This window comes from Zooshikella harenae (assembly GCF_018837975.1).
Classification (GTDB): Bacteria; Pseudomonadota; Gammaproteobacteria; order Pseudomonadales; family Zooshikellaceae; genus Zooshikella; species Zooshikella harenae.
Window position 1 is genome coordinate 115343 of sequence record NZ_JAGSOY010000003.1, and the last position, 92361, is coordinate 207703.

Below are 92361 nucleotides of genomic sequence, written 5' to 3' on the forward strand. Positions count from 1 at the left end.
TGTTTGGGTAAACTGGCATGAACGTTGGTTTTTAGTCGATAGTTTACCCATTGAACTACTTCGTAGCTTTGTTTGGTTGTGGTTTCTCAGTAGGTTATTTGCGTTTACGGAATTACAGAGCCGAAAACTGTTTCGTTATGGCAAGTCAGTTGTTCTTTGTGCTGGCTTGATATTGTTCTGCTATGAACTCAGTCCTGAGATACAGCTTTGGAGCCAGATGCATAGCCAGGCTAATTGGCGAATTATTGGTCATCTTGGCATATCAATTGTTGGGCTGTTCTTACTTGAGCAGCTTTATCGGAATACTCAAGTATCCAAGCGTTGGGCTGTTAAGCATATTTACCTTGGCCTGGCGGCTACCTTTGCGTTTGATTTTATTCTGTATGCTGAAGCCCTTTTATATAGCCATATTAACCTAGCATTATGGAATGCTAGAGGGTGGCTTTTGGCCTTTGTTGTACCTTTGATTGGTTTATCTTCAGCGCGTAATCCGAACTGGGCGTTGGAAGTATTTGTTTCTCGCCGGATTATTTACAGTACTTCCGTCTTGGTTATTACCGGGCTTTATTTACTGCTCATGGCCATAGCCGGGTTCTATATTCGTGACTTTGGTGGGCAGTGGAGTGAAGTTATACTTGCTGTATTCATAGCACTTGCTACGGTAAGTTTGTTAGTCCTGCTTTTATCCGCTCAAGTACGTTCTAAATTTAAGGTCTTAGTTAATAAGCATTTTTTTCACTTTAAATATGACTACCGTGATGAGTGGTTGCGGTTGAATAATGCACTTGTCTCCAATGAGCCTGCAGAGCCCTTACAACAACGTTGTATTCGGGTTATGGCGGATACGGTTGATAGCCCGGCAGGTGTATTGTGGCAAAAAAATCGTAAAGGTATTTATCGCGCTGTGTTTGCTTGGAATTTACCTCTTCCTGAGGATTGTTGTGAAACGCTCCAAGGGGAATTAATTCCTTTCTTATTACACAAGCGCTGGGTAATAAATAAACAAGAATATGATGACAATAAGTCACTTTATGATGGCATTGTATTACCTGATTGGTTTACCCAGCAAAGTGCACATTGGTTAATTGTGCCTCTTATTAATCATGATGACCTTTATGGCTTTATTGTACTTTGTCAGCCGCGGGCCCCTCGAACCGTTAACTGGGAAGATCATGATCTATTGAAGATGATTGGTTATCAACTAACCAATTATTTGGCTTTGGTGGATGCCAGTGAAGAGTTAGCCAGTGCACGACAGTTTGAGGCTTATAACCGGCTTTCAGCCTTTATCGTGCATGACTTGAAGAATCTTGTAGCACAACTGTCGTTAATTGTGACGAATGCAGATAAACACAAACGTAACCCTGAATTTATTGATGATGCCATTGATACATTATCGAATGCTGTAGCCAAAATGAATCGTTTGTTGGAGCAATTAAGGAAAGGCAAAGTGTCGGGTTCTGCAAAAGCATTGGCTGATCTTAATGACCTGGCGGCAGCTGCTGTCAAGCAGCAGTCTAACAATCAACCCGTTATTACGCTTGAGCCTGCTAACCAACCACTTACAGTTGTTATTGATGGAGAAAAAATGGTCTCAGTATTGGGACATTTATTGCAGAATGCGCAAGATGCTACAGAAAATACAGGGTGGATTAAGTTGCGACTGACGCAAGATCAACATGAAGCAGTCATTTCGATTGCAGATAATGGCTGTGGTATGGACCAGACATTTATTCGAGATCGTCTTTTTAAACCATTTGATACCACAAAGGGCAATGCAGGAATGGGTATTGGGGTATTTGATAGTAAAGCTTTTATCGAAGGTCTAAATGGTTCTATGAGTGTCACCAGTGTGCCAGGAGAGGGTACAGAGTTTACGTTGCGGCTACCCCTTCACCTTGATCAACGGGAAGTAGGTACAAAAAATATGGAGGATGAACAAGCATGTCAGGTTTGAAAAAAACCTTACTTATTGTGGAAGATGACACCGGCCTTCAGAAACAGCTTAAATGGTGTTTTGAGCAATATGAAACCATTATCTGTGGTGATCGAAATGAAGCAATAAAGCACTTGCGTAGAGCAGAGCCGCAAGTCATAACAGTGGATTTGGGATTGCCTCCTGATCCTGCCAATGCCAGCGAAGGTTTAAAAACGGTTGAGGATATTTTAGCCTTATCACCGACAACAAAGGTGATCGTTGTTACAGGTAATGATGACCGGGAAAATGCTATTAAATCGATTGCTCTAGGGGCTTATGACTTTTATCAAAAACCAATAGATACTGATGTATTGGGGATGATCATTGAGCGTGCTTTTCATCTACATGAGTTAGAAACTGAAAATCGTATTTTGGCAGCACGTGAAGGACATGAAGCACTACAAGGTATTATTGCTTGTAGTCAAAGTATGCAAAAAATTATTCGCAGTATTGAAAAAATTGCGCCAACAGATGTCACAGTGTTATTACTGGGGGAAAGTGGTACAGGTAAAGAGGTTTTAGCCAGAGCGCTGCATAATATGAGTGAGCGTAAGGATAAGCCTTTTGTGGCTGTTAACTGTGCGGCTATCCCAGAAAATTTACTTGAAAGTGAACTGTTTGGTTATGAAAAAGGTGCATTTACCGGCGCGGTTAAACAAACTAAAGGTAAAATAGAGTATGCCGTAGGTGGTACATTCTTTTTAGATGAGGTGGGTGATTTACCTATGGCCTTGCAGGCTAAGTTGCTTCGTTTTTTACAGGAACGGGTGATTGAGCGTGTTGGTGGCAGAGAGGAAATACCTGTTGATGTTCGTGTAATTTGTGCGACTCACCAGGATTTACCCATACTGATTGAAGAAGGACGTTTTAGAGAAGACTTATACTATCGTATTAGTGAAATAACACTGAAAATTCCACCGTTACGCGAGCGTGAAGGGGATGCAATTATCCTTGCGCGAATGTTATTGCAAAAGTATTGTGAACAGCACAAGCGTAATTTGAAAGGGTTCACGAATGACGCACTTGATGCGCTTGCCAGTTATCGGTGGCCTGGCAATATACGAGAATTAGAAAACAGATTGAAACGTGCAGTGGTTATGGCTGATGGCAAACTGCTTACGCGTGAAGATTTGGAACTAGAAGATATTGAAGTTGAGAATTTTCCATTTAACTTGAAAGAAGTCAGAGAAAAAGCAGAGAAAGAAGTGATCAATCGAGCCATTGGGTACACCAATAATAACATTTCTAAAGCTGCCGATTTATTAGGTGTCACTCGGCCAACACTTTACTCGCTGATGCACAAGTATGGAATTATGGAATAACTGTTGTACCTATAAAGAAGGATAGCTGTGTAATGCAAACATTCAATAGGATCAGATTATCACTTTGTTCACTTTGTTTAGGTGTTACGTTGCCCTTAAGTGGACTTGCTGCCGATTACTTGAAAGATGCACAACAGTATTATAACGAGGGTGAGTATAAATCAGCAGAAATACAGCTGAAAAATTTACTCAAAGAGAACCCTGAAGATGCAAAAGCACGAGCATTACTTGGTCGCGCTTATTTAAAACAAGGCAATTTGCCTTCTGCGGTAAAAGAGTTTGAACGTGCTAAAAAATTAGGCGGACTTGAGCTGGAAGACAAGTTAAGCTTAGCGGAACTCTATCTATTGCAACGGCGTTTTACTGAAGCAATCACGTTAGTCGACCTTGAAGCTATTGATGCAGAACATCAACCTGATGGTTTGCTGATTCATGGCTATGCCTACATGGGGCAAGGGATGTATGCGGATGCGCGTGAAGCATTTGAAAAAGCACTTAAAAGTAAAGACTTACCTTCAGCACATTTAGGCTTGGCAAAAGTTGATTTCAGAGAAGGTAATATTGACGATGCGAGCAAACGTCTTGAGAAATTACTTAAAAAAGAGGCTGAAAACCCTGATGCCCTTATATTAAGAGCACAAATAGCTACACGGCAAGAGCGTTATGCTGATGCCATCACTGATTTGGATACTGTGCTCAAATTAGCGCCTGAAAATTATAATGCACTCATAAAAAGAGCTGATGCTTATGCGCTTTCTAACACGTTAGATAAAGCCAAAGCAGATCTGGATGTTGTTCTTGAAAAAGTGCCTGAGCACCCTGAGGCAAACTTTACGCTCACTAAAGTGTATCTTAAGCAAGGGGAGTATGAAAAAGCACGGGAAGCAGGTGAAAAAGTACTTCGGCTTCGCCAGCAATTTGTGCCTGTGATGTATTTATTAGGTATTGCACATTATGGATTAGGTAACTATCAACAAGCGTTGGAACAACTTGAGCAATATACTAATTATATTAAGGGTAATGATGGTGCAAATATTTTATTAGCACAGGTTTTGGTCAAACAGAAAAATTATCAAGGTGCAATTACATTACTTGAAAAGTTAGCCGCTAAAGATGGTAAGCATCAAGCACGTGTTTATGCGTTGCTGGGTAATGCTTACATGAAAACTAAAGATTATGCGAAAGCTACGCATTATTTAGATAAAGCACTGGAACTCGAACCTAATATTGCACGATTGCAAGCTCAGGTTGCAGTTGGTCACTTATTTTCAGGTGATACGAAAAGTGCAATTAAAGAGTTAAAAGAGTTGTCTGCAAAGGCTGAAGAACCGAATGATGCTGACTTGTTATTGGTTCGTACCTATATTCAGGAGAAAAAATATAAAGAAGCAGAAAGCCTTGTAACCAAGCGTATAAAACAGTGGCCAGATAACCCGATGTACCATAACCTGCAGGGATTATTACATCAGGTGCAGGGAAGCTTTGATGAAGCTAAAGCGGGTTTTGAACAGGCGCTGGAAAAAGATAAGAAGTATATTCCTGCATTGATGGGCTTAGCAGGCCTAAGTTATACACAGGGCAATCAAGATGCAGCTAAAGACTATTATCAACAGGCAATAGCGATTAACGAAAAATATCTGCCTGCCTATTTTGCTTTAAGTGCAGTTGCGTCATCAGCCAAAGATAAAAAGGCAGCCATTGAGTGGTTGGAGAAGGCACACAAGGCAAATGATAAAGATTTACGTACTCAAATCATGCTGGCTGATGCTTATTTAAATTACAAGCAACTGGATGATGCTAAACGAGTCACTCGTCGTTTGGCTGATGATCATGGTGATCAGCTTGCGGTGATTGAGCTGCAAACACGTGTTGCTCGTGCCGCTAATGATGACACTAACACCCAGTATTTACTGGAAAAACTGGTAACCTTATCGCCAGATAATAAAGGTTATATCAATCAGTTGATGCAATATCACTTACAAAAAGGGGATAAAAAAGCGGCATTAAATGTATTAGATGCTGCATTACGTCGCCAGCCTACAGATAAACAACTGATACTGACGAAAATGCGTTTATTGAACCAGCAAAAACGGTTTGATGAGGCATTAGTCATCGCTAAAGAAATTGTTGCACGTGAAAAAGATAGTCCAACAGCAAATATTTTGTTGGCCAGTGCCTATTTAAATGCTAAGCAAGATGATAAAGCGAAAGAAATCTATCAGCCGATGCTGAATGATTTAGCTGAAGTTGGTATGGTTTCTCGGCTTTATGCTTTCTTTAATAGTCATGGCATGAAAAAAGAGGTAGAGAAACTGTTTGCTGATAGCCTCAAAAAATGGCCAAATAATGGTGCCATCCGCCGTTTATATGCACAGCACTTGCACAGTAATGGCAATGTAAATGATGCTATAAAACAGTATGAAGAAGTGTTGAAAAAGGAACCTAATGATGTCACTTCTCTCAATAATTTAGCGTGGTTCTATCTGGATAAAGAACAAGATAAAGCGCTGAAATATGCTGAGAAAGCACATAAAGCGATGCCCAATAGTCCAGAAGTCACGGATACTTATGGTTGGGTTTTATTAAATAATAACCAGCATAAAAAGGCACTTGAGCTTTTAGCGGGTGCAGCGAAAGCGGCGCCTAATAATTTTGACATTCGCTATCATTATGCTGTCGCTTTAGCGAAAACAGGTAAAAAAGAGCAAGCTAAAAAAGAACTGAAGCTTGTACTGAGTTCAAAACGCTCCTTTTCTGAAAAGAAAGCGGCTGAGGAACTGTTTTCAGAGCTTTAACGTTATCTAAAAACGAAGCTAATAGTAAAAGTCACGTCGTTCTGGCGTGGCTTTTTTTATTGTTTTTTGTAAATTATTTTTTGAATGTTGCTGGTTGTGGATTGAAAAAAATTACTATGGAGGAGGTATACCCATAACGAAGGGTTTTTAAGGGAGGCCGTCAAGCGATGAAGCCCCCGGAGCTTATATTAATAAGTGACTGGAGTGAAGAGCGTAGACAACAAACCCTAAAAATGATTCGTTATGGGTATATTTAAGATAAAATCTACTGTGTTAATAATCGTTTAGCAAGTGAAAACATTAATTTTTGCAAAGGGTTTTTATAGCCGCCAGGGCGATAGGTTTTACGTAACTTATTTAAATAGGCATCAAAGTGTAGACCCCAAGGTGCACAGTGTAGCGGTCCACGGTTAAGTAGTACTTTTAGAGCCTGTGTTGCTGCAAACCCTGCACAAAGTTCGCAGGCAATCACCGTTGAGGGGCCTTTTTGGCCTTGTAAGTCGACTCGAGTAGGGTCCGCTAAATAGTGACGTTGTAACATGGCGGGGGATAATCCAATAAGAAAGCGAAGCGCTTGTTCTTCCTCAGGACATTCATGTAGTCCGAAATAATCAGCAAATGACATTTTCCCGGGTAGAAAAATGAGTAACGCAGTCCCCATACCAAGTGGAGCGGCGGTTATGGTTGGAATGTTATGTTGATAACAGTAAGCAAAAACATGCTGGCGAATATCAAATGCAAAATAATCCAGTGCATCAACATATAAATCAACATCAGCTAAGAAATTAATTAAATTATTTTCATTGATGCCCTGATTAAATACTTGAATATCAAGCTCTGGGTTAATACCAAGTGCCATACTTGCCAGGGTTTCTGCTTTACCCTGTCCAATGGTACTCATACGAGCACCAGCTTGACGATTAAAGTTTTCCAAACCAAATGAATCAAAATCAGCAATGTTAAATTTGCCTATACCTAAACGCGTTAAGGTGAGTAAGTGGGAGCCTCCAACACCTCCCATCCCCGCAATAGCAATTTTGGTTTGGTGGAGCTGTGATTGCTCGGTAAGGGTTACCCAACCAATATTGCGGGAAAAAGCTGTGTGATAGTCAAAGGTATTATTTTGATCCATATAAATGGTTATGTGTAATTTCTTCTTGGTGAGATAAGTTATGTACTGAAAGTTCAGGACTGAATTGTTCCCGTAGCTCTTCGTAGATGACGGTATATAAGGCATGTAAAACTGGAGGAAGGCTATCGAATAATGCTTGATCGTTAATATAATAAGGGGCTCGTATACCGTGATAATCGACTGCAGGACCTATTTGTTGAAACATAATACCTTGGTAGTTCATGTGTTTTGCCAAACGAGGCTCCATCATCGCAAAAACATGGCGGATGTTATTTAACATAGCCATCGCCGCACCAGTTAGATATAAGGCGACAGCTAATTGCGGGAAATTGCGTCGCTCATTTTCTTGGAAACTACTTTTAGTTGGAGGAGCGCCTGAGGGTGTTTTCGAATCTGTGTTACGTCGTCTGAACTGAGAACGTACGGCGAGACGGGAAATCTCGCCAAATGTGCCACGTTCCATTTTACTGATATCAATAACATCTTTATCAATCGCGTTACTACAGTGCTTTTCTATAGGCAGTTTGGCAAACCGATTGGATAGGGGAGGAACGACCAAGCGAACACACCCACAAAAGCTCTGAGAGCCTTTATGGGAGATCAGGCCGTGTTGTGCATAATAATCAAACTCATCAATTTCCATGAAGTTACCAGGATCATCCTCAAACTTCATTTCTTTACAGTAAACGTCGTAGCGAATGCGGTGGGCTTCAACCACTAAGCTATGTGTTGCCGCTAATACAGGACGGAAATACTGCCGAAAGTGCTGACCTAACTCATCTGCTGACATCATAAACAGCTATCCTGTGACTACTTTTGCTTCTTTATTAAGGTTTATTAAAAGTTTATGTTTCAGCAAACTATTGATGGATATTCTTTGAATTATTTTGAAATAAAAAAATATTATTTATTAAGAACTGATTTTTCTTTGTGGAATGAGTGTTTGATGGGATTGTTTTTCTTGGGGCTAATTGGTTGTGAATAAGATATAAGCAGTATGTTTGTTAATTTTAATGAGTGATTATACTTTTCTTGAATGATTTTTATAAACTCACCTTTTGATATAAAGTATATAGTGTCTATTTAGCTACACATTATGGGTAAAGAATCTATACTTTTTTCGTAGGCATATTTACCTGGATTTTTTTATGAAGTTCATAAGTTGTTTAGCATTATTAGTTTGTACAGTTACCACAAGTGTTGTTTATGGAGCATCAAGTAACGATGCTTTGCAATTGGCAAAACAGCTGTACGATAGACCTGATGGTAAGGATCGTGCAAGCTTTGGTTATATGGTATTAACTGAGGCAGGTCATAAACCTAGGGTAAGAGCACTCTATTCATATGGTAAAGATAAAAGCTACTATGATATTTGGTCTTTAATTCGTTTTACTTCACCAAAAGATATTGAAGGCACAGGGCTATTAACCCGAGATGAAAAAAATACAGACAGTCAACAATGGGTGTTTTTGCCTGCATTAAAGCGTGTTCGGAAGATTGCTTCAAGTCGAAAAGGTGGACGTTTTGTAGGTTCTGATTTGTTCTATGAGGATCTACAAAATCGTATTTATACCAAAGATAATCATAAAATCTTGGGTAAAGAAGTAATTAATAAGCTGCCAACAATTATTTTGGAAAGTATACCTAAAAATGCGCGTGATTCTGTGTATAGCAAACGACTTAGTTGGATTCACCGGCCCTCTCTTACAGCCCTTCGAATTGATTACTATCAAGGTGGAAGTCAGCCTATAAAGCGGCTTATCGTCAATAAACTGGCCAAAAAACAAGGGTATTGGACTATTATGGAGTCTGTGGTAAAAGACTTAAAGTCCGGTCACAGTACGATGATGCGTATAAAAAATATTGCGTATGACCAAAATTTACCTGATTCCTTATTTACAACTCAAACGCTGGAAGACCCTGCCAAGGAAGTTGCCTTTAGACCATCATCGATAACGAAAAAATAATGTTTTTATGTTGTTGATTAAAACATGCCAAATTCTTTTAGGTTGTACTGTTTTTTTGGCTGGGGGATTGCTCTGGGCTGAAGTTACATTACCACCTTATCGCGTCTTTTTAAATGAGGAAGAGGCGCTGGCTGAAGTTGAAAAGGTACGTGCAGGAGGTGTGCGTGGGCATATCACAACGCAGCGGATGAAACGTGTGCAAACACAATTATTTATTGGACCTTATTATAATAAACGTAGTGCTCGACGTCATGCTGAAAAACTACAGCAACAAGGCATGCCAGCCATAGTAACATTTGATTTTTCATCAAGTCAGTTTTTAATTCGAGTCGGTGTTTATACTGATCAGCAGCGTTTGGAAGCTTATACTTCGCAGTTGCATCGGCTAGGATACTCAAATCAAGTTCAACAACAGAAGACGTATTTTCAAACATTATATGTTGTAAAGCTGCATTCCCCCAAACCACAAACGTCCACAACTAAAATAGCTGGTATTAATGAGCAATCGCCTATTGATGAGGTCATAACAAACCCTGCGGAAATATCAGATGATATTTCAGAAATCGCTACGCCACCCATTTCAGAAGAAATAACTCAGGTGTCTTTGGAAGAGGAAAAAGCAGGATTAAGTGTTTCTCCTGAAGCGGCTGATGTTGCGGTGGCAGGTGAAGAGCAGATTATTATTGAGGAACAGACGACTGAATCAGCGTTAATCGTTGATACTACAGGTGAAGATGAAATTGTTATCGAAGGCGATGAGGAAATTATCGTTAACATTGATGATGATTCGAGTGATTCTATAATGGCCAATGAAGACAGTCAGGAAATCATAATCACTGATGAACTTGGTGCAGCTGAGGATGAAGTGATTGATGTGACTGATAGTGATATGGAGATTGTACTTGATCAGGAAACGCTAGCTGATTTAGACATTGAAGCACCTAGTGCTTTTGATCCAAGTTTAAAGCTGGAAGTTTCTGGTGGGCGGTTGCCTCGTTCGAAGTCATTATCAGATTATTATTTTTATAGTTTGGCACTCGCTAGCCTTCAATATCAATGGTCAAATCAATGGGAGTTTAAAACTGGCTTACGAGCAGATGTAAGTAAACAGGAAGATATTACACGTTCTGATGTCACATTGGATTATGGCGAAAACTACATTCGCTACAGAACAGACCGCTATCGGTTTACTTTGGGGTCACAAATTGTGCTGTGGGGGATTGCGGATGAAGTTGCCCCTACTGATCAAGTGAGTGTACAAGATTTAACCCAGGGTATCGTGCCTCGCTGGCAGGATCGTCATCGTGCTTACCCAATGGTTCGTTGGGAGTACTTTAAGGGAGATAGTAAGTGGGACATGTTGTGGATGCCTTGGTTTAGGCCTGCAGAGCTTCCTGATGATGAGCACATTTGGGCTGTTATGAATAAGGCCAGAGGTACCGTCTTTGGGTTTGCCCCTGATCCTGTGCAGCAGGTACTTGTTCAAGAAGGTCATATTCACCGAGAAAAATCCGGCTCTGGTGGCGCGGGTGTACGCTTTAGCCAAAAAGCTGAAGGTTTTGACTACTCACTCACTGCTCAGCGTATTCGTCGTTCTTTTCCTTATTACCAATTGGCAGAGCCGGTTCGACAGTCATTGTTAATAAATCCCTTTGATCCTTATTCTGCCATCGCAGAAAGTGAGGATACCTGGCTGGAAATACATCCTTATACCTGGGTTGTAGGTGGGGATATTGCATTTATTTATAAAGATATCACTTGGCGTTTTGAGGGGGGCTATTCTTCTGATCGACCTGCCACTGAACTTGATTTAAGCGTAAATAATTATCCCAGCTACGATTGGGTGTTTAGTGGCGAATTCTATCCAGGAGATGGTGATGACCGGCTGAACTTACAGTTGGTCGGTAGCTATTTGGATACTGATGATAAGCTTATTGATCGTAAGCGGTTATATTATCTTAATGGACAGTATGAAGGTCTTTATGCCAACAACCGGTGGCGTTGGCGAATGCGCTTTAATCATGGACTAAATTTGCATGATGATTTTATTTCATCAGAGTTGGCCTTTTTAGGCTGGGAACCCCATGAGTTTTATTGGGCAGCCTATCTTTTTGAGGGTAGCCCTCGAAGTTATGGAGGGTACTATAAGGATAATACCCTTGTTAACTTTGGTTGGCGGGGTGAATTCTGATGAGTGTGCGTCGTTGGGCGCAGTTTAGTCTTCTATTGTTAGTGTTATTTAATTTTGTCCCCCCGTTATTTCTGCTTAAACTTTCTGTTAACAATGCCCCTGAGCAGTACTTACCAGCGAGTCAACCTAGTGTTCAATTTAGCCATGAGCTACGGGAAAACTTTCCTGAAGATCAGGTGATGGTGGTGCTATTTGAGGGAAAACAGCTTACCTCGGATGCTTTTATTAAAGCGTTAGAAGAGGTGGTAAAGACGGTTAAAGCACACCCTTTGATTGATAGAGTTATTTCTGTAACATCTGTTGATCATATCGCTGGTACTGCTGATGGCTTTGAAGTACTGCCACTAATGGACTCACAACGGTTGTTGTCTGTTCCTGTTGAACAACGAATGACGTATATGTTGGCAGACTCTTTTGCTCGAGGTGCTTTGGTGGCAGAGTCGAAGGATGCTTTAGCGATGATTGTGAGGCCAATCAAGCTGAAAGATACTCGGCAGCGTATTGAGATGATGGATGTCGTTCAACAAACAGTATCACATTATCCTGTCCTTATGTCAGCTAAGCAATCAGTCGCAGGACCTATTCCCCTTGAGGTTTATCAGTTACGTTCTATGGTACGGGACACTATGTTATTTGTGCCCACTACCATGGGGATAGGCTTATTACTCATTTACTTATTGTTTCGGCGTTGGCTTGCGGTTGTTATTTCTGCATTGGTTATGGGGGCTGTTGTAAACTTCACGCTGCTTCTATTTTTAATCTTTCAGTATCCTTATACGCTGATTGCAAGTATGGTTCCTTCGCTGCTTTCTGCATTAATCATTGCAGTGTTGATGCACTTTTTTAATGGATTACGTATTGCTGCAGGCTATGGCAATTCTGGACAACAAAGAGTACGACAAGCGTTACATGAAATTCGAAAACCTGCGTTATTTACTGTGATTACCACAGCCGCAGGCTTGTCTTCCCTTGGCTTAAGTCCTATACCCCCCATTACCTTTTTTGGCATTTTTGCGGCGATTGGTCTGGTCTGGGGGTTTATTATTGTTATTTTTATGTTACCTCCCATTTTTATAGAATATGACACGCACGCTTGGCCTTCTCAACATGGTTTAATGCGCTTTTTACGTCAACTGGTTATGGCTTTTGCGCGTCTTTCCATTCGAAGAGCAGGATGGGTGATAGCAACATTTATTATCATTATGGCGCTAGGTTTTCCATTTTTATGGGATGTAAAGGTTGAAACCAATTTATTAAAATTTTTTGCCGAAGATCATCCGATCACTGTTGCAACAGAGCGAGTTGAAAACAAGCTGTCGGGAGTGACACCTTTAGAAGTGGTATTTGATGGAGCTAAAAGAGATGCAATAAAAAAAGTTGAGTTTTTACAACAGTTAGCCAGCGTTCAAAAGATCATTGAAGCGTTACCTGAAGTGGATAAAGTGCAGTCAGTGGTTGACTTTATTCAACAGATGCACTGGGGGTTTAATGAGGAAAAGCCAGAGTTTTTGGTGATTCCTGATTCACAGGCACTGATAAATCAGTACTTACTTCTATATGATGGCAATGATTTATATGAAATTGTGAACCGGGAGTTTGACCGCACCCGTGTGCTGCTTAATTTGAATGTTCATAGTTCGGGTAATATTCGTCGTGTAGTTAATAAGGTTGAAGAGATTATGCGACAGCATATGTCTGATGACTATCAATGGACAATCAGTGGTTATGGAAAACTATTTGAAGACCAGGAAGTATTACTTATAGATGGACAATTTTATAGCTTAATTGGTGCGCTGCTACTGATTATGCTGATGATGGCTATATTGTGGAAAACCTGGTATGCCACAGGTTTAACCTTATTATTAAACGCTTCTCCTGCGCTTATCATGTTTATTGTGATGGGAATGACACAGTTGTGGCTAGATATGGCCACTGCGATGATTGCAAGCGTGGTGGTAGGGATTGCGGTGGATGATACTATACACCTTTATTATGGTTATCAGCGTCGTCGTCAAGCAGGGATAGGTAAGGTTTTAGCAATTTATCGTAGCTATCAATATTCTGGTAGTGCTGTTTTTGTCACAACCATTATTTTGAGCTTTCAATTTTTAGTACTAACGTTTTCTTATTTCCAGCCAACCATTCATTTTGGTTTTTTGACGGCTGTAGGTCTAATTACTGCGTTATTTTTTGACCTACTGCTCATGCCTGCACTTCTTATTATGACAGAATACACTAAACACTGGCATTGAAGTTGTTAACGACTATAGTTATTTAGTGTTCCTTCTTAGCTAATGTGTTATGCCGCATGAAATTTTAGTGAATATGCATTAATTCACGGATTTTGGCGTGCATAATAATGAGTTTTGAATACAATGTGTTCACCTTGTCCCACTGGTATGGAGCTTAACTAAATGGTCAAGGATGTAAAAGCAGCGGTTTTTTTATCTATGCTGGCGATGGCTGGCTGCGCATCCCATGATTATCCACCGTTACCGACATCAGCCGTACAAATTCCTGTAACGACTGATCCGGCCACTTACAACTATCGTATTGGCCCTGGCGACCAACTGGATATTTTTGTTTGGCGTAATCCTGACTTGTCTACTGAGGTTCAAGTCAGACCTGATGGAAAAATAACAACACCCCTGGTAGAAGATATATCTGTAAGTGGTAAAACACCTGCTTCAGTTGCTCGTGAGCTGGAACAGGAATTATCAAAGTATATACGTGATCCTATAGTCACTATTCTGGTTAAGGGATTTGTTGGTCCTTATAGTGAGCAAGTGCGTATTGTTGGCGAAGCTTCTTCACCTCAAGCAATTGCTTATCGCGAAAACATGACACTTCTGGATGTTATGATTGCAGTTGGTGGTCTTACCGAGTTTGCTGATGGTAATAAAGCAACATTAATTCGTGTTGTAGAAGGTAAGCACAAGCAATATAACATTAAGCTAGAAAAGTTGATTAAAGATGGAGAGATTACGGCCAATGCAGATGTTTTACCTGGTGACGTTATCATCATCCCTGAAGCAATCTTTTGATAAAGCGTAAGACAGGAAGTCAGCTATGCAAGACATTATTGGTTTGGTTATCTTTTATCTCAGGGAAGTATGGTTACGACGATGGATTGTTTTGCTTATAGCTGCCGTAATTTGCGTTATAGGCTGGGCAGCTGTGTTTATGTTGCCAGATCAGTATCGGGCAACAGCAAGGTTTTATGTTGATACACAAACCTTGTTAAAACCTTTACTACGAGGTTTGACTGTTCAAACGAATATGGATAACCAGGTCAACTTGATGGTAAGGACTTTGTTAAGTCGTCCAAACACCAAAAAAATTGCTGAGATGGCTGACCTGGACTTTGATCTGGATGAGACAAACCCAGAAGCACTGGACTTATTAGTTGATCGTTTGCGTAAAGAGATAGAAATTAAAGGATCGCAACGAGAGAATGTTTACTCCATAGAGTATCAGAGTTCAGACCAATTATCTGCTAAGCGAGTTGTTCAGGCTGTACTAGATGTGCTTAAAGAGGGCTCGTTAGGTGAAACGCGTGAAGAGTCTATCAAAGCACAAAAATTCATAGATCAGCAGATTCGTGAATATGAGCAGCGCTTAGTGGAAGGTGAAAACCGTCTTAAAGATTTTAAACGTAAGTATGCCGGTATGATGCCTTCATCTGAAGGTGACTACTTTCAACGTTTGGAAACTGCGAAATCACAATATGAGTCCGCTAAGCTTGAACTGGAAGAATTGAAAAATAAGCTGGATTCCTTACAAAAGCAGTTAAAAGGTGAAGAGCCTGGATTTGGCATGGGCAGTAACAGTCGTGCGCTTGGGTTTGTGTCAAGTTATGATGCTCGCATTGATAACTTAGAAGCACAGCTTGATAACCTGTTGTTAAAATATACTGCTCAGCATCCTGATGTTGCTGCTGCCCGAGAGCAATTAGCCATGCTGAAAAGTAAACGTGCTAGTGAAATTGCAGCACTTAAGCAGAAGAGAGCAGGTTCTGATAATACACCCTTAGAAGGTAATCGTGTTTACCAGCAGTTAAAAATTCAGGTGTCTGAAATAGAAGCAGATGTGTCTGCTAAGCAAGTTCGAGTTGACTCTTATAAAGAAAAGGTTGATGAGTTGAACAAGCTGGTAAATACCATACCTGAAATTGAAGCTGAGTTGATTGCTCTTAACAGAGACTATCAAGTAACAAAACGTAAGTATGAAGATTTGTTATCGCGTCGTGAATCTGCTCAGATATCACGAAAAGCATCTCAGTCTACAGATGATGTCCAGTTTAAAGAAATAGATCCTCCTCATGTTCCTGCTGAACCATCAGGGCCTAACAGACCACTGTTGTCTTCAGCTATTTTTGTTCTCGCATTGGGACTGAGTGCAGGGTTTACTATTTTTATTGCCATGCTTGGGCCAACATTCACCAATAAAAAAATATTGGCTGATGTAACTGGGTTACCAGTGCTGGGTAGTGTGACCTACTTAGTAAGTGAAGGTGAGCAACGTGTTTATCGCAATCACACCATTATGTATATGGGGTTGTGGGTGGCACTTGTTGTAAGCTTTGTGCTTGTACTGGTTCTACAAATGAACATCTTGTCTAGTTAAGGGCGGATGGTATGGACACCATACAGAAAGCGTTAGAAAAACATCAGCAAAAGTTTCAAGAAGAGTATAGTGAAACGTTAAAAAAGCAAGAGGGTGACGCAAGCGATCAGCAGCGTGATCCTTTTGATAATACGCCAGAAGATGATCCTTCTGTTAAAAAAACGACGTATAAAGAAATTGAAATTTCTTTCGATCACTTGGCATTGCAAGGTTATATCTTACCTAATGAAGATCGTTCATTAATTAAAGAGCAATTTCGGCAAATTAAGCGCCCATTGCTTAATAAAGCATTTGGTCGAGAAGATGAACAAATAAAAAATGGTAATCTAATCATGGTTACCAGTAGTACTCCGGCTGAAGGCAAAACGTTTAATGCGATTAATCTGGCATTAAGTATTGCATTGGAGCGGGACCGAAATGTCGTGCTGGTTGATGCCGATGTGATAAATCCATCACTAAATCAAGCATTGAGTGTAACGACAGATGTTGGATTGTTGGATTATCTGAATAATGAAGTTAATGATGTTGCAGATATTCTTTATAAGACAAATATTGAAAACTTGAATATCATTCCTGCAGGGACTGCTCACCATCTAACAAATGAATTACTGGCTAGTGACAGTATGTCAAATTTGATGACTGAAATGGCCAGCCGCTATTCTGATCGAGTGATTATTCTCGATGCGCCTCCTTTGCTTCATACAACAGAAGCTCCTATCTTAGCTACTTTGGCGGGTCAAATTGTGATGGTAGTTAAAGAAGGAGTAACTAAACAACAGACTGTGAAGGATGCACTTTCACTTTTAGATCCATCAATGAATATAGGGCTAGTTCTTAATAAAAGTAGGCAGAAACAAGATGGGAATTATTATGGGTACTATGGAACATAAGTCCCATAACCTAGTCCGTTATAGATGTGTTTTTACAGTTTCTCTGGTTGTTACGCTCTCTACTTCAATGTCTGTATTTGGGGCACAGTGGACTATTCAGCCTACTGTTACAGTTCAGGATACTTATTCAGACAATATTGATTTATCCAATGATAACGAGGAGAGTGATCAAGTCCTGGAAATAAGGCCATCTGTGCGGGTTGTTGGTGATGGCAGTCGATTAAAGCTTAATTTTGATTATGCATTGCAAAGTTTGCATTATTTAGAAAATACAAACTCAGATGAAACACGACATCAAATGTCTGGTTTTTTACAGTCTGAGCTGTTAGAAAATCATTTATTTTTTGATGCGCGTAGTTCAATTTCTCAACAGCTTAAAAATGAAAGTCGTGGTGGTTCAAGTGACAATATCAGCGGCTCTAGCAATATTGACGATGTTTATACATACGAGTTGAGTCCTTATTGGGTTCAACGAATTGGTGATGTGGCTCAAGCCCAGCTTCGCTATACGTTTAACTCTGTTGAATATGATGACTCGGGGGACACAAGTAGCTCAAGTGATAGTACACAGAGTGGTGTTTCTGCTGTTATTGCTAGTCAGCCTTCGCAAAAAAGAGTCTTTTGGTCTTTAAATTATGATTACTCGAGTACTGACTACAAAACCGAGAATGATACAGAGTTAATGAGTTATTCAGGCACACTAGGGTATCGGTGGACACGAAAGATTAGTAGTTATTTAACTTTGGGCTATGAAAGCCAAGATAATGATATTGAAAGTGTTCGTCATGACACGGATGGAACATTTTGGATTTTAGGTGGTGACTGGCAACCAAGTGCATTAACGTCCATATCTGCTTCATTTGGTGAGCGTTATTATGGAAATACCTATGGATTTAGAGCTAGTCACAGGCGGAAGCGCTCCCTTTTTGTGCTCAGCTACAATGAGTCTCAACAAAGTACGCGAGACCAGCTGTTGCTAGATGAAGGGGTTTTCATCTGTAAACAGGGAACGCGTGATGCCAGTGAATGTCGTGAGCGTAATCCAGGTGAGCAGCCAGGACCTGATGAAGAAGTGAGAGATCTTGCACAAAACCCAGTATCTTCACTGACAGATGATTACTTTATTAATAAGGTTGGACGACTTGACTGGATTTATACGCGAGGCAAAAGTCAGTTTACACTTGGCGGTTATCAACAGCGGCGTCAGTATCAGAGCCGCGATATTGATGAAGATACTAAAGGTGTGAACTTTGATTGGCAGTGGACATTAAATAGGCGAACAACAGCCAATTTTGGTGTTGACTGGTCTGAGTCTCATTTTGACACAGATGACTCAGATAATGATACCATTGGCGCATCCATAGGATTACATAGGCGATTAAGTCGTGATCTTGATGGTTCAATTCGATTTTCTTCGACTCATCGGTCAAGTAATGTTGATGAAAATGAGTATACAGAAAATCGTATAAGCGTGAGTGTTAGGAAAACATTCTAAATTGGCAGCACGATGTACGAATCATTTTATAACCTATCAGGGAAGCCTTTCCAGTTAAGCCCAGATCCTCGGTTCTTCTTCAGTAGCCGAGGACACAGTCGGGCGATGTCTTATTTACGTTATGGATTAGGTCAAGGAGAAGGCTTCATTATTATTACTGGGGATATTGGTACGGGTAAAACCACGCTTATTCGCAATTTATTTTCGGAATTAGATCAAAGCCGAATAATTGCTGCCAATATTGTCACAACAACGCTTGAGGCAGATGACTTATTAAAGATGATCTCATCAGCCTTTAATTTACCCTATGAGGGTATGAGTAAGGCTGCATTATTACGACAGTTTGAAGACTTTTTACGGGAGTGTGGACGTTTAGGAAAACGAGTTTTACTCGTTGTTGATGAAGCGCAGAATTTACCCAAATCTTCTGTTGAAGAACTTCGAATGCTCTCCAACTTTCAAGTTAACAACCAGCCTCTATTGCAAAGCTTTTTGTTAGGGCAGCAGGAGTTTAGGAAAACTATTCAGTCGCCAGGTATGGAGCAGTTACGGCAGCGTGTTATTGCCTCCTGTCATTTAAGTGGCTTAGATGAAAAAGAAACAGAGGCTTATATTCTTCATCGATTGAAGTATGTGGGTTGGGATAATGATCCTGTTCTCCCTGAAGAAAGTTTCCATGAAATTTTTCAAGCAACAAATGGCGTGCCTCGAAGAATCAATGTGTTTTGTGATCGGCTTTTGTTGTTTGGATATCTTGAAGAGTTACATGAGTTATCACCTGATATTGTTAAATCGGTTGCAGCGGAAATGCAGCAGGACATTACTCCTGATGAGCCAGATCAGGAGACGGTGAAGCAAATACAACAGGAAGCGCATGGTTTATTGCAAGCAACAGGGCAAATACTGCAGTCTGCACCTTCTGAGTTACAGGCAGGGCGTCCTATGCGGATGCCCACAATTTCCGACAATAATATTCAAAATATTCGTTATACCATTGAGTCATTGGAAATTGCGATAGCCAGCCGGTTAAATACGTTAAAACAATTAGTTAATAACCTCGAAAAATAAATTTATGGTAACTCAACAGCCAGTCAAAACCCTTATCTGTGTGGTTGGGGCAAGACCCAACTTTATGAAAATTGCACCTGTTATTCGTGCATTGCGGGAACATAGCAACTCACTAAATGTTGTGCTTATTCATACAGGACAGCATTATGATGAGACTATGAAAACTCAGTTCTTTGAACAGCTAGGCATTCCAGAACCTGATAAAGATTTGGAAGTGGGGGCTGGCAGCCAAACAGAGCAAACAGCAGAAATCATGAAACGCTTTGAGCGTGAAGTTGATGAATACCATCCTGTTGCAGTGCTTGTAGTTGGTGACGTTACTTCAACACTGGCTACAGCGTTAGTAGCGGCAAAAAAGCACATTCCTGTCATTCATGTTGAAGCGGGATTACGCAGCCGTGACCGACAAATGCCAGAAGAAATTAATCGAGTGTTAACAGACCAGTTATCTGACCGGCTGTATATTACAGAACGTAGTGCAGAACAAAATTTGCAGGCAGAAGGTATTTCATCTGATCGGGTGGTTTTTGTGGGCAATGTGATGATCGATACTTTACATCATAACCTTCCCCATGCTGTGAAGCCTCAGCAGACAGTTCCTGATAATAAGTGGTCTGTCATTGAACAAGTTGGTCAGTTTTGTTTATTGACCTTACATAGACCTTCAAATGTAGATCATCCAGAAATACTAGGTAAGTTGTTGGATGCAGTGGGTGTAATTGCACAACAAATTCCAGTGGTATTTCCAGTGCACCCAAGGACCAAAGGTAAAATTGAGGCATTTGGTTTTACAGAAAAGCTACAACGTCCTGGTATTATTTGTTTAGAGCCTTTGGGCTACTTACAAATGTTAGGCATGATGGCTCATGCAAAACTGGTGATGACTGACTCAGGAGGGGTACAGGAAGAAACCACCGCGTTAGGTGTGCCTTGTATCACGCTAAGAGAAAATACTGAACGTCCAATTACAATCACAGAAGGCACTAATACAATTGTTGGTAGAGATACTGAAAAATTGAAGCTGTTGGTGAGTGAAATACTTGGTTCAGGTGGTAAACAAGGAAGAATTCCTGAATATTGGGACGGTAAGGCTGCTGAGCGTATTGCAGCTGATTTAATTGATTGGTTGATGTGATCTCTGATCATTAAACTCTCTGACAGGTAGTAACGAATTATGAGCCAACCAACAGCTGTTGATGAAGCTAAGTCGAGTATGCTTATTACAAACGCGATGTCGGTTGATGTTGAGGATTATTTTCAGGTCGCAGCCTTTGAGAATAATATTAAGCCGGAAGACTGGGATTCGTTACCTGTCAGGGTTGAGCATAATACACAGCGTATTTTAGCGTTGTTTGCCGAATATAATATTAAAGCAACATTTTTTACGTTGGGGTGGGTGGCTGAACGTTATCCTGGTCTTGTAAAGGATATCGTTGCTCAGGGACATGAATTGGCAAGTCATGGGTACGGACATCAGCGGGCTACGACTCAGACGCCAGAGGTTTTTAAGGCAGACATTTGTAAAGCTAAACATCTGTTAGAAGATATTTCAGGGGTTGAAGTTAAAGGCTATCGGGCACCAAGCTATTCAATTGACCATAGTAATCCTTGGGCTCATGATGAGTTGCTGGCTGCGGGACATAGTTATAGCTCAAGTGTTTATCCGGTTAAACATGATTTGTATGGTGTCCCTGATGCTCCGCGTTTTCCCTATCACTGTGAAAATGGTTTATTGGAAATTCCCATAACGACAGTAAGAATTAGAAATAAAAATATTCCATTTGGTGGTGGTGGTTATTTTCGTTTTTTCCCCTACTGGATATCTAAGTGGGGTATTAACCGTGTAAACCAACAAGATCAAGCACCTGCCATTTTTTATTTTCATCCTTGGGAAATAGATCCTGGTCAGCCAAGGCAGGAAGGTATTAGTTTTAAAAGCCGGTTTCGTCATTATTTAAACCTTGAAACAATGGAAAAAAGATTACGTACACTGATTCAGGACTTTAAATGGCATACGATGGAATCCGTATTTCTACATCACTCAGCAAACTTAAACCAATAGGGAAAGACTGTGAGTCAGGTTGTTGTTAAACCGCTTACCGAGGCATCCGTTAATGCGTGGAATCATTATGTTGATAATGCAGAAAATTCAACATTTTTTCATCGTGCAGAATGGCGAGATGTAATAAAGCAAGCTTTTGGACATGATTCGCATTATTTGTATGCAGAGCGAGACGATAAGATAACAGGTGTTTTACCTTTGGGGCAGGTAAAGAGTTGGTTGTTTGGAAATGCACTTATTTCCGTGCCTTTTAGTGTCTATGGTGGTGTTGTTGCGAATGATGATGACAGTAGACAGGCATTACTCAATGCAGCCTGCTCATTGGCTCAAAAGTTACAAGTTGATTATCTAGAGCTGAGAAATCTAAATCAAGAAACGCTTCCAGAAAAATGGCAGCGTAAAGAGTTGTATGTCACTTTTCGTAAGCCATTATGCGCCACAGATGACGAAAATATGAAGGCCATTCCTCGAAAACAACGAGCTATGGTTAGAAAAGGTATTAAAGCTGGTTTATCAACGGTTGTTGAAAATGATACAAATAATTTTTTCTATGCTTATTCCAGCAGTGTGAGGAATTTAGGAACTCCCGTATTTAATCAGCATTATTTTGATATTTTATTACAAGCTTTTCCTGAGCATGCGGATATTTTAACCATTAAGAATAATGACGAAGTGGTTGCCAGTGTTTTAAGTTTTTATTTTAAAGATCAGGTTCTACCTTATTATGGCGGTGGGACAGAAAACGCTAGGCAGTGTGCTGGTAATGATTTTATGTACTGGGAATTAATGCGTCATGCGTTAAAGAAAGGCGCAGCATTTTTTGACTTTGGGCGAAGTAAACAAAATACGGGTGCGTTTAGTTTTAAAAAGAATTGGGGGTTTTCACCAGAACCACTTTACTATGATTATTTCTTAGTCAAAGCTGACCATTTACCAAATATAAGTCCCAATAATCCAAAATATAAACTGTTTATTCAGATTTGGTCTAAGTTACCTTTGAAGTTAAGTCAACTGATTGGGCCTATGGTTTCTAAATATCTAGGATGATGTATGAAAAACCTGTTGTATTTGGTTCATCGTATACCTTTCCCTCCGAACAAAGGTGATAAGATTCGTTCTTATCACTTACTACGTTTTTTAGCTGAACACTATAATGTTTACTTGGGAACATTTATTGATGACCCAAATGACAAACAGTATATCGATACAGTTAAGCAGTGGTGTACCGAGTTAAATGTCGAAATACTGAATCCATCGTTGGCTAAGTTAAAATCGTTAATGGGTATCGCTAAGGGTCAACCTTTGACATTACCTTATTATACAAATGCAAGCATGCATCAGTGGGTGAGTCGTGTGACACAAGCCCATGAGTTTGCAGGCTGTGTTATTTTTTCTTCATCAATGGCGCAATATTTTGAGGGGCATTTTCAGGCGTTGCCAACTGTTGTTGATTTTGTTGATGTCGACTCTGATAAATGGCGGCAATATAGTCAGTCTAAGTCTGGTGTTATGGGCTGGGTGTATCGCCGGGAAGCAAATTACTTGGAAAAATATGAGTGTTCTGTGGCAAACCAAGTAAATGCATCAGTGTTTGTTTCTGATAAGGAAGCCAGTTTATTTAAGACATTGGCACCTAATGCTGCGAATGTGGTTGGTATTCCAAACGGTGTTGATTTTGATTTCTTTGATCCTTCGCTAACAATGCCATCACCGTATGGACGCAATGGTCCTGTAATCGCATTTACAGGGGCAATGGATTATTGGGCAAATGTTGATGCTGTTCGCTGGTTTTCAGATGAAGTATTCCCGCATTGCCGCGCCGCTCAGCCTGATGTGCAATTTTATATTGTTGGTGGAAATCCTACTCAAGAAGTTCAAGAGCTTGCAAAACAAGAGGGGATTACCGTCACTGGGCGAGTAGAAGATATACGACCTTATATTTTACATGCGAATGTAATCGTTGCCCCGTTACGTATAGCCAGGGGAATACAAAATAAAGTACTGGAAGCAATGGCGTTAGGTAAATGGGTGATTGCCACAGAGCAAGCAATGGAAGGTATAGATGCACCTGCTGAGCTTGCAACGACAACACCTTTGGATCCCAACTTGTTTTATGAGGCTATACAAGCTCGCTTAGCGATGTCAGCAATGGCACCTGCTGATGGTATCAGGCAATGGATTCAGCAAAATTTTAGCTGGCAAACCAGTTTGATGCGCTTTCAAACATTATTATCGGGTAGTCCCTAAAGGAGTAATGTATGACGTCAAGGATTGCTAATAACACAATGACTCTACCCTACCTGTTAATTCCTTTATTGGTTATCTGGCTACTGGCGTTTTTTCCAACGCATCAAGCGATGGTCCATGTATGGATTAACTCTGTGACATTTGCTCATGGATTTTTAATTGTTCCCATGGCGCTTTATTTATTTTGGCAGCGACGACAGCTTATTAGTTTGAGCAATGCTCAGCCTAGCTGGTTGGCGTCACTGGTCTTATTAGGATTAGCTGTAATCTGGTTTGTGGCTAATGCAGCAGGAGTGAATGTCGTTCAGCAACTTGCTGTAGTACTTATGATTCCAGTGATTATATGGGGGCTACTAGGCTTTCAGGTTCTGAAGCAGGTGGCATTCCCTGTCGGTTATTTACTGTTTGCTGTACCTATGGGGGAAAACTTAGTACCTCTATTACAGGAAATCACAGCTTGGTTTTCAGTGAAAGGATTACAGTTAGTGGGTATCCCTGTTTACTGGGAAGGGTATTACATTTCAATTCCTTCTGGTGATTTTCTGGTTGCAGAGGCGTGTAGCGGTATTCGCTATTTAATTGCTTCAGCCGCACTTGGTGCATTTTACGCTTACATTACATTTAATAGTCTGAAAAAACGTATTTTATTTATTGGTATTAGTTTGGTTTTACCAATTGTCGCCAATGGTATTAGAGCATGGGGCATTATCATGATTGCTTACTACTCTGATATGAAGTATGCCGTTGGCGTTGATCATATTCTTTATGGCTGGGTATTTTTTGGCATAGTCATGCTTCTTTTGTTTTGGATCGGCGGTAAGTTTGCGGATAATCCTATTACCCTGCAAAGTACAACAAACACAACAGGTGCTGATCAAACCTTATCGAAAGGTGATAGCCGCTTTTCAGTAAATCAAGGTGTAGTGCAGCCTATTGAGAAGCAGCACTGGCGGATGCTAGTCTGGCTGACCGTGATTATTATTTGTATTCCTATACTTACGTTGCTAAATCAACCTTCAGCCGTCAGTCAGGTTGCTTTTACGTTACCAGAAAAAGTAGCTAACTGGCAGTTAACAAAAAAACAGCCCGTTAATTGGAAGCCAACTTTTTCGACACCTCATACAACACATGTATCATATCAAAATGATGTGGTGGATCAGTCTTTGTTTCTTTTTGCAGCACATTATACAGGGGGAGAGCGTGATATTGAGTTAGTCAGTTACGCAAACCAACTGTTTGATGATGATAATTGGAAGATATTATCGCAACAAGTGCGCAACATTGAAATTGCCGAAAAGACTTACTCTTTTTATGAGTATGTCGTTGAGCATGATGGTCAACGAAGGCTATTGTGGTCGTGGTATGTGCTAAATAATAAAGTAATGACAAATACATATTTAATTAAATTATACCAGGCTTACGGCAAATTAACTGGGCAATTCTATGGTGGGAGCTTTTTGGCGATTGCCACTGATTTTGATATTAAACCGAGTGAAGCGCGAGAAAAGTTGCAGCGCTTTTTGACTGAGGCTATGCCTTTGTTAACAGAGTCTTTGGTGAGTTATAAGCCTTAAACCTGTTGTGAAAAATACCTATTACAGCAAATCACTTTAAATAAGCAGCCATTAGTGCTGTCTCTTACAGGAGATGATGTTGTCTGGGTGTAAAAGGCTGTTTTATTAAGTATTTATATGATGACGTTAACCAGTGCTGAACATATACCATTAATTGCCCACTTGGTCTTTCGCTTAGATGTTGGTGGCTTGGAGAATGGTTTAGTCAATTTGATTAACCGCATTCCTGAATCTCGCTACCGTCATGCTATTATTTGTATGACGGATTATTCTGATTTTGCTCAACGTATAAAAAGACCTGATGTACAAATTATTGCGCTGCATAAGAAAGAGGGACAGGACTGGAAACTTTATTACCGGTTGTGGAAGGTTTTACAACAGTTAAAACCTGATTATGTTCATACCCGCAATATCGCGACACTTGAGGGACAGTTTATTGCCTGGTTAGCAGGTGTTCACAACCGTATTCATGGTGAACATGGCTGGGATGTTTATGATGTAGCAGGCAGTAATAAAAAATACCAATGGTTGCGCCGACTAATGAATCCTTTTGTGAAGCATTACGTCGCATTATCTTCTGAAAGCCGCGATTATCTAATTAACAGTGTAGGTGTTGCAGCGAATAAAGTAGCGCATATTTATAATGGTGTTGATACTGACAAGTTTTCACCCCAAGCCCCATTTGCATCAGATGTTCCTGAGTCCTTTATTCAACCAGGACAGCTTATTATTGGCACAGTGGGTCGTTTGGCCAAAATAAAGCACCAACAAAGTTTATTATCAGCATTTATTGAATTGAAAAAAGATAAGGTTATTGCCGACACGATAAAGCTAGTATTGGTGGGTGATGGTCCCGAAAAAGCGCATTTGCAGTCGATGGCGGAGAAGGCTGGTGTTGCCTCATCTGTTTGGTTTGCAGGCGTAAGGCAGGATATTCCTCAAATTATGCGTCGGTTTGCTATTTTTGTATTACCCTCGTTAGCTGAAGGTATTTCTAACACAATACTGGAAGCGATGGCCTCTGGTTTACCCGTGGTAGCGACAGATGTCGGAGGGAACAGTGAACTTATTCAACATCAACAAAACGGCATGATTGTACCTGTAGATAATGTGACAGCTTTAGCAGAGGCAATTCATCAGTATCTTAAGGATGCTGAGCGTCGAAAGCAGCATGGTATTGCAGCACGACAACATGTTGTAGAAACATTCAGTATGGACGCTATGGTTAATCGTTACACGTCAATTTACGATCAGTTGCAACTGAATTAATCCCCCCTTTAGTAAAGGTATCTATTTATATGTGTGGCATTGCAGGGATTTTTCATATTAAAGAGTCAGCAGGGGTGGTTGATCGCGCATTATTGACAGCGATGAATAATACCCAGTTTCACCGTGGGCCTGATGAAGGTGGCGTGCATATTGAGCCAGGTGTAGGCTTAGCACACCGCAGATTGTCTATCATCGATATTTCTACGGGGCAGCAGCCTTTATTTAACGATGATGGCTCAGTTGCAATTGTGTTTAATGGTGAAATTTATAATTTTCAGGATTTACGCCAAGAGCTTATTGCCAAAGGCTATCAGTTTAAAACCCATTCAGATACAGAAACCATAGTGTATGCCTGGATTGAATGGGGAGAGGAATGTGTTAAGCATTTGCGTGGTATGTTTGCCTTTGCTATATGGGATCGAAACCGCCAACAATTATTTATTGCCCGTGACCGATTAGGCATCAAACCCCTATTTTTTGCCACCCTGGCAACTGGGGAGTTTATGTTTGCCTCTGAGCTAAAAGTGTTGTTGGCCCACCCGCGCTTAAAACGAGATATTTATTTACCCGCTATCGAAGACTACTTTACCTTTGGTTATATTCCTGAGCCCAATACGATTTTTAAGGATGTTTTTAAGTTATCACCTGGACATACTTTAACGCTGACACGTGGTATGGTTGAACCTGTAATCAAAGCCTATTGGGATGTACCTTTTACTCAGCACCCTGACTTTATTAAAGAAAATACTGAAGCACAGCTAGTTGAACAGCTCCGTCAAGCAATTGATGTTCGGATGGTATCAGAAGTGCCTTTGGGTGCTTTTTTATCGGGTGGAGTAGACTCCAGTGCTGTAGTTGCGATGATGGCAGGGTTACAGAAAGACCCAGTCAATACGTGTTCTATAGCCTTTAATGAAGCTGATTTTAATGAGTCTGAATTTGCGAAAGAGGTGGCTCAGCAGTATCACACTAATCATTGGGAAAAAACGGTTGCCGTTGATGACTTTGAGTTACTTGACAAATTAGCACTACTTTATGATGAACCCTATGCAGATAGTTCAGCTATGCCGACTTATCGTGTATGTGAGCTGGCTAAGCAACGGGTTACGGTGGTGCTCTCTGGCGATGGTGGTGATGAGGTTTTTGCAGGTTACCGACGCTATCGCTGGCACATGAATGAAGAGCGTGTCCGCAGTAGAATTCCACTGGGCTTTCGAAAGCCCGTATTTGGCTTACTTGGAGAGCTTTATCCAAAAGCCGACTGGGCCCCCAGAATTTTCCGGGCAAAGACAACATTCCAGTCACTAGCACGGACATCTGTTGAAGCCTACCTGCATTCAGTTTCCATTTTAAATGATCAGCAGCGTAATGACTTATTCAGTGATCAGTTTAAGCGTGATCTACAAGGTTATCACTCAATAGAAGTTTTTAAACGGCATGCTGCTAACTGTCAGACGGATGATCCACTGTCACTGATTCAGTATTTGGATATGAAAACCTATTTGGTGGGTGACATTTTGACCAAGGTTGATCGAGCCAGTATGGCCCACTCTTTAGAGGTCCGAGTACCCTTTCTTGACCATAAATTAATTGAATGGTCTATGAATGTTCCTTCTGCTCAGAAGTTACATGGTCAAGAAGGTAAATATGTGCTGAAGAAGGCACTGGAACCACATCTTTCCAATAATATTTTGTATCGTGACAAAATGGGCTTTGCAGTCCCAGTGGCTAAATGGTTCCGAGGGCCACTCAAAGAGCGTCTTAAACAGTCAGTATTAAGTGAGCAAATGCTTGATAGTGGCTATTTTAATGCTGATTACTTACGTCAGCTGGTCACTCAGCACCAAAGTGGCTTACGTGATCACAGTGCTGCATTATGGACATTATCAATGTTTGAAGCATTTCTACGTCAAGTGTTGTCTGCCGATAGTGCTGTTTCTCAGGTGGCTTAATGTATGAAAGTGTTACATATTCTGGATCATTCTATTCCACTACACAGTGGTTACACATTTCGTACTCGCGCTATTTTGCAGCAACAGCAGAAACTAGGCTGGCAAACTTATCAGCTCACTGGTCCTAAGCAAGGTGTTACCCAGCAGTTATGTGAGACGGTTGATGACTTGGTATTTTATCGCACGTCACCTTTGCCTCATTGGCTGCAAGCAATACCCGTTGTTAATCAGCTGGCGATAATTCCAGTGTTGGCAAAACGTATTGTGCAAGTAGCCAGAGAAATTAAACCCGATTTAATTCATGCACACTCGCCAGCACTCAATGGTATGGCGGCCTCTTTGGCTGCTAACAAGTTAAAACTCCCTTTGGTTTATGAAGTACGGGCATTTTGGGAGGATGCGGCAGTTGACCATGGTACGGCGCAGCAAGGCGATCTTCGCTACCGATTGACCCGTAAGCTGGAAACCATGGTACTGAAGCGTGCTCATGCTATTACCACAATTTGTGAAGGGCTTAAGTCAGAGATGTTAACCCGTGATGCATCAATTCAGGATGTTACGGTGATTCCAAATGCGGTTGATATTGAGCGTTTCCAGCCTCAGGACCAAAAGGATGCAGAGTTAGTTACTTCGCTTGGTTTAGAAGGGCGATTTGTTATTGGTTTTATTGGCTCTTTTTACGCTTATGAGGGGCTAGACTTACTCATTGAAGCGATGCCTGGGCTCCTAGAAAAAATCCCCAATGCATGTTTGCTGCTGATTGGTGGTGGGCCTGAAAATGAGCGGTTGCAACGTTTAGCTAAACAAAGCACTGCAGCAGAACGGATTATTATGACAGGGCGAGTACCTCATGATGAGGTACACCGTTACTACAGTGTTGTCGATATTTTAGCCTATCCTCGTAAGCCAATGCGGTTGACAGATTTGGTTACACCGTTAAAACCGTTAGAAGCAATGGCGCAACATAAGCTTGTTGTCGCATCTGATGTTGGTGGTCATAAGGAGCTTATTCAACATTGTGAAAATGGTTTGCTGTTTAGGCAGGGAGATGTGTCTAACTTAATTGTTCAGATTGAACAACTCGCAAAGGATAAAAAACTCCAGCAACAGCTGTTGCATAGTGGACGTGAGTATGTGGAGCATGAGCGTAACTGGAAAAATAGCGTTAGCCGCTATCAGGATGTTTATCAGCGAGCGATTGCCAAAGCGTCTAGCCGAGGTGCAACAGTAAGTTAAACCATGAATATTTTGGTCTTTTCTACGTTATACCCTAACTGTATTCAATACCGTCATGGTATTTTTGTCGCTGCGCGAATGCGTAAGTTTGCCGAATTAACAGCGCATAAAGTAACAGTCGTAGCGCCTGTTCCATGGTTTCCTTCCAGTAATCCGCGCTTTGGTCGTTATAGTGAGTTCAACCAGGTACCAGCGGAAGAAGAAGTTAATGGTATTAAGGTTTATCATCCTCGTTACCCAGTGTTGCCAAAAGTGGGCATGAGTATCGCCCCAAAACTGATGTATTGGTGTTTGCGAAAGTTTATGGCGAACCTCCTAAAAGAGCAGCCATTTGATTTAATTGATGCACACTATTTTTACCCTGATGGCGTTGCTGCCGTTGAGCTTGGCCGATATTTAAATCGACCTGTTGTTGTGTCAGCACGTGGTCAGGATATTAGTTTGATTCCAAACTATACATTGCCTCGTTATCAAATCGTGCGAGCAGCGAATCAAGCCAGTCAACTGGTCAGTGTTGCCAAGCCCTTGAAACGCCGTATGGAAGAAATGGGTATTACAACACCTATACACTTGCTGCAAAATGGTGTTGATCTAGCGTTGTTTAAACCCGCCGCTGACCGAGAACGTTTACGTCAAGCCTTAGGACTAAATGGCTTAACCCTGCTATCCGTTGGCAACACTATAGAACTAAAAGGACACCATTTAGTGATTGAGGCTTTAACTAAACTGCCTGAAGCTCAATTAGTTGTGATTGGTGAAGGGAGTGAGCGCATAAAATATCAGCAGTTAGCTGAACAGCTAGGCGTTGCTGATAGAGTAGCGTTTACTGGAAATATTCAACAGGGAGACTTGGTACAATACTATAATGCTGCTGATGTATTGGTTTTAGCATCTCGTCGAGAAGGTTGTCCTAATGTTGTGCTGGAAGCCATGGCCTGTGGAACGCCTGTTATTGCGACAGCGGTAGGAGCTGTTCCAGATTTAATTGAACCACATGTGTCGGGTTATCTCTTACCTGAAAGGTCAGTAAAGAGTATTGTGACAATGGTTAAGCAGTGGCAGCAAAGTCCATTGGGTCGTGAGCAGGTCCGTAAACACACTGAGCAATTTGGTTGGGAAACCATTATTCAGTCGCTAGAGCAAGTTTTTTTAAATGTGTTAACGACATATTCTCATGAGTCAATTATTGATATTCAATAACAGCACTACTCTTGTTGCATTGTTTTAATAAAATGCTGCAGTTGATTTATATCCTGGCGTAGGGTGTTAACCTCATCTAATAAATCCAGAGCAAAGGCCAGTCCTGATAGGTTGAGTGAAAGATCGCGTTTTAAACGTAGCGCTTTTTGTAGGCGTAATAAATCACTTGCTATAAATAACCATTGTTCGGGTACTTTATAGTCATTATGAGGCTCGACAATGCCATAGCTTACCATGGCAATAATCAGCGCCTGATCCACGCCACACCGTTCACATATTTCGATAAGATCAAAGCGTGGAGATGCGTCAATAACTTCTACATCAGAAATGGTGATAGGGGGATGATGTGGACTCATTTAAACTCCTAGTTTTTGTCGTGGGTTAAAGTGTGACTCTTCCTGTGCAAGTTGTTGATAAAGGGCTTTGGCTTTGTCGCTGTGATGTGCTGGCTGAGCTAATTGTAAAATCGCATATTGATTTCCAGGTGGTGTGCCAGGTAAACCTCGTTCTTTTAATCTAAACCGCTGCCCAGATTGAGCACCAGCAGGAATTATAAGTGAAACTTTGCCGCCTAATGTTGGAATGGTTATAGCGCTACCCAGTGCAGCTTCCCAGGGGGTGACTGGCACACTCAGAAAAATATCCTTGCCCTCAGCATGAAATAATGGGTGGGGAGCAAGCTCTATTTCCAAGAACAGGTCACCGTTTGGACCGCCACCAATACCAGGAGCCCCTTGCCCTTTGAGGCGTATGTGTTGGCCTTGAGTAACGCCTGCCGGAATTTTAACATTTAATGTTTTTGTACGATGTGTAATGAGTCCTTGATTGTCTGCTTCTGGAACTTGAAACTGCAAAGTACGCAGACATCCTTTATAGGCTTCCTCTAAAAATAATCCGATACGGTGATGGACATCATCTCCGCGCATTTTAATGGTTTGTTGAAAGCCTTGTGAAGAATAGTGCCTTCGAGCGCTGCCTTGTTGGCCGAAAATGGCTTCAAAAAAGTCACTGAACTGACTGTCACCATTAAATGTTTCATGGAAGTGACTGGCAGACTGCCAATTTGGTGGAGGTTGAAATGAACCATCACGTCCTCTGGCACCTAGTTGTTTTAGTTGATCATATTCTGCGCGTTTTCCCGGATCTTTTAACACTTCATAAGCTTCACCAACTTCTTTGAAGCGGTTTTCTGCATTGTCTTCTTTACTCACATCTGGATGATATTTTCGAGCTAACTTTCGATAGGCTTTTTTTATTTCATCGGTCGTTGCATTGTCTTTAATACCGAGGATTTTATAGTAATCTTTGAACTCCATGGCTATTGCCTATGCCTAACAGTATTTGAATGGATCCTAAAAGTTTTTATCCGAAGCAGTAAACCAATACAATAGTCCTACCTCGTATTGGTTTGTGCTTCGTTAAAAAAGTATCATTATGTCTTTTATTACTTAGCGCGCCTTGCATGCAAAGAGTCCTCTGTGTGACGGACTTGCTTAATATAGTGCTTTATTTTGATGACAAAGCGTTTGAAATAACGATATAACTCACCAAAGCCATAAAGTTCTGCTTCAAACTCAACCTGACTAATGTATTCGCCATCTAATATTCTTTTTAATGCCATGAGTGAGGTATCAGGCCGATTAAGCCCAGCTTCACAAGTGGTTGCCGATTGGACATTTGTCGCTCGTAACCAGGGCCAATGCTGTTTATGCCAAAAGCCGCTGGGATAACAAAAATGGTCGTAGGTTTTTGGTAAGAGCTGCTCTAGAGCATAACGGTTTTCTAGAATTTCCCGGGTAGTGAGCTGTTGATCAATGGGTAACTGATGACGGTGAGTATGAAGCTGAATATCAATGTTTGGTGAAAAGCTGGATTGAATTTGTTGGTCATTCATTACTGTAAACAGCTTTTCTCGTGCAATAGTTTCATAATCGACTGCTAATGCTTTAGCTATTTTTTGTGCGAGCTGTTCTCGGTCTTGTTGTGATAAATGGTCTTCCCCTAGCTCAATAAGGGCCCACATCAGTTGCTGTCTATCGAGGTGTTCTGCATGAGTAAGTTGCTGAGTATAGGGCTCTAACTCTGATAGAGAAGGGGTACGATTTCCAGCTTGCCAAAACATATACTGGACGGCGAGTGAAAAAATAGGTGTTTGTTTTTGCTGGTAATAGGTTGTGAGGTAAATGGTGGCTGGCATATTGAATTGATTAAGTATGGGAATACCCACATCCGCCACGCTATGAAAGCCATCATCAATAGTAATGACCGCATTGTAACCATGCAATTTATTACGCTTTAACAGGTCAACACCTGTATTCAAAGGTAATACGTTATAACCGGCTTTTCGCAGTGAGGTGAGCCGTTTTTGAAATGTTTCTGCTTTAATAAATAGCTTAGGAAATGCCTGACTCTCGTCTTTTAATTCGTAGGCATGATAACAAAGTATTAATAGCTTATTACGATTTAGAGGCTTTAATAGTTTAAAAACGCCGAATCCCCTGATGACACGTAACAGGAAGACTTTAAACATAATTGTGTTACACCGGTTGTGAATGGTAAATGCTCGGTAAACGGTTAATTTTTTCTTCTTTATTAAAACGACGGTGATAATACAGTGAGCCAATATACTCAAATCCGTATTTTTCAATCACATGTCGAGAAACATTATTCGTTGCGGTAACAACAATGAATAATTGTTTAGCATGATGAATAGAGAATGCATCGTGAATTCGTTGTTGCATACTTAATTGGTGTAGCCCTTGTCCTCGAGCCGGAGGATGAGTGTAAGAGTCATACAGCACAGCTGATTGAGGAGGGAAAAACATTCCCTGCTGTACTTCATTGAAAAAGGCTTGTTTAGCATTCGGAATTAACCAGGCATAAGACAGTAAAGTAGATTGATCAGCATACGTATAAGGAATTTCTCCTTGCTCTATGCGTTGTAAGGCCTCTCTTGTAAAGCGATAGCGATCTTGCCAGCTATAGCAAGGCACATATTTTAATAAGTCATCAAGGTCGTTTGTTTTAAAAGGTGCTTCAGTCAGTTCCGCCCCAGTATCTTCTGTTAATTGATAAATACGAAGCTCAGTATCTTGCAGCAAATGCTGTTTGACTTTTGTAATGATGGCTGGCGATGCAGCACGGCGAATTTTATTGATCGTTTCCTTTGCCTGGTTAGGTGTAATGTTGAAGCGCGCAAGTCCTTGTTTTACGTGCCCTAGGCCTTTATCTAGATAGGCGGCAATCTGTTTGTCTCGCTGGTTTCGATAACGGTAGAGTTCATAAACAGTATCGAAAGTGTTTGCAAAGCGGTTTTTCCAAGGGTCTCCACCTGGTGTTAAATCAAAGCAGGTGATGCCTTCTTGTGCTAACAATTCACATAGCATTAGTAAGTGAATTTTGCCTGGAGAGTGTGTGCTGTAAAATGGGGAATAACAAAAAATTGCCAAATGAACTTTTTTATTGTGAATAAAGCCCAGATGTGCTGCAACTAATTCATTGTTAATCCACAGTCCAGTCAAGTGTAATAAGTGGTTGTGTTGTTGGCAAAGCGTTTGGTGAAAGTCATGTTTGGCATGGTCGTCAAAAAAAGGAAAGCTTTGGTTAGCAGCACCTTGACGAAAGTCATATAAGGGGATCATTTGTTTAAGTAAAGCGATTTGTTCTTCTGGTGCTGTTACTCGAGCAAAATGTAAATCACCTTGTCTTTTCAGGCGATTTATACGACTTTTGTTGCTTTTCTTTTTTAACGATTGGGCAATGGTTGTCGGGTCTAATGAATTTAATGGTCGCTGGTGTGATGTAAGCTGTATGCGATTTTTATCTGCAATATGCTGAAGCTGATCGGTCACTAGCTCAGCAGGCAAATATTTAAGGTGTAAAGCATGCTCAGCATAATGGTGATCGAGCAAATCCAATAATTTTTGAAAAAAATCTGTAGCACATTGTTCTTGGCAAAGCCAGCCTTGGTATTCTGCTTGATGGCTACCCGCCGCCACAATGTGTTGGTTACTGATAGCAAGACAGATAATTGCTTGTAATTGATCATGCTCACGATGATAAACAATGAGTGGCGTATAGCTATGGGTATAGTGCTTGTACCATGGTTTTATATATTCGGGTGCTTGATAAGGTGTCGCATAGTCATTGAGCGCGTAAAGATTTTGCCACTGCTGGAAAAATTCTGGGTCATTGATAAGCTGCCAGGCATGTTGAGCCGATGCGTGTTTAAGATCCATGTCAGGTCCATTGCTAGTGGTTTAATTTACTTTTAACAAAATTCAGGATGATAGTTTCTGCACCTTTTGGTTTGGAAAAAATAAACCAAAACAGGTAGTGCATGATTAAATAAATAACAGTACATAACAGTCCCATGCCAATGACACTGATTAAGTCAAGAAGGAGTTGTTCTTTTAATGGGAACCACTGAGTGAGTGTTACTATAGCAAACATTGTAATGGAGGCTGCGAGAAAGGTTCGTCCAATTGGCGCTAACATTTTTAATAGTGGAATAGCATGTATTCTGCCAATTGTGGTCAAACTAACGCATGTTCGTAACGCAGACGTGACAAGTAATGTGTATAACGCAGCTTCCAGTTCTTTATTGGCTATAAAGTAAAAGAAAATAGGAAGGCGAATAGTGGCTAAAAAGAGCGCAATCATTGAGACTACTTGTGGGCGTCCTGTAGCAAAAAAAACTGACGCCGTTGCAGCACCAATCAGGTTGAAGGCTCCAGCTAAACACATAATTCGCAGCATCCAGGCCGCCTCGAGCCATTGATCGCCAAGAATGATATACACCACGTATTCATTGAAGAAAGCAATCATCACTGCCAGTGGAACACCCACAAACGAAATAACGGACAGGCTTCCTAAAAAGTTATTGACTAGCGCTGTTGGATTGTTAGTCAGTTTGGAGTAGCCAGGAAAAAGGGCTCGTTGAATAGGCCAAACCAGCTCCGCCGTGGTCATTTCTGCAATATCTTTAATAACAGAAACATGACCTAACACTTTAGATGGATAATAGCTACCAATGATGAGATTCATAAGACGAGTGTTAACAAAAAATAAGACATTGTTCATTAATAGCCATTTAGAAAAATGCAGTAGCGTTGAAGCACCTTTTAAGCTGAGTTTTGGTCGAAAGGGATGCATGATATAGCTAAGGGTAGTGCCTCCAAGCTGACCAATAACCATGCCTGTTAATAGTGCCCAATACGATCGAAAGTAAACTGCTGCGCTTACAGTGACAATAAATGCTAAGATTTTCTTACTAACTTCGTATTTGAATTCTTTACGGAGCTCGAGTTCCTTCCGAAAATCAACAACGCCAATATTCGTGAGCCCTTCGAGAAAAGACATGATCGCCATCATAGGAAAAACATACATAAGTCTCGGTTCGTTAAATAAAGCCGAAACATAAGACATGCTGGAGAGTAGGATGATCGCGATCCCAATAGTCATCAGCAGGTTCATGGTCCAGGCTGCATTGTAGTCATCGCGTGAAGCTTTTTGGTTTTGAATAAGCGCCATATCAAAGTTGAATGTCGTTAATACATCCAAAATGGCGTAAAAGCTCATGGCAAGGGCAACCAGACCAAAGTCTGCTGGAATTAATAAACGTGCAAGGATTACAGTACTGACTAACCCTATTGCACGAACACTCAGTTTGAGGCAAACCATCCAAACTGCCCCTGAAAACATTCGTTTACTAACTGTGGAAGCATCCATCTAGCTAATGGTCCTCTAATAAATCTACAACCTATTGTTAAGCGTATAAATTTAACGCTCAATTTGGGCGTTCATCGCCTACTTTGTTGGAGAAAAGCAGCGCATTATATGAAAAAAAGGGGGTTTTTTGTTATTCCCTTAAGTGTAGTCCTGCTATTTGTTGTGAGGTCTGTCACTGTAATTGAGCAGTATTGTTGCTTATTGGCAGGTAGCTAAGCTCGCCCAGTATTTTGTTGTTGCAATTATAACAGTTTGTTCTCAGCCTGCTCTAGCGGCGGTTTCTCATAGTTTTTCTTGCCTAGGAGCAGGGCGTGTTTTTTGTGACCACTTTATTTGTCTCAAAAACTTCATATTGTCATTATGATACACGACGTTATATGTATATAAAGCCACCTTCTACTAGCATGTTATATGGATATAGTTCAGGTTGGTTTTATACATACCTTGGTATACGACCTCTAGTAACCTATTCGCGAAACCTTTTACACTGCATTATATTTGTTTATGTCAGGGTGGATATGTAATGAGTTTCTCTACTGTCATTATTTCACAAAAACAGGACTTTCGTTGATTTTGTGAAGGTAATAACACTTAACGTTGACTTTTTAGGGATGATATAAGCTATATTCTCCTTCCTTCAATATAGTGTTATCACAGACTATTCGTTTGTGCTTATACAGTTTCACAAAAAGTTTTTATTTGAATTGCGTGCGAAAATTGTGACAGTTAGGTATTAAAACGTGTGGAATGAAGGTGATCAGGTAATAGACAATGGAGTAATGTGTGATAATTATTAAATTTGTTTCCCGGTCATTGTCTTTACTTCGACAAGCTATGCATGATGTTGAAGTGCATAAACAAAAGCGCGCTCTTGTTGGTGGAACATGGTATCGACATTGGTGGCAACAGTGCAAGTTAATGTTTGTGAATGGTATTACAGCAGATGACTACTATTTGTATGGCCTGTTTAGGCCAGAAGTCAGTTGGGCTGAAAAACTGACATATATGGGATGTCATGAACGCTGGCGATGGGTTGCCCCTGTTTCTCCTGAGCATTATAAATTCCTGACAGAGAATAAACTGATCTTTTCTCATTTTTTGCGTGCTTCCCAGATTCCTGTTGCTCGTGTGTATGGAACCTATGGTCCCAAAGGATTGAGTGATGATGGACAATTATTAAGAACGCCGCAGCAGTTAGAAAAATGGTTAATGCAGCGTGATTTGGATAATCTTTTTATAAAGCCAGTAGCGGGTACCCGAGGTGTGGGGGTTTTAAGCTTGGGAGAAAAGATAGAACCTGGGCGTTGGCAGAAGTTACCACAAGGGGAGATTTCTTTACCTGAGATACTCGCGCATTTTCAGGCTCAGCCCCATTTAGATACTTATTTGATTGAAGAGCGACTTAACCCACACCAAGTGTTGGCGAAATTTGCGCCCAATGTTTTACATACTGCAAGAATAATCAGTAGCTATGATGAAGATGTTTGTATTCATGCTGCAATGATGCGTCTTGCATCGGCTGACCAGGTTGCGGATAACACATCGTTAGGTAATATGTCAGCTGCAGTAGAGCTAGCAACAGGGCGCTTACAGCATGGCTCAGTACGTCTGAATGGTATTGCACAACCACAAGCGATTCATGAGAGTAGTGGGCTGGCTGTTGAAGGTTTTCAATTACCTGATTGGCAAGAGACGTTATCCCTTGTGCGCCGGGCATCACGATGTGTTCATTTCAATGGCATTTTGGCCTGGGATGTGGCGCTGACTGACAAAGGTCCTGTTGTAATAGAGGCAAACTCACTGTTTGATTTGCATTGGCAGGCAACGGCAAGTCGTGGTCTGTTAAGTACAACGTTATATGATTATATGTGTAAGCATCATTTGGAAAAAAGAATTGGTTTTCATCTTCACTGAGTGGTTAAGATTTTTGCAGGACGACTGCCACAGCTAAGGAAAACACAGGCAAAATGCGTGATATACTTGTACTATTGATTGTGCTTGTGGGGATTCCAAAAATTCTGATGAATCCTCATATCGGTGTCTATTTTTGGTCATGGATTAGTTATATGAATCCTCACCGGTTAAGCTGGGGATTTAGTTATAGTTTTCCATATGCCATGTTAATAGCCGTGTTAACGGTCATTTCTTTTGTGACTTCCAAAGAAACGAAAAAATTTCCAGTGACGCCTGTTACTATCACTTTAATTATTTTTGTTATTTGGATGTCGATTACAACGTTTTTTGCGCTTTATCCTGAAGATGCAAAAATTGAGTATATCCGTGTCATAAAAATACAGTTTTTTACAATATTAACGTTAATTTTGATTAATAACCAAGAGCGTATTAAGACGCTGGTTTGGGTTATTGCGCTTTCAGTTGGTTTTTTTGGTATTAAGGGTGGAGTATTTTCGATTCTCAGTGGTTTAAATTTCCGAGTATGGGGACCACCAGGATCTTATTTTGAGGGAAATAATGAGTTGGGTCTGGCCTTGCTAATGGTTTTGCCCATGTTTCGCTACATGCAAATGACAGTTGATAATAAGTGGATCAAGCGAGCCTTGTTGGGAGCGATGCTGCTCATTGGAATTTCTATTATTACAACTTATTCGCGTGGCGCCTTTTTAGGGGCGATGGCGATGATGTTTTTCTTTTGGTTAAAAAGTCCAAATAAACTGCCAATAGGTCTCGCTGCAGTGCTTGCGATAGCTGTGATTTTAATGGCTATGCCAGGCAAATATTTTGAGCGTATGTCAACAATTCAAACATATGAACAAGATGAGTCTGCATTAGGAAGAATCAGTGCTTGGACAATGGCGTTTAATTTGGCAAAAGACCGAATTACGGCGGGAGGTTATGGACCATGGAAAGAGGAAGTATTTGCGGTTTACTCAGATCCGACACGGGTATTTGATGCGCACAGTATTTATTTTGAGGTACTGGGAGAACAAGGATTTATAGGGCTGTTTATATTTCTATTATTATTCTTTTTAGCCTGGCGAACAGGTAGCTGGATTATTAAAAATACGAAGGATCGAGAAGATTTGGTATGGGCACTAAATTTGGCGCGGATGTTGCAGGTTGGTTTGGTAGCATATGCTACGGGTGGCGCCTTTTTAGGGTTAGCATACTTTGATTTGCCTTATCATATGGTTGCATTACTTGTTTTAACGCGTGTTTGTGTTGAACAAGCTTTAGCTGAACCCAAAACAGTTAAAGAGGAAGTTGTAAAACAAAATGAACCAACAGGCTCAACAAAGGTAAAATGGCGCTGGGAGCAATAAATTATGTAAAATAATTTAACAATTCAATGAATTATCTGGCTGGGAAGTTTCGTCTGATGGTTATGCAAGGTTTAAAAACATTAGGAACATGGCTTTCACGGACAGATCAACAGAGTAAACTCGCAATTCTTATTTATCACCGAGTGCATCCTGAACCCTTTAATCGTATTGGTTTAGAAGTTGATGCACAACTTTTTGACCAGCAAATGGGACTAATGGCTAAGTACTTTAATGTATTGCCTCTAGCCGATGCTGTTCAGTCTTTAAAAAGTAATTCGCTACCACCTCGAGCTGTTTGTATTACCTTTGATGATGGGTATGCTGATAATTGTGAGGTTGCATTACCTATACTTAAAAAGTGGCAGTTGCCTGCAACATTTTTTATTGCCTCGGACTTTTTAAACGGTGGTTGTATGTGGAATGATAAAGTGCTTGAAGCCGTTTTTCAGTCCCCTCTAAATGAGTTAACGCTTACGGATATTACTGAGCGTCCTCTTGCCATTGATACCAAAGATAATAAAGAGTGCACTGCAAACTATTTGTTAGGTAAACTAATCTATTTACCTCATGCTGAGCGTACTGAAAAAGTGGAGTATGTACTTCAGCAGGCGCAAGTAGAAGCACCTGATAATTTGATGATGACTGTCGATCAATTGTGTCATATGAAGCAGCAGGGAATGGATATTGGTGGCCATACTTGTAGTCATCCAATTCTTGCCAGTCTTTCTGAATCTGCAGCTGAACAAGAAATTACTAATAATAAAGCCTATTTGGAGAGTATTCTTGGTGAGCCTCTGAGAGTATTTGCTTACCCGAATGGTAAACCGGGCAAGGATTATCTAACGACACATGTCAATATAGTAAAAAAATTAGGCTATGAGTGTGCTGTTTCCACTGCATGGGGTGTTTCTTCTCCTGAAGCTGATAGCTATCAGTTGGCTCGATTCACACCTTGGGATACTTCTTCAGGAAAGTTTATGTTACGGCATGTCTTAAACTACCGTAATACGTTACCTGAAGTGGTTTAAAACTATGTAAAAAGCGGCTTGATTACACAGTCATGATTAAGGTGTGTAATCAAGTTACTTTTTTATTTATTTCGAAAGAACGGCCCAGGATTTATTCTTGTAAATGTTTCTTACACCACTGGCCGAGTGTCATTAAAAGCCAAATTAATTCGCCATAATAATCACTATGCTGATGTTGATGCATGTGCTTAGCATTGGCTATGAATTCTGGTCGGAAAAATCCAAGTGATTCAACGTAGTCTAAAGATTGGTATGCATATTCTTGTAAAGGTTTATGCTCTTTGGTCCAAATACCAAAGGGTAAACCAAAGCCATGTTTGGATTTATTGATGATCGCTTCAGGTAAAAAGTTACGCATAGCGTGCTTATAGATGTAGCGCAGCTTTTGAAAGTTAACTTTTTTATGGGAAGGAATACTGCAAGTGAGGGCAATCAAGTCATCATCTAGCATTGGGTACACAACATCTACACCCGCAAGATGGCACATGCGATTTACTTTGGGTAAGTCATTATCTGCTAGGGTACGCTTCCAATCCAGATATAACATGCGGTTGATATAGTCGCCTTGTTTAGGTCTATGGTAAACATCCCGTAGGTGGTTAATTGGGGCTTCAATATCAACTTTTTGTAAAAACTCGGCAGAAAACACTTCACTGGCTGGATGTTGGTGTAAAAAGTTATAGGTCTCAAGCCGGTCGGGAAGTGGAGTAAGTGCTTGCTTAATGTAACTTTGAGCTTTACTAGCAAGTGGTAAACGTGAAAAAACGCCACGCATAAGAATGGGTTCTAGAAACTTTTGTCGGGCAAGCGATGGTACTTTTTGGTAGTTTTCAAAAATTATTTGTTTTTGATAACGGGTATTTCCAGCAAAAATTTCATCACCACCATCACCTGCAAGCATGGTTGAAACGCCATTTTCTTTAGCAAGTTTTGCACAAAAATAGGCGGGTAACACTGAAGAGTTACCAAAAGGTTCATCCAGTGCACCGATGATGAGGTCATAAGCCGCCAGAATATCTTCCGGTTGAATGAAATACTCATGTTGCTCCGTTTTGAAATGCTTTGAGGCAATACGCGCGTAATCAATTTCATTGTAGGCGGCAACAGGAAAGCCGATAGAGAATGTTTTTACGGGATTGGCACTAACCTGGCTAAAAAAGCCTGCTACCGTTGAGCTATCAAGCCCTCCACTTAAAAATGCACCTGGGTTAGGTTGTTCACTGGCCCTGAGTACTGAGCTGCGCAGGGTGTCATATACTAAATTACCTAACTCATCATCATTAAAACTTGTGTAATCACTGAAATCGGGAAGCCAGTAAGTGTGGTGTGATAACTGACCATTTTGTATTTTGATATATTGAGCGGGTTCTAGCTTCCAGGTGTCTTTGTATACTGTGCCTGGACTTGGAATCATATGGAAATATAGGTAATTGAAAATAGCCTGCTCAGATAATTGGCAATTGGAATGAGGGTGGCGTTTTACCATTGCTGCACTGGAGCCAAATGCCAATAAATGTTGTTCTGGCTGCCACTGATAATAAACGGGTTGACTGCCAATTTTGTCTGTACCCAAATAAGTTGCTTGCTGGGTGTGGTCGATTATTAGGAAATAAAATTGTCCTTGCAAGCGATGTAGACAGGCAATACCGTCGCGTTGGTAGGCATGCTGTAGGGTAAGTGCATGTGAGGATTTGGAGGCATGAAGCGCTAGTTGTTCATCATTCCACCGAGGATAACCACCGACGAGTACTGTCGTGTTACTGTCTTGAACAAAAAAGCAGTGATCTGTTTGGTTAACGGCTACCGCATGATGTGTGCCTAACTGTCGTTCACTGGGATCAGTGCCTAGCATATGGTGTAAGAGGTTGTCAGCTTCGTTGGCATTGAGTGGCACATTTTCTTGTATCCAACCACAAAATGGAATCATGGCTTATCCTTCATTCGTGACATTTTTGTGTTCAAAAAAACGACTGTTGCAAGTGTTAAAGCATCTGACAACGATACCTCAGTGTAGAGGTTTGCTGTTCCTTTAAACGCTAGATTATAGTGTTTTCCCAAGATTTACACATGTTTATAAAATGACATGCATTGTAGGCTTACTATAGAATGCGCCAAATTTATATCAATGCTGTGAAGCACTGAGCGCATCAGTAACGTACTATATCTTCCGTTGTGGGATATCATGCATGAATCCCTGGAAAAAATCTTTGCAGTGTATAGAGTTATCAGATTTTTTCTGTTTATTGACCAATACTGATAAATAGTGATTGCTTTCCTTAGGCTTACTAGTTGTATGGAATGACTAAGCTGGTGTTTAATGATGAAAAGTATATAGGTTTTACTGGCAGGCTGGTATGAGTCTGCGTAAAAGTTGTATTAAGAAGAAGCTGGACGATTAGAAAGTAGTGCTGGTTAAAATTTAAGCTTCCTTGCTCTTAGGTATACTCGTTTTAAAAAGAATGGATTGATGTGAGTTTTGGTGTAATAGGTGATTTGATCGCTGCTATGGATTTTATTGCCCATATAAATTAGTCAGTTTGCTTCCCTTTATAGCTAACAGTTTCTGTTGTTCCTCCTAAATTGATATTTAATAACTGGTTTTTTAAGCCTTGCAATGGATAATTTTTAGTATAGGCTTGTTGGGCATGACCATAAGCTTTATCGTACTGTTTTAATTTTAAGTATAATAAACCGATATTATAATGAAGTTCAGCATTGTTAGGTTCATATTTCAGTGCTGTTTGGTATTTTTTAAGGGCTTCTGTATATTTTCCCTTTTTGTGTAAATAAATGCCATAGAGCATATGGACAATACCATCGTCAGGTTTGAACTTAAGTGCTCTTTCTAGAAAACATTCTGCACTCCAGTAACGCTTTTCTCTATGTCTAGTATTCAGTAATGTGTAATATCGAATTACGGTAAATAAGGCGCGATGATGATTGGGAAAAGCACGTAAAGTGTAGGTAAGGTCACCCATAATATTACTTGACATTCCGCCCTGAAGATATTCGATATTATCATTAAAGTGATATTGCTCAACAATAGATAAGTTTTCTTGGTAGTGTTTCGGGTTTGTATAATCAAATGGGCCATAGAAATTTTTAAGATCACCACAGAATGACGAAGCCATAATACTACTGCTCAAAATACTGTTATAGCCAATAAAGATAAATAAAACATTAATAATGGTTTCTCTTTTTTTAATCATATTGATTGTCCTTAGCCTGTAAAAAGGGCTCTTCCCTCAAATAAACGAGATAGTTTTGTGAATCTTAAGGGCACCTCTAAAAATGCACTTTTTCTGTGATAGCTGTGTCTGTGCTGTACTCATGGCCCTGCTAGCATTAATACATAATTGAGGCTATCGCTAAACATGTAGTAACTGTTTAGTCCTTCATGTATTCCTTATACACTTTGGTCCTCTGTGTAGTACTTACTTGCTCTTATAAAAAAAACACTATTTTTAGAGATATCCTTAACTTATGGGTTGTTTTTATTATTTAAGAATATTTTGTTTTATGTCTGGTTTTGGTGTGTGTTAATTAGGTTTGTGAAATTTTACCTCCAATTTTTTTAAGGAAAACTTATAAATGTGTATGTTCTATATTTTTTTTATAAAAACTGTTAATAATAATTTTTGGGCTGCAAAAATAAAGTAAAGACTGTCGAGTTAATATATATTTCGATAAGTGTTGAGGCTATGGGCGTATAACAGTGCTATATTAATGGTTATGTTGCTGTTGTATGTGCTTGTTTAAGGAAATTCAGCGAAGCTGAATTTATAGCTTTTTGTTTAGAACGCTGTTCTTTGATTAACTTCGCTCAATAAATCTTGAGTATTTTCGAAATACATATCTGTCTTGTCGTAAATTATCCCAAATAATATTTTTGGATCGAGTTGAGTACTGAAATTTTGTGATGAGATTCTTGTTTGGGTGAGGATTTTTTCATTAGCAAAGATGAATTGGTTAGTATTAATAATGTGAATGGTAACAAAGTGCTAGTTTGGTGTTGTTGGTAAATTACGGGTGATCAGCTAAATTAATTAGAATGATGAGATTGCTGTTATGTATTCAATAAAGCTGTTAATGGTAAAGCTGGCATTGTGAATGCGTTATTGTATGTTATGAAAAAGTATAAAAGCTGTTAGTAAGTATCTTTCGTCTTGTTAGTAATTGAGTAGTAATTTATGAGTTTTACAGTTCAGGTTTTTTCAGCATTTGATGCTGTTCCCTCTAGCTTACGTGAGTCAACCTCTTTTCGTACTTCGTCTAGCTCATTGTTCTACTCTTGGGAATGGTTTGAAAATTTGTTCAATAATGCTTTGGTGCATGAAACGGAAGAGCCACGTTTTTATTTTGTAGTAGATAGTGATCAACGGCCGGTGGTTGCATTATTTTGTCTTGCTCAACCCTCGAACAGAATATTAAGGAGTATGACAAACTTTTACTCATTAACTTATGGAACAGTTGTTTTGCAAAATAATCTTGCTCAGCAAGCTATTTTGTCCTTGGCTGAGCATATCGCACAAGAACAGCCACGCTGGCAAGAAATTGACTTAATGTTGACTCAAGCACAAGATCAGGCAACGACATGGTTTGTAAAAGCATTAAAAGCACAGCAGTTTTATATTAATACATATTTTCAGTATGAAAATTGGTTTTTAAAATTAAACGGTGAAGATTTTTTTACTTATTATCAAAGTCTTTCTTCCAAGTTACGTAATACAATTAAACGTAAAGAAAAAAAGCTGGCAAAAGAACATAACTATGAAATAAAACTGATTATAGATGGAGAAGAGCTTGAACAAGGGATTAATGATTTTGTTACTGTATATAATCAAAGCTGGAAAAAACCTGAGCCATTTCCTGATTTCATGCCGAGTTTTATCCAACTTTGTGCGGAATTGGGTATTTTACGGTTAGGCATTTTATCTATTGACCAACAGCCCGTTGCGGCGCAATTGTGGATTACATTTCAGTCGACATCGATTATTTACAAACTGGCCTATGATGAAAACTATAAAATTTACTCTGTAGGTTCAATACTTTCTCATTTTATGTTTAAGCACACGATTGATGTAGATAAGGTGACACTCATCGACTATGGCATTGGTAGTGAAGCTTATAAGCGGGATTGGATGACCGAAGTAGAGAAAATTCAAGGAGTAGAAGCATTTAATATGAAGACGATAAAAGGAATGGTTATGGCAGGTAAACAAAAAGTCGCCAGTTTGATAAAAAGCAGATAAAAAATTATGGCGGAGTCAATGCTCCGCTCATGACAAAAATTACTCGCCTGTATCTGTTCTATGTTTACAAACAGCTTATCGCCAGGCGTTAGCACGTACTAGTCGGTTTTTTAGGCCTTGCAGTGGATAGCCAAGTTCATAAGCTTCATGGGCATGAGCAAGTGCATTGTTATATTGTTGCATGTCAGCATAAAGCAGGCCCATATTGTAATGTACTTCAGCTTTATTCGTGCTTAGCTTCAAAGCAGTTTCATAAGACTTGAGGGCTTCATCGTATTTTTTAAGGCGGTGTAGATAAATACCGTAAAGCATATACACTGTTCCATCACTTGGTTTAAAGCGAATAGCGCGATCAAAGAAACACTCAGCAGTCAAATAGTTGTGAGTCGTTTTCGGCCGATTTTTTTGTGTGTAGTAACGAATCGCAGTGAATAATGCTCGGTGATGGTTAGGAAATGCTCTTAGTGTGTAGGTTACATCACCCATTGCATCACCTGTAATCCCTTGCTTTAAAAACTCGACATCAGAGCTGAAGTGATGGCGCTCGACAATCGGCAAGCGTTTTTTGACATGGATGGGATTGGTATAGTCATAGGGACCATAATGGTTTTCTAAACTACCACAGTCAGCCTTGCCAAATGCTGTTATTGGAGTAATAAAAGCCGCATAAATGATAAACACAATGATGCGCATAGTGGTTATGCCCTCTGAGTATTGGATTACACAGTTAATGGGCAATATCTGGTAAGCATCTACTACTCATTTGTAAGAATTCTTACAAATACCTCTTTCCTTAGGTTCATTAGCAGAGGGCGTTACTACAGCACCACAGATATCGCATGTGATTATGAGTTTAAAATAACACATTAAATCTCTTAGCGAATAGTTTTTCTGTGTTTACCTTGTGTCCTTGTAGTTAACTAGCTGATACACGTAGTCTTGGACCTTGTTTAAAAGAAATATAAATCCACGGTGCGTGACTGGATAGCATTAATTGACATTTGCCTACACAAATAAACGTTGCAGAACCAACCCGTTTTGCGCCAAGCCGTTCATGGGCGCATATTGATTCTTTGTTGAAGGCTGAAATACGACTTAACGTCCATTTTACATTATTGCTTCTGTGATGAGCGCATAAGGTATCCCATAGTTTGGGAAATGCTAAACTCATGCGGGCATGAGGAACGATATAAACATCAAAATCCCACACTGAAGTTTTTGATGGAAGTGGCTCAAAAAAACATCGTACTTCATCTTCCTGGTAGGTACCGGGGGTATACCAAATATAGCCTTGAAATTGATTATTTTTATAGGCTGCAAAGCATCGAGCATGTTGATTGAAACGATAATGTACGACACGCTCTGGACAGGGGAAGTCTGGCCAGTGCTGTTGATCTGAAGCGGTGATTTCTTGAATAATAAACTGTTTTCCTCTGCTCTCGGGAAGGAGAGCTTTGGTGCTTATAGGTTGGCTGTAGAGGTAGTATTTAATAATTCTACAGCGGCGGTGAAGCTTATTGATACCGCGGTGGATACTATAAAGAAATGCATTTAGCCAACCTAATTCATGGACTAAAAGCTGAAATTTGCTGTACATATCCCATCCTGGTCATTAATAGCAAGGGTTTGCCATGGTAAGGCACGTTTTTACACAGGAGTGTGTTATTATCTAACTTATATCTTGACATGTAATCCTGCGACTAAAGAAGCACATGCTTCACTAGGGTGTAATGCTTTAGCAACAGAAAGGCCATCTATCCTGTCGCAATGCTTTATTTTCAAAGCATCAGTTAGTACTGACTGTATCCTTGATAAAGCAAATGGAGTACCACGGTCATTTTTAATAGGGGTACTTAAGTACATCGTGCTAAAAGTACGCTAGTTTATAATGAACAGACGTATAACTAGTATAGTTAGTCTGTAAGTATACGTTAGTTTAAGTATATGTTGGTAAGTTCAATGGAGCACAGTGAATGGATGTTTTAAACGAGGTCAAACAGTTATTAGCATCCCAATTGCAACTCGATCAGCAGTTGGCGGCTGCCGATGAAAATACACCTTTGTTAGGCGCAATTCCTGAATTTGATTCTATGGCAGTAGTGTCTGTGATTACTGCCTTGGAAGAGCATTTTGGATTTATGGTCGATGATGATGAGATAAGCGCTGAGGTGTTTGAAACGCTGGGCTCTTTAACTCAGTTTGTGCAACAAAAACTCTGATATTTTCCCAGGTATTATAAATCAAGCATCATGGATATTATACCGGCATTTATTCCTGCTGAGTCAGGTGATTTATTTTCAGTATGCTACAAGCCTACAACAGTTGTTGGGCATGTTTTATGTGTTCCGCCATTTGCTGAGGAAATGAATAAATCTCGGCATATGATCTCTATGCAGGCGCGAGCATTGGCTGAGGCAGGATGGCAAGTGTTGGTATTTGACTTCCATGGATGTGGAGATAGTCAGGGACTTTTGGAAGAAGCCGACTTGTCTTTATGGCGATCGAACTTATTAGCTGCATATAATCATTTGACTCAAGGTGATACACAGCTTCCGGTTATGCTCTGGGGGCTCCGGTTAGGTGTTCCTATCGCAGTTGATTGGATGATAAAGCATGTTGAGTGCCCTGTTGCTCGATTACTTGCTTGGCAGCCTGTAACTAATGGTAAACAGTTTATGCAGCAGTTTCTTAGGCTCAGGTTGGCTGCAAGTATGGTAAGAAGTGATGCCCAGCGTCAGACCGTTCAGCAGTTAAAGGACATCATCGCTAAAGAGGGAACGTTAGAGGTCGCAGGTTATAACTTACCTGTCTCATTACTCAATGATTTGGAAGGCTTAGACTTGTCAGCACTTATACCAGGCACAGAGACAACAGTTGGTTGGATTGATGTGGTTAGGGATGAACAGGCTGATGCTGCACCAGCTACGCGTAAAGTAGTGGACATTTGGCGAAAACAAGCTATTGATATTGATTTACAGACAATGGTTTGTGAACCATTTTGGGCAACTCAAGAATTGGTTGATGTGCCTGATATTGTTGCTCTATCACTACAGTGGGTTTCGCGGGTTAAGGAGCAGGCAGTTGTATGAGTGTGAGTAGTGAAGTTCCTGTTATTTTTACCTGCCATCAACAACGCTTGATGGGGATTGTGCATAAAACAGCTGATGAACGCGTTTCACGTGGGGTTCTCATCATTGTGGGAGGACCTCAAACCCGGGTAGGAAGCCACCGGCAATTTGTGTTATTAGCACGCTATTTAGCTGCGGCGGGTATACCTGTAATGCGCTTTGATTATCGGGGTTTAGGTGATAGTGAAGGTTCACGTCCTGGCTTTGAATATATCAATGACGACATTCAAGCAGCTATCGATGTTTTCTATCAACAGGTACCCCATTTAAAGGACATTGTGCTCTGGGGGTTATGTGACGCAGCCTCTGCAGCATTGCTGTATGGTTTTCAGGATAAGCGTATTGCTGGATTAGTACTGCTTAATCCTTGGGTACGTTCTGAGGCCAGCCTGGCCAAAGTTTATGTCAAAAATTACTATTTAGCGAGATTGATAAACCCTGATCTTTGGCGAAAAGTGTTTTCAGGAAAATTTGGTTTTACACAAGCTTTCAGTGACTTGTGGGACAATGTAAAACAAGTCTTATTTCCTGAACAGTCACCCCAACCCAGCAAGCAAAAAAGTAGTGGTCATTCTGAGGCTGCAGTTGACTTTGTGACAGGAATGAGACTGGGACTTGAGCGCTTTAAAGGGGAAATCTTAATAATTCTTAGTGGTAATGATTTAACCGCTGATGAATTTCGTGAATTATTAAATGCTTCTAGCCCTTGGAAACAAGTGATTAATCAACATCACGTTGAGCGTTATGAGGTCAGTGGTGCTACCCATACTTTCTCCTCTGCTTCCTGGCGAGATGAAGTGGCTGAGAAAACACTTGCCTGGTTGAAGTCTTGGTAATGCTGGTTGAGACTTATTTTGATCAAAGGCTGATTAACCTCTTCTAACTCCTCATGCTAGCCCTTAATTCTATAAGGGTTAATATTCTATACATTACGTTTTGTGTTGATTGAGTTGGCAACTAATGTGTGTGTTTTGTCAGTTTTTTGCTTCTCTCTTTTTTGCTTTTTTGTTTTTTTGAATTAGCAGTTATAGCGTTGTAAATCTCCCTTTTAAAATAACCTACTTTGTAGCACTCATTTCATTTTGCATTGATTTTTTTAGCTGGTTGTTGTTAGGCCCTAGCAATAATAAGTCAAAGTGAAGGTATACAGAGTGTCATAGGTGTTTCACCAAAGTGAATTAAGTATGTCGTTACACTTTGAATAACTGGGTAGTGCGGTAATCCAGATTGTTTTATGAAAGGAATGTAGGGAACGACATGCTATGTATAAAAGGATAGGGAATGGCTAGTGAAAAGAAACAGCGTGCTTTGCAGGAAAAACAGCCAAGAAAGGTTGTTAGAATTAGCTTAATTTTTACCTGTTTATTAACAACATTTGCAGTTATTGCCGATCAGCTGGCAAGCCACTGGCCTTTGGAGTTTTCACCAAAAGAACTAAATAATGAGGTTGATCAGCGTAGTTTGTTGGCAGGAAATCTAGTACAGGGAAAAACAGTAACAAAACTTGATGGTAAATTAAAGCCGCAGCATCCTCGAATTTTTTTGCCTTTTTTAGCTGGCTGGGATCCTGCAACAGGCATTCACCCTACGTTAAAAACACGCTTAGCAACTTTTAAACAGCGTAAGGTATCTTCCGTTAATCCCTGTGTTTATCAACATGTTATGGCGCGTGCAGCCTGCTGGGTATTGAAGCCTACGAAGAAAAATGGTGATTTGATGGTTAAACGAATGTTTGACTTTTATCTGAAATCACCTGCCGAGAGTGGTTACTATGGTAATGCCTGGGAGTTAGCGTTTGCTTATGATCTGGCGGCTTTATATTCTGGGTTTTCTGCTAAGCAGCGACAAGAAATCCAGGCACGCCTGAAAAGAGAGCTTAAAAAATATATTCGACTGTTGGAAGGTGATGATTTATCACTCTGGCATGGAAGAGCTTCCATGGCCGCTAATGCTTTTCTGATTGCAGTGATTCTGGACTCTAATACCGATGATCATAAGGAGCTGTTGCTGCAAAGTCAGCGTCATTTTTTGGATGTTATGGCAGCACTTGAGCTTACAGAAGGGTGGCCAGAAGGGTACAGCTATTGGATAAATAACCGGGCATTGGTATTGGCTCTTGCTGCAGGGGCTTACTTGAATGGGTTGAATGATACAAAAGAAGCCGATCGAATTAAAGAGATAATGCGACGTACAGGGCACTGGCATATTTATGCAACACGACCTGACCATCGTATTGAACATGTGGGTGATGAAGGCGCGCGCGTAGATTTAAAAGATATTACCCGCCCTTATATTGATTTTGTTGCTCAATTAACAGAAGACCCCTTTTTAGCGGCTTATTCTCAGTACTTATTTCAGGCATATGGTGGTTCTAGTTATCACGATAGTTACCGTTGGGCTTTTCGTTTATTCAATGCGCCTAAATTATTAACGCGTTTTATTGATAGCCCATCGTTGATGCATGTGGGGCAGGGGTTACCACGATTTGATATTTTTGGTAAAGGTGCGTTTAACTTAGGTTACATTCGTTCAGACTGGACGAATAATGCAACCTACATCAGTTTTCGTGCAGGACATAACTTTACACATCACGGTCATTATGATGCTGGACATTTTACCTTATTTAAAGGTGAACCTTTAGCCGTAAACAGTAGTAGTTATACGCTGTTTGATAAACCAAATCGTCTAAATTATGCATTACGTACTGTAGCCAAAAATAGCTTGTTAATTTTGCGTCCTGGAGAGCATGTTCAGCCCAATAGGCTTTTCAAGGACAATATTGCAGCAGGTGGTCAACGACTGACAATGCCTACTGGGAGTGCAGTACGAAATATTAAGCATTGGTATCAGAACCTTTACCAGGGAGAGCACTGGGAAGGTGGGGTTATCTTACAGCAAGATAGCCAGTCGGATTTTGATTATGTGTTAATGGATTTGACCGCTGCGTATAACAATACGCATTTTGATGATAATGGTAAGCAGGGAAAAGTATGGCGTGTTACACGGGAGCTGTTGTATTTACGTCCTCAGGATCGCTTATTAGTCCATGATTTTATTCATGCGGTTAAAGCTGACTATCGTAAAAAATGGCTTTTACACACTCTTGTGAAGCCTGAAGTGAGTTCAGTGAAGGTGATTAAGGGAAATAAAAATGATGGCATTATGTTGAGTGATGATAGCCAGGTGTTGGTAAAAGGTAAGGACGCTCAACTAACCGTTGACCGTGTTTTTCCTGTTGATGCGAAGACAGAAGTCATTGGTGGTCTTCACTATCGGTTTTATGTTGATACAGATGGTGATGGCACTACCTATGATGGTAAAAACCAGGCTGATGGGGCTTCTGGTAAACCTTGGTTTGACCAGGCTCAGTGGAGGTTAGGATTTGTATCTTCTGGTCAGCAGCAAGTTGATCAGTTTTTAGTATCACTAACACCTCGTTTAAAACTTAAGCAAAATGATTATCCCACATTGAAACCACTGCTGGCTGTAGGCCAACAGGCAAGAGCGGTACTTTCTGGAGATCGAGCTGTGGTGTTTGTTGCGCATGAAATGGCTGATGTACTTGCAATCAAACAGGCTAGTCAGGCAAAACAGTTAATGATTGTGGGTTTGGCAATGGCGCAATCTGTTGATATTCAAGTAGGTTCAGAGAAAATAACAGTGATGGCAAATAATGCTGGTGTTGTGACAACCAAATTACCTCAGTCATCAGAAAAGATTCTGATTCTTTTCAAGAAACAGAAGTAATTAAGTTAAACAAATAGGTGCTTAGTGGACATGTCAGCACGGTCAAAGCCGTGCTGGTTTAGCGTTTTATTGTGTAGGCTAGAGTATGCGAAACCTATGTTTTTACAATACCTATGCTTTTACAATAGTAACTCTGTAACTACTGGATGACTTAAAAATTGCTGTGGGCTTGCGGTGGGGCCGTAAGCACCTGATTGGGTGATGGCTATAAAATCTCCTACTTGGGCTGCAGGAAGCATGATCTTGTCACCAAGAATATCAAGCGGGGTACACAGTGGACCAACAACTTGCACTGGCTGAAGAGTGGTGTCAGCCATTCTGTTAGCAAGATATACAGGGTAGTTTTTCCGAATAACCTGGCCAAAGTTGCCTGAGTTAGCCAAGTGGTGATGTAACCCCCCATCAACAATATAAAAAGTAGATCCTCTGGATTCTTTAATATCAATGATTCGACTGATATAAACGCCTGCTTCACCAACCAAGTAACGCCCAAGTTCAATAACAAGCTCACAGTGATTTAAGGCTTTATGGTGCTGTGTAATTAGTTTTTGTAGGTTGTCACGTATGGGGGCCAAATCAAGGCGATTTTCTCCAGGAAAATAAGGAATTCCCAAGCCACCTCCAATATTGAGAGTAGCGATGGGCGTAGGCGCAAACTGAGCCAGAGATTCAGCTAAGGCAAAAGTTTTTGTTTGAGCATCAATAATGGCTTCAGGGCGAAGATTTTGGGAGCCAGAAAAAATATGGAAACCACAAAACTGCACTGATTTAGGCCAGTTTTTCAAGATATCTGGTATTGATTCAGCATCGATTCCGAATTGTTTAGGGCCACCACTCATTTTCATACCAGACGTTTTTAACTCATAATCTGGGTTAACCCTTAAGGCAACACGAGCAGTACATTGTAGCTGCTGACTAATTTTTACAATTCGCTGTAGCTCGTTGGTCGACTCTACATTAATTAAAATGCCAGCAGCTATGGCTGACTGTAATTCATGGTCTTGTTTTCCAGGACCTGCAAAGCTGATATTTTTTGCAGACATACCACTGTTAAGTGCTGTGTGCAGTTCTAGCTTAGAGGCGACATCCAAGCCATCGACAATGCTAGCCATATGATTAACAACCGCAGGCATGGGATTAGCCTTGATTGCATAATGTAACTTTAATGGACTAGGTAAAAATGCTTTTAGCTCATTGACTCGCTTAGACAGAAGCTGACGATCATAAAGGTAGAATGGCGTACGGCCCACAATAGCCGCCACTTCTGAGATAGGACGTTGGGCAACCATCATTTCATTGTTATGTGTCGAAATGCCCCACAGTGGAGCATGTTGGGGTCTTTTATCCATCAGTCGTTAACTCCGAATAATGTTTGGAACTGACTGGTAAGTAGTTTGCGGTCAATTTTACCATTCGGATTCCTAGGAAGTGTTGCTAAGCATTGCAGCTTGAGTGGAACCATAAAACCTGGGAGTTGGGCTTTACAAGCATTGATGACTGCAGCCTCATCAATAGATGTATCAGGCTGGCTTGCAGTCACGACTAATATTATTGCCTGACCTAGTTGGGGGTGGGGAATACCTAAGGCCACAACTTCTCCTACAAGCCCTGAGGCATACACGACCTCTTCAACTTCAGAGGGGCTAACTCGATAGCCTGAGGTTTTGATCATGTCATCGTTGCGTCCAATAAAGTAGAGAAAACCATCATCATCTTTTTTCACGATGTCCCCTGACCAAACGGCTAGTTCTTCTGTGGGAATGCCTGATAGTTTTGTTGGGGATGGACGGAAACGGAGTTCTGTTTTTTCTGGATCATTCCAATACCCCATCGCAACAAGGCTGCCACGGTGAACAAGTTCACCTGGCTCATGGGGTTCACATTCTTCGCCTGCTTCATTAATAACGAGTAATTCGGCGTTGGGAATGGCTTTTCCCATAGAGGTTGGACGTTTATCCAGTTCATTTGGTGGCAAGTAACTTGAACGAAATGCTTCAGTTAAACCATACATCAAATACGGCTGGGTTTCTGGAAGCGAGCTTCTTAGTTTCGTCAACGTTGCCGTTGGCATAGCACCACCAGAGTTTGTGATGTAACGTAAAGTCTCTTTTGCTTCATCTGGCCACTCAAGTTCAGCAAGTTGAACCCATAGTGGTGGAACTGCAGCTAAGCCAGTAATTTGGTAGCGTTGAACAGCTCGAATGACATCTTTAGGTAGCAGGTAGTCCATGAGATAACAACTGGCACCACGACAAAATGCAGTGGTGATTTGGCTTAGTCCGTAGTCAAAACTCATGGGTAATACAGCTAATAAACGGTCTTTAGTGGTATTTTGTAAATATTGAGCAACACTGTGGGCACCTGTCACCATATTACGATGAGAAAGTACGACACCTTTAGGGCGACCAGTGCTTCCTGATGTATATAAAATAGCCGCCATGTCAGTATCTATGGTCGCTGTAGTGATGAGTCTTGGGCTTGTATTAAGCCATTGCTGCCAACTGATGACAGTGCAGGATAAATGGTGCTCCTCAGGAACTTCATCAATACACACTACTAGGCGTAAATCATGGCAATGATGAAGTTCATCCATCAACTGCTGTAAACGTGCGCGTTGGGTAATGAGCACTCTTACATTACAATCTTGTAGTATGTATTTTACCTGAGCGGGTTTGAGGATGGGATTGATGGGTACAAATGTACCTCCAGCCATAGAGCAGCCAAAAAAGGTAAAAACAGCTTCAGGAAGTTTGGGCAAGTAAATAGCAACACGCTCAAATCGTCGGAGATCTGCTTGATGTAATGCAGTTGCAGTGAGTTGAACGGCTGTCTCTAATGTTTTGTAGGTTATTGTTTGTGTTTTAAATCCCAAAGCGACATGATCAGGGTGTTGTGTTGCAGCGTGTTGATAGAGTTCGTGAAGTAGTTGCGTCATTAGCAGTTGCTCATCCTTAAGTAATCAGTTTAAGGTAGGTGCTTTGAGTTTCATGGTTAATAAATGGCTTTAGCGGCTTTATACTTTTGAGTGGTAAGCTTGCGATAAATATTGTGTTTCCATTACATGGGAGCCTATGTTAAATCACTTGCTTTGGGTATAAGCATAGCTAATTAGAGCACTTGGTTGGTTATAAAATGAATGGAATCTTTTTGCAATTACAGCGAACCGCTTTTGTGGTGTTAGCCTATTTTCTGTTGGGGATAAGCCAACTAAGTTATGGTGCACACTTTCCTGATGTGGTTGCCAAGGTTAAACCATCGATAGTCGGTGTTGGAACCTATAATGTCACAGCATCACCTGCAGCACAGTTAATTGCTACAGGTTTTGTTGTCCATGATGGTTATCATGTTGTCACAAATGCGCATGCTATTCCTGAAATATACTCTGCTAAGTATCAAGGTAAGCGCAAGTTGGTTATCTTTGTTGGGCAGGGGCGTCGCCCAGAGCTGCGTGAAGCTCGTGTTTTACAAAAAGATACTGATCATGATTTGGTACTATTGAGAATTAAAGGCGCTCGTTTGCCTGCATTAACGTTAGGCCAAGCTAAACAGGCAAGGGAAGGGGAGTCCATAGCATTCACAGGATATCCTATTGGTGCTGTGCTAGGTTTATATCCTGTCACTCATCAAGGCATTATTTCCAGTGTGACGCCAATTGTAATACCTGCAGCTAATGCAAGACAGTTGGATATTCAGCAGATAAAGCGTTTAAGGCATCCTTATAATGTATTGCAGTTGGATGCGACTGCTTATCCAGGAAATAGCGGGAGTCCAGTTTATTTAAGACAAAGCGGGAAAGTTGTAGGCGTAATTAATAAGGTATTTGTGAAAGAAACAAAAGAGTCAGTTTTACAAAAACCGAGTGGGATTACCTATGCTATTCCTGTCAACCATGTTAAAAATTTAATATCAAAGTTAACAAAGAAATAGCATATTATTAAAATGGTGTGCGTCGGTCAGCCTGAGAGCGGCGCTCTCCTGTCACCACAATACCACTTGAGTCTCTGAAAGGAAAAAACACAGACTGTGTATTTGTTCGACGATCACCTGCTTGCTGTCTTTTTGTAAAAGCTTGCTCCATTTTCCCTGGAGGTGGTGTGTTGTCCGATACCTGTTTAGAGACGTACTGTCTTGCAGCTGCTGCAAAAATGTAGGTTAGTAAAATACCTACAAATATAAAACCTAATAAGTAAAACCATACATGTGCCATTTTAAACTCCCTTATTAACAGATCAATAAGGTGATAGTGTTTAAATACTAAGCAAATGATAGGCCGCTTTTTTTAACCAACTGAATAAAAAAGATTATTCTTATTTGTTTGAAGTAGTTGTAGTATTACTGTAATAATTTCTGACGTTTGTTTTAAAGGTATGTCTTGGTGAAGGCTAGGTTTTGGTACAATTCTTTCAGGAATTTTTGAGTGAGTTTCAATTATCTTCTATTAAAATATGGCATATGAACTATGCTGCTAGTGGTAATTTTTTGAGTAAGGCATTTTTAATGCTGAAGATAAACTAGAATTTTTTATCTTTATTTTCAACTTGTGAGTAACAAGTGTAAAAAATAATCAAATTCTTTAGGTGTTTGATGAATCAGAGGATGTTATGTCTGGTTGGATAGGAGTTGATCTTGACGGTACATTAGCACGTTATGATCACTGGAGAGGACCCGAACATATTGGTGAACCTATAAAGCCAATGTTAGAGAGAGTGAGAAGTTGGCTGATGCAAGGACAAGAGGTTCGTATTTTTACAGCAAGAGCCTCAATTCCAGAGTATATACCTTTTGTTGAGCGTTGGTTGGAAAAAAATGGGCTTACCGGGCTAGAAATAACGAATGTAAAAGACTTTAGAATGATTGAGTTATGGGATGATCGATGTATACAGGTTGTGACTAATAAAGGCAAGCCTATTCGAACGAAAGGTCCATGGATGAATGGATTAAGAAGATTTTTCGTAAAGTTGTAAGCCAGATCAACAATACTGAGGTTACAGATAGTTTATTGGACGCTATGCAGCTTATTTATATTTAAAAAAAGAAAAGGGCCTGTAATATCAACCCTTTTTATATGTTTGTGATAATTTCTTATGATGCTGTTTAATGGTAAATATATTACAACAGTTAGCGTGCGCCTTTACCAAATAAAATCACTTCTACTGTTTGGATAAGGATTAAAATATCCAAAAACAAACTGTGGTTTTTTACATAGTAAAGGTCATATTGTAACTTATGTAGAGCATCTTTATCGGATGCCCCATAGGGATAACACAACTGAGCCCAGCCTGCGATACCTGGTTTGATGCGGTGGCGTTCATTATAGTAAGGAATCTTGTCAGTTAATTGGCTGACAAATTCAGGCCTTTCAGGTCTAGGTCCAACAAACCCCATATCTCCTCTTAAGACATTAAAGATTTGGGGTAGCTCGTCAACTCGATATTTGCGAATAATTTTGCCTACGCGAGTGACTCGTGGATCATTTTGTTGGGCCCACTGTGGTTTTCCTTTTTTCTCCGCATCTACGCGCATACTTCTGAATTTAAGTACGTTAAATGTATTACCGTTTAGTCCGACGCGCTTTTGTTTATACATGAGAGGTACTTTGAACCCCTCTTCTAACCAGATGGCTAGGATGGTGATTGCAATGAATGGCCAAGCAAAGGCTAAAAGCGTTAGGCTAGCAAGGATATCAAATGCGCGTTCGGAATATACGCGTAAGTTACTTTGACCAAAACCATCGGAAAAAATAATCCAGCTTGGGTGTAGTAAATCAAGCTCTATTTTGCCTGTTTCTCGTTCAAAAAAAGTTAAAACATCAACAACATCAATGCCACTTAGCTTACAGTCAAGTAATTCGTTGATTGGAAAGTTTCGGCGTCGATCATCAACAGCAACTACTATTTCATCAATATTGTGAGTATTAGCAAACTCTACAAGTGATTGTTCAGTGTTCAATATAAAGTCTGGATTTACAACATCTTCTTCGTCAGCAATATGCATATAGCCAACTATATTGAAGCCTCTCCGGTCTGTTCTTCTGCGTAACCGTTGAGCAATATTATTGGCGCGATGCCCTGCACCAAGTACTAATACCTGTCGCTTTAAAATATTTTCATCCACTAATCGGGTAAAGAAAAAGCGAGTAACACCAATAGCAACAAATGTGAAAAGAACGGTGAGAATGAAGACACCACGCCCTATTAAAAGGGTAGGAAATAAGAAGAAGCATAGTGACAAGATAATACTGCCGAAAATAAAGCTTATTGCTGCTCTGATGAGCATTCCTGTAAAGCCTTCTCTAAGCCTTGCTTGATAAAGCCCCATAGCAATCATGCTGATAATGAAAACTGCACCTAGTAATATGGCTCTGAATAATAGTGGGCTAGTAGGCTCTGTATGAATGGGATCAAAGGTCCCAAACCTAAAGTAGGTGCCAAGGTATGTTGCAAGTACAAAAAGGCATAGCTCAAATATACCTAAGAGGAGGTAGGGGACTCGCACATGATGTTTGAAAATACGAATACTGCTCACCGAAACTCCCTTTTATTACACATGGTAGTTATCTTAACTTTGTTATAAATAAAGGCTTTTTATAACAAAAGCCTTTATTAACTTAACCAAAATTTATTGCAAATTCCCGCAAACTTGAGCTGAGTTATACAGCGATAAAAAGAAAGCGAGAATTTAATAGATAGTTAAGAAAAAATCAGTTAACAAATTCAATATTTTTAAATCCTTTTGTCACTTAAGCATTAAAAATAAGCTAACTGGGGCTTACTTCAACTTCTTCTATAGCGGCTGAAGGCGCAAACTGGCTAACAAGTAGGCCTGAAAATACGAGAAGTACAGCCATAAGTTGTTGGTGTGTTAACTGCTCTCCAAGAATTATAAAAGCCAATAATATAGTAAATACTGGAATTAGGTTAACAAATACTGATGCTTGTGTTGCAGAAACATAGCTTAGTGAAATGTTGTAGAGTCCGTAAGCACCCAGCGTCACGACAACCCCCAAGTAGACAATGGCAAGGGTAGGTGCATATGGAAACTCAGTTGGTAATTCAGTTAAAAACAGGGCAGGGGAGAAAAACAAGGTCCCAATAAATGCCTGTGTTGCTGTTAAGAATAAGGCTGAGTATCGTGAACTCAATTTCTTTACGACTAAGGTATAGCCTGTTGCGCAAATCATCGCAAGGAATTCAAAAAAGTTTCCCAAAAGAGGATTTGGTGCATCTACAGATGACTTACCTGAAACACTTAACCAACAGGCACCCATAAGCGCGATCACTAACCCTATACCAACTTGCTTATTAATTTTTTCCTTCAAAAAAAAGGCTGCAGCGATAGCGATAAGAAGAGGAAGTAGTGCTGTGATCATTCCTGCTGCAGAGGCTGTAGTATTTTGTAACGCATAAGTCTCACAAAGAAAATATAAGCAAGGCTCAAATAACCCCATGAGCACTAAGTACTTCCAGTCACCTTTTTGATACTGATAACGATTGGAATATTTCCATATAAACAAAAAGCACAAGCTGGCAATCAGCATACGAACGAAAATCACAAGTAGGGGAGGATAAGAGGTAAAGGCGATCTTGAGAGCGACAAAAGAGCTACCCCATAAAAACATCGCACAAACCAATAATATACTAGCCAGTAGGTTTGGCCTTAAACTCCAGTTGCGCATTGACACTTCAACCTTATATTAATGGAGCTACTTGCATTATTAGAGGCGGTTAGTATAGCTGAAGTGAATTAGTGTGATAAGAGCACCAACAGAGAATACTGTTGGTGCATTATGGTAGCTGAATACTGTGTAAGATTAGTTACGAATATCCAAGCAGCCTTGTTTAGCGGCTTGTAATTGCTTGCACAAGGATTGAGCCTGGTGACGGTCATTAAGTCCGCTAAAGACAACGCGGTAATAAACACCTTTGCTGCCCATATTTGACTCTTTCACTTCAGGTGTCAGGTTGCCCAGCAGTTGAGAATGCTGGGATTGGATTTTGTTTGCAGCTTGTTGGGCTGCAGCAGAAGAGCGGTAAGAGGCTAACTGAATCCCCCAACCTGGACCACCAGTGGCAACAGGTGCATTGCCTTGAGTTTGAGCAGAAGGACTACCACGACGTGCTGCTGGTGCGGGTTCTTGCCAAATTGTTGGCTTATTACTTGAGCTGTTTTTACGCTTTTGAGGCGAATCAAACAAGCCGCTAGCATTTTGTGGAAGCACTCGGTCAAGATTAAATTTCTCTGACTTTTTATCAAGCTTATTGCGAACCATTTTAATTGAAGAAAACTTGTCATCTGTAAGCGCTGCATTTTCTTGTTCATTTAGCACAATAGAAGTCTTTATAAAGACCATCAGGTTTCTTTTAGTATGCGTATCAGCATCGTTCTCAAAAAGCCGCCCTAAAAGAGGAACAGAGCTAAGAAAAGGAACAGCACTTTCAGACTGATTTACATCATCTTGAACTAATCCTCCAAGTACAATAGTTTCATTATTGTTAACTTGGATTGTACTTTTTATAGTTCGCTTATTGGTAACCAAACCATCAACACCACTTTCTGAGCTTGGTACCACAGCAGAAATTTCTTGATCGACTTCTAAGCGAAGTGTTTCACCTTCGTTGATGTGAGGTGTAACTTTTAAACGAACACCAACATCTTTTCGTTCTGTGGTAGTAAAGGGATTGCTGGAGCCTGAGGAGTCTGTAGTATAAGAGCCTGTTTCAAAGGGGACTTCCTGACCTACCAGGATTTCAGCTTCCTCATTATCTAGCGTCATAATGCTGGGAGTTGATAGTAAGTTACTATTAGCTGTAGTGGTTAGTGCATTAACAAGAACACCAAAGTTAGAGTTACGAAGCGCAATACTACCAATGTTTATTTTGCTGTTATCAAAAATAGCTCCAGTAATTGAGCTTTTTGCACCGTCTGTTCCTGATGAGGTTTTTGTTCCATCTATTCCCCACTGAATGCCAAGTGCTTCATTGATGCTGCCTGATACTTCAACAATCGCTGCTTCAATTAGTACTTGAGCACGTCTCACATCAAGTTTGCGTACGATATTTTCAATCTCACGAACAAGTTCTGGGGATGCAGCAATAATCAGTGCGTTGTTGTCGATATCAGCTTTGACAGCAACTTGTTTAGACTCTTTGCTATCTTTGCCTCCGGCAATACTTCCACTTAGTGATTTAGTTAAGTCTGCAAGAGTTTCTGCCAGCTTTTCTGCATCAGCATGACGTAGGTGAATTACACGTGTTAACGAAGTCGCTTCAGAGGCTATATCCATGGCTTTAGCCAGGCGGCGTACTTGTTGACGAAACTGGGACTTACCAGTAACTAAAAGGCGGTTGGTGCGTTCGTCAGCGATAAGCTCTCCACTAAGCTTACGATTTTGTTGTTTGCCAAGTAAGCTTTCTTTGATGACTTTAACCAAGTCGCCAACCCAGGCATTTTCAAGTTTTATGATGTCAAAGTTAGTGCTTTCTGCCATATCCATTTCACGGATAAGTTTGGCTAGCCTCTTTACATTGCTGACATGGTCACTAATGATTATGGAGTTACTGGAAGCAATTGCTGCAGCGTGGCCATATTGAGGAATTAAAGGACGAATTACAGGGATTAACTCAACGGCAGATAGATTTACCAACTCCACTACGCGAGTGATCATTGTGCCTGAGTTAGGTTTAGTGTTGGGAGCGAACTCAGGAGCATCACTTTTAGCACGGTTGATAGGAACAATGTTCAGGGTTTTACCCTGAGGAACTGCAGTAAAACCATTGGCCTGTAATACGGACAGGAATACATCGTAAATTTCGTCTCTGGATAATGGAGTTGATGAAACTACGGTTACGTTGTTCATACTTTTTATTCGGGGGTCTATGATGATGGTTTGTCCCGTTATTGAGGCAACCTGAGCAATGAACTCACGAATATCTGCATTTTTCTGGTTTATGGTCCACTTTTTCTCTGTTTCAGCGCTTTCTTCTGCATAGCTGTGTATTGGCATTGATGCACAAAAACAGAGTAAAGAGGTATTAATTATAAGCCGGGTGAAGCGGCCAAGTTTAGTTTTTGGGTGTTGGTAAGGCATGAGTGTTTTCCAAAAGTCCCGACACTTTTCCTCGTTCTTGACAGTAAAAGGTTGCATGCTTTAACCCTCTGTGGAGTTGTTTTCGAGAGCACGCATCCTTTCTCTGAGCTCTTGCATTCGTTGTTTTATCTGAGATTGATCGTAACTCGGTGTATAAATGGGTGCTTTTTCCTTTTCACGTTTAACTGGTGTTGACGGCAGTAATGATGTGGGCTCTGGACGGGAAAAAGCGGAATCTTGAGTAGGTTGTGCAGGAGCTTTGGGTAATTGGGTGATGTTAACTTCAATTGCCTGAAAACGACTTTGCCCATGAGCTTCTGGAAAGTAAAGAGTTTCAAGGACCCCATTTCGAGAAATAACCACATGATCAGAATGCACCTTATCAAGTTGTGCATTGCCTGGTAACGTATCACCTACATAGTAAAGCGCAGTTCGCCGGTCACTTCCTTCAATAATGGCACTGGATAACTTGTCATCCGCATTAGCAAAAGCGCCTTTAAGTATTAAGCGTAGATTAGTTTTAGGAATGTTCTTTTGGACCGTCTGAGCGTCCTCTCCACGGCCAAATAGGAGAGCGACATTTGCAGGATTAATAGCGGCCTTCTGATACTGAGAGGGATTTCGAACAATTTCTGGTTGGAGTGGCTCAGCAACAAGCAGGGTATAGATTGATAAACCTTGGGAAGCAACTGTCATCCCTATTATGGTTAATAGGACGAAGGTGAGCACCGTGATATTTTTAGGGTGCCCCCAGATAAGGTAAGGAGGTAGCGAAGCTGCTTTCATTGCTGATTATTCTATATTCTATAGTGAGCGTTTGTTTGGTAGATGTTGAGTAAGAAGAAAATGTACCACAACAAACGTATTATTAATGACATAATAACAGCAAATGCTTGAAACGGGTCAAGCAAGTAGCTGTAAGACTGTGAAATTTTTAAAAAATATTATTCCCTTAACGGTTTAGTACTCAAAAATAAAGTGACCAAACCTCCAAAATAGGTCTATGACTAAATAGTCTAGTTATAGATTGTTTGCACTTGGTTCACAACTGATGTAAACCATTGGGAACTGTTGGCTTTGTTTAAGACCTAAAAGGAAGCAAATGGTTCAAAGCAGCAGGTGCTCATACTGGCCTTCTCACTAACGATGTCAAGTTAGTGAAATTGGGCATAGATGCTAGTGGCTATCCCAGGCATAATCTTACTATTGATAATCATAATTTCGGGTGGGTAGATGACTGCGCAAGTACAAATCAAGTCAGTCCAAAAAGAGGCTGCGAATGGTGAAAACAAGGAAGTATCGTCGCAGCCAGAGCTAACAAATCAAGAAGTTTCTTTTGAGGAAAAGCGTCTACCTTTTGCGTTTGCTAAAAAATATGGCGTACTTTTTCAAATGCAGGAAGATGGTCATGTACGGGTGTTCCATAAAAAGGGCCTAACCCCCGTGATTGCCGCCGAGCTTAGGCGATATACTGCTTCCAGCATGAGTTATGAATTAGTTGATGAAGACCGTTTTGGTGAGTTGCTTTCTGTCAGTTACCAGAGTGATAGTGGCGCACTGCAAAATGTTGCGGGTATTGGCGATGACATGGACTTGGCCAGTTTGGCTGATCAGGTACCAGAGTCAGAGGATCTGCTTGAGCAAGCGGATGATGCCCCCATTATACGATTGATCAATGCTATTTTATCTGAAGGAATCAAAGAAGAAACATCAGATATTCATATTGAAACTTTTGAAAAGCACCTAGCAGTGCGTTTCAGGGTTGATGGTGTGTTGCAAGAAAAACTTCGACTGAAAAGACAGCTTGCGCCACTGTTGACTTCTCGTATCAAAGTCATGTCCAAATTGGACATTGCTGAAAAACGTGTGCCACAAGATGGACGAATTGCCTTACGGGTAGCGGGTAAAGAAGTAGATGTACGGGTATCTACATTGCCTTCTAACAGTGGTGAGCGAATTGTAATGCGTCTATTAGATAAGTCCGCTGGACGCTTAAACTTAACCCACCTGGGTATGTCTGCAGATGATATGCAGCTAATGAAAACTGTACTGTCGCGTCCTCATGGTATTATCCTTGTCACAGGACCTACTGGGTCTGGTAAAACGACCTCTTTATATGCTTCGCTTTCAACACTTAATGATCAGACTCGCAATATCCTTACTGTAGAAGACCCTATTGAATATAACTTGGAAGGTATCGGTCAAACGCAAGTTAATACTAAAGTTGATATGACCTTTGCGCGAGGGTTGCGGGCTATTCTCCGACAAGACCCTGATGTGGTGATGGTGGGGGAGATTCGTGATACTGAAACGGCTGAGATTGCAGTTCAGGCCAGTTTAACAGGTCACCTTGTACTGTCCACTTTGCACACTAATAGTGCGGTTGGAGCTATTACTCGCTTACAGGATATGGGGGTTGAACCTTTTCTGTTATCCTCAAGTTTGGTGGGTGTTGTTGCGCAACGGCTGGTTCGTCGATTATGTCAAAACTGCAAAGAGCCTTATCGTCCTGATGAAGCTGAATGTTTGCGGCTGCATTTAAATGTTGATGTCCCTCCAGAAATATACCGAGCTAAAGGCTGTGCTGAGTGTAACTATACTGGCTATAAAGGCCGAAATGGGATTTATGAGATAATCCCTGTTGACAGCGAGGTGCGTCGGTTTATTCATAACCAGGCAGGAGAGCAGGAAATCATTGAATACATTCGTATAAGCAGGCCTAGTATTCGAGAAGATGGGCGACGTAAAGTGTTGGCCGGATTGACAACACTGGAAGAAGTTTTAAGGGTAACACAAGAAGATTAACATAAGGTTTAAGTGTGGCCGCTTACGAATATACAGCCCTGAATGCCAAGGGAAAACAAGAACATGGTACATTGGAAGCAGATAGTGCTCGACAGGTTCGACAGCTGCTTAGAGAAAAAAGATTAACACCACTGACTGTTGAAATTGCGTCGCAACAAGAACGTAAAGCGAAGAGTGGTGGAAGCTTGTTAGCAGGAGGAATTTCTACCTCAGCGCTCGCACTGCTTATTCGTCAATTAGCAACACTCATTCAAGCAGCATTACCCATTGAAGAGGCTCTACGGGCTGTTGCTGAGCAGCAGGAAAAACAACGTATTAAAAATGTTGTGCTTTCGGTTCGTTCCAAAGTGTTAGAAGGTTATACCTTAGCACAAAGCATGGAGTGCTTCCCTGGCGTGTTTCCTTCAATGTATTGTGCGACAGTTTCTGCAGGAGAACATGCAGGGTTTTTGGATAAGGTACTTAATCAACTGGCTGATTACTCAGAGTCTCGTCAGCAATCTCAGCAAAAAATTAAAATGGCTTTAGTCTACCCAGCACTGTTAATTATAGCGTCGTTTGGGATTGTTGCGTTCTTATTAGGGTTTGTGGTTCCTGATATAGTTAAAGTCTTTATTGATAGTGGTCAGGAACTTCCTGCACTAACCACAATCTTGATATCATTGAGTGATGTCGTTAAGGACTTCTGGTATCTCATTGTGCTTGCCATCATTGGTTTTGTGGTGGGTACCCGTTACCTGTTAAGCAAGCCACCCATTAAGCTTCGTTTTCACCGTTTTATTTTACGGGTGCCATTGGTTGGTCGCTTGAATCGGCAGATGAATACTGCACGTTTCGCTAGTACGTTGAGTATTTTGACACGAAGTGGAGTGCCCTTAGTTGATGCGTTAAAAATTGCCACAGAGGTGGTTTCTAACCTTTATATAAAACAGGCACTCAGTATTTTGCCTCAACAGGTGAGTGAAGGGGTGAGCTTAACAAAGGCGATGGAGCAGTCAGGTCACTTTTCTCCCATGATGCTGCATATGATTGCAAGTGGAGAGGCCAGTGGGGAACTTGATGATATGCTGGAGCGTACAGCGCGGAGTCAAGAAAATGACTTGGAGAGCCGAATGGCCGTTATAGTTGGTTTATTTGAGCCGTTGACGCTGATGTTTATGGGTGGAATTGTATTGATCATTGTACTTGCAGTGTTATTGCCCATCCTTAACATGAACCAGCTTCTAGGTTAATACAACGAGAATGTAAGGAATGAAACTGTGAGAAGAAATGTTGCAAGGCCGAAGCAGTCAGGCTTTACCCTTATTGAAATTATGGTTGTTGTGGTAATTCTGGGTATTTTGGGTGCGCTTGTTGTACCTAAAATAATGAGCCGTCCTGATCAAGCCAAAGTGACAGTTGCTCGTTCTGATATCGCAAGCATTAAAACAGCACTGGAAATGTATAAGCTTGACAACCATAACTATCCTAGCACTGACCAAGGTTTGGAGGCTCTCGTTAGTAAACCCAGTGGACAGCCTGAAGCGCGTAACTGGAATCCTGATGGTTATTTAGAAAAAATACCTGTTGATCCATGGGGACGTCCCTATCAGTTTCAGGCTCCAGGAAACCATGGCAAGTTTGATCTTTATTCTTTAGGTGCTGATGGTAAAAAAGGTGGTGAAGGTTTTGATACAGACATCACTAGCTGGGAAAGTTAACGAATGAAGTTAATGCCCTCCAAAAAGCCGTTGTCCAAAGGGTTTACACTTGTTGAAATATTAGTAGTCATTGTCATTATTGGTACATTAGTTGGTATAACAGTGGTGAGCCCATTAATGAGTGATGGGGGGCAAAAAGCTTTACAAGACGAGTCCCGACGGTTACAGCAGCTGTTTCAATTAGCTGCTGACCATGCGCTGTTAAAAGGCGTTGAGCTTGGTTTTAAAAGTGATGGTCGTCGTTATGAGTGGTTTCAGTTTAATGAGGATGAAAATGCCTGGCAGCCTATGGAAGAAGGACATTTTCAGCAGTATGAAATACCTGAAGGGCTGACTTTGGATGTAAAGCCTGAAGAGGATCCATTTCTAAACAGAAAATCAACCACGACTAAAGGCAAATCTAAGCAAAAAAAAGATAAAGGGAAAGTAACTCCTGATATCGTTGTTTATAGTGACTCTCAGGTTACACCCTTTCGTATGACTCTCTCCGATGACAGTTCCAAAACACCTTATTATTTAGTCTCTGATGGTTTCAATGGCATTGAAGTTAAAACGGAAAAGTAGGGGATTTACGCTGCTGGAAGTTATGATCGCATTAGCGATTTTTGCTTCGGCTGCAGCTGTAGTTGCGATGTCAGGATCAACTGGGGTTAAGCAGGCAGCTTATCTTGAGGATAAGATCCTTGCTGGTTGGGTGGCTGAAAACTATCTAAACCAATTAAAACTTTCTCGTGAGTGGCCTGATACTGGAGAAAAGCAAACATCAGTACGCTTTGCTGAGCGAGACTGGCAAATCATAGCAGAGACAAAAACAACAGGTCAGGAAGGATTTCGACGCATTGAAATCGCAGTGATTCCTGATCAGGGTGGCAGTGTTAATAAGGAACGAAGTCTTTATCGCATGATTGGTTTCTTAAGGAAGCATAGCGAATGACGACTTTGGTTGTAGCTAAAATAAAGAATATGACACGTAGTGATGGCTTTACTCTTTTAGAGTTGATGATAGCCATTGCTATTTTTTCGATTATGAGTATGGCTGCATACTCACTGTTTCATACAACTGCACGAACGCAAGCTGTTACAGAAAAAAGCCTTAGCCGTCTTAATGAAGTGCAACGTGCTTTTTTGATTATGGAAAAAGATTTTTCGCAGCTGGCACCTCGTCCAATTAAAAGTGAATTAGGGGAGCCACTCCCTGCTTTTGTCGCTAATCAAGGAGGTTACTTAGTTGAATTTACCCGGCAGGGGTGGCGTAATCCTGCCCTGGCTAAACGTAGCGAGTTTCAACGAGTAGCTTACACGCTTGAAGATGACAAGCTAATTCGGCGGTTTTGGTTAGTATTGGACCGCGCACCGAATGCACCTTATAAGGAACAAGTCATTTTAACTGGAGTTAATGGCATTAGTTTTCGCTTTCTCAATCAAGAGCATAATTGGGTTGAAGACTGGGCTGTGGCAAATAATAATACTGGAGCCTCAAACCCCTTTGCAAATAATAACGCTGATCCTAAAGAACTTGTGCCAGGTGGAGTTGAATTGTCTCTGGATGATCCTCGCTATGGCCGAATGGTGAGGTATTTTGTGGGTGTGAGTACGCCGAAACCGCAACAAAATAATCAGATTCCAAATGGAGGAGGTCAATCAGGCTTCTCTGGAGGAAGAGAATAATGTTCAGTAAAAAGCGTATCCCTCTGCCTCCTAAGCGCCAGCGCGGTGTTGCACTAATTTTTGTGATGGTTATTTTTAGCCTAATCAGTGTGATGGTAGCAAAAGTAGTTACAGAACTTCATTTTCAGACTGATCGAACTTCTCACTTTTTAATGCGGAGTCAGGCTCGGGCCTATGCGTTGGCAGCAGAAGACTTGGTTGCTCAATTGCTGCTAGCTGATTTAGAAAAAGATAAAAAAAGCCAGCCTGCTGGAACAAATAACCCCAACCCTACTCCTTCAGGGCCAAATACATCAGCAACCTCTTCCACGGTTGATCACTTAAAAGAACCTTGGAGTCTAATTGATCGATACTATCCTCTCGATGAAATTGAATCAGGCGTGATTGGCGAAAGTAAAGATAAAGACAAAATTAAAGAAGGTGATTACATTTATATTAATGTGATTGACTTGCAAGGCTATATCAATGTGAACTGGCTAGGCTCTGCAAATAAACAGTCTAATAACAATACAAATAATAATAGTACGTCAGGAAACACGAACCCTACACCTGGTAAGTCAAATAAATCAGGAGGGAAGGATTTATTCAATAATTTGATCACTAAACTGGGTCTTAAAGTGCCTTCTCCACAGATAACTGACTGGGTTGATGAAGATGATCAAACCACTCCTGGTGGTGGCTTTGAGGATAACGAATACTTGTTAAATGAGCTACCTTATCGAGCTGCAGACAGGCCAATGAGGTCAATTTCTGAGTTAATGTTTCTTCCTAAAATGGATGCCAAGCTTTATAAGCAACTAGCACCGTATCTTGTGGCTTTACCTGCAGATAGTAAGTTAAACATTAATACTGCCCCCAAAGAAGTTTTGATGTCATTGTTGCCGAATATGCAGGAAGCTCAAGCGGAAGAAATTATTCGCCAGCGAGGTGATAAAGGATTTGACTCAGTCAATAAGCTCACTTCATTGTCTATGTTTGCAGGGCAGGGAAATAAACTAAGTAGTGATGCACTCGTTGTTTCTAGTAACTATTTTTTAGCCGTAATCACCGTTAAGTTTGCTGATGCACGTTATCATATGCTCAGCTATTACAAGCGGGCAGATAAACAAGTTGATATTATTGCCCGGGCAGAGGGCCGCTTGCCAGCACCTTTAATCCAAAATAAACCAAAAAAGACATAATTTAGGCTGTTAATTGGTATGGAACATCACCTTTTTGTACGGATTTTATCTCTACCTAGTGAAGACCCTGCAGATATTGATACTGAGTGGTTGCTGTGTTCCAGTGAAGGTGAGGTTATCAGTGGTCCAGCTAAAGGAAGCTTGTTATCGGTTCAAGAAACGCTCACTGAAGAAAATGCTTTAGGTCAGGCCAAAACCGTGTTTATTTTACCAGGTGATCAGGCACTACTTGTTAAAGTACCTATCAGTGATGCTCAGATGAAACATATAAAGCAAGCATTGCCTTATATGTTAGAAGATCACTTGGTAAACGATGTGGATGATATGCACATTGTCACAAATAGCCAAGTGCATGAAAAGATGCTCCCTGTTGCAGCCATTGCGCATGAGTCAATGAGTAAGCTGTTTGTCGCTATTTCTGATTTAGCACTGAATCCTTATCTCTGTATCTCTGAGGCTCAGTTAGTCAATACAACCTCTTCAGAGGTTATACAAGTAGTTGTTGAGGGTGATAAAGCCTTAATGGCGATTCCTGAAGAAAACTACTTTAGTGTAGATACCTCAATTCTTCCGATGACATTGCAAACTGTATTAGAAAACCCTGCTGAATATCGCATGATTGATGCAGAAGATGATCCGGCATTAGCGATGTCTGTGGGCTTTACAAGGTTAAAAGTAACAGTAGCTAAACCTGTTACCTTAGAAATAAAGCGGCTATTAAAACAATTAGAGCAACAACTGCAGCCATACCAAATTGAGCTAGAGTTTTCTGCTTTAAAGGGCGCTACTTTTCACTACTTATGCCGTAGTTTTTTGCAAAGTCAGAACCGTAATAAATTTATTAACTTATTTCAAAGTCAATATGCTGTTAATGCAGACAGTAGTGCTGGGTTTGCGAAGTGGAAAAGTGTTATTTACTTGGCTGCGGGATGGGTTGTTGTTTCGTTGGGTCTGCATTTGGGGCAGGCAATATACTTTGGCCAGCAAAGTGAAGCCTTGCATCAACAAGCTGAAGAAATATTTCGCTCAATATACCCTAATGCACGAAATGTTTTTGATCTTAAAGACAGTATGACGAGTCGGATGAAACAGAATGCTTCTGTGGGGGGAGAAGGGGCTTTTATTAAACTACTGGTTGATGTTTCATCTGTTACCCAGCAACTGGGAAGTCAGCAAATAAAACCTAAAAGTTTAGATTTTAATAGTTCTGGGAATTCTTTAATGCTTGAAGTGAATGCAAAGAACTATGAAGTGTTGGATGCTTATGTCAATCAATTAAAGCAGCGTGGTATGAGTGCCAAACTAGAAACAGCGAATCAAGAAAAAGAGACTGTTTTAGCACGTATTAATATTCAAGCTTAAAAGGTAGATTGATAGCATGGCATCACCTTTCGTGGAAAAAATAACTGCACAGATAAATGCAATGCCTGAACGAGATCGACGTGCTTTGTTGATTATGGTTGTTGCTGTCACTTTGACTGTTGTTTATATGTTAATTTGGGATCCTGTTATGCAGTGGTCTGAAGAGTCACGAAAGGAGTATCATTCAAACATGGATACGCTGGCTTTTATTCAGGCAAATGAGCAGGCTGCAAGACAAAGTGCAAGTCAGGGGGGGCTGCAAGTCTCACAGGATAAACTTTCTGCTATTGTAACTGGCGCAGCTAGACAGCAAGGTATTAAATTAAGCCGAGTGCAACCTTCTAATGAGGGGGTGACAGTATGGATGGATAAGGTTGCTTATCAGAAACTGTTGGCTTGGGTCATTAACTTACATAACCAATATCATTTTACTATCGAGAAAATTAGAGTTGATGCTCAGGATGAGGCTGGAATGGTAAGGGCATATCTGAGTATAAGGTTGTAAAACTTAGTAGGTATCTGTTTTTTCCATCAAGTTGGCTTTCTTTATAGGAATGATTATACAATCACTGTTGTTTGTATGTAAGGCAATTGTTTTATAATGTTGGGTATTAATCTTGCTGCATTGTTTAGTGACTTTTCTTACCAATGTTGGTTGTATCGCAACATATAAACTATTGACTCTGAAAAAAATACCAGTAGAATGCGCATCACCTGTCGGGCAGGTAGCTCAGCTGGGAGAGCATCGCCCTTACAAGGCGAGGGTCGGGGGTTCGAACCCCTCCCTGCCCACCACGTCAGGTAATAGAATGAGTGACAATATGAAATTGTGGAGCGGTAGTTCAGTTGGTTAGAATACCGGCCTGTCACGCCGGGGGTCGCGGGTTCGAGTCCCGTCCGCTCCGCCATATCTTCAAGTACTCTGTGAGCTGACAAAGAGCTCACACATTTCAAGTTAATTTTCTCTTCTGATAAATCTCTCAAACTTTAATTATCTAAGCTTCTTTCGTTAGGCTATTCTAAACAATGGCTTAATTATTGCCTTGCTTTATCTGCTTATTTCCATTTAGGGGTATTTATTACACCTTGAACTTGCGTTTTCCTTCATAGGGCTACTCATACTTGAGGGTGAAATGTAAAGCGTAGAACGTATTCCTAAAGAAAAGTCTTGAATTTTTTTTGCACTAAAAGAGGGCGCAGAATGGAAGATTATGTTGAGGAATTGTTAGAGCAACAGCAGCAAACAGAAGACTGGTTTGAGCTAGCAGAGCAGCATGAAGCACCTGTTGATGACCCTTTGGATTATGAAGAGTGATGTAGTTCTATTTGACGTACTTGACCAGGAGTTTTTGTTGTCCAACGTTTAAAGGCTCGCTGAAATGCCTCTGGGGATGAAAACCCTAAAAGATAAGCAATTTCTGAAAAGCTAAGTGGTGTTTCTTTTACATAATTAAGTGCTAAATCTAATCGAGTTTGATTAAGTAGTTTTTGAAAGGAAGTACTTTCCTCGTTAAGTTTACGGCGAAGTGTCCATTGCGATAGACCTAGTTGGGCTGCTGTGAGCTCTAATGTAGGCTGACCGCCATGCAGTTCTCGTGAAAGAATACGAACCACACGTTCTTGCCACCGAGCAGAAAAGGTGAGTTGTTTTTTCTTTTGCTCACATGTTGCCAGTAGAGAGTTATACATTACTTGATGTTTAAAGCGATTATATTTTGTAAGTGATGATGTAGAGATGACTAATTTATTGAATGGTTGAGAGAAGTGGACTGGACACTTAAAAAATTGCTTAAACTTATTTGCATAGGCTGGAGCTGGAAACTCAAAAAATACCTCTGCTTGAAGCTGCTCAGGTTTAGCCAGCCAACGCAAAGTCTGTAGCCAGCTGAGTAAAACAGACTCAACAATAAACAGGTTATAAATAGTATAAGGAGAGATACTGTAAAAATTTATATTACAGCTGTCTTCTGTGTGATCAAGGGTTGATTCTCCGCGTACACTTTCACTGGTTAAGCATTCATAGTCTATGAGTGCTGTTATAGCCAACTTTATGTTAGGTGCACTCAGTGCTAATAAGCCTGCTAGCCCCCACTGTTGGATGGGTGCGTGTTTTCCCATAAGTAACCCAAGACCAGGTTCTTGGGTTAGTGTAATTGCTGCTGCCCCTAGACGCATAAACCGAGCAATACTGACTTGCTGTTGTTCATCATTCAGTTCTGGAAGTGATAGCCCAAACTCTCTCAACAAAGGCTCTGGCTTTTTTCCGCAGTGATGAATCGCATTTACCAGCGTTTCTATATAGGTCACTGAAACATTGCCTAGTTTCATCAGTACCTGCTCATCATGGTCAATAAAGTGTCATTCTTAATCATTGTCGGCATTATAAGACAGATTTATGGTATGCCGCAGAAAAACGATTATGAATGCCTGATTAGGAGTGATCATGAATCAACATTACCCTCACTTATTAAAACCGCTTGATTTAGGGTTTACCACGCTAGCGAACCGTGTGTTAATGGGGTCTATGCATACAGGGTTAGAAGAGCGTCCAAATGGCTTTGAACGACTTTCTGCTTTTTATCGGGAGCGGGCGTTAGGCGGTGTAGGATTAATTGTGACAGGAGGCATCAGTCCAAATGAGGTTGGTGCTGTGTTAAAGGGAGCCGCCAAATTAACCAGTGCTAAAGAGGTGAGTCAGCATAGACTGATAACCCAGGCAGTCCATGAGGTGGGCGGAAAAATATGTATGCAGATTCTTCATGCGGGACGTTATGCATACAACCCAGCTAATGTCGCTCCCTCTGCTATACAAGCGCCGATTAATCCTTTCAAACCTCATGCCTTAACTTCAGATGAGGTTGAACAGCAAATTGCTGATTTTGTTCAGTGTGCTCAGTTAGCAAAAGAAGCGGGATACGATGGTGTAGAAATCATGGGGTCAGAAGGTTACCTGATTAATCAGTTCATCGTTGCTGCGACGAATCAAAGAGAGGATGAGTGGGGTGGGGCTTTTAGTCAACGTATCAGGTTTCCTGTTGAAATAGTTCAGCGCACTCGCGAAGCAGTAGGAGAAGACTTCATCATCATTTTTAGGTTATCCATGTTGGATTTAGTACCAGGAGGAAGTCAGTGGGATGAGGTCGTTATGCTTGCTCAAGCTATTGAACAAGCAGGTGCAACACTAATTAATACAGGCATTGGTTGGCATGAAGCAAGAGTACCGACTATAGCGACAATGGTTCCTCGGGGAGCATTTGCCGAAGTTACAGCAAGATTACGTCCCTCTGTGACTATTCCTGTGATCGCAACTAACCGAATCAATACTCCTGAGATTGCAGAGCATATTTTGGCGAGTAACCAGGCCGATATGGTTTCTATGGCACGTCCCTTTCTAGCAGATGCAGACTTTGTCAATAAAGCGGCTGAAGGACATTCAAATCTTATTAATACGTGTATTGCTTGCAACCAAGCTTGTCTTGATCACACCTTTCAAATGAAGCTGACTAGCTGTTTAGTTAATCCACGGGCTTGCCATGAAACAGAGCTTGTCATTCGTCCCGTTAATGGTGCCGCAAAGAAAATAGCGGTAGTTGGTGCTGGCCCTGCAGGTTTGGCCTTTGCATGTACCGCAGCAGAGCGAGGTCATGAGGTAACGCTTTATGAACAAAGTGATCAAATTGGTGGGCAGTTCAATTTGGCAAAGCAAATACCAGGCAAAGAGGAGTTTCATGAAACATTAAGGTACTTTGCTCAGCGCATAAAGTTAGCAGGTGTTAGCGTGAAAACGGGAATGTTTATTAAGGCCGACGACTTAATTGAACAGCAGTTTGATGAAGTTGTTTTAGCTACAGGCGTTTCTCCTCGAACCCCTGAAATTCCAGGTGTTGATCAATCCTTGGTCATGAGTTATCTGGATGTGATAAAAAACCAGAAACCTATTGGTAATAACGTGGTAATTATTGGTGCAGGAGGCATAGGTTTTGATGTGGCGGAATACATAACTCATAAAACTCAAGGTGATACTGAACCTCAGGCATTTTGCCAAGAATGGGGAATTGATCTTTCTGTCAGTGAGCGAGGAGGTATTTTAGCCTCAGATCATCTTCGTCCAGAACGTAAGGTCTTTTTGTTGCAGCGGAAAAAATCCAAAGTGGGTAAAAACCTAGGTAAAACAACAGGGTGGATTCACCGAGCCCAGCTCAAGCAGCGTGGAGTTAATATGCTGAATGATGTGCAGTATGAACGAATTGACGCTAACGGTATTCATGTAACAGTGGGGGGGAATCCATCTTTTATTCCCGCTGATTCGATTATTATTTGTGCTGGCCAAGACTCTGATCAGACTCTTTATCAACCTTTAACATCTGCTGGCATTAGTGTGCACCTAATAGGTGGGGCAGATAAAGCTGCAGAGCTGGATGCTAAGCGTGCGATTGCTCAGGGGACAGAGTTAGCTGCTACATTATAGAACTGCAAATAAAGGTTAATTAAAACAGAGTGTTAAGACACTTGTTTGAATTATTTACCATTTAGCTGTCGATAACTGGTTGTTTTTTAAACGAACTATTGCAATGGAAGTCACATTTTTTGTGCAGCAGTTTCACTACAATGAGGCGAACGTGCAAAGCTAACTATTTGAAAAATAGAAATAATTTTGCATGTTATTATTTCGATTAGTTCTCGGAGTGACCGAGAACTAATCTATAAAAATGAATGGCTTGTTGTTTTTTTAAACCTAGCTATTTCATTGGTGTAGTGAGACATTATGATAAAAAGCTGGTATTACCTATTTTTTGTACAAGGTAAAAGGAGTTCGCCTTGAAAAAGTTCGCCGAAGCAGTCATGTTTTTCAATACAAAAGGCATTTGCAAACAAATGCTTATGTCTGAGTTTGAGGCAGTTCTTGATGGTGTTGTTCATGTAGAAGAATTTAAAACTCAAACAGTTAAAGGTGCCTATGTGCAGATTGATGCAAATTTGCATGTAACAGCCATTGTTTTATTCCTCCTGGACTTTGATCGAGAGGGTATGGCTGATCGTAGTTGGAATGTGCCATTAAAGCATATGTCTTCTGTAGCTGATAAAGGCCCTAACTTAGGTGCAGGCCCTATTCGACTGGCAACTCGAACTAATTGTCCCGTGAACTGGCATCATTCAAGCTTGTGGGATTACCGTCAAAATGCGTCAGTCAATGAGTTAGTGCTGATCAAGGCTGCAGCTAAACGCAATCGGTTGCGTCTTTTTACAGATACGAATAGCACTCCTGTCGTTAAGTTAGTTCAAAACAATGAGCCAGAGCCAACTCAGTTAGCAGCTGCCCGTGCTATCAAGGCTGTTAAGCTACATGAAGAAAAACTGGTTAAATTAGCATCACAAAGCAAAGAAGAGATTGCTCGTCTTAAGCAGCAGTTTAGCCATGAACTTGCACGTTATAAGCAAGAGTTAGTGTTAGCAAAGCAGGCTAATGAACAGCTGGCGAATAAAAATCGAGCATTGGTTATGAAGCTCGAAAACCAAAAGCAGCAGTTTCAAGAAAGCCGCAATGAAATGACTCAGCTGCTAAAAGAAATTGAGCAGCAAAGTCGTGCAGAGCTGGCGACGATGCAGCAGCAATTAGAGTTTCAGATCAGGACTAAAGTACGTTCTGCAACCCAAGAGTTAAAAGAGCAGCTTCGCGCTAAAGAAGTAGAGCAAGAGTACTTAGAAGAGCTTGATAAGCAACAGCAAATAGAAATAAAAGATTTACATAAAGAGATCGCGCGTTTACAAAGTGGTAGTCCACACCAGTTACTTGATCAGTTAGCTGCAAAAGGGGTGATATTTGTTGCCTATCATCCAGGCGTAGGGCATGTCACCATTCCACTTAACGAAGTGGAACGCTACTTAGAAGACAATATTGCTTATGTGGCTACAAAGTGTTTTGTAAGCAAAGAGCACTATTTAAAGTGGCGTCGTCATTATGAGTCTTCACGATGTGAAGCGGTTGGTGAAGATGGTAAGAGCTGTGGTAAATCAGTCAAGCGTATTGATATGCCAGGACAATTTATTGATGGAGACTCAAACCGCTGTGAAACCCATAAAAATGATAAGGATTCTGCTCCCAATAATGTAACGGATTTACAGCTGGCTTAATTTAGAAGTACATAATTAAGTCAGCATCTTGGGTGTACTTATGGTAATACGAGTTGCAGTGCATATAATGGGATTTTTAGACCCTGTAAATATTTCCGGTTATGTGCACTGACATTTTTGACACTCAGTTTTCCTTTAAAACGCCTCATATTCAATCCTTTCCTCATCCTTTAGCACTTGAAAAAAATATTCAGCTTAATGTGCTGCGCTTGGACTTAGTACACCCAAAGATTTCTGGGAATAAATGGTATAAGTTGAAATATAACCTTAAATCTGCAATTTCGAGTGGTGCTGACTGTGTTGCCAGCTTTGGTGGCGCTTATTCGAACCACATTCATGCCTTGGCAACAGCAGGTTCATATCTGGGCTTTGAAACAGTGGGTTTTATTCGTGGACAGCAACCTAAGGTGTTATCGCCCACACTTAAAGATGCTACAAAGATGGGGATGCGGCTTATTTATTTGGACCGGGTGACTTACCGTGAAAAACATCTGGTTGAAAAGCAAAGCGCATTGGCTCATCAGTTTCTTAGTAACGCAAATACTGTTTACTGGGTACCAGAGGGGGGAAGTAATTTATTGGCAATAAAGGGTACACAGGAAATTACAGAATATGAGCATGTAAAACAATTTGATTATATTTTTGTGGCATGTGGTAGTGGAGGCACTCTAGCTGGGTTAATTAAAGGGGCTGAACTTCAGCAACAGGTTATTGGTGTGCCTGTACTTAAAGGTGGAGGATTTCTTCAGAAAACAGTTGAAGGCTTTTTATGGGATTCAGGGCTTCGTGAAAAAAAACAGTGGCAACTATGGTTAGATGGTCACTGGGGAGGCTATGGTAAAACAAGTGATCAGCTACATCAGTTTATTTTATCTATTGAAAAAGACTTTTCTTTACCATTGGACCCTATTTATACAGGTAAACTTGTTTGGCGTGTAATTGAAGGTATAAGGCATGGTGAAATACTTTCAGGAAGTCGAGTACTGATTATACACAGTGGTGGATTGCAAGGGCGCAGAGGGTTTCCACAATACTATAGCTGATGTATTTAAGGATTTTAGTGCGATTACTTTGCCTGCGAGGCAGCCAAAGCCTTATCTGGCCAGTGGTCACCAACAACAAAAAAACGTCTTACCTCATTAAAAAAATTACTATCTTGATAACAGACTGCTATTAACTGTGGTGGTTGAGCCAACGCAAACCGTTGTTGCATTGATTTATGTAAAGCGGTGTCATTTATAAAACCTTTTACTTCGCTCGTAACTGGGCGATGAACAGGGGATAGCCACTCTAGTTTGGCAAGAGGAATATACACCAGTTGTCCTTTTATTTTGTACGACTTAGTGAGGCTAGCTAAATAGTCCGTTAATTGGCTTACCGTTACCCAGTCCCCTGTAAGATGTTGAGGGTTAGCTTGTATTGGTGGGGGGCAAAATTGTCTAAAAGGGTAAAATAAATAACCTTGTAACACGCCATCTTTAATAGGTTGTTTTCCTTGTAATGGATGTTCTGACTCATCAGTTATTTTGTTTAAAAATAACTTTGATTCTGGATTGTCACCAAGCCTTAACTGCTTATCCAGCATTTTATTGACTTTAATATCAAGTCTATCTTGACAGTTAGGTCCCACCCATTGATCCCATGAGCTTACTTTTTGTTTTGATTGATTGGGTACTCCTAAATAAAATTTAACAGCAAGTTCACAATGTATCCAGTGATTTACTGTTTGGTCAAAGTAGAGTAAATCAAACTCACCTAATGTTCGGGTTGCAGAGTGAATGGGAATATTATGCTTAAGAATAGTAACTTCGGGCTGGTTTTTTAATAGAGTGCGAAATAGCGATTCATAATAGTGCCCTAGACGGTAGTTTTGTTTTTTTTGTAACTCAAGCTGAAGTATTTCTAGTTGCTCTTGTTGCCAAGTAACTACTTGGTTCCTAAAGGGGGTTTCTACAAGATAGGGGGCTGTTTTATTAGTGCGCTTAGATGAGAGTAGAATAACTGGAGAATGATTAATCCACTGTAAATCTTGGCATAATTGCGTGGTTCGATAGGTCATTAGCAATCAATATTTTTTAGGCAAGTAAGGCAGTTGTACCAATGGCTGAGGTTTTATGTGTGCAGGGTATATTATGCATATACTGTTTATTTTGCCTATAGATTAAGAATACTTAGCAAAGTAAGTACACGAAACAAAGCGTAATATTTCAGGTTTTGGGAGCAAGTATTCCTAGACTGTAGACATTGTGCGTTAAGCCAGTGACAATCAGTCAAAACAAGCAGCCTGTTATCACGGAGTGTTATGGAGCAATTTAAGCATGTCGGTGTTATTGGTCGCCTAGGCAGTGCAGAGGTCGTTGAGACACTGAAACGATTGAAAAAATTTCTGCTCTCTGAGGGGGTTCATGTCATCTTGGACAAGCCTCTTGCTGATGTTTTACCTGGGCATGGGCTTCAAGTGTGTAGCCACAATATGATGGGCGAGATATGTGACCTTGTAGTGGTCATTGGTGGGGATGGTAGTATGCTGGCAGCGGCAAGAGCGCTAGCACGCTATCGTGTTCCTGTACTTGGCATTAACCGGGGGCGGTTGGGCTTTTTGACAGATATTCATCCTGATGAGATCGAGCAGCGAGTTGGCGAAGTCTTGGCTGGTAAATATATCATGGAGAGCCGCTTCTTGTTGCAAGCTGTTGTTAAGCGCCAAGGTCAACCGATAGGTCAATCAGATGCGTTGAATGATGTAGTACTACATCCAGGTAAAGTCGCTCGCATGATCGAGTTTGAGGTCTACATTGAGGGGCAGTTTGTCTATAGCCAGCGAGCTGATGGCCTGATTATTTCGACCCCTACAGGTTCAACGGGCTATTCCTTATCCGGTGGTGGACCAATCATGCACCCCAAACTTGATGCGATTGTAGTGGTACCTATGTTTCCCCATACCTTAACTAGCCGTCCACTAGTGGTTGATGGCAATACCGAAATCAAAATTGCGATTAGCGGGCATAATACGACCTATCCACAAGTTATTTGTGATGGCCAAGTGCATATTCCAGCATCACCCTCTGATACCATTACTGTGGCTAAAAAACCGCAGCGTCTAAAACTCATCCATCCCTTGAACCACAATTATTATGAAGTGTGTCGACGTAAATTAGGGTGGGGTAATCGCTTAGGAGAGGGGTGAGGTTGAGGTTAATATGAGTTGGATTATGGCAGATACTGCTGATGGGTATGACTTAATTGGTGATATTCACGGCTGTGCCCGCGCGTTAGTGTTGTTGTTAAAAAAATTGGGCTATCGTCAGTATCGTGGTTGCTTTCGACATCCTCGACGCAAAGTGATTTTTATGGGGGATATTGTTGATCGTGGTCCCCGTATTCGTGATGCCTTACATATTGTTAAAGACATGGTTGACCATGATCAGGCTCATATCGTCATGGGGAATCATGAATTTAATGCCTTAGCTTACTGTACCCCAGCACTTGAAGGTACTGGCCGATCGTTCTTACGTGAACATAACCCTCGACACCACCGGTTAATTGCAGAAACTTTAGAGCAATTTGCCTGTCACCCTAAAGAGTGGCAGATGTTTTTACAGTGGTTTAAAGAGCTACCCTTGTTTTTAGAGTTTGCGCGATTTCGGGTGGTACATGCCTGCTGGGATCAACGACTGGTTGAAGCTTTTTGGGCACGCTATCAGCGAGCAACCATTGACGATGACTTTTTACATCAAACTGTTAATTCACGAAGCTTTGAGAAGTACTGTATTAGTCGTCTTATTCGTGGCATTGATATTCCTCTGCCTAAAGGCGTAAAAATTGAAAGTAAAGATGGCTATATTCGTAGTCGCTTTCGTGCACACTTTTGGCATCCTGATCCAGAAACATATCAGGATGTTGTATTTCAGCCAGACCCATTACCACCCGCAGTAGCTGAAGAAACACTCACTGCTGAAGACAAAAACCGTTTGTTTGTTTACGAGTTAAACGAAAAGCCTTTATTTGTTGGTCATTACTGGCAAATGGGTGTACCACACCCCATTCGACCAAACATCGCATGTCTGGATTACAGTGCAGTCAAATACGGCAAGTTAGTGGCTTATCGTATGGATAATGAAACCGTACTGGATAAGAAGAAGTTTGTGTGGGTTGAAGTGGAACCGCGAAGCCCTTTTGTGCCTCGCTAACAGGAAGAATAGCTATGTTGCGATTGCTTGAGGTCCCTGCTGAAGAGGACTTACGTTCATTCTCATTGTATTTGTATCATCATGGGGTGAAGCACAAAATTACTGAAGAGTCGGGGCAACAAGTATTGTGGCTGGTGGCAGAAGATCAGCAGCAACAGGTCACTGACTGGTTCCAGCAAGTTCAGTGTGGTGAGTTAGATTTATCTCGTTATCAGGCAGTGATTGATAATCCGCAGGCATTGCGTACTCAAAACCATCAGCATTCAATCAGTCAAATTAGCTATTTCCCGATGACAGCCTTCTTTTTAGTCATTAACTTATTTGTAGCGGCAGTAACCGGACTTGGCAGTAACTATCAAGTGGTGTCGTGGCTAACCTTTGTTGATTTCACTTTAATAGGCAATCATGTACTGGCCGCATCACTGGGAGATGTTTTTACCAGTCACCAATATTGGCGCTTATTGTCGCCTATCTTTCTACATTTTGGCTGGCTCCATATTATCTTTAATATGCTTTGGCTTTATGTATTAGGCCGGCGTATCGAGACCAAAGACAGTAGTAAGCTTATGTTTGGCTTAGTGCTATTTGTAGGTTTTCTTTCTAATTTTGGGCAGTATTTAATGTCGATAGACCATCCTATCTTTGGTGGTTTTTCGGGTGTTGTTTACGGTTTGCTGGGTTACTGTTGGGTGAGGGAAAAACTGGCTAACGTTAACTTTTTTATCCCACAAAGTATCTATATGTTTATGATCGTTTGGTTAGTGATTGGCTACTCTGACATCTTAGCCGTTGTAGGCTTTGGTAATGTGGCGAATACCGCTCATACTGTAGGGCTATTAGCAGGTTGCTTGTTTGCTGTATTTCGTGGCCGGTATAATCCTGATAATGCACTTCGATGTTAAAGCTGCCTGAAGTGACAATATTAAGACAGTATATTTACAATAGACAGTAAACAATCTGATAGCCTGTGATAGCTGAGAGAATGTATGGACTTTTCGCAACTCATTGACCAAATTGACTCAGAAACCTACCAGCGGCTAAAAAGCGCAGTAGAAATTAGAAAGTGGCCGGATGGACGGGTGCTTACCCCATCGCAAGTTGAGCTATGTCTGCAAGCGGTCATTGCCTATGAGCACAAGCATCTGCCTGCTGATCAGCACACAGGCTTTATCAGTCAACAATGTGCCAGCCAGACTCAGCTAGATACCGAACAAGAGGATGATAATCCTCAACCAGTCAACATTATATAACGTATTTTTTCCCGTGATTATCATACCTGAGATGGTTATAAAAACCTGAATAAAGGTATAAGACCTGTATAAAAAAAGGAATAGCCTGTTTTGAGTGATGTTTTATCTCAGTCATTAACCTCCCAGTCACCAATCGTTGGCCAGCTACAAAAAATGAAATCACAACTCGCTGATCCAGTGGTGTATCAGTTACTGGTTGGTGAACAATTGGTTTCATTAAATGAGTTGTTGGGTAAACAAATAACGTTGAAGTTTTTAGGTGCGATTAACTGTATTGCATGCGGTCGAAAAACAAATAAAAGCTTTAATCAAGGCTACTGCTTCCCTTGCTTTAAAAAATTACCCCAGTGTGACAGTTGTATTATGTCTCCTGAAAAATGTCATTATGAGCAGGGAACGTGTCGAGATGCTGCCTGGGGTGAACAGTTTTGTATGACAGGCCATATTGTTTATCTGGCAAATTCCTCAGGGGTAAAAGTAGGTATTACCCGTTTGTCACAAGTACCCACACGCTGGATAGACCAGGGAGCCACTCAGGCATTACCTATTATGCGTGTCGCTACACGACAACAGTCGGGACTTATTGAAGCGGCAATGAAGTCTTTTGTGGCAGATAAAACAAACTGGCGAACGATGTTAAAAGGAACATCAGATGAAGTCGATTTAGTCAGCAAGCAGGAAGAGTTGTTTGCCCAATGTGCTGAGACTATAACATCCCTTCAGCAACAGTTTGGTGTACAGGCATTACAACCTGTAACTGATGCCAAACCACTAGTCATCACCTATCCCGTTCTCCAGCACCCTGAAAAAGTAACCGCGCTTAACTTTGATAAGCAAGCAGAAATAACGGGTACGCTGCTGGGTATAAAAGGCCAGTATCTGATTATGGATATTGGGGTGTTAAATATCCGTAAGTTTACGGCGTATAACATACAGTTCAGTAGTGCATAATAAATACCCTTCACTATAGGTATAAACTGTAGGAAGCCATAACGATAAGATTTTAAGAGAGAACAACATGAAAGACGCTCAGCCTCGCACAATTTATTTAAAAGATTACCAAGAGCCAGATTATTGGATTGACCAAACGGACTTAACCTTTCGTTTAGGTGAGGATTACACTGATGTTACTGCCGTATTGCAGGTACGGTTAAATAAAAATAAACAACACGAACATTTACCTAACTTGGTATTAGATGGTACTGATATGCAACTTCTGTCGGTGAGCATCGATAACCAGCCACTCGACAGTAGCCTGTACTCATTGACGACAGAAAACTTAAGTTTACCCGTCAATGCGGAACAGTTTACGGCCACCATTAATACCCGTATAAAACCGCAAGAAAACACATCACTTGAAGGGTTATATCGTTCGAACGATATGTTTTGTACTCAGTGTGAGGCAGAAGGGTTTCGTAAGATCACTTATTATTTAGACCGCCCTGATGTCATGGCTAAGTTTTCTACCACGATTATTGCTGATCCCAAAAAATACCCGGTGATGCTATCTAACGGTAACTTAATTGCAGATGAAAATTTAGATGATGGTCTACGTAAAGTTAAATGGGAAGACCCTTTTAAAAAACCTTGTTACTTATTTGCTTTGGTAGCAGGGGATTTAGCCTGTGTAGATGATGAGTTTATCACCCATTCTGGTCGTAAAGTGGCGCTTAAGTTATTTACAGAAGCCACAAATGTTGACAAATGCGAGCATGCACTACTATCGCTGAAGCGGGCGATGAAGTGGGATGAAGAAGTCTATGGTCGTGAATATGACCTGGATATTTTTATGATCGTCGCTGTAGATCATTTCAATATGGGGGCGATGGAAAATAAAGGTTTAAATATATTTAACTCATCTTGTGTGTTAGCCAAACCTGAAACGGCAACAGATGGAACCTATCAACGTATTGAAGCCATTGTTGCCCATGAATATTTTCATAACTGGAGTGGCAACCGAGTAACCTGTCGAGATTGGTTCCAGTTAAGTTTAAAAGAAGGCTTTACAGTTTTTCGGGATGCTGAGTTTTCCGCGGATATGAATTCACGTCCAGTGAAGCGTATTGAAGATGCAAACTTTTTACGTACCATGCAGTTCCCTGAAGATGCCGGCCCCACTTCTCACCCTGTACGGCCTGCGTCGTATATTGAAATTTCTAACTTTTATACATTGACGGTCTATGAAAAAGGCGCTGAAGTGGTGCGCATGATTCATAACATTGTCGGTAAGGAAGGTTTTAGAAAGGGTAGTGACTTATATTTTTCGCGGCACGATGGGCAGGCAGTGACCACAGAAGATTTTGTCAAAGCCATGGAAGAAGCCAATGATGTTGATTTAGCACTGTTTCGCCGCTGGTATACTCAGTCAGGAACACCGGTAGTACACGTGTCGGATAATTATGATGCTGCCAATAAGCGGTATACCTTAACCGTAAAACAAAACTGTCCACCAACTCCTGGGCAAGCAGAAAAAGTGCCGTTTCATATCCCGTTTGCCGTTGGGCTCATTGATGCACTAGGCAATGATATGCCGCTTGATGAGCAAGGTAATACGACACTTGTTTTAGATGTTAAAGAGGCGGAGCAAACATTTACCTTTAACAATATTAGCGAGCAACCATTACCTTCACTCGCGAGAGACTTTTCTGCCCCTGTCAAAGTTGAATATCCCTATACCCGTGATCAGTTAATGTTTTTAATGAGTCACGATAATGATGGTTTTAACCGTTGGGATGCGGGACAAAAGCTAGCGGTTGATATTATTAAAGAGCTTGTTGAACAGCAGCGGGCAGGGATGACGCTGGCCTTAGATGAGCGTTTAGTAACTGCGTATAAATCATTACTGACGGGTTCGTCTTTGGATAAAGCGATGTTAACTAAAATGCTTGCTTTACCGAGTGAAGACTACGTTGCTGAAGAGTGTGATGTTATTTATCCACTCAGCATTCACGTGGCCCGTGATTTTGTACGTCGCACGTTGGCAGTGAAATTACACAAGCAGTTTAAAACCTGTTTTGATGCCAACAACACTCAAAAAGCCTATCAACCCACGGCGGAAGACATCGCTGAGCGTAGCCTGAAAAATATTTGCTTGAGCTACCTGACATTGGCTGATGAGCAAGGTATCGAGTTGTCTTGGCAGCAATACCAGCAGGCAAATAATATGACAGATCGCTTTTCTGCGTTAAGTATTTTAGAAAATGCTGTGTCTGTTAAAGCGCGCGACTATGCGGAACAAGCGCTAGCCAGTTTTTATCAGCAGTGGCAACGTGATGCGCAAATGATAGAGCAATGGCTATCAGTACAGGCCGGTGGTGAATATACGGATCTCGAAAAAATCCAACAATTAATGCAGCATAATGCATTTGATATGAAAAACCCTAATAAAGTAAGGGCGTTAATTGGTGTATTTGCCAACCGAAATAAAGTGCATTTCCACCGTGATGATGGGGCAGGTTATGCTTTCCTTGCTGATCAGGTGTTGGTGTTAAATCGCTTAAATCCACAAATGGCATCACGCTTATTAACCCCCATCACTCGCTGGCGGCGATATGATGAAATGCGTGGTGCATTAATGAAGGAGCAACTGCAGCGCATCATGAAAGAAAAAGACCTCTCCAAAGATGTTTATGAGATAGTCTCTAAAAGTTTGAAATAACCATAACCTCCCCCTTCAACAAGGGGGAGGAACTGAACGAGAGAATCTCTTGAATTTCAATATGTTAAGAGGTGCCCAGTTTCAAAGTAGCTTCGGTCTTTTATTCCCTCCCCTTGGTAAGGGGAGCGTTAGGGTGGGGTTTTAGATATAGGACAAAAATCAAAGATTTTAATTTTGGCTCGTGTAGATAAAATAATTGTCTAACAATCAATATTTGTTTGTATGTAAGGCAGTATTCCTATCTGTTTTTTGCTTGCTTTTTCTTTTTTTAAACTCTGCCACTGTTACTTTTTATTAAAAAGTGATACCTCTCATGCTTATTTATGTTACTTCTGTTCGCATATGGATTATGAGTTGCCTTTGTAGAAAATTAGATGGTCAATAACTCATTTTATTTAGAAAGTGATCTATTTCAGAAAAAACTAATAAGTCGATAGCTAATTCAAGTGGGTGTAGTACATGCCTCCTCCTTTAGAGGGTTGAAAAGAACCTTAAACTTTTAGTTTGCTTGATGCTTTTACAGTTTGTACTGTTTAAACGTTCGTTTTTTCTAGACGGAATAGCTTAAAAGTTTCATAATGTAACAAATTTACAAAACAACGATAAATAAACTGGACTGTTGCTCAAGGTGAAGGCGTTTTGGGCGAGGTACCAAGTGATGAACTCTTGGGGGCTTATTGAAATAAGTGCGGTGGCAGTTAATTGCTCCTGTATTAACTGTATTTCCACCATCCTTGGTGGTTAAGAATAAAGGTAACAATGCATAAACCTTATTCACAAAAAGTAATAGGCAAAGTTTTGTAATTTTTTACATATTTCATTGCGAAGCTATTAACATTGAATAAAAAAAATAAGAAGATAGTATATAGCTCACCTTGAGTGCTTTAAGGTGGTAAATAGAAAATCATAAAATGCTAATTCAATGTGTTCACAGTAAACATTGAAAAGTGTAAGTATGAATGTACTGAGATAACAAAAATAATTAGGAAGTTGGAGCTGAGCGTAATAACCAAAAAGAGCTATTTAAAGTAATAAGTATTAAAAACTTTGCTTGGTGTACCCATTATGATGGGTATAGTAGTTCAATTTGGATAACTAGGGGACAATAACAATAAGGTAAGGATGCAATTATATATACCCAAAATGAAGGGTATATATAAGATTGGGTGTGAAAAAAATAATACTCAAGTAAAGATTTATACCTTATCTATTGTATTACTCTTAACACTTAAGTCGGATATACGAGTGTATTAGCCGATGGATTATTGTGTCCAAAGAAAAGGCTATTTTTAACTCGGTATTCATAGTGATATATACAACTATTGTTGTATAAATGTGGCTGCGTACTTTTTTAAGGTAAGTATACCCATAACGAAGAGTATATATCACGACCAAACTGCTCCTACGTGGTTAATTTATTAAGTTTTTACTGGTTAGTAAGAGTTAATAAGTTCCACCCTTCCTATAAGACCATGCTACGGAGCGATCCATGAACAACACAAATAGCCTGCCCTTACGCCTGTTATTTGCACCCGCAAAAGCAGGATTTGCCTTAGCCAGTTTACTTGCCGTTATGCCTGTCCAGGCGTTTGAATTTGACTTAATGGAAGGAGAGGTGACCGGTTCATTAGATACTACCTTATCCTATGGCGCGATGTGGCGTGTTGAAGGTAGAGATACTCACCTCTATGGTAACGACACTGAGCCAACTCATGATGATGTAAATACCAACGATGGTAACCGTAATTTTGATACGGGAATGGTATCGAGTGTTTATAAAATTAATTCAGAACTTAAGCTGAATTATAAAAACTATGGTGCATTCGTGCGTGGTCGTGCGTTTTATGACACCGAAATCATGGATAAAGACACAGACTGGTCTGATACGAATGACAGTTTCATCAATAAAAACTCTGCATACTATAATCAAGCTGGTACAAATAGAGCTGCAGATGCATTTGATAGCGATGTTGAGGAACTAATTGGTAAAGATGCTTCAATTATGGATGCCTTTGTATTTGGTAGCTTTCATGTTGGTGATATGCCTTTAGATGTTAGGTTTGGTAAGCAAGTACTGAACTGGGGAGAAGGCATTTTTTACCGTGATGGTATCAATACTATTAACCCAATTGATGCCGGACAATTTGCGCTACCAGGTTCTGAGCTTAAAGACGTGCTAATTCCTCAAATGGCATTGTCATTTAACTTAGGATTAACTGAAAACCTCTCCATGGAAACTTATTATATGATGGAGTGGGATGAGAGTATTGTTCCTCCTGTAGGTTCCTATTTTAGTAATAATGATATTTTCGCTGATGGGGCAGAGTTTGGATATAATGAAGTTGTAGGCACAGATAAAAAGAGAATAGATGATCCTGCAATACGTGCTGGATGGATATCTTTACTTAAAAATCGTGGGATAAATATTCACGGTGACTATCTAGTTGTTGCAGATTTGAGGGGCAAACAAAATGCTAAAGACAGTGGACAATTTGGAGTTAATTTTAAGTATTTTGCCGAAGAGTTAAATGAAACAGAGTTTGGGTTCTATTTTGTCAACTATCACGCTCAAGTACCTTTTACTGCAGCTGGTATAAGGCCTGGAAGTGTTACAGCTGCGACAACAGAGTTCGGTGACGATAATGCAATTACCAATGGATTTGCAAAGTTACATGTATTATCAAATGGAGTTTATGCAGATAGAGTATACCCTGAAGATATAAGAATGTTTGGGTTGAGCTTTAATACTACAGTTGGTAATACCTCCATTGCTGGGGAGTTAACATATCGACCAAATATGCCCATGTGGATTGATCACCCTGATGATCTAGTCTCTGGTATTTCAGAAAACCTCTCAGACTCTAATGCAGATGGGATAATAAGAGATGTTAGAAATGCTGCAGGTTCAGAAGCTGGTATTTGTACATCAATTCCGCTCTCTCAAGGTCGTCCAAACAATTTTGGCTGTGTAGGCCAAGATTATAAAAACTATGAACGTGTTGAGTTATATACAGGCTCTTTAGTATTTATTCATAACTTTGGCCCTCGCTTTGGTTTTGATAATTTTATAGCAGTGTTAGAGCCATCCTTTGAGTTAATTTCTGGTATCGGTGGTAATTACGATATGTTTGCGGCTAAAGGCTCTAGCCCTTATGATTCTCGCAACTTCTCTGAAGATTATACCCCTGAACACGAGCGTCTAGACCGCTTTAGCTGGGGCTATACTACCGTATTTTCAGGTCAGTGGAATGATGTATTTGCAGGTGTCAACTTAAACCCGATTTTACGCTTTAAACAAGATGTGCAAGGTAACTCACGTGTTACAGGTAACTTTATGGAAGACCGTAAAGCAGTGACCTTAGCATTAAATGCAACATATATGAATTCTTTAGAAGCAGGTATCAGTTATACCAACTTTTTTGGTGCAGAGCGGCGTAATAAACTGAATGACCGTGATAATATAGCATTTACAGTTAAGTACTCATTCTAAATAATAAACATATAAAATTAGCATTAGCCAACGTAAGGTGCTCATTTGTGGGGCATCTTACAAAGACTAATAGAGAGCCTGCTATGAAAAAGAATATAATTTATATCGGTGCTGCCGTGGCAGCACTGACGTTAGCAATTCAAACGGCTACGGCTGCCATTAGCCCGCAAGAAGCAAAAAAATTAGGCACGACCTTAACGTCTATCGGTGCTGAAAAAGCGGGAAATGCGGATGGCACGATTCCCGCTTGGACCGGGGGAATAACCAAAAAAGATATTCCTGCGTCGTATAAGCGCCGTGGTCAACACTATCCTAATCCTTGGCCAGGTGATAAGCCCCAGTTTTATATCACTGCTGAAAATATGGCCAACTATAAAAGTAAATTAACCGCTGGGCAGATTGCGTTATTTGAGGCATACCCAAAAACATTTAAAATGCCAGTTTACCAAACGCGCCGTTCTGGTTCGTTACCGCAGCATGTGTATGATAACACCCTTAAAAATGCAACAACGGCTACGTTAGTTAATGGCGGTAATGGTTTTAAAGGTGCCTATGCCAGTGTGCCGTTTCCTATTCCTAAAACCGGTTTAGAAGCTTTATGGAACCATATTGTTCGTTACCGTGGTGAATACGTCGTGCGTCGTGCATCTGAAGTAGCGGTTCAACGTAATGGCAATTATACCTTAATTACAGCGCAACAAGAGGCTGGGTTTAATTATTATTATCCCAAAGGTAGTGAAAGTACGTTAGATAATACCATTATTTATTATCTTTCCTTTACCACAAGTCCAGCCCGTTTAGCTGGTGAAGCGGTGTTGGTACATGAAACCCTGGACCAGGTGAAACAACCACGTCAAGCCTGGAAGTATAATGCAGGCCAGCGTCGCGTACGTCGAGCACCAAACCTGGCGTATGATACGCCTATCTCTGGTGCAGATGGTTTACGTACCGCCGATGATACAGATATGTTCAACGGTGCCCCAAACCGTTATGAGTGGAAATTGTTAGGGAAAAAAGAAATGTATATTCCCTACAATAACTATAATCTGATCAGCCCTGACCTTAAATATTCAAATGTGCTAGCGAAAGGGCATATCAACCCTGCACAAACACGGTATGAGTTACACCGGGTGTGGGTCGTTGAAGGCACACTGAAAAAAGGCGAACGCCATATTTATTCCAAACGTACGCTTTATCTGGATGAAGATAGCTGGGGTGCAGCAGTAGTCGATCAATATGATGGGCGTGGTGAGTTATGGCGTGTCAGCATGGCGTACTTGCTCAATAATTATGATCTGCCAACCACGTGGACTGGGCTGGATGTATTCCATGATCTACAAGCCCGCCGTTACCATGTACAAGGTATGGCAAACGAAGAGCGTAATTACGTAGACTTCTCTCGTCCAATTCCTGACAATAAATACTTCAAACCCAGTACCCTTCGTAGAAGAAGTTATCGTTAAACCCTGCTTTAATCCCCCACCAACCTCCCCCTTACACCAAGGGGGAGGCTTTACTTCATCCCTCACAATACCCGTAATAAGCCCTTTAGTTTAAGTAAATTAGGCTAACCCCAAAATATTTTTAATAGCACAATCTCAAGCCTCCCCTTTTTGAAGGGGGAGGTTGGTGGGGGATGTTTTGCTATAGCCACAGTGAAGGATTTTT

Annotated in this window: 70 protein-coding genes and 2 tRNA genes (1 of these 72 running past the window's edge); 52 read left to right on the top strand and 20 right to left on the bottom strand. The window is 40.7% G+C overall.

Annotated elements, in window-relative coordinates:
* The 3 genes in view from prsK to prsT are tightly spaced (at most 32 nt apart) and all read left to right on the top strand, a layout consistent with a single transcriptional unit that may run on beyond the window.
* On the top strand, positions 1-1957 hold the 3' portion of the coding sequence (prsK, locus tag KCG35_RS02370; RefSeq protein WP_215818058.1) for an XrtA/PEP-CTERM system histidine kinase PrsK. The gene continues 149 nt to the left of window position 1, outside the view; only the last 1957 of its 2106 coding nucleotides appear in the window; its start codon lies beyond the left edge, outside the window; it ends in the stop codon at positions 1955-1957.
* The gene (gene prsR, locus KCG35_RS02375) at positions 1945-3300 is read left to right on the top strand and encodes a PEP-CTERM-box response regulator transcription factor (protein WP_215818059.1); all 1356 of its coding nucleotides are present in this window, start codon (positions 1945-1947) and stop codon (positions 3298-3300) included. The genes prsK and prsR overlap by 13 nt, the downstream gene beginning before the upstream one ends.
* A gap of 32 nt (positions 3301-3332) precedes the next feature.
* Positions 3333-6095: an XrtA/PEP-CTERM system TPR-repeat protein PrsT gene (gene prsT, locus KCG35_RS02380; RefSeq protein ID WP_215818060.1), complete on the top strand. Its 2763-nt coding sequence runs from the start codon at positions 3333-3335 to the stop codon at positions 6093-6095.
* Between the two features lie 265 nt (positions 6096-6360).
* On the opposite strand, the gene KCG35_RS02385 is transcribed toward prsT, so the two are convergent.
* Positions 6361-7227, bottom strand: coding sequence for a ThiF family adenylyltransferase (locus KCG35_RS02385; protein WP_215818061.1), 867 nt, complete (start codon positions 7225-7227; stop codon positions 6361-6363).
* A complete protein-coding gene (locus tag KCG35_RS02390; RefSeq protein ID WP_215818062.1) occupies positions 7214-8020 on the bottom strand; it encodes a PEP-CTERM/exosortase system-associated acyltransferase in 807 nt (268 codons plus the stop codon). The genes KCG35_RS02385 and KCG35_RS02390 overlap by 14 nt, the downstream gene beginning before the upstream one ends.
* Before the next feature lie 355 nt (positions 8021-8375).
* Here KCG35_RS02390 and KCG35_RS02395 point away from each other — a divergent pair, with 355 nt between their 5' ends.
* The 17 genes from KCG35_RS02395 to KCG35_RS02475 all read left to right on the top strand — a co-directional run bounded on the left by KCG35_RS02395 (position 8376) and on the right by KCG35_RS02475 (position 31004).
* Positions 8376-9194: an outer membrane lipoprotein-sorting protein gene (locus KCG35_RS02395; protein ID WP_215818063.1), complete on the top strand. Its 819-nt coding sequence runs from the start codon at positions 8376-8378 to the stop codon at positions 9192-9194.
* 7 nt (positions 9195-9201) lie between these two features.
* Positions 9202-11385, top strand: a complete 2184-nt coding sequence (locus KCG35_RS02400) for an SPOR domain-containing protein (RefSeq protein WP_215818064.1) — start codon at positions 9202-9204, stop codon at positions 11383-11385.
* Complete coding sequence (locus tag KCG35_RS02405; RefSeq protein ID WP_215818065.1) at positions 11385-13637, top strand: efflux RND transporter permease subunit; 2253 nt, start codon at positions 11385-11387, stop codon at positions 13635-13637. The genes KCG35_RS02400 and KCG35_RS02405 overlap by 1 nt, the downstream gene beginning before the upstream one ends.
* Positions 13638-13799: 162 nt before the next feature.
* Positions 13800-14429 (top strand): XrtA/PEP-CTERM system exopolysaccharide export protein, encoded by a 630-nt coding sequence (locus KCG35_RS02410; protein WP_215818066.1) that lies wholly within the window; start codon positions 13800-13802, stop codon positions 14427-14429.
* A gap of 25 nt (positions 14430-14454) precedes the next feature.
* Complete coding sequence (locus tag KCG35_RS02415) at positions 14455-16011, top strand: XrtA system polysaccharide chain length determinant (RefSeq protein ID WP_215818067.1); 1557 nt, start codon at positions 14455-14457, stop codon at positions 16009-16011.
* An 11-nt stretch (positions 16012-16022) separates the two neighbouring features.
* Positions 16023-16901 carry an XrtA-associated tyrosine autokinase gene (locus KCG35_RS02420; RefSeq protein WP_215818068.1) on the top strand — a complete coding sequence of 293 codons (879 nt, stop codon included), beginning with the start codon at positions 16023-16025 and terminating at the stop codon, positions 16899-16901.
* Positions 16882-18396, top strand: coding sequence for a TIGR03016 family PEP-CTERM system-associated outer membrane protein (locus tag KCG35_RS02425; RefSeq protein WP_215818069.1), 1515 nt, complete (start codon positions 16882-16884; stop codon positions 18394-18396). The genes KCG35_RS02420 and KCG35_RS02425 overlap by 20 nt, the downstream gene beginning before the upstream one ends.
* A 12-nt stretch (positions 18397-18408) precedes the next feature.
* Complete coding sequence (locus tag KCG35_RS02430; RefSeq protein WP_215818070.1) at positions 18409-19464, top strand: XrtA/PEP-CTERM system-associated ATPase; 1056 nt, start codon at positions 18409-18411, stop codon at positions 19462-19464.
* 4 nt (positions 19465-19468) lie between these two features.
* The gene (gene wecB / locus KCG35_RS02435; RefSeq protein WP_255561859.1) at positions 19469-20599 is read left to right on the top strand and encodes a non-hydrolyzing UDP-N-acetylglucosamine 2-epimerase; all 1131 of its coding nucleotides are present in this window, start codon (positions 19469-19471) and stop codon (positions 20597-20599) included.
* A gap of 39 nt (positions 20600-20638) precedes the next feature.
* The gene (locus KCG35_RS02440) at positions 20639-21526 is read left to right on the top strand and encodes an XrtA system polysaccharide deacetylase (RefSeq protein ID WP_215818072.1); all 888 of its coding nucleotides are present in this window, start codon (positions 20639-20641) and stop codon (positions 21524-21526) included.
* Positions 21527-21535: 9 nt separating this feature from the next.
* Positions 21536-22573, top strand: a complete 1038-nt coding sequence (locus KCG35_RS02445; RefSeq protein ID WP_215818073.1) for a FemAB family XrtA/PEP-CTERM system-associated protein — start codon at positions 21536-21538, stop codon at positions 22571-22573.
* A gap of 3 nt (positions 22574-22576) precedes the next feature.
* Positions 22577-23773: a TIGR03087 family PEP-CTERM/XrtA system glycosyltransferase gene (locus KCG35_RS02450; protein WP_215818074.1), complete on the top strand. Its 1197-nt coding sequence runs from the start codon at positions 22577-22579 to the stop codon at positions 23771-23773.
* 11 nt (positions 23774-23784) lie between these two features.
* Positions 23785-25347, top strand: coding sequence for an exosortase A (xrtA, locus tag KCG35_RS02455; protein WP_215818075.1), 1563 nt, complete (start codon positions 23785-23787; stop codon positions 25345-25347).
* Positions 25348-25464: 117 nt separating this feature from the next.
* Complete coding sequence (locus tag KCG35_RS02460) at positions 25465-26616, top strand: TIGR03088 family PEP-CTERM/XrtA system glycosyltransferase (protein ID WP_215818076.1); 1152 nt, start codon at positions 25465-25467, stop codon at positions 26614-26616.
* A 29-nt stretch (positions 26617-26645) separates the two neighbouring features.
* Positions 26646-28568, top strand: coding sequence for an XrtA/PEP-CTERM system amidotransferase (locus KCG35_RS02465; protein ID WP_215818077.1), 1923 nt, complete (start codon positions 26646-26648; stop codon positions 28566-28568).
* Between the two features lie 3 nt (positions 28569-28571).
* Positions 28572-29804: a TIGR04063 family PEP-CTERM/XrtA system glycosyltransferase gene (locus tag KCG35_RS02470; protein WP_215818078.1), complete on the top strand. Its 1233-nt coding sequence runs from the start codon at positions 28572-28574 to the stop codon at positions 29802-29804.
* A 3-nt stretch (positions 29805-29807) separates the two neighbouring features.
* Positions 29808-31004, top strand: coding sequence for a glycosyltransferase family 4 protein (locus KCG35_RS02475; RefSeq protein WP_215818079.1), 1197 nt, complete (start codon positions 29808-29810; stop codon positions 31002-31004).
* A gap of 5 nt (positions 31005-31009) precedes the next feature.
* On the opposite strand, the gene KCG35_RS02480 is transcribed toward KCG35_RS02475, so the two are convergent.
* The 5 genes from KCG35_RS02480 to KCG35_RS02500 form a co-directional block, all read right to left on the bottom strand.
* A complete protein-coding gene (locus tag KCG35_RS02480) occupies positions 31010-31360 on the bottom strand; it encodes a chaperone modulator CbpM (RefSeq protein ID WP_215818080.1) in 351 nt (116 codons plus the stop codon).
* Positions 31361-32320: a DnaJ C-terminal domain-containing protein gene (locus tag KCG35_RS02485; RefSeq protein ID WP_215818081.1), complete on the bottom strand. Its 960-nt coding sequence runs from the start codon at positions 32318-32320 to the stop codon at positions 31361-31363.
* 128 nt (positions 32321-32448) lie between these two features.
* Positions 32449-33534, bottom strand: coding sequence for a polysaccharide deacetylase family protein (locus tag KCG35_RS02490; protein ID WP_215818082.1), 1086 nt, complete (start codon positions 33532-33534; stop codon positions 32449-32451).
* 7 nt (positions 33535-33541) lie between these two features.
* Positions 33542-35242 (bottom strand): GNAT family N-acetyltransferase, encoded by a 1701-nt coding sequence (locus tag KCG35_RS02495; RefSeq protein WP_215818083.1) that lies wholly within the window; start codon positions 35240-35242, stop codon positions 33542-33544.
* A 13-nt stretch (positions 35243-35255) separates the two neighbouring features.
* Positions 35256-36686, bottom strand: a complete 1431-nt coding sequence (locus KCG35_RS02500; RefSeq protein WP_215818084.1) for a lipopolysaccharide biosynthesis protein — start codon at positions 36684-36686, stop codon at positions 35256-35258.
* A gap of 831 nt (positions 36687-37517) precedes the next feature.
* Between KCG35_RS02500 and KCG35_RS02505 the strand changes: the two genes are divergently transcribed.
* The 3 genes from KCG35_RS02505 to KCG35_RS02515 are packed head-to-tail and all read left to right on the top strand — an operon-like array spanning position 37518 to position 41043.
* A complete protein-coding gene (locus KCG35_RS02505) occupies positions 37518-38648 on the top strand; it encodes a sugar-transfer associated ATP-grasp domain-containing protein (RefSeq protein WP_215818085.1) in 1131 nt (376 codons plus the stop codon).
* Between the two features lie 53 nt (positions 38649-38701).
* A complete protein-coding gene (locus tag KCG35_RS02510; protein WP_215818086.1) occupies positions 38702-40015 on the top strand; it encodes a putative O-glycosylation ligase, exosortase A system-associated in 1314 nt (437 codons plus the stop codon).
* Between the two features lie 56 nt (positions 40016-40071).
* The gene (locus tag KCG35_RS02515) at positions 40072-41043 is read left to right on the top strand and encodes a polysaccharide deacetylase family protein (protein WP_215818087.1); all 972 of its coding nucleotides are present in this window, start codon (positions 40072-40074) and stop codon (positions 41041-41043) included.
* Between the two features lie 91 nt (positions 41044-41134).
* Here the strand turns inward: KCG35_RS02515 and KCG35_RS02520 are convergent, their stop codons facing one another.
* On the bottom strand, positions 41135-42970 hold the full coding sequence (locus KCG35_RS02520; RefSeq protein WP_215818088.1) for an asparagine synthetase B family protein: 1836 nt from the start codon (positions 42968-42970) through the stop codon (positions 41135-41137).
* 601 nt (positions 42971-43571) lie between these two features.
* Positions 43572-44252 (bottom strand): tetratricopeptide repeat protein, encoded by a 681-nt coding sequence (locus KCG35_RS02525; protein WP_215818089.1) that lies wholly within the window; start codon positions 44250-44252, stop codon positions 43572-43574.
* A 981-nt stretch (positions 44253-45233) separates the two neighbouring features.
* On the opposite strand from KCG35_RS02525, the gene KCG35_RS02530 reads away from it, so the two are divergent.
* Positions 45234-46295, top strand: a complete 1062-nt coding sequence (locus KCG35_RS02530) for a GNAT family N-acetyltransferase (protein ID WP_215818090.1) — start codon at positions 45234-45236, stop codon at positions 46293-46295.
* Positions 46296-46370: 75 nt separating this feature from the next.
* Here KCG35_RS02530 and KCG35_RS02535 read toward each other — a convergent pair whose 3' ends face one another.
* Both KCG35_RS02535 and KCG35_RS02540 read right to left on the bottom strand, forming a co-directional pair.
* Positions 46371-46988 (bottom strand): tetratricopeptide repeat protein, encoded by a 618-nt coding sequence (locus KCG35_RS02535; RefSeq protein ID WP_215818091.1) that lies wholly within the window; start codon positions 46986-46988, stop codon positions 46371-46373.
* A gap of 223 nt (positions 46989-47211) precedes the next feature.
* Positions 47212-47892 (bottom strand): hypothetical protein, encoded by a 681-nt coding sequence (locus KCG35_RS02540; protein ID WP_215818092.1) that lies wholly within the window; start codon positions 47890-47892, stop codon positions 47212-47214.
* Between the two features lie 376 nt (positions 47893-48268).
* Between KCG35_RS02540 and KCG35_RS02545 the strand changes: the two genes are divergently transcribed.
* The 4 genes from KCG35_RS02545 (at position 48269) to KCG35_RS02560 (ending at position 53170) form a co-directional block, all read left to right on the top strand.
* Positions 48269-48514 carry an acyl carrier protein gene (locus tag KCG35_RS02545; protein WP_215818093.1) on the top strand — a complete coding sequence of 82 codons (246 nt, stop codon included), beginning with the start codon at positions 48269-48271 and terminating at the stop codon, positions 48512-48514.
* Positions 48515-48544: 30 nt separating this feature from the next.
* The gene (locus tag KCG35_RS02550) at positions 48545-49384 is read left to right on the top strand and encodes a hydrolase 2, exosortase A system-associated (RefSeq protein ID WP_215818094.1); all 840 of its coding nucleotides are present in this window, start codon (positions 48545-48547) and stop codon (positions 49382-49384) included.
* On the top strand, positions 49381-50259 hold the full coding sequence (locus tag KCG35_RS02555) for a hydrolase 1, exosortase A system-associated (protein ID WP_215818095.1): 879 nt from the start codon (positions 49381-49383) through the stop codon (positions 50257-50259). The genes KCG35_RS02550 and KCG35_RS02555 overlap by 4 nt, the downstream gene beginning before the upstream one ends.
* Before the next feature lie 445 nt (positions 50260-50704).
* Positions 50705-53170 carry a heparinase II/III family protein gene (locus KCG35_RS02560; protein ID WP_215818096.1) on the top strand — a complete coding sequence of 822 codons (2466 nt, stop codon included), beginning with the start codon at positions 50705-50707 and terminating at the stop codon, positions 53168-53170.
* 119 nt (positions 53171-53289) lie between these two features.
* On the opposite strand, the gene KCG35_RS02565 is transcribed toward KCG35_RS02560, so the two are convergent.
* Together KCG35_RS02565 and KCG35_RS02570 are read right to left on the bottom strand one after the other, a co-directional pair.
* A complete protein-coding gene (locus KCG35_RS02565; protein WP_215818097.1) occupies positions 53290-54519 on the bottom strand; it encodes a pyridoxal-dependent decarboxylase, exosortase A system-associated in 1230 nt (409 codons plus the stop codon).
* On the bottom strand, positions 54519-56105 hold the full coding sequence (locus KCG35_RS02570; protein ID WP_215818098.1) for an acyl-CoA ligase (AMP-forming), exosortase A system-associated: 1587 nt from the start codon (positions 56103-56105) through the stop codon (positions 54519-54521). Before KCG35_RS02570 ends, KCG35_RS02565 begins: the two co-directional genes overlap by 1 nt.
* 197 nt (positions 56106-56302) lie before the next feature.
* On the opposite strand from KCG35_RS02570, the gene KCG35_RS02575 reads away from it, so the two are divergent.
* The gene (locus tag KCG35_RS02575; RefSeq protein WP_215818099.1) at positions 56303-57097 is read left to right on the top strand and encodes a S1 family peptidase; all 795 of its coding nucleotides are present in this window, start codon (positions 56303-56305) and stop codon (positions 57095-57097) included.
* Between the two features lie 7 nt (positions 57098-57104).
* Here the strand turns inward: KCG35_RS02575 and KCG35_RS02580 are convergent, their stop codons facing one another.
* Positions 57105-57377 (bottom strand): hypothetical protein, encoded by a 273-nt coding sequence (locus KCG35_RS02580; protein ID WP_215818100.1) that lies wholly within the window; start codon positions 57375-57377, stop codon positions 57105-57107.
* Between the two features lie 394 nt (positions 57378-57771).
* On the opposite strand from KCG35_RS02580, the gene KCG35_RS02585 reads away from it, so the two are divergent.
* On the top strand, positions 57772-58134 hold the full coding sequence (locus tag KCG35_RS02585; RefSeq protein ID WP_215818101.1) for a hypothetical protein: 363 nt from the start codon (positions 57772-57774) through the stop codon (positions 58132-58134).
* Between the two features lie 154 nt (positions 58135-58288).
* Here the strand turns inward: KCG35_RS02585 and KCG35_RS02590 are convergent, their stop codons facing one another.
* From KCG35_RS02590 to KCG35_RS02605, 4 genes are all read right to left on the bottom strand, one after another.
* Positions 58289-59695, bottom strand: a complete 1407-nt coding sequence (locus KCG35_RS02590) for a TIGR03013 family XrtA/PEP-CTERM system glycosyltransferase (protein ID WP_215818102.1) — start codon at positions 59693-59695, stop codon at positions 58289-58291.
* A 232-nt stretch (positions 59696-59927) separates the two neighbouring features.
* A complete protein-coding gene (locus tag KCG35_RS02595; protein WP_215818103.1) occupies positions 59928-60845 on the bottom strand; it encodes a DMT family transporter in 918 nt (305 codons plus the stop codon).
* Between the two features lie 135 nt (positions 60846-60980).
* Entirely contained in the window at positions 60981-63314 is a 2334-nt protein-coding gene (gspD, locus tag KCG35_RS02600; protein WP_215818104.1) for a type II secretion system secretin GspD, read from the bottom strand.
* A 3-nt stretch (positions 63315-63317) separates the two neighbouring features.
* Complete coding sequence (locus KCG35_RS02605; RefSeq protein WP_215818105.1) at positions 63318-64043, bottom strand: type II secretion system protein N; 726 nt, start codon at positions 64041-64043, stop codon at positions 63318-63320.
* 447 nt (positions 64044-64490) lie between these two features.
* Here KCG35_RS02605 and gspE point away from each other — a divergent pair, with 447 nt between their 5' ends.
* The 11 genes from gspE (at position 64491) to KCG35_RS02660 (ending at position 72881) form a co-directional block, all read left to right on the top strand.
* Positions 64491-66062: a type II secretion system ATPase GspE gene (gene gspE / locus KCG35_RS02610; RefSeq protein WP_215818106.1), complete on the top strand. Its 1572-nt coding sequence runs from the start codon at positions 64491-64493 to the stop codon at positions 66060-66062.
* A gap of 14 nt (positions 66063-66076) precedes the next feature.
* Positions 66077-67294 (top strand): type II secretion system inner membrane protein GspF, encoded by a 1218-nt coding sequence (gene gspF / locus KCG35_RS02615; RefSeq protein ID WP_215818107.1) that lies wholly within the window; start codon positions 66077-66079, stop codon positions 67292-67294.
* A gap of 27 nt (positions 67295-67321) precedes the next feature.
* The gene (gspG, locus tag KCG35_RS02620; protein WP_215818108.1) at positions 67322-67762 is read left to right on the top strand and encodes a type II secretion system major pseudopilin GspG; all 441 of its coding nucleotides are present in this window, start codon (positions 67322-67324) and stop codon (positions 67760-67762) included.
* 3 nt (positions 67763-67765) lie between these two features.
* The gene (gene gspH / locus KCG35_RS02625) at positions 67766-68326 is read left to right on the top strand and encodes a type II secretion system minor pseudopilin GspH (protein ID WP_215818109.1); all 561 of its coding nucleotides are present in this window, start codon (positions 67766-67768) and stop codon (positions 68324-68326) included.
* Entirely contained in the window at positions 68298-68696 is a 399-nt protein-coding gene (gene gspI / locus KCG35_RS02630; protein WP_215818110.1) for a type II secretion system minor pseudopilin GspI, read from the top strand. Before gspH ends, gspI begins: the two co-directional genes overlap by 29 nt.
* Complete coding sequence (gene gspJ, locus KCG35_RS02635; RefSeq protein ID WP_215818111.1) at positions 68693-69430, top strand: type II secretion system minor pseudopilin GspJ; 738 nt, start codon at positions 68693-68695, stop codon at positions 69428-69430. Before gspI ends, gspJ begins: the two co-directional genes overlap by 4 nt.
* Complete coding sequence (gspK, locus tag KCG35_RS02640) at positions 69430-70611, top strand: type II secretion system minor pseudopilin GspK (protein WP_215818112.1); 1182 nt, start codon at positions 69430-69432, stop codon at positions 70609-70611. Before gspJ ends, gspK begins: the two co-directional genes overlap by 1 nt.
* A gap of 18 nt (positions 70612-70629) precedes the next feature.
* Entirely contained in the window at positions 70630-71973 is a 1344-nt protein-coding gene (gspL, locus tag KCG35_RS02645) for a type II secretion system protein GspL (RefSeq protein ID WP_215818113.1), read from the top strand.
* A 16-nt stretch (positions 71974-71989) separates the two neighbouring features.
* A complete protein-coding gene (locus KCG35_RS02650) occupies positions 71990-72478 on the top strand; it encodes a type II secretion system protein M (RefSeq protein ID WP_215818114.1) in 489 nt (162 codons plus the stop codon).
* Positions 72479-72692: 214 nt separating this feature from the next.
* A tRNA-Val gene (locus KCG35_RS02655) sits at positions 72693-72768 on the top strand.
* 36 nt (positions 72769-72804) lie between these two features.
* Positions 72805-72881: transfer RNA gene (locus tag KCG35_RS02660), tRNA-Asp, on the top strand.
* Between the two features lie 394 nt (positions 72882-73275).
* Here the strand turns inward: KCG35_RS02660 and KCG35_RS02665 are convergent.
* Complete coding sequence (locus KCG35_RS02665) at positions 73276-74301, bottom strand: AraC family transcriptional regulator (protein WP_215818115.1); 1026 nt, start codon at positions 74299-74301, stop codon at positions 73276-73278.
* Positions 74302-74416: 115 nt separating this feature from the next.
* Between KCG35_RS02665 and KCG35_RS02670 the strand changes: the two genes are divergently transcribed.
* The 3 genes from KCG35_RS02670 to KCG35_RS02680 all read left to right on the top strand — a co-directional run bounded on the left by KCG35_RS02670 (position 74417) and on the right by KCG35_RS02680 (position 79148).
* Positions 74417-76441, top strand: coding sequence for an NADPH-dependent 2,4-dienoyl-CoA reductase (locus KCG35_RS02670; protein ID WP_215818116.1), 2025 nt, complete (start codon positions 74417-74419; stop codon positions 76439-76441).
* 350 nt (positions 76442-76791) lie between these two features.
* A complete protein-coding gene (locus KCG35_RS02675) occupies positions 76792-78105 on the top strand; it encodes a hypothetical protein (protein ID WP_215818117.1) in 1314 nt (437 codons plus the stop codon).
* Positions 78106-78206: 101 nt separating this feature from the next.
* The gene (locus tag KCG35_RS02680; RefSeq protein ID WP_215818118.1) at positions 78207-79148 is read left to right on the top strand and encodes a 1-aminocyclopropane-1-carboxylate deaminase/D-cysteine desulfhydrase; all 942 of its coding nucleotides are present in this window, start codon (positions 78207-78209) and stop codon (positions 79146-79148) included.
* 23 nt (positions 79149-79171) lie between these two features.
* On the opposite strand, the gene KCG35_RS02685 is transcribed toward KCG35_RS02680, so the two are convergent.
* Positions 79172-80164, bottom strand: coding sequence for a DUF1853 family protein (locus KCG35_RS02685; protein ID WP_215818119.1), 993 nt, complete (start codon positions 80162-80164; stop codon positions 79172-79174).
* A gap of 243 nt (positions 80165-80407) precedes the next feature.
* On the opposite strand from KCG35_RS02685, the gene KCG35_RS02690 reads away from it, so the two are divergent.
* The 8 genes from KCG35_RS02690 (at position 80408) to KCG35_RS02725 (ending at position 92156) form a co-directional block, all read left to right on the top strand.
* Positions 80408-81292: an NAD(+) kinase gene (locus tag KCG35_RS02690; protein WP_215818120.1), complete on the top strand. Its 885-nt coding sequence runs from the start codon at positions 80408-80410 to the stop codon at positions 81290-81292.
* 13 nt (positions 81293-81305) lie between these two features.
* The gene (locus KCG35_RS02695; protein ID WP_230408952.1) at positions 81306-82295 is read left to right on the top strand and encodes a metallophosphoesterase; all 990 of its coding nucleotides are present in this window, start codon (positions 81306-81308) and stop codon (positions 82293-82295) included.
* Between the two features lie 14 nt (positions 82296-82309).
* The gene (locus tag KCG35_RS02700; protein ID WP_215818121.1) at positions 82310-83197 is read left to right on the top strand and encodes a rhomboid family intramembrane serine protease; all 888 of its coding nucleotides are present in this window, start codon (positions 82310-82312) and stop codon (positions 83195-83197) included.
* An 84-nt stretch (positions 83198-83281) separates the two neighbouring features.
* Entirely contained in the window at positions 83282-83545 is a 264-nt protein-coding gene (locus KCG35_RS02705) for a YeaC family protein (protein ID WP_215818122.1), read from the top strand.
* Positions 83546-83635: 90 nt separating this feature from the next.
* Positions 83636-84496: a DUF2797 domain-containing protein gene (locus KCG35_RS02710; protein ID WP_230408953.1), complete on the top strand. Its 861-nt coding sequence runs from the start codon at positions 83636-83638 to the stop codon at positions 84494-84496.
* 67 nt (positions 84497-84563) lie between these two features.
* Entirely contained in the window at positions 84564-87203 is a 2640-nt protein-coding gene (gene pepN / locus KCG35_RS02715) for an aminopeptidase N (RefSeq protein ID WP_215818123.1), read from the top strand.
* 1489 nt (positions 87204-88692) lie between these two features.
* Complete coding sequence (locus KCG35_RS02720) at positions 88693-90693, top strand: DUF1302 domain-containing protein (protein WP_215818124.1); 2001 nt, start codon at positions 88693-88695, stop codon at positions 90691-90693.
* Between the two features lie 83 nt (positions 90694-90776).
* Positions 90777-92156, top strand: coding sequence for a DUF1329 domain-containing protein (locus KCG35_RS02725; RefSeq protein ID WP_215818125.1), 1380 nt, complete (start codon positions 90777-90779; stop codon positions 92154-92156).
* Positions 92157-92361 lie beyond the last annotated feature (205 nt).

What these genes read in the sequence shown, in the direction of transcription:
- prsR (WP_215818059.1), top strand. Translation starts at nt 1,945, where the DNA reads ATGTCAGGTTTGAAAAAAACCTTACTTATTGTGGAAGATGACACCGGC.
- prsT (WP_215818060.1), top strand. Translation starts at nt 3,333, where the DNA reads ATGCAAACATTCAATAGGATCAGATTATCACTTTGTTCACTTTGTTTA.
- KCG35_RS02385 (WP_215818061.1), bottom strand. Translation starts at nt 7,227, where the DNA reads ATGGATCAAAATAATACCTTTGACTATCACACAGCTTTTTCCCGCAAT.
- KCG35_RS02390 (WP_215818062.1), bottom strand. Translation starts at nt 8,020, where the DNA reads ATGATGTCAGCAGATGAGTTAGGTCAGCACTTTCGGCAGTATTTCCGT.
- KCG35_RS02395 (WP_215818063.1), top strand. Translation starts at nt 8,376, where the DNA reads ATGAAGTTCATAAGTTGTTTAGCATTATTAGTTTGTACAGTTACCACA.
- KCG35_RS02400 (WP_215818064.1), top strand. Translation starts at nt 9,202, where the DNA reads ATGTTGTTGATTAAAACATGCCAAATTCTTTTAGGTTGTACTGTTTTT.
- KCG35_RS02405 (WP_215818065.1), top strand. Translation starts at nt 11,385, where the DNA reads ATGAGTGTGCGTCGTTGGGCGCAGTTTAGTCTTCTATTGTTAGTGTTA.
- KCG35_RS02410 (WP_215818066.1), top strand. Translation starts at nt 13,800, where the DNA reads ATGGTCAAGGATGTAAAAGCAGCGGTTTTTTTATCTATGCTGGCGATG.
- KCG35_RS02415 (WP_215818067.1), top strand. Translation starts at nt 14,455, where the DNA reads ATGCAAGACATTATTGGTTTGGTTATCTTTTATCTCAGGGAAGTATGG.
- KCG35_RS02420 (WP_215818068.1), top strand. Translation starts at nt 16,023, where the DNA reads ATGGACACCATACAGAAAGCGTTAGAAAAACATCAGCAAAAGTTTCAA.
- KCG35_RS02425 (WP_215818069.1), top strand. Translation starts at nt 16,882, where the DNA reads ATGGGTACTATGGAACATAAGTCCCATAACCTAGTCCGTTATAGATGT.
- KCG35_RS02430 (WP_215818070.1), top strand. Translation starts at nt 18,409, where the DNA reads ATGTACGAATCATTTTATAACCTATCAGGGAAGCCTTTCCAGTTAAGC.
- wecB (WP_255561859.1), top strand. Translation starts at nt 19,469, where the DNA reads ATGGTAACTCAACAGCCAGTCAAAACCCTTATCTGTGTGGTTGGGGCA.
- KCG35_RS02440 (WP_215818072.1), top strand. Translation starts at nt 20,639, where the DNA reads ATGAGCCAACCAACAGCTGTTGATGAAGCTAAGTCGAGTATGCTTATT.
- KCG35_RS02450 (WP_215818074.1), top strand. Translation starts at nt 22,577, where the DNA reads ATGAAAAACCTGTTGTATTTGGTTCATCGTATACCTTTCCCTCCGAAC.
- xrtA (WP_215818075.1), top strand. Translation starts at nt 23,785, where the DNA reads ATGACGTCAAGGATTGCTAATAACACAATGACTCTACCCTACCTGTTA.
- KCG35_RS02460 (WP_215818076.1), top strand. Translation starts at nt 25,465, where the DNA reads ATGATGACGTTAACCAGTGCTGAACATATACCATTAATTGCCCACTTG.
- KCG35_RS02465 (WP_215818077.1), top strand. Translation starts at nt 26,646, where the DNA reads ATGTGTGGCATTGCAGGGATTTTTCATATTAAAGAGTCAGCAGGGGTG.
- KCG35_RS02470 (WP_215818078.1), top strand. Translation starts at nt 28,572, where the DNA reads ATGAAAGTGTTACATATTCTGGATCATTCTATTCCACTACACAGTGGT.
- KCG35_RS02475 (WP_215818079.1), top strand. Translation starts at nt 29,808, where the DNA reads ATGAATATTTTGGTCTTTTCTACGTTATACCCTAACTGTATTCAATAC.
- KCG35_RS02480 (WP_215818080.1), bottom strand. Translation starts at nt 31,360, where the DNA reads ATGAGTCCACATCATCCCCCTATCACCATTTCTGATGTAGAAGTTATT.
- KCG35_RS02485 (WP_215818081.1), bottom strand. Translation starts at nt 32,320, where the DNA reads ATGGAGTTCAAAGATTACTATAAAATCCTCGGTATTAAAGACAATGCA.
- KCG35_RS02490 (WP_215818082.1), bottom strand. Translation starts at nt 33,534, where the DNA reads ATGTTTAAAGTCTTCCTGTTACGTGTCATCAGGGGATTCGGCGTTTTT.
- KCG35_RS02495 (WP_215818083.1), bottom strand. Translation starts at nt 35,242, where the DNA reads ATGGATCTTAAACACGCATCGGCTCAACATGCCTGGCAGCTTATCAAT.
- KCG35_RS02500 (WP_215818084.1), bottom strand. Translation starts at nt 36,686, where the DNA reads ATGGTTTGCCTCAAACTGAGTGTTCGTGCAATAGGGTTAGTCAGTACT.
- KCG35_RS02510 (WP_215818086.1), top strand. Translation starts at nt 38,702, where the DNA reads ATGCGTGATATACTTGTACTATTGATTGTGCTTGTGGGGATTCCAAAA.
- KCG35_RS02515 (WP_215818087.1), top strand. Translation starts at nt 40,072, where the DNA reads ATGGTTATGCAAGGTTTAAAAACATTAGGAACATGGCTTTCACGGACA.
- KCG35_RS02520 (WP_215818088.1), bottom strand. Translation starts at nt 42,970, where the DNA reads ATGATTCCATTTTGTGGTTGGATACAAGAAAATGTGCCACTCAATGCC.
- KCG35_RS02525 (WP_215818089.1), bottom strand. Translation starts at nt 44,252, where the DNA reads ATGATTAAAAAAAGAGAAACCATTATTAATGTTTTATTTATCTTTATT.
- KCG35_RS02530 (WP_215818090.1), top strand. Translation starts at nt 45,234, where the DNA reads ATGAGTTTTACAGTTCAGGTTTTTTCAGCATTTGATGCTGTTCCCTCT.
- KCG35_RS02535 (WP_215818091.1), bottom strand. Translation starts at nt 46,988, where the DNA reads ATGCGCATCATTGTGTTTATCATTTATGCGGCTTTTATTACTCCAATA.
- KCG35_RS02540 (WP_215818092.1), bottom strand. Translation starts at nt 47,892, where the DNA reads ATGTACAGCAAATTTCAGCTTTTAGTCCATGAATTAGGTTGGCTAAAT.
- KCG35_RS02545 (WP_215818093.1), top strand. Translation starts at nt 48,269, where the DNA reads ATGGATGTTTTAAACGAGGTCAAACAGTTATTAGCATCCCAATTGCAA.
- KCG35_RS02550 (WP_215818094.1), top strand. Translation starts at nt 48,545, where the DNA reads ATGGATATTATACCGGCATTTATTCCTGCTGAGTCAGGTGATTTATTT.
- KCG35_RS02555 (WP_215818095.1), top strand. Translation starts at nt 49,381, where the DNA reads ATGAGTGTGAGTAGTGAAGTTCCTGTTATTTTTACCTGCCATCAACAA.
- KCG35_RS02560 (WP_215818096.1), top strand. Translation starts at nt 50,705, where the DNA reads ATGGCTAGTGAAAAGAAACAGCGTGCTTTGCAGGAAAAACAGCCAAGA.
- KCG35_RS02565 (WP_215818097.1), bottom strand. Translation starts at nt 54,519, where the DNA reads ATGGATAAAAGACCCCAACATGCTCCACTGTGGGGCATTTCGACACAT.
- KCG35_RS02570 (WP_215818098.1), bottom strand. Translation starts at nt 56,105, where the DNA reads ATGACGCAACTACTTCACGAACTCTATCAACACGCTGCAACACAACAC.
- KCG35_RS02575 (WP_215818099.1), top strand. Translation starts at nt 56,303, where the DNA reads ATGAATGGAATCTTTTTGCAATTACAGCGAACCGCTTTTGTGGTGTTA.
- KCG35_RS02580 (WP_215818100.1), bottom strand. Translation starts at nt 57,377, where the DNA reads ATGGCACATGTATGGTTTTACTTATTAGGTTTTATATTTGTAGGTATT.
- KCG35_RS02585 (WP_215818101.1), top strand. Translation starts at nt 57,772, where the DNA reads ATGTCTGGTTGGATAGGAGTTGATCTTGACGGTACATTAGCACGTTAT.
- KCG35_RS02595 (WP_215818103.1), bottom strand. Translation starts at nt 60,845, where the DNA reads ATGCGCAACTGGAGTTTAAGGCCAAACCTACTGGCTAGTATATTATTG.
- gspD (WP_215818104.1), bottom strand. Translation starts at nt 63,314, where the DNA reads ATGCAACCTTTTACTGTCAAGAACGAGGAAAAGTGTCGGGACTTTTGG.
- KCG35_RS02605 (WP_215818105.1), bottom strand. Translation starts at nt 64,043, where the DNA reads ATGAAAGCAGCTTCGCTACCTCCTTACCTTATCTGGGGGCACCCTAAA.
- gspE (WP_215818106.1), top strand. Translation starts at nt 64,491, where the DNA reads ATGACTGCGCAAGTACAAATCAAGTCAGTCCAAAAAGAGGCTGCGAAT.
- gspH (WP_215818109.1), top strand. Translation starts at nt 67,766, where the DNA reads ATGAAGTTAATGCCCTCCAAAAAGCCGTTGTCCAAAGGGTTTACACTT.
- gspI (WP_215818110.1), top strand. Translation starts at nt 68,298, where the DNA reads ATGGCATTGAAGTTAAAACGGAAAAGTAGGGGATTTACGCTGCTGGAA.
- gspJ (WP_215818111.1), top strand. Translation starts at nt 68,693, where the DNA reads ATGACGACTTTGGTTGTAGCTAAAATAAAGAATATGACACGTAGTGAT.
- gspK (WP_215818112.1), top strand. Translation starts at nt 69,430, where the DNA reads ATGTTCAGTAAAAAGCGTATCCCTCTGCCTCCTAAGCGCCAGCGCGGT.
- gspL (WP_215818113.1), top strand. Translation starts at nt 70,630, where the DNA reads ATGGAACATCACCTTTTTGTACGGATTTTATCTCTACCTAGTGAAGAC.
- KCG35_RS02650 (WP_215818114.1), top strand. Translation starts at nt 71,990, where the DNA reads ATGGCATCACCTTTCGTGGAAAAAATAACTGCACAGATAAATGCAATG.
- KCG35_RS02665 (WP_215818115.1), bottom strand. Translation starts at nt 74,301, where the DNA reads ATGAAACTAGGCAATGTTTCAGTGACCTATATAGAAACGCTGGTAAAT.
- KCG35_RS02670 (WP_215818116.1), top strand. Translation starts at nt 74,417, where the DNA reads ATGAATCAACATTACCCTCACTTATTAAAACCGCTTGATTTAGGGTTT.
- KCG35_RS02680 (WP_215818118.1), top strand. Translation starts at nt 78,207, where the DNA reads ATGTGCACTGACATTTTTGACACTCAGTTTTCCTTTAAAACGCCTCAT.
- KCG35_RS02685 (WP_215818119.1), bottom strand. Translation starts at nt 80,164, where the DNA reads ATGACCTATCGAACCACGCAATTATGCCAAGATTTACAGTGGATTAAT.
- KCG35_RS02690 (WP_215818120.1), top strand. Translation starts at nt 80,408, where the DNA reads ATGGAGCAATTTAAGCATGTCGGTGTTATTGGTCGCCTAGGCAGTGCA.
- KCG35_RS02695 (WP_230408952.1), top strand. Translation starts at nt 81,306, where the DNA reads ATGAGTTGGATTATGGCAGATACTGCTGATGGGTATGACTTAATTGGT.
- KCG35_RS02700 (WP_215818121.1), top strand. Translation starts at nt 82,310, where the DNA reads ATGTTGCGATTGCTTGAGGTCCCTGCTGAAGAGGACTTACGTTCATTC.
- KCG35_RS02705 (WP_215818122.1), top strand. Translation starts at nt 83,282, where the DNA reads ATGGACTTTTCGCAACTCATTGACCAAATTGACTCAGAAACCTACCAG.
- pepN (WP_215818123.1), top strand. Translation starts at nt 84,564, where the DNA reads ATGAAAGACGCTCAGCCTCGCACAATTTATTTAAAAGATTACCAAGAG.
- KCG35_RS02720 (WP_215818124.1), top strand. Translation starts at nt 88,693, where the DNA reads ATGAACAACACAAATAGCCTGCCCTTACGCCTGTTATTTGCACCCGCA.
- KCG35_RS02725 (WP_215818125.1), top strand. Translation starts at nt 90,777, where the DNA reads ATGAAAAAGAATATAATTTATATCGGTGCTGCCGTGGCAGCACTGACG.